Source organism: Enterobacter sp. MF024, assembly GCF_005843915.1.
In the GTDB taxonomy this organism is placed as follows: Bacteria; Pseudomonadota; Gammaproteobacteria; order Enterobacterales; family Enterobacteriaceae; genus Enterobacter; species Enterobacter barmai.
The window spans coordinates 287,104-402,446 of the sequence record NZ_VCBB01000005.1 but is presented as its reverse complement, the minus strand read 5'-3'; the positions used below and the strand labels follow the sequence as shown (position 1 = coordinate 402,446).

The following is a 115,343-nucleotide window of genomic DNA, read 5'->3' as shown; positions in this document are numbered from 1 at the left end:
GTTCTGAGCCACAATGCGCCCCGCTAAAAAACGTGACGCAGATCGAACTGTTACTTCGCCTGGATCGCCCGGGCGATATCCGCCGAGGTTTGCAGGGTGCGGATCTCCTGGAACAGATCCAGGGCCTCGTCGTACTCTTTGCGCAGATAGCTCAGCCACTGTTTGATGCGCGCCACGTGATACAGGCCGGTGTCGCCCTGCTTTTCGAGGCGGGAGTATTTCTTTAGCAGGGTTACAACGTCCGGCCACGGCATGCGCGGCTCGTCGTATTTAATCACCCGGCTGAGGTTAGGCACGTTCAGCGCCCCGCGCCCGATCATAATGGCATCGCAGCCGGTTGCCGCCATGCACGCCAGGGCGCTCTCGCGATCCCAGATCTCGCCGTTCGCCACCACCGGGATGGTCAGACGTTTGCGGATCTCGCCGATGGCCTGCCAGTTGATGCGTTCAGCTTTGTAGCCATCTTCTTTGGTGCGCCCGTGCACCACCAACTCGGTGGCTCCCGCCTGCTGCACGGCGTCGGCAATTTCAAACTGCCTGTCGCCGCTGTCCCAGCCGAGGCGCACCTTCACCGTCACCGGCAGATGCGAGGGCACCGCTTCGCGCATCGCTTTTGCGCCACGGTAGATAAGCTCGGGATCTTTGAGCAGCGTGGCCCCGCCGCCGCTGCCGTTAACCATTTTCGACGGGCAGCCGCAGTTGAGATCCACGCCCCAGGATCCCAGCTCGACGGCGCGGGCGGCGTTTTCCGCCAGCCACTCGGGATATTGGCCTAATAGCTGAACGCGCACCAGCGTACCGGAGGCGGTACGGCTCTGGCGATGCAGCTCCGGGCAGAGTCTGTAAAACGATTTTACCGGCAACAACATATCCACCACCCGCAGGAACTCGGTGATGCAGAGATCATAATCGTTAACGTCGGTCAGCAGCTCGCGCACCAGCGAATCGAGCACGCCTTCCATCGGTGCCAGTAATACACGCATATCAGTACCCGTAAAAAAAGACGCGCTATGGTATCTGCTCTGTGTAACGGTGGAAAGCCCTGTTTCGGGGCTCGCGGAACCAGACTGATTTATAATGTTTTTACCCCTGTTCCCGGGGGAATGCCCAGGGTTCCGGATGGGAATGTCTGGTATGCTCAAAAGTCATGATGTGATCCGTAGCACGTTTCCGGTTTTAATTGTATGATGAATGCGTTTCATCAAGGGCTTTCACCATGAATAAATCTCTGATAGTCGTCTGGCAGTACCTGCGCGCGTTCGTCCTGATATATGCCTGCCTGTACGCCGGTATTTTTCTCGCCTCCCTGCTGCCAATCACCATCCCCGGCAGCATTATTGGCATGTTGATCCTGTTTGTGCTGCTTGCGCTGCAAATCCTCCCGGCAAACTGGGTTAAGCCCGGCTGTTCGGTGCTGATCCGCTATATGGCGCTGCTGTTCGTCCCCATCGGTGTGGGCGTGATGCAGTATTACGATCTGCTGAGCGCGCAGTTTGGTCCGATATTCGTCTCCTGCACTATCAGCACCCTGGTGGTGTTTTTAGTGGTCAGCTGGAGCACGCATCTTGCGCACGGAGAACGTAACGTGGTTGGGCAGAAAGGACAGAAAAAATGATGGCTAATATCTGGTGGTCCCTGCCGCTTACCATTGCGGTCTTCTTCGCCGCCCGCAAGCTGGCGGTGCGCCTGAAGTTCCCCCTTCTCAACCCGCTGCTGGTGGCGATGGTGGTGATCATTCCTTTCCTGCTGCTAACCGGCATTCCCTACGCGAAATATTTCCAGGGCAGCAAGGTGCTCAACGACCTGCTGCAGCCTGCGGTGGTGGCGCTGGCGTTTCCGCTGTACGAACAGCTGCACCAGATCCGCGCCCGCTGGAAATCAATTATTACCATCTGCCTGGCCGGCAGCGTGGTGGCAATGATCACCGGCACCTCAGTGGCGCTGCTGATGGGCGCAACGCCGGAAATTGCGGCCTCCATTCTGCCGAAATCGGTGACCACGCCGATCGCGATGGCGGTGGGCGGCAGCCTCGGTGGCATTCCGGCGATCAGCGCCGTGTGCGTGATTTATGTTGGTATTCTGGGTGCGGTATTAGGCCATACGCTGCTGAATGCCATGCGCATTCGCACCAAATCGGCCCGCGGTCTGGCGATGGGCACCGCCTCACACGCCCTCGGCACCGCCCGCTGTGCGGAGCTGGATTATCAGGAAGGAGCGTTCAGTTCTCTGGCGCTGGTGATCTGCGGGATTTTGACCTCGCTGATCGCGCCGTTCCTGTTCCCGATTATTCTGGCGGTAGTGGGCTAAAATTTGCGACGTGTCGCGCATTTTTCATTTGAGTTTCATAAGTTGCACACATAATGAGATCTAAATCACATATAAAGCCCCAACGGCTCCGTACACTACCGATCCATTAACCTTTATGAGACATCGCCATGCATCCACGTTTTCAATCAGCTTTCGCTCAGCTTGCAGAGAATTTGCAGTCAGCCCTGGCCCCGATTCTGGCGGATGCACACTTCCCCGCCCTGCTGACGGCTACACAGGTCGCCGGGCTGAAACGTGCTACAGAGCTGGATGATGACGCGCTGGCCTTTGCGCTTCTGCCGCTGGCGGCGTCCTGCGCCCGTGCTGACCTTTCGCATTTCAACGTGGGTGCCATTGCCCGCGGCGTGAGCGGCACCTGGTACTTCGGCGGCAATATGGAGTTTCTCGGCGCCACCATGCAGCAGACCGTTCACGCTGAACAGAGCGCCATCAGCCACGCCTGGCTGCGCGGTGAAAAAGCCCTGCAGGCAATCACCGTCAACTACACCCCGTGCGGCCACTGCCGTCAGTTTATGAACGAACTCAACAGCGGTTTAGAGCTGCGTATCAACCTGCCGGGTCGCGCCCCGCATACGCTGGCGGATTACCTGCCGGATGCGTTCGGACCAAAAGATCTCGAGATTAAATCCCTGCTGATGGATGAGCAGGATCACGGTTACGCCTTAAGCGGAGACGAACTGGCTCAGGCCGCCATTCTTGCCGCCAACAAGGCGCACGCGCCGTACAGTAACTCCCCGAGCGGCGTGGCGCTGGAGTGTCGTGACGGGCGTATCTTTACCGGCAGCTATGCCGAAAACGCCGCCTTTAACCCGACGCTGCCGCCGTTGCAGGGTGCGCTGAACCTGCTCAGCCTGAACGGTTACGACTACCCGGATATCCAGCGCGCCATTCTGGCGGAAAAAGCCGATGCGCCGCTGATCCAGTGGGATGCTACCGCAGCCACGCTGCGCGCCCTGGGTTGTACCAGTATCGATCGCGTACTGCTGGCGTAAGTCTCTGATGCGGGCAGCAATGCCCGCTCAACTGATGAAAATCCCCCCAATTAAACCGCCGTTTCTTGCGCTTACCAGACGGGTAAAGTAGCCTGAGTGAAATTTCACCTTTGGTAAGAGTCATCTGTATGTTAAAGCGCGTGTTTTACAGCCTGGTTGTCCTGATCGGCATCGTGCTGTTGACTGCGCTTGGCCTCGACCGCTGGATGAGCTGGAAAACGGCTCCTTATATCTTCGATGACCTTCAGGATCTGCCCTACCGTCAGGTCGGCGTGGTGCTCGGTACCGCCAAGTATTACCGCACCGGGGTGATCAACCAGTATTACCGTTACCGCATTCAGGGGGCGCTCAACGCTTATAACAGCGGCAAAGTTAATTATCTGCTGCTGAGCGGCGATAACGCGCTCCAGAGCTATAACGAGCCGGTCACCATGCGCAAGGATTTGATTGCCGCAGGCGTTGACCCGGCCGATATCGTGCTCGACTACGCCGGTTTCCGGACCCTCGATTCCATTGTCCGCACCCGTAAGGTGTTTGATACCAACGATTTCATCATCATCACCCAGCGTTTCCACTGCGAGCGTGCGCTGTTTATCGCCCTGCATATGGGCATTCAGGCGCAGTGCTATGCGGTTCCGTCACCGAAAGACATGCTCACCGTCCGGGTACGCGAATTTGGCGCTCGCCTGGGGGCGCTGGCGGATCTCTATGTCTTTAAACGTGAACCACGATTCCTGGGTCCGCTGGTGCCGATCCCGGCAATGACGGAAGTCCCGGCCGATGCCCAGGGTTATCCGGCGGTAACACCTGACCAGCTGCTGGAAATGCAGAAGAAGAAATAACCCTCCACGTTTAATGTGTTACATAGCACACATTAAATCTTCTCACCTTCACTTATGAGTAACTTAAGTTACATTAACTGGAAAATTGCTGGTTAATGCGTAATATTTTACTCATCCGTGAAAGTGGAGATGATGATGGAGTCATTAACAATACAGGCGTGGCTGGACAGTGAATGGCAAGATATTGCGATTGTCACTTTCCCTTATAGTGATAATGACGACTGGCGAACCACAGAGGTAAACTATCTCTCTGATTATGCTATAGATTTCCTCGACAACGACGATCATCATGCCGTCTCCCTGAATTATCCTGTCTCCCTGTACTTTGATGATGGAGGCAAACCCGGCTGGCTGAGATTCCTGGATGACATCATCCCAAGCGGCGCAAGTCGTCGTTACTGGATGAACTACCTCGACATTAACGATCTGCCCATGGGTCAGCAAAATTTTATCCTGCTGAAATATGGCACGATGTCTCCTGTGGGTAATCTGCGCATTAAAGAATCCGTTCCCGATTACCATCCGCAGGCAGAGACGCACTATTTTACGGTAGAGGATGTGATTAACCGCGCCGCCGATTTTCTCGATTATGCTCAGGAAAGGGGCGCGGCTGCTGGTGGGGCAACGGGTGCTGGCGGGGAAGCGCCAAAATTATTGTTACGGTGCAGCCAGGAACAACGGATCTGGATAGATACCTGGCAAAACAGCCCTGATAATCAGGACAGTTATTATCTGGTTAAGTACCCCCGGGGTGCGAGAAATGAAATCGACTGCAATATATTACGCGCTGAATTTCATTATTATCATGAACTGACCGCCATGGGGTTCAGCACCATCCCCATTGAAGGGATGAAGCTAACAGAGGGTCAAAGCTACCCTTCTTTATGGTTGCCCCGATTTGATATCGCCAGAAGCGCGCAGGGAGAGCTCATCAAGCTGGGGATGGAGTCCGTCTATTCCATGTTGCAAAAGGGCCCGGGCGTTACGCTCGATCATGAAACGACGATTCGCACATTAATCGACAAAATTGCCCGCAGTAATATGTGTCGCGAGCAGGGATATGATTTCGATATCCCCGCCTTTGTCATCGAATGGGTTCGCCGGGACCTGCTGAATATCGTGTTCGCCAACAGTGACAATCACGGTCGAAATACCGCTTTTATCAAAACGGAAAATGCCATTTATCTGGCTCCGATATACGATTTTGCCCCCATGAAAGCAGACCCGGAAGGGATCCCACGCTCAACGAAATGGTCATTACCTTACGAATCAGGCGGTGAGTACGATTTCACCGGCATCGCTCAGGCGTTGTCTGATTTAGTTCCTGCCTCCCAACTGAGCGCGGCGTTAAGAGAAACGTCAGCGCAGCTTGTTGGACTTAAAGCCCGCCTGCAGGAAAGAGGTGTGCCAGAACAGATCCTTGAGATGCCCGCCACAGGCTTTAACTTTATCGCCGATAAACTGACGCGCTGGAAATTGCTATGAAACCTTCTGATAAGAAACAGTCAGACCTGAGTGCCACGCTGGCAAATCTACGCAGCCGCAATCGGCGCCTCCCCTCTTCTCCTCTTCCTGAAGAGAGTGAAGCGAATTTAACAGGATCAGGCAGTCAACGATTTTCACCCACTAAACCCAGGGTCAACACGCTGGATCGTAAATCGGTGATGCATGCCATTATTTTGGATCTGTTGCTGGGGAAGGTCACGCAAGGCCAGGCACTGAAGCGACTCAGGCTGGAGGTTCTGGGGCTGCGGCAGGATGATTATGCTCGTCTGGTAAAGGTGGCGCGTAAGACATTATCAGAAGTGGAAAATGATAAAGGCAATTTTTCTGTGGAGATGATTAATAAGGTTTTTAAACCGTTCGGACTGGAAACCGGGCTGGTACCCACCTCAAAATCACTCCTCGTTTCACTGTTAGGCAATGAACCACAGCAAGCATAAAAAAACCCGCTCGTGAGCGGGTTTTTCAGCGACAGGATAATTACTTCTTACGCGCGTACTTCAGGGAGTCCAGCGCAACGGCGAAGATAATGATCGCGCCTTTGATGATGTACTGCCAGTAAGGGTTCACGCCGATGTAGGTCAGGCCGTAGTTGATAACGGTGAAGATGATCACACCGGTTACCACACCCAGTACGGTACCCACGCCACCGCTGAACGACACGCCACCTACCACGCAGGCGGCAATCGCATCCAGCTCATACATAAAGCCGAGGTTGTTGGTGGCGGAGCCGATACGACCCGCTTCCAGCAGACCACCGAAGGCGTAGAACACGCCGGACAGGGCATAGATAACCAGCAGGTTCAGCGCAACGTTAACACCGGAGACTTTCGCCGCTTCCGGGTTACCACCGATAGCGAAGATGTTCTTACCGAAGCGGGTTTTGTTCCACAGGATCCAGACGAACGCCACCGCAATCAGCGCGTAGAAGGTGATGTAGGAAAGGCGGAAGCTGCCCATCGCGATAAAGCCCTGCGTGAAGGTCGAGAAGCCGCTGTCGAAACCGGAAATCGGCGATGCGCCCACGAAGTCGTAATACAGGGAGTTGATGCCGTAAACGATGATCATCGTGCCGAGAGTCGTAATGAACGGCGTAACGTTCAGGTACGCGATGATGATGCCGTTAATCAGGCCAATGATGGCACCGATGGCGCAGACAATCAGGATCACCAGGAAAATTGGCATGGTTGCCATTTCCGGGAACACCTTGTTGGCGTTTTCCATCGACTGCAGGAGCGTTGCCGCGACCACCGCCGCCAGACCAACCTGACGACCGGCTGACAGGTCAGTACCCTGGGTGACGATCAGACCCGCCACGCCCAGGGCGATAATAATACGCACCGAAGACTGGGTCAGAATGTTACTTAAGTTCAGCAGACTTAAGAAGGTCGGGTCCTGGAAAATAATAATGGCCAGTAAAACTAAAAGAACAACGTAAATACCGCCTTCTTTCAGATAAGTAAGAAAACTTTTCTTATTTAACGCACTCATGAGGAGCCCCTGATCTTAAAGGTGCAAAGACGCAAGACGCAAAATTTCGTTTTGCGTTGTCGTTTTGGTGTCAACAATTCCGGCAACGAGACCATTGCTCATAACCAGAATACGATCTGTGATCCCTAACAATTCCGGCATTTCGGAAGAAATAATAATAATCCCTTTATCTTTCTTGGCTAATTCAGCAATCAGCTGATAGATTTCAAATTTTGCACCTACGTCGATACCGCGGGTAGGTTCATCCAGCATCAGAATTTCAGGCTGGGTTAACAACCAGCGTCCAATAATAACCTTCTGCTGGTTACCACCGGAGAGCGAGCCAATTTGCGTGCGATGTCCTGGGGTTTTTACGCGCATGGAGTCAATTACCCACTGGGTATCGCTCTTCATGCGGGAATTATCCAGCAGACCGATTTTGTTTTTGTAATTATGAATATTCGAAATTAAGGAGTTAAAGTTAATATCCAGATAGGCATAAATACCGGTCGAGCGGCGCTCTTCCGTTACCAGCGCAAAGCCGTGGTTAATGGCTTCGTTGGCGTTGTGGTTATTAATCTTTTTCCCGTGCAGAGTGATTGTCCCGCCCGATTTCTCGCGAATACCAAACAGCGTTTCGACGATATCGGTACGCTTGGCGCCCACCAGACCGGCAATCCCGAGGATCTCCCCTTTATGCAGATCGAAGGAGATATCGCGGATTGAAGGCTGGCGCAACGACGTGAGGTTGCGGACTTCCAGAATCACTTCGCCCGGCTTGTTCTCTTTGTTCGGGAAACGCTGGTTCAGGGAGCGGCCAACCATCATGGCGATGATCTTGTCCATGTCCAGCCCTTCCAGCGGCTGGGTGGCAATCCACTGGCCGTCACGCAGGACCGTAATCTCATCGCACAACTGGAAGATCTCTTCCATTTTGTGGGAGATATAAACGATGCCGCAACCGCGATCTTTCAGCTTACGGATAATGGTGAACAGATGGTTCACCTCTTTCTCCGTTAACGAAGAGGTTGGCTCATCCATAATAACGATTTTGGCGTTATAGGAGAAAGCCTTGGCGATTTCGATCATCTGCATCTGTGAAACAGATAAGGTACCGACGCGCGCGCGCGGATCGATATCAATATCCAGTTCATCAAAAATAGCTTTGGTGTCGCGATACATTTTGTCCTGATCGACAAATACGCCTTTGGTCGGATAACGACCCAGCCACATATTGTCCATAACAGAACGCTGAAGTACCAGGTTAAGTTCCTGGTGAACCATCGAAATACCGTTTTCCAGTGCCTCTTTGGCGGAATGGAAATCGATCTCTTTCCCCTGAAAAAGAATGCTGCCAGAATCTTTTTGATAGATCCCAAATAAGCATTTCAATAACGTTGATTTACCCGCACCGTTCTCCCCCATTAATGCATGAATGGAGTGAGGCCGTACTTTTAAATTAACATTATCCAGTGCTTTAACACCGGGAAAAGACTTGTTGATACCGCTCATTTCCAACAAGAATTCACCGGACGACTGAGTCGTTGTGCTGACCATAATTATACCTTCTCGGCCTCGCGTCGCGTGATAAAAGGGCGCAGAAACTGCGCCCAGTGGAATGCAATAACTTATTTACCGGTGAACTGCGCCAGGTTTTCCTGATCTACGCCAACGTACGGTACGCGAACAACTTTATTCTCGATTTTCCAGTTAGTACCGTCAGCAGCGCCTTTGCCTTCTGCCAGGTTTTTCGCCAGATCGAAGGTGGCTTTCGCCTGGTTGTTAGCATCGTTCAGCACGGTACCGGCCATTGCGCCAGATTTAACCAGAGCCAGTGCTTCAGGCAGGGCATCCACACCAAATACCGGGATAGAAGATTTGTTGTGTGCTTTCAGTGCTTCTACCGCGCCCATTGCCATCGCATCGTTGTTTGCGATAACCACTTCAATTTTGTTAGCGTTAGGACCGGACAGCCATGCGTCCATCTTGTCTTTCGCCTGAGCGGTGTCCCACATTGCGGTATCTAATGCCAGCTGCTGGGTTTTCAGGCCCTTGTCGTTCAGCTCTTTGATAACGTAGGTGGTACGTGCTTCAGCGTCCGGGTGGCCCGGTTCGCCTTTCAGCAGTACGAACTGAACCTGACCATCTTTGTTCAGATCCCAGTTCGGGTTAGCCGCCCAGTGTTTAGCAATCAGGTCGCCCTGAATAATGCCGGATTCTTTGGAGTCAGTACCGACGTAGAACGCTTTGTCGTAGCTATCCAGCGCTTTACGGGAAGGTTCTTTGTTGAAGAACACCACTGGCACGTTCTGGCCACGTGCTTTCTCGATAACGGTACCTGCAGCAGCCGGGTCAACCAGGTTGATTGCCAGTGCTTTCACGCCTTTCGCCAGCAGAACGTCGATCTGGTCGTTCTGTTTGGACTGGTCATTCTGGGAGTCATTCATCAGCAGCTGAACGTCTGGCGCACCTTTGCCTTCTTTCTCGATTGCCTTACGCACAACAGACATAAAGTTGTCGTCATACTTATAGATAGTCACACCAATACGGCTATCTGCAGCGTGCGCGGCGGCACCGAAAAACATGCTTGCCATAAGAGCAGACAGAGTCAACACCTTCTTATTCATGATATCTCCGATTTTTATGCAGGGTAGTTCGTGTGAATAAGGCTCGGCGGGCACATGTTAAAGAAACGTTGCTGCCGGCCGAAGTCCACTTATAAAATTTCTATCTTCCTTGGTCGGTAACGCTCCAGAATGCGTTTTTTTGGTTGTTTAACGTACCTTGGCTATAGTCAAAGTGATTAATCACCGTTACATAGCGTTTCAGTTGCTAAAACGCTGACATCATAGACAGCGCATTGTTAAGTTACTGTGAATTTACTCACAAATTGAAAACGGTTACATCACGACGAATTATTAGTTAGTGATCGGCACCACAATTTGCCGAATGGCAACCGAGTGGCGACGCACTAAAGTCGGCATGAAACAGTGTGTTGCATTGATATCCAGCTTGCCGGCAGCCCCCTGTAACGCCAGCTCCGTGGCCAGGCGCGCCATAGAGGCGATCGGGTAGCGAACCGTCGTCAGCTGAGGGTCCGTGTAACGGGCAATCGGGATATCATCGAAACCAATCAATGACAGATGCTGTGGCACCGCAATGCCGTTATCTTTCAGCGCGGTGAGCGCCCCCGCAGCCATACTGTCGTTATAGGCAAAGACGGCGGTCAGCTGCAGGTTACGCCCGAGCAGTTCCACCATCGCCGCTTCCCCGCCCTGCATGTCCGGCGCGCCGGTACCGATCCAGCTTTCAGAGGCCGTAATGCCCTGTTCCAGCATGGCTTTCTGCCAGCCTTCCCGGCGCATGTCGTCATCCTCAATGCGGTGGCTGGAGGCCAGATAGCCGATGCGCTGATGGCCGTTGTTCATCAGCATCCGCGTCGCCATCATCGCGCCGCTGACGTTATCAAGGCAGACGCAGCGATGGGCGTAGCCAGGGACAATTCGGTTAATCAGTACCATGCCGGGGATCTGCTCCATCAGCGCGGAAAGCTCTTCATCGCTTAACGCTTTTGAGTGCACAATCAGGGCGTTACAGCGCTGGCGAATCAACACCTCAATGGCGTTACGCTCTTTTTCCGCCTCGTGATAGCTGTTGCCGATCAGCACGTATTTATTGTGCTCCTGGGCGACCATATCCACGGCTTTCACCAGCGCACCAAAGAACGAATCCGACACATCCATCACCACCACGCCGATGGTGTCGCTGACCTGCGTTGCCAGCGCCTGGGCGTTCGCGTTTGGCCGGTAGCCCAGCGCCGTGACGGCTTTCATCACGCACTCCCGCGTCTCCGGACTGACCAGCGCGCTATTGTTAAGAACCCGGGAAACGGTGGCGACAGAAACGCCCGCCTGACGCGCGACGTCACGAATGGTGATCATATTCACCACCCTTATTTAGATTGCAGCAACTCACAGACACCCCCTGTGTTTAGCAAGGTGACTATTCTGGCAGCGAGAAGAGGAGGACTACGTGAAGAAGGTCACAAGGATGAAAACGGTTACATCCGTTTTGTTAATGATTGTGATCCAGATCGTTATCCGGATGTATTACTTGATGAAACCCCTGACGCACGTGCGGTCAATTGTCGCCACAGCCACTCCAGCGGCCCCTGACGGAAATGACGCAGCCAGAGAACCGAGAAACTAATATTCACCAGCCAGATGGGCAGAACAAAGCCGAGCAGCTGCAGGCGATCGAATTTCATAAATAAGCCGAGGTGATAGAACAGCGTGGTGCAGATCAGCGTCTGTAAAATATAGTTGCTCAGCGCCATGCGACCGACGCAGGCCACCGCCCCCACCAGCCTGAAACGGCAGAGCTGCGGCCAGTAACCGTACATCAGCGCGGCATAGCCAATGGTCTGGAACGGGGCGCTCAGCTCGCGCGGCGCCTGCAGCAGGAAGGCGCACCAGCGATAATCCCAGCCCACAGACCACTGGGCGATCACCGCCGGAAGGTTGATAGCCAGCCCCACCAGCACCAGCCACATCCCGGTACGCCGGTAATGGCGTTGGCTGAACTCGCCCTTCAGCCAGCCGGTTCGCATCAGCGCAGCGCCGATGAGCATCATGCCTGCCAGCTGCCAGCCATACTGCGCCCCGAGGGCCAGCAGCGTATTTCCGATCATATCCGCCCGGTTGCTGATGGCCTCCATACCGCCGCCTACCTTCCAGTACTGCTCATACTGCAGATTGGCCGCATCCGGCACCCAGGAGCGATTGGTTGAGCCGCCGGAGATCACGCCCAGCAGCAGCAAAATGGCCACGCCGATAAGGAACAGCACAACGCCGGTATTGAAGAGATTTTTGACATCATGGGCGTCGCGGATGATGCGCCAGCAGATCAGCCCCACCAGTCCGTAGGCCAGCAGAATGTCGCCATCCCAGAACAGCAGCCCATGAATAAAGCCAAACAGCACCAGCAGGGAGAGCCGGGCCTGGATCCAGCGTTTACCACGTTTCAGTAATAGCTGAAGGCCTGCCCCGAACAGCAGCGCAAACAGGGTGAGGAATTTGACCTGAGCGAAGAGATCCAGCACAGCCCATGTCCAGGCGTCGCTGAGGGTGATATCGCCATACCAGGCGGGATTGAGGTAAGCGGCTTTCGGCAAACCGAAGCCGCTTATATTCAGCAGCAGGATACCCAGAATAGCGACGCCACGAACGAAATCCAGCGTGACATTTCTTTCCATGTACCCTGCCCTGACGATCAGTTGTGGTGACGTACGGCGCGCAGGAACTCCTGGCGGGTATTCTGGCTCGATTTGAACAGACCGCCCAGCGAGGTGGTGGTGGTGGCGCTGGTCGCATCACGAATACCGCGCGCTTTCACGCAGTAATGCACCGCATCAATCGATACCGCCACGTTGTTAGTGCCAAGCAGCGTTTGCAGCGCGATAAGGATCTGCTGGGTTAAACGCTCCTGCACCTGCGGACGCTGAGCAAAGAACTGCACGATACGGTTAATCTTCGACAGACCAATCACCGCATCTTTCGGGATGTAGGCCACGGTCGCTTTACCGTCGATAGTCACGAAATGGTGTTCACAGGTGCTGGTCAGGGTGATATCACGCACGGTCACCATCTCATCGACCTTCATCTTGTTTTCGATGACGGTGATTTTCGGGAAGTTAGCGTAATCCAGCCCGGAGAAAATCTCATCGACATACATTTTGGCGATGCGACGCGGGGTCTCCATCAGACTGTCATCACTCAAATCGAGATTGAGCAGCTGCATGATTTCGGTCATGTGTCCGGAAATAAGACGTTTACGCGTTTCGTTGTCCAGATCCTGAACCGGTGGACGCAGCGGGGTTTCAAGACCGTGTGCGACCAGCGCTTCGTGGACGAGTGCTGCTTCTTTACTCATTGATGACATTCTTTTCTCCTGCAGGTGCGGTGCTCTTCTGCCCTCCGTGGGGCAAAATGTGCACTCATTGTGCGTGAGGCGGCGAGCATAATCCAGTATTCACCGCGATAATTATTCCAATTGCCGTTACCTTTCAACCTGACGCTGCCAGACCAGTCCGCCCGCAATAAACAATGCGATACCGGCAAGGCCCAGCGCGGGCTCAAGCTGATGGGTAAGCCAGCTCGACAGTGCCGAGGTCATCGGGCCAATCAGCTGCCCGACCGCATAGCCGGTGGTGAGTAAACCGGCCATGTAACGCGTATGATTCGGCGCCAGCTCGCGCCCGTAGAGTAACGAGAGCTGCACCGCACACAAAAATCCGCCGCCGACCAGCAGCGCACCGGTCACCAGACCGGCCATCCCCGGCATCAGCCAGGCGGCAATCACCCCCACCGCCTGCAACCAGAGCACCACCGCCAGCCGACGATGGCTGGTAGAGACGTGGCGCAGAGCGATACTCAGGGCAATCCCCAGCATCGAGGCAAACCCGAACACCGGCCAGACAAACTGGGCAAAGGCGCTACCGGGAAAGCGCAGCGCCGCCATCTGCGACAGAAACGTCGCCGGGAGGATGTAACCAAACCCGGCGAGGCTGTAGCTCCAGACCAGACGACGCAGATCCCGGGTCAGGGTCAGCGGCTCCGGCGTAGTGCCCGGGCGATGCAGATGTCCGGTACGCGGCAGGTAACGCGCCACCAGCGCGACGAGCACCAGCGCCAGCAGGCCGTAAATTTGCCAGGCGGCGCTGGCCGACAGCGCCTGGGTCTGGATCCACACCGCCAGCAGACCGCTAATCGCAATGCCCGCCCCCGGCCCGGCAAACACCGCGGCACTCAGGCCCGGCTTGCCGAAATGGGCCAGCCGTTCGTTGGTCCAGGCGGCGATAAGCACCATCGACCAGCCGCTCATGCAGCCAATCACAAAGCGCAGCAGGCCATGAACAATGGCGTTATCCGCCACGGCGGAAAGCAAGGTCAGCGCCACCGCCCCCGTTATGCCCAGCCATAAACGCCCTTCGACAAACCGGTGCGCGCGCATGGCATCCCACGCCCCCACCAGATAGCCGAGATAGTTCATCGCCGCCACCAGCCCGGCGCTGGTCAGGGTGAGCTCGCCTGCCGCAATCATCAGCGGCACCTGCGGGGTAAAGGCAAAGCGCCCTATTCCCATCGCCACCACCAGAACCACAAATCCGCTGAGCGCGATACGCAGCGCCATGACCACTCCAGTTGTTAAAGTTTCGTAAATTCATGATGCAGGATATGACGTCAATGCGGAAGTGAAAGTTACTCACACGTAACTGAATTATCTGTATTATGGCTTTCATACCCAATATCACCTTCCTTAAGGAGCCCTGCATGGAACTGCTCGAAGAGCACCACTGTTTTGAAGGCCGACAGCAGCGCTGGCGTCATGACTCCAGGGTGCTGAACTGCGCGATGACGTTCAGCATTTTTCTTCCTCCGGTGAGCGGCAACGCAAAACCACCGGTGCTGTACTGGCTCTCCGGCCTGACCTGCAATGACGAAAATTTCACCACCAAAGCGGGTGCCCAGCGCGTGGCGGCGGAACTGGGGATCGCCCTGGTGATGCCGGACACCAGCCCGCGCGGTGACGACGTGGCGGACGATGCCGGATACGACCTCGGTAAAGGTGCCGGTTTCTACCTGAACGCCACCCAGGCGCCGTGGGCGCAGCATTACCGCATGTACGATTACCTGCGCGACGAGCTGCCAGCGCTGATCCAGGCGGAGTTTGCGGTATCGGATCGCAGTGCGATCAGCGGTCATTCGATGGGCGGTCACGGTGCGCTGGTGATGGCGCTCAAAAACCCGGGCAAATATGTCAGCGTGTCGGCCTTTGCGCCGATCGTCAACCCAACCCAGGTGCCCTGGGGACAGAAAGCGTTCACGGCTTATCTGGGTGAAGATTCGGCGACCTGGCAGGCGTGGGACAGCTGCGCATTGATGCTGGCAAGCCAGCCGGAACAGGCGATCCCGACGCTTATCGATCAGGGTGATGCCGATCAGTTCCTCGCGACCCAGTTACAACCGGCAGTGCTGGCAGAAGCCGCGCGCCAGAAGGACTGGCCGCTGACGCTTCGCATCCAGCCGGGGTACGATCACAGCTATTATTTCATTGCGTCCTTTATTGAAGATCATCTGCGCTTCCATGCGCAGCAGTTGTTGAAGTAAGTGCCCGCCTCCTGCCCGGTGGCGCTACGCTTACCGGGCCTACAAAAGACCGCACCAAACCGTAGGCCGGGCAAGCGCAGCGCCCCCGGCAAGCAGACCGCACCAACCCGTAGGCCGGGCAAGCGCAGCGCCCCCGGCACACAGACCGCACCAGCCCGTAGACCGGGCAAGCGCAGCGCCCCCGGCAAGCAGACCGCACCAAACCGTAGGCCGGGCAAGCGCAGCGCCCCCGGCAAGCAGACCGCACCAGCCCGTAGGCCGGGCAAGCGCAGCGCCGCCCGGCGTTTCCATCATCAGAACTGGTAATCCACCGCCATAAAGTAACGGCGTCCTTCTTCGGTGTAGCTGTAGTCGTCGCGGCTGAGATCTTTATCCAGCAGGTTCATGACGCCCGCACGCAGCTTAACGTTTTTGGTTGCCTGCCATGCGCCACCGGTGTTCCACACCACGTAGCCGCCCGGCGTTGGCTCGCCAGCCGTAAGCGCGCGCTTCTCACCTTTATAATTGCCCTGCACGTAGAAGGACCATGCCTGCGTTGCCTGCCAGTCAAGGGTTCCGTTCGCGGTATGGAACGGCAGCTCGGAGAGCGGCTTGTTCTCGCCATTGCTGATATCACGCCCGTCGTTATAGGTGTAATTCAGCGTCATGCGCCAGTCTTCGGCAATCGGGAATTTCACTTCCGTCTCCACGCCGCGGATGCGCGCTTTGTTGACGTTGTAATAGCGGAAAATCGGCTCACCGTCGGCATTCAGCCCGACATAGTTAGGGTAGCCCTGGGCCTGGTTGACGTTGGCGGTACGGCTGATGCTGATACGGTCATCCACGTCGTTCTGGAAGGTGGTGATGCTGGCCTGAACGCCTTCTAACCATCCTTCTTCGCCGCTGTAGTAGAGACCCAGCTCGTAGCTTTCGCTGGTTTCCGGTTTCAGATCCGGGCTACCGACGATTTCACAGGCACCACGGCAGGAGCCGGTGGTCCAGTCCGGACTCAATTGCAGCAGGGATGGCGCTTTAAATGCCGTTGCCCAGCCGCCCTTCACCGTTACGGTATCGGTAGCGTTATAGACCAGATAGGCACGCGGGCTCCAGTGGTCGCCGTAGGTTTCGTGGTCATCCATACGCACGCCGGTGGTCAACGCCAGCGGCTCGAAGATCCGCCATTCGTCTTCCAGGAACAGCGCATACTGGCTGGCCGAGGTATTGCTGCTGGAGCCGCCGGTCAGGTTTACCGGATCCTTCAGCTTGTCGTGACGCCATTCGCCACCGAAGGTCAGGAGCTGGTTGATCTCGCCCAGCGGCAGGACATATTTGCCGTCAATGGAGTTGCTTTCGGACGTAATCGGGTTAGCGTTGCCCGGGTTCTTGTTATCCACTTTCTCGCCGTAGAATTTCAGTTCGCTGTTGCCCACGCCCCAGCGGCCATTATGGCTCAGGGAGTAGTTCTGGCGCTCCAGGCGGTTTTTGTCCAGCGAGTCGGAATCACGATCCTGACGGTCGAAACCATACCCGGCGGTGAAATCGTGGTTTTCGTTCGGGGTCCAGGCAAACTCGACGTTGGCATCGCGGCTGGTAAAGCCTTCGATACGTGGGGTTTCGCCGGTGGCGCTGGTGGAGGAGCTCTGCGGATCGTCTTTATCACGCTGGGATACGCTGCCGAAAGCTTTCAGGCCGAGGACGCCATCCACCAGCGGGCCGCTGGTATAGAACTGGCCGCCGTAGGTATCACCGCGATCGCGATGTTCCTGAATGGTGGTATCGGCGGTGAGGGTGCCGGTCCATTTCTGGCCGATCTTTTTGGTGATGATGTTAACCACGCCGCCCAGGGCATCGGAGCCGTACAGGGAGGACATTGGCCCGCGCACCACTTCGATGCGTTCGATGGCATCGACCGGAACCCAGTTAAGGTCGAAATCGTTATGGCGGAAAACGGCGTTGCGCGAGTTGACGCGTTTACCGTCAACGAGGATCAGCGTGTAACTGCTGTCCAGCCCGCGAATACTGACGCCCTTACGGTTGTCCCCTTCGTTAGTTAACTGCACGCCCGGCACGTCCTGTAACACATCTTTCAGGTTCTGCACTGGCTTACGCTGCAGATCCTGCTGGGTGATGACGCTGATACTGGCGGGGGCATCCTTCAGGTTTTGCTCGTTGGCCGAGGCGGTCACGACCATAGTGTCGCCAGATTCCGCCGCAACAACCGGCAGCGCCAGGGAAAGAGCAGACGCGCACAGCCCTCCCCGAACGAAGGGATTCAACCTAAACATTCCATATCTCCATGAGGTAAACACAGCAAAATCAAATATGTACTGCTCACATTGCATATTTTTATTAATATGCTAATGATAAAGCAAACGATAACTATTATCAATTCAATTGTTAAAAGTTATGTCAAGACTGCATAATGTGGAGAACGGGCTGAACAAAAAACGACATAAAAAAACCCGCTCGACTGAGCGGGTTAAAGAGAGGCGTTGCGATTATTTTTTGAATCTATTCGGGAAATCCATATCCTTATAGCTTACGAACTTCGTCCCTTTCGCCAGCTTGTAACCAAACCAGATAATCAGGAACAGCGGGATGCCGATATAGGTGGCAGCCACGCCGCCCCAGTCGATGGTGTCGGCCAGGAAGGCTTCGTAGTTCTGACCCAGAGTGATGATCAGACACAGCACAAAGGCGAAGATCGGCCCCAGCGGGAAGAACCCGGAGCGGTACGGCAGGTTGTTAATATCGTAACCCTGCTTCACATAGCCGCGACGGAAACGGTAATGGCTGATGGCAATACCCAGCCAGGCGATGAAGCCCGTCATCCCGGAGGTGTTCAGTAGCCACAGGTAGACCGTCTGGTTGCCGAACATCGAGGTCAGGAAGCACAGGCAGGCAATTACGGTGGTGGCATAGAGCGCGTTACGCGGCACGCCGCCACGGGACAGCTTAGAGAAGATACGCGGCGCTTTGCCGTCACAGGCCAGGGAGTAGAGCATACGGGTAGAGGCATACATCCCGGAGTTACCCGCCGACAGTACCGCCGTCAGGATCACCGCATTCATCACCGCCGCCGCAGAGAGCAGACCGGCATGCTGGAAGACCAGCGTGAACGGGCTGACGCTGATGTCTTTCACATCGTTACGCAGCAGGCTCGGATCGGTATACGGAATGATCAGGCTGATAATCAGGATCGCAAATACATAGAACAGCAGGATACGCCAGAACACCTGCCGCACCGCGCGCGGGATATTCTTCTCCGGATTTTCGGATTCGCCTGCGGCAATACCGATAAGCTCGGTGCCCTGGAAAGAGAAGCCGACAATCATTGCCACGCCGATCATCGCCGAGAAGCCCCCGGCAAACGGCGCATCGCCAATGGTCCAGTTGCTCCAGCCTGCCGGTTCGGTGCCTTTGAAGATGCCAACGATCATCGCGATGCCCACGATGATAAAGATGATTACCGTCGCCACTTTGATCAGCGAGAACCAGTATTCCGCTTCACCGAAGCCACGCACGGAGATGTAGTTCAGCAGGAAGATCACCGCGAGGAAGACCGCGCTCCAGATCCAGCCCGGCGTATCCGGGAACCACCAGGTCATCACCAGCTGTGCGGCGACAAGGTCCACGGCGATGGTGACCGCCCAGTTGTACCAGTAGTTCCAGCCCAGCGCGAAGCCGAAGCCTTCTTCTACATATTTCTGGCCGTAGGTAGAGAAAGAACCGGATACCGGCATGTACGCCGCCAGTTCGCCCAGGCTGGTCATCAGGAAGTAAACCATCAAACCGATCAGAATATAGGAAAAGAGCGCGCCGCCAGGACCCGCTGCAGAAATGGTCGCACCAGAGGCGACAAAGAGGCCTGTACCGATGGAGCCGCCAATGGCGATCATCGTCAGGTGACGCGCCTTGAGTTCGCGACGTAGCGCGGGCGCTTCTGTGGTTTTAGTTTCGGAAACCATGTGAAAATGCTGTCCATTCAAAAAATGAGGCGCGATTGTAGCAGACGATCGCCAGCTCTTCCGGCACAAATGCCCTGTTATAAGAGAGCTTCATGACCGGTCCAGGATTATAAGTAAAGCAGAGAATAGTATTGGTGCGAGGAATAGATCCCGGCGGGCAAAAACCGCCGGGCCGGCTTACATTTCGCAGTAACGCAGGAAACGTTGCAGGGAGTTAGAGAGGTGTTTCTGGCGGTGGTGGATGCGCCACAGGGTGCGCACCAGCTTGTTCGGCAGGGGAAGGGGGATCTCCACCAGCGTACCGCTCTCCAGCTGTTCGGCAATCACCCGGCGCGACAGGCAGCTGATGCCGAGGCCGTGACGCACCGCGTGTTTGATGGCCTCAGAGTTACCCAGCTCCATGCCCATATGAAACTGCGGCAGATGCGAAAGCAGCAGATAATCGACGATCTCGCGCGTGCCCGAGCCCTGCTCGCGTAAAATCCACGGCGCCTGCGCCAGTCGCTCCAGCGTCACCTCCTGCTGTAATAAAGAAGAAGCGGGCGAGGCAAAGACCACCAGCTCATCCTCCAGCCAGGGCTCCGCAATGATGTCGGCGTTGTGGCACGGCCCTTCGATAAGGCCGATATCCACCCGAAAATCGATCACCGCGTTGATCACATCCTGGCTGTTGCCGACGCTCATCTCCAGCGGCAGACCCGGGAAATCCCGGCGGTAGCGGGCAATCACCTCAGGCAGGATATAGTTGCCGATGGTGCTGCTGGCGTAGACGCGAATGGCGCCGTTATCCTCGCGAAAAAGCTGTTCGATTTCGACGGTCTGCTCCAGCAGCGCCAGCGCGCGCGGGTAGAGCAGCCGCCCGTGCTCGTTCACCACCAGCCGCTTCCCTACCCTGTCAAAAAGCTGAACCCCCAGCTGGCCTTCGAGATCGGTCAGCGCGGCGCTGACCGCAGACTGGGAGAGCGCCAGCATCTGGGAAGCCTGGGTCGTCGACCCGCTTTTCAGCACTTCGGCGAAAACTTCAAGCTGGCGTAACGTAATGTGCATAGTAATCATCCACCAGGGTAAGCACCTTGCTTACCACTTATAAAGATTAATTATAAATATATAATCAATTTTATTTTTAAGCCAGAGCGCCGTAACCTTTTAGCCAGAGAAAAGGAGAAGGTTATGACAACACTCACCCTACAGCATCATCGTACAGTGTGGCACTACATCCCGGGCCTTGCCCTCAGCGCGCTGGTCACCGGCGTGGCCCTTTGGGGCGGCAGTATTCCGGCGGTGGCGGGGGCGGGATTCAGCGCCCTGACCCTGGCTATCCTGCTGGGGATGGTGGTCGGGAATACGGTCTACCCGCAGATTTACAAGCCCTGCGACGGCGGGGTGATCTTCGCCAAACAGCATCTGCTGCGCCTCGGGATCATCCTGTACGGCTTTCGCCTCACCTTCGCGCAGATTGCCGACGTCGGGGTCAGCGGGATCGCCATTGACGTATTAACCCTGACCAGCACTTTCCTGTTGGCCTGCTTTATCGGCCAGAAGGTGTTCGGCCTCGACAAACAGACCAGTTGGCTGATTGGCGCGGGCAGCAGCATTTGCGGCGCGGCGGCGGTACTGGCGACGGAGCCGGTGGTGAAGGCCGAGTCCAGCAAGGTGACGGTTGCCGTGGCGACGGTGGTGATCTTCGGTACCCTGGCGATCTTCCTTTATCCGGCCATGTATCCGCTGGTGGCGCACTGGTTCAGCCCGGAAACCTACGGCATTTATATCGGCTCGACGATGCACGAAGTGGCCCAGGTGGTAGCGGCCGGTCACGCTATCAGCCCGGATGCGGAGAACGCGGCGGTGATCGCTAAAATGCTGCGGGTGATGATGCTGGCGCCGTTCCTGCTGATCCTCGCGGCACGGGTAAAACAGCTTGCACCGGCGGGGAACGGGGAGAAGAGCAAAATCACCATTCCGTGGTTTGCGATCCTGTTTATCGTGGTAGCCATCTTCAACTCGTTCCATCTGCTGCCAAAAGCCGTCGTGGATATGCTGGTAACGCTGGATACGGTGCTGCTGGCGATGGCGATGGCCGCACTGGGCTTAACCACCCACGTCAGCGCCCTGAAAAAGGCCGGGGCGAAACCGCTGCTGATGGCGCTGCTGCTCTTCGTCTGGCTGATTGTCGGCGGGGGCGCCATTAACCTGGTGGTTCACAGCCTGATGGCATAAACCGCTGTAGCCTTATCCTGTTAACCCGCTATCATAAGCGTTTGCGGGTTAACAGGAGTCCCTTTATGAAATATGTTGGAGCGCACGTCAGCGCTGCCGGCGGTCTGGCAAATGCCGCCATTCGCGCCGCCGAAATCGAGGCGACCGCTTTCGCCCTGTTCACCAAAAATCAGCGCCAGTGGCGCGCCGCGCCGTTAACCGCCCAGGTGATTGATGAGTTCAAAGCGGCCTGCGAAAAATACCACTTCACTCCCGGTCAGATCCTGCCTCACGACAGCTACCTGATTAATCTCGGCCATCCGGTTCAGGAAGCGCTGGACAAATCCCGCGACGCTTTCCTGGATGAGATGCAGCGCTGCGAGCAGCTCGGCCTGACGCTGCTGAACTTCCACCCCGGCAGCCATCTGTCACAAATTGATGAAGATGCATGCCTGGCGCGCATCGCCGAGTCAATTAATATCGTCCTGGCGCAGACCGAAGGGGTCACGGCGGTGATCGAAAACACGGCGGGCCAGGGCAGCAACCTCGGGTTCCGCTTTGAACATCTGGCGGCCATCATCGACGGCGTGGAAGATAAAACCCGCGTCGGCGTCTGCATTGATACCTGTCACGCCTTTGCCGCCGGGTACGACCTGCGCAGCACGGAAGAGTGTGCAAAAACCTTCGCCGAATTTGAACGCATCGTCGGCTTTAAGTACCTGCGCGGTATGCACCTTAACGACGCGAAAAGCGCCTTCGGCAGCCGCGTTGACCGTCACCACAGCCTGGGCGAAGGTAACATCGGCCATGACGCGTTCCGCTTTATCATGCAGGACCCGCGATTCGACGGTATCCCGATGGTGCTGGAAACGATCAACCCGGATATCTGGGCCGAAGAGATCGCCTGGCTGAAAGCGCAACAGCATGCCGAGGCCACCGCATAATGATGAACGAAAGGGAAAAGCAGATCCTGAAGATCCTGCGGCGTAACCCTCTTATTCAACAGCATGAGATCGCCCAGATCCTCGATATCAGCCGCTCCCGCGTCGCCGCGCACATTATGGATTTAATGCGTAAAGGGGCGATCAAGGGCAAAGGCTATATCCTGACCGAACAGGATTACTGCGTGGCGCTGGGTGCCATCAATATGGATATTCGCGGCGTGGCGGACATTCGCTTCCCGGAACCCTCTTCCCATCCGGGGGCCATTCAGTGTGCGGCGGGCGGCGTGGCGCGTAACATTGCCCATAATCTGGCGCTGCTCGGGCGTGAGGTGCACCTGATCTCTGCCGTCGGCAGCGATTTTTATGGCGAAACTCTGCTGGAGCAGACCCGTCAGGCGGGCGTTAACGTCCAGAGCACCATCCGCCTGCATGGACAAAGTACGGCGACCTATCTGTCGATTGCGAATCCGCAGGACGACACCGTTTTAGCGATCAACGATACCCATATCCTGCAGGGGCTGACGCCGCAGCTGCTGAACCAGTCCCGCGAGCTGCTGGCCCATGCGGGTGTGGTGCTGGCGGACTGCAACCTCACCACGGAATCGCTGGAGTGGGTCTTTACTCTCGCCGGGGATGTGCCGGTGTTTGTTGATACGGTGTCGGAATTTAAAGCCGAGAGAGTTAAACCCTGGCTGTCACGTATCCATACCCTGAAGCCGACGCTGAAGGAGCTGCAGATTCTGGCGGAGTGCGACGATCGTCAGGCCGCGCTCACTGCCCTGCATGAGAAAGGGGTGCAGCGGATTGTGGTGTGTCTGGAAGATGATTCGGTGCTGTGCAGCGAGCAAGGCGCGGAGCCGTTCCTGCTGACGCCGCCAGCCCACCCGGTAGTCGACCGCTTTGGTGCTGATGACGCCTTTATGGCGGGACTGATCTATGGCTTCCTCGACGGGAGCGATTTTGCGGACAGCGCCCGGTTTGCCGTTGCCTGCGCGGCGCTCTCCCGGGCCAGCGAAAGCATCAACAACCCGACGCTGTCGGTGGATAACACCCTGTCGCTGCTGGACAGCCAGCCGTAAACAGGCCGGGTAGATCCCCTACCCGGCCTGCGCCTAGCCCGCTAAACCAATAAAGAAGCCCGCGATGGTGGCGCTCATCAGGTTAGAGAGGGTTGCTGCCACCAGCGCCCGGACGCCAAGCTGGGCAATCTCAGATGCGCGCTGAGGCGAAACCGCAGAAAATGCCCCCACCACCACGCCAATCGAGCCGAAGTTAGCAAATCCGCACAGCGCAAAAGAGATGATGGCGATGGTTTTCACGTCCAGCTGACCGGCGGTTTGCAGATAGGGCGAGAAGTTGAGATAGGCGACGAACTCGTTAATCGCCAGCTTCTGGCCAATCAGGCTGCCTGCCAGGGTAGCATCCTGCCACTCCACCCCCATGATCCACGCCAGCGGCGCCAGGGCGTAGCCAAACAGCCCTTCCAGGCTCAGGCTTTCAATGCCAAACCAGCCGCCGATGCCGCCCAGCATGCCGTTCAGCAGGGCGATGATCGCCACAAACGCCATCACCACCGTCGCCACCCCGGCGGCAATTTTTAACCCGGTCATCGCCCCGGTCGCCGCGGCTTCGATAATGCTTTTCGGCGGCGTATCGCTGAACGACAGGTTTTCAAAGGTGACCTGTGACGCCTCCGTGGCCGGGCTCAGCAGACGGGCAAACAAGATGCCCCCGGGGATCGCCATCAACGAGGCGGCGAGCAGATAGTCAATCGGCACCCCCATCCCCGCATAGCCAATCAGCATTGACCCGGCAATCGACGCCATCCCGCTGCAGATGGCGGTAAACAGCTCGTTGCGGTTCAGCTTATCGATGAAGGGTTTGACTATCGCCGGGATCTCGTTTTGCCCGAGGAAGATAGTGGTCACCGCCACGAAGGATTCAATTTTACTGATGTGCAGCGCTTTCTGGAAAATGCCGCCCAGAATACGGATCAGCAACCCCATCACGCCAATGTAGTAAAGCAGGCTGATCAGCGCGGTGACAAAGATAATGGCGGGCAGAACGCGGAACGCAAACACGAACCCGGCCCCGTCAAACAGGGTATCCATCTTCGGCCCGACCAGCGCGCCAAAGATAAAGGCGCTCCCGGCATCGCTGTAGGACATGACCTTACTGACCCCGATGGCGGCCTGTTCCACCAGCCATTTGCCGGGTGGGAAATAGAGCATGATGCCGCCAATCGCCACCTGCAATACGAATGCGGCGCCGACGGTGCGCAGGCTGATCCGGCGTTTGTTGACTGAAAGGAGGAAAGCTATTGCTAACAGTACCGCCATACCCAGCAGACTTCTCATTACGTCCATAATGATTTCCTTACCTGAAAACCCGGCGACAGGCCGGGTATCCGTGATTCCACTGCGAAGACAGGCGACGGCAAACTGCCTGTGAAAGGTTACGCGAGGCGCTGGTACGACTTAGCGATATCGCAGGCCAGGCGGGCGTTGTTAAAGACCAGCTGAATATTGGATTTCAGGCTGTCGCCGCCGGTTAATTCCGCCACCCGGGCCAGCAGGAACGGGGTGCTGGCTTTGCCGGTAACGCCCTGCTCTTCCGCTTCCTTCACCGCCTGGTCGATAGCGGCATTGATGGTCTCTTCCGGCATGGCAAACTGTTCCGGGATGGGGTTCGCCACCACCAGGCCGCCGTTGAGGCCGGTCTGCCATTTCACCGCCATTGCGCGGGCGATGGCCTCGGCGCTGTCGAGACGAATGCTGACCTCAAACGGGCTGGTGCGACAGAAGAAGGCAGGCAGGGACTGGGTCTGATAGCCGATTAACGGCACGCCATTGGTTTCGAGATATTCGGTGGTTAATCCGAGATCGAGAATAGACTTTGCCCCGGCGCACACCACGGCAACGTTGGTTTTCGCCAGCTCCTGCAAATCGGCGGAAATATCAAAAGTGTGTTCCGCCCCACGATGCACGCCGCCAATGCCGCCAGTGGCGAAGACCTGAATCCCGGCCATCGCGGCAATAATCATGGTTGAGGCCACCGTCGTGGCACCGTTTATTCCGGCTGCCACGACAAAAGGCAGATCCCGGCGGCTGACTTTCGTTACGGCGTGACCTTCGCGGCCTAATAATTCAATCTCTTCTTTACTTAGCCCCACTTTCATTACGCCGTGAATAATAGCGATAGTGGCCGGAATAACGCCCTGCTGGCGGATCGCGTCTTCAACTTCCAGTGCCGTCTGGGCATTTTGTGGGAAAGGCATGCCGTGAGAAATAATGGTGGATTCAAGCGCCACGACCGGTTTGTTATTATTTAAGGCGTCCTGGACTTCAGGAGAAATTTGCAGGAACTCAGCAGATAAGTTTAATTCAGACATGTTCTCTCTCCATTAATGCGTTAACATTTTCAGACGATAAATCGGGGTTATTGGTATAAATCGACGCCAGCGCCAGCGAAGAGCAGCCCTGGGCAAAACGAACGGAATGGGCGAAGGTGGCGCCTTCCAGCCAGCAGAATGCCAGCCCCGCCATCATGGCGTCGCCCGCGCCGGTCACGTTCACCAGCCGGGTTTTGAAGGGTGCTGACCAGCCGCTTTCTCCCCCTTTCTCACTGTAATAAACGCCGTCGCCACCCATGCTTAACACCAGCCGGAACAGGCCATGCTCGTGGAACCAGGCCGCGACTTTTGGCGCATCGGCGGCGCAGCTCAGAGGGATGCCGCTCAGGGTTTCGGCTTCAATGCGGTTGGGTTTCAGGGTGTGGATATGGCCCAGCCAGTCGCGCACTTTATGGCACTTCCAGGCGGAGACCGGGTCAACGAATACCGGCGCCTGGCCTGCGTTTTCAAAGATCCAGCCCAGCGCAGATTCACTGAGATTGCAGTCCACCACCACCGCTTTTGCTGCACGCAGAAAGGCCAGATGGTGGGCCAGATATTCCGGGTTAATGTAGTCAGAAATGGCCATGTCATTAATGGCCACCAGCATTTCGCCGGTGTTATCGAGTAACGATAAATAGCTGGAAGTGCCCTCACCCGCGATGACCTGGCATTTTTCTACCTGTACGCCAGCGGCCTGGGTTTGTGACAGCAGCGACTGACCGTAAAAATCATCGCCGACAGCGGAAAACAGCCAGACATCTTTCCCCAGCAACGCAAGGTTTTGCGCAATATTCCGGCCTACGCCGCCGGGGGTGAATTTTATTTTACCTGGGTTAGAGTCCGCATAATTCAGCGAGGCATGTGAATACCCCGCAACATCCATATTTGCAGAACCAATAACAACAATATAATCCTTTTCACGCATAGAACATCCTCTGGCACGCAGGCCATCGCAATGATAATTAAGCGAGGGAGTTACTTTAAAGACTATTAGAGCATGTGTTTGTATGTGAACACATGTTCATAGTATGCGTAAGAAGGGGAAAGTAAATAGATCCAAAATGAGATCGTGAAATGTATATGAACAGAATCACAGTTTTTTGTAGATACACTTTTTCGCTCTACAAAAAACTGCGAACCGCTGCACGATTAAAGGCAAAAAAAAGGGCAGAGTTGCCTCTGCCCTTTCTGGAGAACGTTAAATTATGCTGCTTTTGCGGCAACCACCTCAGCTTCCGGGCGCTTCAGCACCGCGTAAGAGAGACCTGCCACCAGGGTACCGGCGATAATCGCAAACAGGTAACCCAGCACCGGCGTGATTGCGCCAGGGATCAGCAGAACAAACAGACCGCCGTGCGGCGCCATCAGCTTCGCGCCAACCGCCATAGAGATGGCACCGGTCACGGCACCGCCGACGATACAGCACGGCAGAACACGCATCGGATCGCGGGCAGCGAACGGAATCGCCCCTTCGGTGATAAAGCACAGGCCGAGAACCAGCGCCGCTTTACCGCCTTCCTGCTGCGCCTTGTCGAACTTACGACGGGCAACGATAGTCGCCAGGCCCAGCGCCAGCGGTGGCACCATGCCCGCCGCCATAATCGCCGCCATTGGGGCATACGTCTGGGTACTCAGCAAGCCGACACCAAAGGCGTATGCCGCTTTGTTAACCGGGCCACCCATATCGGTACACATCATGGCACCGAGAATAGTTCCCAGCAGGACCGCGTTGGCAGTGCCCATGGTCTGCAGCCAGTGGGTCAGGCCTTCGAGAATGCCTGCAACCGGTTTGCCGATCAGGTAGATCATCGCCAGACCAACCACCAGGCTGGAGAACAGCGGAATAATCAGGATCGGTTTCAGCGCTTCCATGCTCTGCGGCAGTTTCAGCTTCGAGCTGATAAGTTTCGCCACGTAGCCTGCGAGGAAGCCCGCGATGATCCCGCCGATAAAGCCAGAGCCGGTGCTCACGGCGAGCATACCGCCGATAAGACCCGGGGTCAGACCCGGACGGTCAGCGATGGAGAACGCAATGTAACCCGCCAGTACCGGCACCATCAGCGCGAACGCCGAGCCGCCGCCAATCTGCATCAGCGCCGCCGCCAGGGTACCCGGCTCTTTAAAGGCCTCGATACCGAACGCGAAGGAGAGCGCGATACACAGACCGCCCGCTACCACCATCGGCAGCATGTAAGAAACGCCCGTCAGCAGGTGACGATAGGCTCCGGCAGACTCTTTCTTGCCTTCGGAAGCCGCAGCCGCGGTGTTGCCTGTAGGCTGGAAGAGTTTGGCTTCAGCCTGGGCTTTATCCAGCTCCTGCGCGGTTTTCTTCAGCGCCAGACCGGTTGAGGTGCGGTACATCGGCTTACCGGCAAACTTCGCCAGATCCACTTCGATATCTGCCGCCACGATAACCAGATCCGCAGCCGCCACCTCTTCCGGGGTGATGGCGTTGCCTGCGCCTACGGAACCGCGGGTTTCAACTTTCACCCACCAGCCGCGTTTTTTAGCTTCGGTTTCAATGGCTTCAGCCGCCATAAAGGTGTGCGCCACGCCGGTCGGACAGGCAGTGACCGCCACAACGCGCTTCGGCCCGCTGGCAGCAACAGGTTCAGCCGCTGCGACAGGCGCGGTATAGAGCGCTGCGTGGCCTTTCGCTTCGCTCAGGAACAGTTCCGGGTGAGCCACGGCGCGATTGATGTCGCCCAGCCACACTTTTTTGCCGTTCAGCGAGCTGTCGGCCGGAATTTTGTCGCCCAGCACGATAACCAGTTCGGCATCGCCCGGGTTGTCGATGAAATCAAGGTGTGCTTTATGTCCCGCCGAACCCAGCAGGGTCTTCGCCATGTAAGCGCGAGCCTGTCCGAGTGCAGAGTCAATAATCAGCAGCGTTTTCATTATGCCTCTCCTGCTGTCAGTTAAAGGGTTTCAAGTCAACGCGCGCCATCATCGCGGCCAACTGGGTACGATCGGTAATGCCGACATTGCTCTGGCTGACGGCCAGGGCAGCAACGGCGGTGGCAAGACGTAAAGTATGCTCGCTGGATTCACGCATCAGCAGGCCGTAGATCAGCCCGCCAACCATCGAATCGCCGGCACCGACGGTGCTGACCACTTCCATTGACGGCGGTTTTGCGATCCATTCGCCAGAGGCGTTAACCCACAGCGCCCCTTCGGCACCTAAGGAAATCACCACGTGCGCGATGCCCTGCTCACGCAGCGCGTGGGCGGCCTCAATCACGTCCTTTAATTCTGGCAGCTTACGGCCAGCCCAGATCTCAAGTTCGCGACGATTTGGTTTCACCAGCCACGGCGCGGCTTTCAGACCGGCCACCAGCGCATCGCGGCTGCTGTCAAAGATGATGCACGGGCACTGGCTGCGCAGGCGCGTCATCCAGTCGGTAAAGGCTTCCGGGCTGACGCCGGACGGCAGACTGCCGCTGACGCAGACCATGTCGAACTGGCCGAGCCAGGTCAGGGAGTCATTCACAAAACGCTCCCAGTCGGCCTGGGTGACTTCAAAACCGGAGAAGTTCAGGTCGGTGACTTCGCCATCTTTTTCGGTCATTTTCACGTTGATGCGGGTACGGCCCTGCACCACCTGAAAACGGTTGGCGATCCCCAGCTCGCTGAACAGCTGCTGGAAACCATCCTGGTTATCTTTGCCGAGGAAGCCGCCGACGGTGACGTCGATACCCAGATCCTTCAGCACTTTCGCAACGTTAATCCCTTTACCTGCTGCGTGCAGGCCAGTGGTACGCACGAGGTTAACTTCGCCGCGTTCAATTTCCGGGCAAAAGCCCACGAGATCGTAAGCCGGGTTCAGCGTAATAGTGGCAACACGTCTGCTCATTATGCGCCCTCCCCCAGACCAGCCGCGATGGCATCGCCAATCGCTTTCAGCGCCTGTTCAGCATCTGCACCCTGTGCGGTAAAGCGCAGGCGATGGCCTTTCTTCACGCCCAGCGCCACGACTTTCATCAGGCTGCGACCGTTGGCCGGTTTACCGCTGCCGTCGAGGTTGGTGACGGTAACGTCGCTGGAGAATTGCTTAATGGTGTTGACCAGCATGGTGCCCGGACGGGCGTGCAGGCCGTGCTCGTTACGCACCACAAACTCGGCGCTCAGCTGTTCATCGGTGTTCACGTCATCGCTGGTCAGCAGCGCCAGCAGGGTTGCAGCGTCTGCTTTCAGCAGCTGTTCAGCTTTTTTGTTCAGCAGCAGGTCGCCGAGGCGCTTCAGCACCTCTACCGGCTGTTCATCCGCCATGGCGACGGTAATCAGCATCGCCGCGGTTTCCCCGGCGGTATCGAATGCGGTGGCCGCACGGCTGACCGCGATGGCGCTGCGCAGGTTGCCTTCAGCACAGTCGTTCAGCCAGATGCCCTGGCCGAGGTTCAGCGGCTTGTCGTTAATGGCGTGCGCCACGAAAGCGGTATCCACCGCACCGGCTTCTTTCAGACGACCGGCGTTCAGCGCCTGCAGGGTCACCAGATCGGACGCGGCTACGTCCAGGGTCAGGGTCTCGTTATCCAGCTTCAGGGCTTCGCTCTGCTTTTCACCCATCAGCAGCGCGCGCAGCTCCTCTGCGGTGGTCGCGGATTTCAGCTGTTCAGCCACATTGTCATCGCTGAGAACGTGCGTCAGCTGACGCAGCAGGCCGAGGTGTTCATCGCTGCTGGCGGCAATCCCGATGGCGACATAGGCCACCTGGCCTTCGCCCCAGAGCACGCCCTGCGGGAACTGATAAACCTGAACGCCGGTTTTCAGCACCTGGTCGCGGGTATCGGTGGTGCCATGCGGAATGGCGATGCCATTGCCGAGGAAGGTTGAGGTCTGCAGCTCGCGCGCCAGCATGCCGTCAACGTAGCCGTCAGCCACATTGCCCGCCTGCACCAGCGCGGCAGCGATCTGCCGGATGGCCTCTTCTTTTGTACCGGCCTGTTCGCCCGGATGAATGTCCTGCACGGATAACTGGAACATGGTTCTCCACTCCTGCTGAATTTGAATCGATTCAGCTTAACTGTGAAAAAAGGCGCCAATCCGTTTGGGTTAGGTAAACCAATTAGCGCTGAAACGTTTCAAGAAGTCTTGCGCTTTATGGGATAGCTTTCAAGTAAAGAGTCATTTAAGCGTGCAGAATTTAGAGTTACAGCACATTTTTGCTTCAGCCCCCTGCTGCCAGCCGCTCGGCTTCAGCAACTTCAGCAAGCGCAGCGGCAATCTGAAATGCCATTTTGATTTTTTGTGGGGTAATTGACGCGGACGGCTGTTTATTTTGTGACAAGCGGCGTAAAATCCGCGTCTCTTCATATCACTGATACAGAAACATGCACACCACTCCCGCGGCCGCCTCGCCAAAATCCTTTGATCTGACCTCATCGGCGTTTTTGATTGTTGCTTTCCTTACCGGCATTGCCGGCGCGCTACAGACGCCGACGCTGAGCCTGTTTCTCACCAACGAGGTGCATGCCCGTCCTGCCATGGTGGGTTTCTTCTTCACCGGCAGCGCCATTATCGGCATCCTGGTCAGCCAGTTTCTGGCCGGGCGTTCAGATAAGAAAGGCGATCGCAAATCCCTGATTGTTTTTTGCTGTCTGCTGGGGGTATTCGCCTGCCTGCTGTTCGCCTGGAACCGTAACTATTTTGTGCTGCTGTTTGTTGGCGTGTTTCTCAGCAGCTTTGGCTCTACCGCTAACCCACAGCTGTTTGCCTTAGCCCGGGAGCATGCCGACCATACCGGCCGTGAGGCGGTGATGTTCAGCTCGATCCTGCGTGCCCAGGTGTCCCTGGCCTGGGTGGTGGGGCCGCCGCTGGCCTACGCGCTGGCGATGGGGTTTGGCTTCCCTACGATGTATCTCAGCGCCGCCGTGGCGTTTGTGGTCTGTGGCGCGATGGTGTGGTTTTTCCTGCCGACGATGCGCAAGGAGCCGAAGCTGGCCAGCAGCGTGCTGGAATCACCGCGCCGTAACCGTAGCGACGCCCTGCTGCTGTTTACCATCTGCACCTTAATGTGGGGCACTAACAGCCTGTACATCATCAACATGCCGCTGTTTATCATTAATGAGCTGCATTTGTCCGAGAAGCTGGCGGGGGTGATGATGGGAACCGCCGCCGGGCTGGAGATCCCAACGATGCTGATTGCAGGCTACTACGCCAGACGCTTTGGGAAACGCTTCCTGATGCGCCTTGCCGCCGTCGCCGGTTTGCTGTTTTACGTCGGGATGCTCACCGCACAAACGCCGGTTGTGCTGCTGAGCTTACAGCTGCTGAACGCTATCTATATTGGTATTCTCGCCGGGATCGGCATGCTCTATTTCCAGGATCTGATGCCGGGCCAGGCGGGTGCTGCTACCACGCTATATACTAATACCACCCGCGTGGGCTGGATTATTGCCGGTTCCGTGGCCGGGATCGTGGCCGAGATCTGGAGTTATCACGCGGTATTCTGGATTGCGCTGGGGATGTGCGTCCTCACCACGATCTGCCTGAGCCGCATTAAGGATATTTAGGGCGCGGTGAGCGCCTCGAGTTCCAGCAGCCAGGTCATGGCCTGCTGGCGCGTATCCCGGCACATCTCCCGCGAGGGCTGGAGTCCGGCGCACACTTTTGGGCGCAAAGGCGAACCGAAGATTTTGCAGCGCTGCTGCGCGTCCAGCTGCACGCAAGGGGTATTGGCAGGCTTGCCGTTGGGCATCCCGGGAATGGGGCTGGTGATGGAGGGCGCGGTGCAGCATGCTCCACAGTCCGGACGGCAATCCATATATTCACTTTACCTGAAAGAAACCCTGGAGCACGGGCGTGGCGCGCACAGTAACACCTTTTGCGTATTGATAGCAAAAGCCGCGAAATCCGCTTGCCTGAAAAGCCGCGCGCGAGTACTTTGACGCGATATTTTTGACCTTCCCGTTAACAGGATTACTGCAATGCCAAGAGCGAACGAAATTAAGAAAGGTATGGTGCTGAATTACAACGGCAAACTGCTGATTGTGAAAGACATTGATATTCAGGCACCCAGCGCCCGTGGCGCAGCAACGCTGTACAAAATGCGTTTCGCCGATGTGCGTACCGGTCTGAAAGTTGAAGAGCGTTTCAAAGGCGACGATATCGTGGATACCGTTACCCTGACCCGTCGCTATGTCGACTTCTCCTACATTGACGGCAACGAGTACGTCTTTATGGACAAAGAAGACTACACGCCATACATCTTCACCAAAGATCAGATTGAAGAAGAGCTGCTGTTTATTCCTGAAGGCGGCATGCCGGACATGCAGGTTCTGACCTGGGATGGCGTCCTGCTGGCGCTGGAGCTGCCGCAGACCGTGGACCTGGAGATCGTGGAAACCGCACCGGGCATCAAAGGCGCATCAGCGTCCGCGCGTAACAAACCTGCGACCCTGACCACCGGTCTGGTCGTTCAGGTGCCAGAGTACCTCTCCGCTGGCGAGAAAATCCGTATCCATATCGAAGAAAAGCGCTATATGGGTCGTGCTGACTGATAGTGCGGGCTGTTTTCCCGGTGGCGCTACGCTTACCGGGCCTAAGAAAAACCGGCCAATGAGCCGGTTTTTTTATGGGTGCTTTTGTAGGCCGGGTAAGGCGAAGCCGCCACCCGGCAATACCGCTTAAAGAAGTTCCGGATATTTAGTCATCTTCAGCGCCAGCTCCACGCCGCGCACTTCCGCCATCCCTTTCAGACGGCCAATCGCCGAATAGCCTGGGTTGGTTTTCTTACGCAGATCGTCCAGCATCTGGTGTCCGTGATCCGGGCGGAACGGGATAGGACGCAGATCGCCCGCCTGCTTACGGCGCTTCTCTTCGCCCAGAATCGCATCAACCACCGCGACCATGTTCACGTCACCGTTAAGGTGCGCCGCTTCGTGGAAGGTCTTCGGATTCTCTTCCCGGCAGGTTGCCCGCAGGTGGGTAAAGTGGATACGGTCGCCGAAGGTTTCAATCATTTTCACCAGATCGTTATCGGCGCGCACGCCGTAGGAGCCGGTACACATGGTGAAGCCGTTGTTGATGCTGTCGACCGTCTCTTTCAGCCACTGCATATCTTCAATGGTAGAGACAATGCGCGGCAGACCGAGGATAGGACGCGGTGGATCGTCCGGGTGAACCGCCAGACGCACGCCCGCCTCTTCCGCCACCGGTACAATCGCGCGCAGGAAGACGGCCATGTTCTCACGCAGCTGGTTTTTGTCGATGTTGCCATACTCTGCCAGGCGCGCACGGAACTGATCAAGGGTATACCCCTCTTCCGCACCCGGCAGACCAGCGATGATGTTGCGGGTTAATTTTTCGATATCCGCGTCGCTTGCCGCCTCGAACCATGCCTTTGCCTGCTGCTGCTCTTCTGCGGTGTAATCTGCCGCCGCGCCGTCGCGCTTCAGGATATGCAGTTCGAACGCGGCAAAGGCGATCTGGTCAAAACGCAGCGCCTTTGAGCCGTCCGGCAAAGTATATTCGAGGTCGGTACGCGTCCAGTCGAGGATCGGCATAAAGTTGTAGCAGACGGTGTCAATGCCGCAGGCCGCGAGATTGCGGATGCTCTGCTGGTAGTTGGCAATCCAGGTCTGATAGTCGCCGGAGTGGGTTTTGATCTCTTCATGTACCGGAATGCTCTCGACGACTGACCAGGTGAGCCCTTTCTCGGCCAGCAGCGCCTGACGCGCTTTGATCTCCTCTACCGGCCACACCTGGCCGTTAGGAATATGGTGCAGCGCCGTGACAACGCCCGTCGCGCCAGCCTGACGCACATCATCAAGAGAAACAGGATCTTTCGGCCCGTACCAACGCCAGGTTTGTTCCATTGATTCACCCTCTAAAGTTGTTATACCAATATTTCGACATGTGATGACGACTACCATACATGCATGCTGCAACAGGTCAATACGCCTCGCTATATTGATTGATCCATCTCACAGTTCCCGGATATTTACGGCTCACCAATTCAATTTGTTGTCATATAACTTTACACTGGGCTTGTTAATTAATGGTTAATCAGGTGTTTATTTCATGAAGACAATTGCCTCCACCGCGCTACCTGCCCACGTGTTACAGCCGCAGTACGATCGCCAGACGTTACGCTCCCGTATCGTGCATTTCGGCTTTGGCGCCTTCCATCGCGCCCATCAGGCGCTCCTGACCGATCGGGTGCTTAACGCCAGAGGCGGCGACTGGGGGATATGTGAGATTAGCCTGTTTAGCGGCGATACGCTGATGAGCCAGCTGCGCGCGCAGGATCATCTGTTTACGGTGCTGGAAAAAGGTGCCGACGGTAATCAGCCGATTATCGTGGGGGCGGTGCATGAATGCCTGAACGCTAAGCTCGATTCGCTGGCAGCCATTATTGAGAAGTTTTGCGAGCCACAGGTGGCGATTGTCTCCCTGACCATTACCGAAAAGGGTTACTGCATCGATCCGGCCACCGGCAAGCTGGATACCCGTAATGAACGTATCATTCACGATCTGGAGTATCCCGATGCGCCGCACTCGGCGCCGGGGATCCTGGTCGAGGCCCTGCATCGCCGTCGCGAGCGCGGCCTGCCGCCGTTCAGCGTGCTCTCCTGCGATAATATTCCCGATAACGGCCATGTGGTAAAAAACGCGGTGCTGGGGATGGCCCACAAGCGCTCGCCGGAGCTGGCGGAGTGGATTGCCGCTAACGTCAGCTTCCCGGGCACCATGGTGGACAGGATTGTGCCTGCCGCCACCGATGAATCCCTGGCGGAAATCGCCCGCGAAGTGGGCGTCGAGGATCCGTGCGCTATCAGCAGCGAGCCGTTTATTCAGTGGGTTATCGAGGATAACTTCGTCGCCGGGCGTCCGGAGTGGGAAGTGGCCGGCGTGCAGATGGTGCAGGACGTATTGCCGTGGGAGCAGATGAAGCTGCGCATGCTCAACGGGAGTCACTCTTTCCTGGCGTATCTCGGCTATCTGGCCGGTTTCGCCCACATTAACGACTGCATGGCCGATAGCGCGCTGCGTGACGCCGCCCGCCGCCTGATGCTTAACGAACAGGCACCGACCCTGCGTATTACGGGTGTGGACCTTATCGCCTATGCCGACAGCCTGATTGACCGCTTCGCCAACCCGGCGCTGCAGCACCGTACCTGGCAGATTGCGATGGACGGCAGCCAGAAACTGCCGCAGCGTATGCTGGAGGGTATTCGCCACCATCTTCAGCGCGGCACCGCCTGGCCACTGCTGGCGCTCGGCGTCGCGGGCTGGATGCGCTACGTCAGCGGCGTGGATGACGCGGGCAATGCCATTGATGTGCGCGATCCGCTGAGGGATAAAATTCGCGCCATCGTCGAGACCAGCAGCGAGGAGGAGCGCGTCACTGCCCTGCTGGCTCTGAATGAAATTTTTGGCAACGACCTGCCGCAGGATCCGCAGTTCGTGGAGGCCGTTACCGGGGCCTGGCAGCGTATCCGCCAGTCGGGCGCACGTCAGGCGATTATCGATACCCTCGCGGTTTAACCTTTTTTGCGCTTAAGGCGAGCGGGGAACTCCCCGTTCGCCCTTCCCCTTCCCAATTCTGTTCTTTTCCGCCAGGATTACTGATAATTGTTATAGCATTACATTTATCACCCTGGAGCACCTGTGACTAAAACCAACCTCATTACTGGCTTTCTCGGTAGCGGGAAAACCACGTCGATACTGCACCTGCTGGCCAATAAAGATCCCGACGAAAAATGGGCGGTGCTGGTCAATGAATTTGGCGAAATAGGCATTGATGGCGCGCTGCTGGCCGACAACGGGGCGCTGGTAAAGGAGATCCCGGGTGGATGCATGTGCTGCGTGAACGGCCTGCCGATGCAGGTGGGGCTCAATACCCTGCTGCGCCAGGGCAAGCCAGACCGGCTGCTGATTGAACCCACCGGGCTTGGCCATCCTAAGCAGATCCTCGACCTGCTGACCGCGCCGGTCTATGAGCCGTGGATCGATTTGCGTGCCACCCTGTGCCTGCTCGATCCCCGTCAGCTGCTGGACGAAAAATTTGTCCACAACGAAAACTTCCGCGATCAGCTGGCCGCCGCCGACATCATCATTGCCAATAAAGAAGATCGCGCCACGCCAGAGAGCCGCGCCGCGCTGGAGATCTGGTGGCAGCACTTCGGCGGAGAACGTCAGCTGGCGCACGCTACTCAGGGGAACGTGGATAACGCCCTGCTTGACCTGCCGCGGCGCAATGTTGCTGAACTGCCCACCAGCGCAGCCCATGCCCACAGCCACGGCGAAAAGCAGGGCCTGGCGGCGCTGAGCCTGCCCGCACACCAGCGCTGGCGTCGCAGCCTGAACAGCGGCCAGGGACACCAGGCCTGCGGCTGGGTATTCGATGCCGATACCTGCTTCGACACCATCGGTTTACTGGAGTGGGCGCGCCTTGCCCCGGTTGAACGGGTGAAGGGGGTGATGCGTACGCCCGACGGGCTGGTGCGAATCAATCGTCAGGGGGCAGATTTCTTCATCGAAACGCAGGGCGTGGCGCCGCCGGATAGCCGAATAGAGTTAATTAGTGCGGTTAACACCGACTGGAACGCCTTACAGTCCAGCTTGTTGAAGCTTCGTTTAAGTTCGGGCAACTAACGTTGCCCTGTTTTAACTGTTAACGGCGTGATGATGAAAACCCGACTAATACCCATTTTGTTGCTCAATTTTGCCGGTGTGGCGCTCTTTTTATCCTGGTATCTGCCGGCCAACCACGGTTTCTGGTTCCCGCTGGACAGCGGGATTTTCCACTTCTTCAACCACAAGCTGGTTGAAAGCCGCGCTTTCCTGTGGCTGGTGGCTATCACCAACAACCGTGCCTTTGACGGCTGCTCGCTGCTGGCGATGGGCGCGTTGATGTTCGCCTTCTGGCGTAACGAGAGCCCTGTCGGGCGTCGGCGTATTCTGATGATTGGCCTGGTGATGCTGCTGACCGCGGTGGTTCTGAACCAGCTTGCGCAGGCCTTTATTCCGGTGAAACGCTCAAGTCCGACACTATTTTTCCCGGATATCTACCGCGTCAGCGAATTGCTGCATATTTCAACAAAAGACGCATCGAAAGACAGTTTCCCGGGCGATCACGGAATGATGCTGCTTATTTTCACCGCTTTTATGTGGCGTTATTTCGGTCATAAGACTTTCGCATTAGCCCTGATTATTTTTGTGGTTTTCGCTTTCCCGCGAGTAATGATCGGCGCGCACTGGTTCACTGATATTGCCGTCGGGTCGCTTTCGGTGGCTTTGATTGGCCTTCCATGGTGCCTTATGACGCCGTTGAGCGATCGATTAATAGCCTTGTTTGATCGCTATTTGCCTGGCAAATACAACAATTCCAAAACAAGTTACTAACAGAAATTAACTATAACTAACAGGGATCGTTATCGATCCCTGATTAGTTTCTCCCCTGACATAACGGCCGCCGTCATCTTCCTGTCACATTAATCACGTTAGAAATTAACACGTTGAGCATTCCTTAACCTAAATTCGCCTGTTTTTTCGCTATCCCGTCAACTGACTTTTGCTATCACATTTACTTATAAAAAACTGCGTATTTTTGCTCGCAATGCCTGGCTCAATCAGGTAATCTCAGACTCGTTTTACCTCAGCGCTACAATTATTATCGTTGTAAATAAATTTGTGCGATTCGCCACAGATTTGACCATAAAGAATTGTCTGATAGTGCGCAGGTATTTAGTCTCGTCTCGCTTGGCATTTTTTATAACGATATTTGTCGTTAAGGACTTCAAGGGAATATAAACAACATGGTCAAATCTCAACCGATCTTGAGATACTTCTCACGGGTAATCCCGGCGATTGCAGTCGCGGTTCTGCTTTCAGCTTGTAGCGCATCGAACACCGCAAAGAATATGCATCCTGAGACGCGTGTTGTGGGGTCAGAAGACGCCTCTTCACTGCAAGCCTCTCAGGATGAATTTGAAAAGATGGTCAGCAATCTGGATATCAAATCCCGATTAATGGACCAGTATGCCAGCTGGAAAGGCGTGCGCTATCGCCTTGGCGGCGAAACACGTAAAGGCATCGATTGTTCCGGTTTCGTACAGCGTACGTTCCGCGAGCAGTTTGGTTTAGAACTTCCGCGTTCAACTTATGAACAACAGGAAATGGGCAAGTCGATTTCGCGTAGCAGCTTACGCACCGGCGATTTAGTTCTGTTCCGTGCGGGTTCAACCGGCCGTCATGTCGGCATCTATATCGGTAACGACCAGTTTGTCCACGCGTCCACCAGCAGCGGTGTGACGATCTCCAGTATGAACGAGCCATACTGGAAGAAGCGCTATAACGAAGCGCGCCGTGTACTGACTCGCAGTTAACCGCCTGTGCTGTCCGTTTCCCTTGGCTGACAGCATGGTAAAAAGCACTGCTATTGCAGTGCTTTTTTTTTATCGCGATTCGCGATAATTCTGGAGTTCTCGTTCCAGGCTATAGTCTTGTAGTAGCGTGAGTTTAGCCGTCATGATAACGCGGGCGGCACATCAGGATCCCATAACATTTATGTTTACCCGCCATTTATCGTCCCGCCGAAAAGTGCTGATGCTCAGCATGCTTTCAGCTCTTATTGTCGCCCTGCTCTGCGGCGGTATGCAGTTTTTTTACAGCTACCATAAGCGCGACGTGAAATACGACAACCTGATTAGCGACCTTCGCGTGTACATGGAAAGTTATTTTGAAGAGCTGCAGACTTCTATTGATAAATTACAGCCGCTGACGCTCAGCGAGTGCAAGGACGTCAAATCTGAACTCACTTCCCGCGCCTCATTCAGTCTTAACGTCCGCGCCTTTCTGCTGGTTAAAGATAAAATGGCTTTTTGCTCGTCAGCCACCGGTCCTATGCATGTCCTGCTTAACGAACTTGTGCCAGATATCGACGTTAATAAAGCGGTAGACATGGCCCTGTTGCCGGGTACACCGATGATGCCGGAAAAACCGGCCATTGTGTTGTGGCATCGTAATCAGCTGATTAAAGACGGCGGCGTATTTACCTCCATTAACCTCAATCTGACGCCGTACCTGCTCTATACCGCCCGTCAGGATGAGTTCGCCGGGATTGCCCTTATCATCGGCAATACGGCTTTTTCGACGCATTCAACCCGGTTAATCCACACTAAAGATTTAGACGACAGGCCTCTGCGTTCAAGCCAGATAAAGGGACTGCCGCTCACCATTAATCTGTACGGCGACATCTGGACGGCGGAAGATCTGATCTTCGCGCTACTGTTCGGTCTGCTGTGCGGCTCCAGTATTGGGCTGCTCTGCTTCTTCTGGCTGATGATGCGCGCCAATCCGCGTAAAGAGATCCTCACCGGTATCAAGCAGAATCAGTTTCATGTGGTGTACCAGCCGGTGGTGGATTCGAAGGATTTGCAGATGCGGGGCGTGGAGGTGCTGATGCGCTGGCAACATCCCGGCGCAGGGGCTATCCCGCCGGATGCCTTTATTAACTTTGCCGAGGCCCAGCAGCTTATTGTGCCGCTGACGCTGCATCTCTTCGACCTGATCCGCCGCGACGCACCGGCCCTGGCTAAACGGCTGCCGCCAGGTTCCAAGCTGGGTATTAATATTTCGCCCGGGCATCTGCACGCCGACAGCTTTAAAGACGATATGCGTCAATTCGCCGCCTCGCTGCCGCCGGATCATTTCCAGATTGTGCTCGAAATTACCGAACGCGATATGCTGAATCAGCGGGAAGCGACCAGGCTGTTTGAGTGGCTACATCTGGAAGGTTTTGAAATCGCCGTGGATGATTTTGGTACCGGGCACAGCGCCCTGATCTACCTTGAGCATTTCACCATGGACTACCTGAAAATCGACCGCGGCTTTGTGAGCGCCATCGGGATGGAAACCGTCACCTCTCCGGTACTGGATGCGGTGCTGACCCTGGCGCGACGGCTGAACATGGTGACGGTCGCAGAAGGTGTCGAGACCGCCGAACAGGCGAAATGGCTGCGCGATCACGGCGTTAATCTGCTGCAGGGGTACTGGATAAGCCGCCCGTTGATTCTGGAGCAGTTCCTGAGCTGGAAACCTGATATTCACCTTGATAGCGAATAATTTCCCAACCACCGCTGCGTCACTTATCATTCAGGTATCCTGCCCGTCGAGAATATAGAAGGAAAACGTAGCGGAATGATTGTGCGTATGATGTTGCTGCTGGTGGCGTTGATGAGCGGGTTCAGTCAGGCGCAAACCATTAAAGAGAGCTACGCGTTCGCGGTGATTGGCGAGCCTAAATACGCTATCAATTTCGATCATTACGATTACGTCAATCCTGCCGCGCCAAAAGGCGGCGCTGTCACCCTGGCGGCGAACGGCACCTTTGATAACTTCAACCGTTATGCCCTGCGCGGCGTAGCGGCAGAGCGCACCGACGCCCTCTACGATACCCTCTTTACCACCTCCGACGATGAACCCGGCAGCTATTATCCCCTGGTGGCCGAAACCGCGCGTTATGCAGATGATTTTTCCTGGATGGAGCTTACCATCAACCCGCTGGCGCGTTTTCACGACGGGACGCCGGTCAGGGCCAGCGATATCGCCTTCACCTTCCATAAATTTATGACCGAAGGCGTGCCGCAGTTCCGGCTGGTCTATAAAGGGGCGACGATCACGGCCATCGCGCCGCTGACGGTGCGCATCGCCCTTACCAGCCCCAATAAAGAGGATATGCTGAGCCTGCTGACCCTGCCGGTAATGCCGGAGAAGTTCTGGAAAGATCACAAGCTCAGCGACCCGCTCTCTAAACCGCCGCTGGCCGGTGGGCCCTACCGCATCACCCGCTGGAAGATGGGGCAGTATGTGATCTATTCCCGGGTTAAGGATTACTGGGCGGCAAACCTGCCGGTAAACCGGGGCCGCTGGAATTTCGACACCCTGCGCTACGACTACTATCTGGACGACAACGTGGCCTTCGAAGCCTTTAAAGCGGGTGCGTTTGATATGCGGGTCGAAAGCAGCGCCAAAAACTGGGCCACCCGCTACAAGGGCAGGAATTTTGACCGGGGCTATATCGTGAAAGAGTCCTTCAAAAATGATTCCGCCCAGGACACGCGCTGGCTGGCGTTTAATATTCAGCGCCCGGTATTTACCGACCGCCGCGTGCGCCAGGCCATTACTCTCGCCTTTGATTTCGAGTGGATGAACAAAGCGCTGTTTTACGGCGCCTACAGCCGGGCCAACAGCTATTTCCAGAATACCGAATATGCCGCAACGGGTTATCCGGATGCCGCTGAACTAACGCTTCTCGGGCCGCTCAAAAGCGCCGTTCCCCCGGAAGTCTTTACCAGCGTCTTTCAGCCCCCCGTCTCAAAAGGCGACGGCTACGATCGTGATAACCTGCTGAAAGCCAGCCGGCTGCTGGATGAGGCGGGCTGGGAAATTAAAAATAAGCAGCGGGTCAGCAAGCAAACCGGTAAACCGCTCAGTTTTGAACTGCTGCTGCCCTCAGGGGGCAATAACCAATGGGTGCTGCCGTTCCAGCACAACCTGGAACGCCTCGGCATCGTCCTGAATATCCGCCAGGTGGATAATTCACAGATCACCAACCGGATGCGCAACCGCGATTACGACATGATGCCGCGCCTGTGGCGGGCAACGCCGTGGCCCAGTACTGACCTGCAGATTTCATGGGCCTCTCAGTACATTGATTCCACTTATAACTCACCGGGGGTGAAAAACCCGGCGGTGGATAACCTGATCGCCCAAATCGTCGCCGCGCAGGGGGATAAAGCCAAACTGCTGCCTCTCGGGCGCGCGCTGGATCGGGTGTTAACCTGGAACTATTACATGCTGCCAATGTGGTTTATGGGGGAAGACAGGGTTGCCCGCTGGGATAAATTCTCCCTTCCCGCCCAGCGCCCGGTCTATTCCCTCGGGTTTGATAACTGGTGGTATGACGTTAACAAAGCGGCGAAATTACCCGCCGAACGGCGTTAAGGGATCGCAATGGGCGCTTATTTACTTCGTCGTTTACTGCTGGTGATCCCCACCCTGTGGGCGATTATCACCATCAACTTTTTTATCGTGCAGATTGCCCCCGGCGGGCCGGTGGATCAGGCCATTGCCGCCATTGAATTTGGCAACAGCGGTGCGATGCCCGGCGGAGGCGATGAGGGGATGCGCGCCAGCCATGCCCGCACCGGGGTGGGCAACATCAATGAGAGCCACTATCGCGGCGGGCGCGGCCTCGATCCCGAGGTGATCGCCGAGATCACCCAGCGTTACGGCTTTGATAAGCCGATCCATGAGCGCTACTTCAAAATGCTGGGAGATTACCTGCGCTTTGATTTTGGCGACAGCCTGTTTCGCAGCGCGTCGGTGCTGCATCTGATCAAAGAGAGCCTGCCGGTTTCCATTACGCTCGGGCTATGGGGCACGCTGATCATCTACCTGGTGTCAATCCCGCTCGGCATCCGTAAAGCGATGGATAACGGCAGCCGGTTCGATATCTGGAGCAGCACCTTCATTATTATTGGCTATGCCATCCCGGCCTTCCTGTTTGCCGTGCTGCTGATTGTCTTTTTCGCGGGCGGCAGCTACTTCGACCTCTTCCCGCTGCGCGGCCTGGTTTCCACCGATTTCGACACGCTGCCCTGGTATCAGAAGATCGCCGATTACCTGTGGCATATCACCCTGCCGGTGCTGGCGACGGTGATCGGCGGATTTGCGGCGCTGACCATGCTGACCAAAAACGCTTTTCTCGACGAGATCCGCAAGCAGTACGTGGTGACCGCCCGCGCCAAAGGGGTGAGCGAGCGGCGTATCCTGTGGAAACACATTTTTCGCAATGCCATGCTGCTGGTGATCGCCGGATTTCCGGCCACCTTTATCAGCATGTTCTTTACCGGCTCCCTGCTTATTGAGGTGATGTTCTCCCTCAACGGCCTGGGTCTGCTGGGCTACGAGGCCACCGTCTCGCGGGACTATCCGGTGATGTTTGGCACGCTCTATATTTTCACCCTGATTGGCCTGCTGCTGAATATCCTCAGTGATATCTGCTATACGCTGGTCGATCCGCGTATTGATTTTGAGGGTCGCTGATGCCGCGCTTAAGCCCCATCAACCAGGCCCGCTGGGCTCGCTTTCGCCACAACCGCCGCGGCTACTGGTCGCTGTGGATCTTCGCCCTGTTTTTTGCCCTGAGCCTGTGCTCGGAGATCATCGCCAACGACAAGCCGCTGCTGGTGCACTTTAACGATCGCTGGTACGTCCCGGTGCTCAAAAACTACAGCGAGAGCGACTTTGGCGGCCCCTTTGCCACCGCGGCGGATTATCAGGACCCGTGGCTACAGGCGCAGTTAAACGAGCATGGCTGGGTGTTGTGGACCCCGGTCCGCTTTGGTGCCAACAGCATTAACTTTGCCACTACCACCCCATTCCCGTCGCCACCCTCGGCGCAAAACTGGCTGGGCACCGATGCCAACGGCGGCGATGTGCTGGCGCGCATTCTGTACGGGACGCGAATTTCCATTCTGTTTGGCCTGATGCTGACCCTTTTTTCCAGCGTGATGGGGGTACTGGCGGGAGCGATCCAGGGCTATTACGGCGGCAGGATCGACCTCTGGGGACAGCGATTTATCGAAGTGTGGTCCGGCATGCCGACGCTGTTCTTAATCATTCTGCTCTCAAGCGTGGTACAGCCCAACTTCTGGTGGCTGCTGGCTATCACGGTACTGTTTGGCTGGATGGCGCTGGTGGGCGTGGTGCGGGCGGAATTTCTGCGCACCCGCAACTTCGATTATATTCGCGCGGCCCAGGCGCTGGGGGTAAGCGACCGCGGGATCATTTTCCGCCACATGCTGCCGAACGCCATGGTGGCGACGTTAACCTTCCTGCCGTTTATTCTGTGCAGTTCCATCACCACCCTCACCTCCCTCGATTTTCTCGGCTTCGGCCTGCCGCTGGGCTCGCCTTCGCTGGGGGAACTGCTGTTGCAGGGTAAAAATAATTTGCAGGCGCCGTGGCTCGGGATCACCGCCTTTCTCTCCGTCGCCGTGCTGCTCTCATTGCTGATTTTTATTGGCGAAGCGGTCCGTGACGCTTTTGACCCGAATAAGGCGGTGTAAGATGACGCAGCCCCTGCTCCATATCGACGCGCTCTCCATTGCCTTTCGCCAGCAGGGCGAAGTGCGCACCGTGGTGAACGATATCTCCCTGAAAATTGATGCCGGTGAGACGCTGGCGCTGGTGGGTGAATCGGGTTCCGGTAAGAGCGTCACAGCCCTGTCCATACTGCGTCTGCTGCCTGCCCCGCCGGTGGTCTATCCTCAGGGCGATATTCTGTTTCACGGCCAGTCGCTGCTGCATGCCGACGAGCGCACCCTGCGCGGCGTGCGCGGAAATAAGATCGCCATGATCTTCCAGGAGCCGATGGTGTCGCTGAATCCGCTGCACACGCTCGAAAAACAGCTCTATGAGGTCCTCTCCCTGCATCGCGGGATGCGCAAGGAGGCCGCCCGGGGTGAAATACTCGACTGCCTGGAGCGCACCGGGATCCGCAACGCCGCAAAACGGCTCGGCGATTTTCCGCATCAGCTTTCCGGGGGGGAACGCCAGCGGGTGATGATCGCCATGGCGCTGCTGACGCGCCCGGAGCTGCTGATCGCCGACGAGCCGACCACCGCGCTGGACGTCACGGTGCAGGCGCAGATCCTGCAATTGTTACGCGAGCTGCGCGACGAGCTGAACATGAGCCTGCTGTTTATCACCCACAATCTCAGCATCGTGAAAAAGCTGGCCGACCAGGTGGCGGTAATGCAGAACGGCCGCTGCGTGGAGCAGAACCGCGCCGCGTCGCTGTTAGCCGCGCCGCAGCATCCCTACACCCAGCGACTTCTCAACAGCGAGCCCGCCGGGGATCCCGTCCCGCTGCCGGAGGCTGCTCAGCCTTTGCTGCGCGTGAAGGATCTCTCGGTGGCGTTTCCGGTGCGCAAAGGCATCCTGCGCCGGGTGGTGGACAACAAGCGGGTGCTGAACAACGTCAGCTTTACCCTGCGTCCCGGCGAGACCCTGGGGCTGGTGGGCGAATCGGGATCCGGCAAGAGCACCACCGGGCTGGCGCTGTTACGCCTGATCGCCTCGAAGGGGGAGATTTTATTTGACGATCGCCCTCTGCATGAGTGGGATCGCCGCCAGATGCTCCCTGTCCGCCACCGGATGCAGGTGGTTTTCCAGGATCCTAACTCTTCTCTTAACCCGCGCCTTAACGTGCAGCAGATTATTGAGGAGGGGCTGCGCGTCCATCAGCCCGGGCTCAGCGTGCAGGCACGCGAAGAAGAAGTCATTCGGGTGATGGGGGAAGTGGGACTGGATCCGCAGACCCGGCATCGCTACCCGGCCGCCTTTTCCGGTGGCCAGCGCCAGCGCATCGCCATTGCCCGGGCGCTAATCCTGCGCCCGGAGCTGATTATTCTCGATGAACCGACGTCGTCCCTCGACAAAACCGTGCAGGCGCAGATTCTGGCGCTGCTGAAAGGTCTGCAGCAAAAACACCGCTTAGCCTATATCTTCATCAGCCACGATTTACAGGTGGTACGGGCGCTATGTCACCAGGTGATTGTGTTACGTCAGGGAGAGGTGGTCGAGCAGGGAGACTGTCAGCGCGTGTTTGCCGCGCCGACGCAGGAGTATACGCGTCAGCTGTTAGCGTTACGCTGACGCTTCAGAAAGGATTCTGACCCGAGAAAGGCTCGGCGATAGCCACACCGACGTTTTTCAGGCGGCAGGTTGCCGCGAACTCATCCTGGCTTTTCACGAACAGGCACGGCTCGCCTTCGCACTCCAGCACCGAGCTGTAAAGCTCAATGTCGGTCAGCGCCTGGCTCAGCTTTTCCATCAACGGCCACGCGTTGCCCTCTTCCGGGCTCAGCAGCTTAAGAGCCACCAGACAGTTATCAGGATTTGTTCCGCTCTGCGGAATCGGTTCAACCTTCGAGCCTGCAAAACCCGCTGACCAGCGATAGCTCTGCGGCAAGCGATGCACAATTGAGAGCTGTAATGTATTCACGTTTGTTCCCCGGAAGCAAAATATACTTCACAATCTATTTACATTTATAGTAACACATCATCACTCACCTGCTCTGTTTTTAGTAAGAAAACGCTTACACCCAGTTTCCATGGGCGCTGACGTCTTATTTATCAGGGCTTTTTGTCAGTGTTTCAGGTTCATAGCGGCGCTATATGTACCCGTTTCTGTGATCTAACACAACCTTTTTAACTACAAAGATGTGACTATTTACATAAATAGATTTTACATAAAAGAAACAAACATGAGGTCAATGAACCGCCTTTTAATTGACCTGAATCAAAAAAGGGCCCCGTCAGGGCCCTTAATTGTGCATCAGTTCACCGATTTTCGCGGCCGACTGGCGTAGAGGCAGAAAACAATGGAGCCGGTGGCGCACAGCGCAATTGTCCAGAGCATCGGCCAGGCGCTGTTAAAGGTCGCCAGCGAAAGCAGTGCGCCGACAATAGCACCGATCCCGAAACGGAAGGTTCCCGCCAGCGAAGAGGCGGTTCCGGCCATGTGCGGGAACTCGTCGAGGATGACCGCCATGGCGTTGGACGAAACCATCGATATGCAGCCAACAAACGCCGCGATACCCACCACCAGCGCCCAGAACCCGACATCGAAGAAGGCAGTCACCACCATCCACACCGCCATCACGAACTGGATCCACAGCCCGATGCGGAACATGTTCAGCGCCCCTACCCGGCGAACGAAGCGGCTGTTAATCATCGTCAGCACGAAGATGAACACCACGTTCAGCGCGAAGTAATAGCCAAAGTGCTGCGGAGAAACATGGTTAAGCTCAATGTAGACAAACGGCCCGGCGCTGAGGAACGAGAACATCCCGGCAAAGCTGAAGCCGCTGGCCAGCATGTAGCTCAGCACGCGCTTATGACGAAACAGCGAGGCAAAATTGCCAAGCGTGGTGCGAATATGAAACTTCTGCCGGTGCTCGGCGGGCAGCGTCTCTTTAATAAAGAAGAAGATCATCGCCGAGGCCAGCAGGGCCGCCAGCGCCAGGATCCAGAAAATCGCGTGCCAGCTAAACCACACCAGCACCGCGCCCCCGACCATTGGCGCCACCAGCGGGGCCACGGTAGTGACCAGCATGACGAATGACATCATGCGGGAGAACTCTTCTTTCGGGTAGATATCACGCATCAGGGCGTTGATGACCACGCTTGCCGCCGCAGCCGCCAGGCCGTGGAAGAAACGCATCACAATCAGGTGATCGACGGACTGCGCCATGGCACAGGCCATCGCCGCGCCGGCGAACACCAGCGTGCCGCCCAGCACCACCGGTTTACGCCCAAGGCTGTCGGCCATTGGCCCGTAGAGCAGCTGCCCGAGCGCGAAACCGAGAATATAGCTGCTGAGGGTCATTTGCACGCTGCCTGCCGGCACGCCAAACTGCTGGGCGATCACCGGCAGCGCGGGCAGATACATGTCGATGGACAGCGGCATCAGCATGGCCAGCAGGCCAAGAATAAAGACAATGCTCAACGACGAGTGTGGCCTGGTGGTCACAGTTAGCTCCTGAAATTAGCGTGAAGAGAGGCCAACGCTGGCAATTTCTTCTTCCGTCAACGGGCGGTATTCACCCGGCTCAAGGTCCGGGTCGAGAGTGATATCCCCGATCCGTTCGCGATGCAGCCCGACAACGTGATTTCCCACGGCGGCAAACATGCGTTTAACCTGATGATAGCGCCCTTCGCTGATGGTCAGACGCACTTCGGTTGGGGTGATGACTTCCAGCACGGCGGGTTTGGTCAGATCTTTTTCATTATGCAGCTGCACGCCGTGGGCGAATTGTTCTGCCGTGCTGTCGCTCACCGGGTTTTCCAGGGTCACCAGATAGGTCTTCTCACAGTGGTGACGCGGGGAGGTGATGCGGTGCGACCACTGGCCGTCGTCGGTCATCAGCACCAGGCCGGTGGTATCGATATCCAGACGTCCGGCGGCATGCAGTTTGTGCGCGACGGGCTCATCAAGGAAATAGAGCACGGTAGGATGATCGGGATCGTCGGTGGAGCAGACATACCCTTCCGGTTTGTTCAACATGAAGTAACGCGGGCCAGTCTGCTGGATCAGCGCATTGCCTTCATATTCTACCTGTTGGTCAGGCTGGAGTTTGAACGCGCTGTCTCGCACAATATCGCCATCCACGGTGACGTGGCTGGCGCGGATCAGACGCCCGGCAATAGCGCGGCTTACGCCGAGTTGCTGAGCGATAAACTTATCAAGTCGCATGAAATATTTTAAGCCTTAAAGGTGCCAGGAGCCGGACAATGCGTCCGGAAAAGAAGCAGTCGGAAACAGCTCAGTATAACGGGCTCTGTGCGCCACTCAAGGGAAAAAGTTTCGTGGCATAATATAAGCGAGATAACCAAACCGAGACCCCATGACCTTTACACTTCGCCCCTACCAGCAGGAAGCCGTGGACGCCACCCTCGCCCACTTTCGTCAGCATAAAGAACCGGCGGCCATTGTGCTGCCCACCGGCGCAGGCAAAAGCCTGGTGATCGCCGAACTGGCGCGCCTGGCCCGTGGCCGCGTGCTGGTGCTGGCGCACGTCAAAGAGCTGGTGGCGCAAAACCATGCCAAGTATCTGGCCCTGGGTCTGGAGGCCGATATCTTTGCCGCCGGGTTACAGCGTAAAGAGAGCCACGGCAAGGTGGTGTTCGGCAGCGTGCAGTCGGTGGCGCGCAACCTCGACAAATTTCAGAGCGAATTCTCCCTGCTGATTGTGGACGAGTGCCATCGCATCAGCGATGACGACGACAGCCAGTATCAGCAGATCCTGAGCCATCTCAGGAGCGTCAATCCGCAGATCCGTCTGCTGGGACTCACCGCCACGCCGTTCCGCCTCGGTAAAGGCTGGATATACCGTTTTCATTATCACGGCATGGTGCGCGGGAATGAAAACGCGCTGTTCCGGGACTGCATTTACGAGCTGCCGCTGCGCTACATGATTAAACATGGCTACCTGACGCCGCCGGAACGGCTGGACATGCCGGTGGTGCAGTATGATTTCAGCCGCCTGCAGGTGCAGAGTAACGGCCTGTTCAGCGAGGCAGACCTTAACCGCGAGCTGAAAAAGCAGGATCGTATTACCCCGCATATCATCAGCCAGATTATGGAGTTTGCCGCCACGCGCAAAGGGGTAATGATTTTTGCCGCCACCGTGGAGCACGCCAGGGAGATAACCGGCCTGCTGCCCGCCAGCGATGCGCGGCTGATCACCGGCGAAACGCCGGGCAGCGAGCGTGACCAGCTGATTGAAGCCTTTAAGGCGCAGCAGTTTCGCTATCTGGTCAATGTGTCAGTGCTTACTACCGGCTTTGATGCCCCGCACGTGGACCTGATAGCCATTCTGCGCCCGACTGAATCCGTCAGCCTTTATCAGCAGATTGTGGGCCGCGGCCTGCGCCTGGCCCCCGGAAAAACCGACTGTCTGATCCTGGATTACGCCGGTAACCCGCACGACCTTTATGCTCCGGAAGTGGGCGCGCCAAAAGGCAAAAGCGACAACGTACCGGTGCAGGTGTTTTGTCCCGCCTGCGGATTTGCCAATACCTTCTGGGGTAAAACCACCTCTGACGGCACGCTAATCGAACACTTTGGCCGCCGCTGCCAGGGCTGGTTTGAAGATGACGAGGGCCATCGCGAGCAGTGCGACTATCGCTTCCGCTTTAAAAACTGCCCGCAGTGCAATGCCGAGAACGATATCGCCGCCCGTCGGTGCCGCACCTGCGATGCGGTGCTGGTCGATCCCGACGATATGCTGAAAGCGGCCCTGAAGCTGAAGGACGCGCTGGTGCTGCGCTGTAGCGGTATGGAACTGGCGCAGGGTGCCGATGAGAAAGGCGAGTGGCTGAAAATCACCTATTACGATGAAGACGGCGCCGATGTAAGTGAGCGCTTCCGTCTGCAGACGCCCGCCCAGCGTACCGCCTTTGAACAGCTGTTTATCCGCCCGCATACCCGCACGCCCGGCGTGCCGCTGCGCTGGGCTACCGCCGGGGATATCCTTCATCAACAGCCGTTACTGCGCCACCCGGATTTTGTGGTGGCGCGGAAAAAAGGCCAGTTCTGGCAGGTACGTGAAAAGGTGTTTGATTATGAGGGCCGCTTCCGCCGCGCCAATGAATTGCGGGGATAACGGGACTTTTCATTGATGTAAAAGTCATTTGAGTATAAAATGCCGCCCGCTTCACATCCGTGAGGCAGAACACTCACCTGTTGCTGGGTCGCCTGTAGCAGGATTTTATATACAGAGAGAAATCAATGTTCACTATCAATGCAGAAGTACGTAAAGAGCAGGGTAAGGGTGCGAGCCGCCGCCTGCGTGCAGCTAACAAATTCCCGGCCATCATCTATGGCGGCGAAGCTGCTCCTGTCGCAATCGAACTGGACCACGACAAACTGTGGAACATGCAGGACAAAGCTGAGTTCTACAGCGAAGTTCTGACTATCGTTATCGACGGTAAAGAAGAGAAAGTTAAAGCTCAGGCAGTACAGCGTCACGCTTACAAGCCAAAACTGTCTCACATCGACTTCGTTCGCGCGTAATCGCAAACCTGTCGAAAAAAAACCCCGCATCAGCGGGGTTTTTTTATGGCTGTTATTTGCCGCCGGAGGTGCGGCGCTGAAGCTGGTCGCGCAGGTTTGGCGGGGTGCCTTTAATGGTCAGCGTGTCGGTCGCCGGATCCCAGAAAATGCGCTCGCCGAGCAGCATGGCATCGAAATTAATGGTTAACCCGCCGCCGCTACCGGCAAATTTGGTCAGCTGACGCAGCGTACTGCGATCCGCCGGGAAGCTCTCTTCCAGCTCGTAACCCTTCTCTGCTGTAAACTCCTGGAAGCTCACTTCGCTGACGCCGGAAAGCTCTTTGGAGAGCGACTCCAGCTCGATCTCTTCACCCGCCTGCAGCTGCTCGTTGCAGTAGGCATACACCTGCTGACGCACGTTCTGGCGTTCAGCTTTATCCAGCTCGGCTTCTGCGGTGAAGTCATCCACTGCCTGCAGCAGGCCTTTATTCTGCGCTTTGGCGTTCAGGCCTTCGCTGGCACCGAGGAAATCCATAAAGAAGTCGGCAACTTTGCGCCCTACCCGGCCTTTCAGGAAGGTGAGATAGCGGGTGGATTCCGGGTTGGTTTCCCACTCGGTCAGATCGATACGCGCCACGATATCCGCATGGTTGATGTCCAGATAGTGGGTCGAGCTGATATCCAGCTGCTCATTGACGCGCATGCTGCTTAAGTTATTCAGCACCGCCACCAGCAGGTATTCGACCGCCAGGTAACGATAGTGGCAGAACAGGACGATCCCGCCATCGGCAAAGGGGTATTTTGCCAGCTCATCACGCAGGCGGCCGGTTGCCGCGCGGCTGAACGCGAGGAACTCTTCTTCGCCCTGACGCTGCAGGCGCAGCGCCTGCGCCAGCTCGCTCTCTTCGCTGAACAGGCCATAGGCTTTATTTTTGGCACTGTAAACGCGGTGCAGCTCTGCCATCATGTCAACAACGGTAGGCGTCGGTTCCAGTAACGAATCGCGCAGCACCAGTTCAAGGGTTTGCTCATCACGCTTGATAAGCTGGTGCAGGGCAATCTGGTTGATATCCAGACTCATGATAAACTCTCCTTTTAGACCGGGCCGTATTCAACCACCCCGCAGTCATGTATGCAACCGAAGATAAAAAAGGGGAAAAAAAGCTGTTGCTACGGTAATATGTTGCCCTTTCCTCTACAAACAGATTTCGATTTATGCCACAACTCTCCCGCTATAGTGATGAACACGTTGAACAAATGCTCAGTGAGCTGCTCAACGTACTGGAAAAACATAAGGCGCCGACCGACCTTTCCCTGATGGTGCTGGGAAATATGGTGACTAACCTTATCAATACCAGCGTTGCGCCGGCCCAGCGCCAGGCGATCGCGAAATCCTTCGCCCAGGCCTTACAGTCCTCGGTCAACGACGACCAGGCGCACTAAGGGAAACGAACCCGTTTATGGTGACGAATCGTCAGCGCTACCGTGAAAAAGTCTCCCAGATGGTTAGCTGGGGACACTGGTTTGCCCTGTTTAACATTCTGCTGGCCATGGTGCTTGGCAGTCGTTATCTGTTTGTCGCCGACTGGCCGACGACGCTTGCCGGACGCGTTTACTCCTGGATAAGCGTCATTGGCCATTTCAGCTTTCTGGTATTTGCCACCTATCTGCTGATCCTCTTCCCGCTGACGTTTATCGTCATGTCGCAGCGGCTGATGCGGTTTGTCTCCGCCATCCTCGCCACCGCAGGCATGACGCTGCTGCTGATCGACAGCGAGGTCTTTACCCGCTTCCACCTGCATCTTAATCCCGTCGTCTGGGAACTGGTGATCAATCCCGACCAGAACGAAACGGCGCGTGACTGGCAGCTGATGTTTATCAGCGTGCCCATAATCCTGCTGATTGAGATGCTGTTTGCCACCTGGAGCTGGCAAAAACTGCGCAGCCTGACGCGCCGCCGTCGCTACGCTAAACCGGTCGCCGCCCTGTTTTTCGTGGCCTTTATCGGCTCGCATTTCATGTATATCTGGGCGGACGCCAACTTCTACCGGCCGATCACCATGCAGCGCGCGAACCTGCCGCTCTCCTATCCGATGACCGCCCGTCGCTTCCTCGAGAAACACGGCCTGCTGGATGCTCAGGAGTATCAGCGCCGCCTGATCGAACAAGGCGATCCTGAGGCCGTATCGGTGCAGTATCCGCTGAGCGATCTGCGCTACCGTGACATGGGTCAGGGGCAGAACGTCCTGCTTATCACCGTCGATGGTCTTAACTATTCGCGCTTCGAAAAGCAAATGCCGACGCTGGCAGAGTTCGCCGATAAGAACATCAACTTTACCCAGCACATGAGCTCGGGTAACTCCACCGATGCCGGTATCTTTGGTCTGTTCTACGGCATTTCGCCGGGCTATATGGACGGCGTGCTGTCGTCGCGTATCCCTGCGGCGCTGATCACCGGGCTGAACCAGCAGGGCTACCAACTGGGCCTGTTCTCCTCAGACGGCTTTAACAGCCCGCTGTACCGCCAGGCGCTGCTGTCTGATTTCTCTTTGCCAACAACGAAGAGCCAGTCCGACGAACAGACTGCCGGACAGTGGATCAACTGGCTTAACCGATATGCCCAGGACGATAACCGCTGGTTCTCCTGGATTGCCCTGAACGGCACAACGCTTGATAACAGCAACCAGAAAGCCTTTAACCGCCGCTACGCCCAGGCCGCAGGCAATGTGGATAACCAGATTGCCCGGGTGCTGGACGCGCTGCGCGAATCCGGCAAACTGGATAACACGGTAGTGGTGATCACCGCCGGACACGGCGTGCCGCTGGGTGATGAGGGTAATGGTGTCGACTGGGCGCGCCCTCGCCTGCACGTTCCTCTGGTGATCCACTGGCCTGGCACGCCATCGCAGCGCATTAACATGCTGACCGATCATAAGGATGTGATGACCACCCTGATGCAGCGTCTGCTCCATGTCAGCACGCCTGCCAATGAGTATTCTCAGGGTCAGGATCTGTTCAGCGCAACGCGTCGTCATAACTGGGTTACTGCCGCCAGCAATAATACGCTGGCCGTCACGACGCCGACTCTGACGCTGGTGCTGAGCAGCAACGGTAATTACAAAACCTATAACCCGCAGGGTGAGAAACTTGACGACCAGACGCCGCAGCTAAGCCTGCTGTTACAGGTGCTGACGGATGAGAAACGGTTCATCGCTAACTGATTTAAAATTAATCAGTTAGCCTGCGCCACACTTGCATTAAATGCGGAAATGGGTAGTATAAATTTCTCGTGTCGGCACGTAGCGCAGCCTGGTAGCGCATCGTCATGGGGTGGCGAGGGTCGAGAGTTCAAATCTCTCCGTGCCGACCAAAAATCCCAAAAAACCAACCCATTGCGGTTGGTTTTTTTATGCCTGTGATATGAAGGGAACTACTTTTTAGCGATAAGCCAGCGGCTATTGAAATGAGCCTGATACCGGGCGAGAAGCTGCGGGTTGCCTTTGATGATCAGCACGTTTTCTGAGTTTTCAAACTCCGCCGATGCTGCAAAATTAAACGATCCTGTTTCAAGCGTTTCTCCGTCAACGATCATCATCTTGTCGTGCTGGATGTGGTAGTGATTGTCTTCCCTGATATTGACCCCGTTAGCCAGGGCCCAAACCACCGCTTTTTTACTGGTCCTGTTCTGGTTGCGCCGGTAGTCAATCACTGCCCTCACCCTGACGCCTCTCTTTTCAGCACTCACCAGCGCCTGCACGATGTCGGCGCTGCTGAAGGTATACGCCATCATATCTATCCTCGATTGGGCAGAATTGATGGCGTTAATAACTAAGGCTCTGGCCGATCCTTCAGGACTAAAACCCACCTGAATTGATTCAGAGGCATGAACGGCGGACGCGGCGCAAAGGCTAAGGGATGCGACCAGGGCGGTCGCAACGAAACCTGTGGACCTCATTGATTTTGCTAAGAAAAAAATGTCAGTGAACTACAGTGGCGCTGGTAACAACATCAGCACTACTGATTTTTAAGGCCACGGTCTGCATGCCCTTTACCCAGGTCAGCGGTTTTGTATTTTTAAAACCATATCCCTCAAGCGCGTTGTAAGCAGCATCAACGTTTTGTCCATGAACGCTATCGCGCAGAAAGCTGTTCAGTTCAGCGGATTTCTGGTTCTCCGCCTTTGATTTATGAATGTCGCAGCTGCCGTCCATATCCGTTTGTTCATTACATCCGGAGCGTTCAAGCTGGGCGCGATACTTTGCGTTAATCGCCAGTGCCGGGGACGACACTACAGCGGAGAGCATAACAGCGAGCAGTAATTTTTTGACCATATTAGTTAACACCACGAAGATTAAAAATAATAAAATCAGCGAGTTATTATTACTTTGTAAACAAGTCGCTCTGCTTAAAAACAACACAGTTGATTCGCATCGGAAATTATCATTGCGTGCTGTGATTCACAAAGGAAATTATTTTAAAGTCAAACTAATAAGTTATTGATATGAGTCAGGACGATTAACTATGCCATTATTTCTAAAGGTAAAATTCATCCGTCAATAACACTGAGAGCCGTTTCAGATGAAACAGGCCCAGCACAATAAATTACTCAACTAACTGAATTGACTCTCCTTTTATAACCTATCCCGACAATTGTAAGCGTTTGTAAGCCATAAAAAAGCCAGCCTGTTAGCTGGCTGGCATGTGTACTCAGGTTTTACGCCCGGTTAAATTTCCGGCGTCTTTTTATAGCCCACCACCATCAGGACCAGGCTCTCTTTGGCGTTAGCGGGCTGGAACTGGTAGTGATTCCCCTGACGATCCCCGCCGATGTACCAGGAAATTTCTGTCTTGCCTGCGGCCAGCGCTTTTCGCACTGCTTTATCGACGTCCAGCATGCGGTATTCTCGGGCGTTATTGAGATAGAGGATCGCATCCGAGTTGTAACTGCAGGAAGGACGTTTCTTCCATGTGACGGTCGCAGGATCCCAGTCGTTGCTGGCCGGATAAAAGAAGATCTGATCCGCGCCGTTGGCTTCGACTTTTCCGCCGTAGATCCGCACCCGGTATTTGAACTGCGATGGATCCTGCCCTTCCGGCAGCGCCGGGATCTTAAATTTAACCAGACTCATGGTCTCGCTGTTGCGGGTGCGGCCGCCGTTTTTCCAGTTATCCTGAACCAGCAGGGTTTGCGGCGCAGGTGCCGGGGTAGCCGGCGTTTCGCTGCTCACCCAGACGTTGGCCAGCGCCTTCGAATAGCTGTACGCCACGTTGGTACCGCAATCCATGCTCTGATTCATGCACAGCTCAGTCATAAACCGCGCGCTGTCTTCGTGCCAGCCATTTAAAAAGTCAGCGTGGGCGGTGTAGAGGCTTCCCCAGCGTTCTTCCCGCGCATCGCCATTCATGACGGGATCGAGGGAAAGCTGCGCTTTGGCCGTATCCAGAGAGGTGATGTCGTGAAGCACGTAAGCCACGTTCATGTTAACCGTCGGGATTTTCACCGGATAACCGGACGGGCACTGCCCTTTCACATCGTATGTGGCATTTGCCATGCCGTGGTGGGGTTTGAGGTGAATGCCGTCCCAGCAGTTGGGGAACTGGATGCCGATATTAAACTGCACCGCATCTTTAGCCTTTCTCAACCCGCACACTTCACCGATTTTATTGGTGTAACCTTTGCCGTTGCCGCATAAAAAGGTGATCCGCGAGTTAGGGGCACTGCCGTGATGGTCCCCCGCCAGCAGCGCCAGACCTGCCGGGAACGGGTTGAGGGGATACTGATCGACGTTGCTGGCCTGATAGTAGGTTTTCTGATACGCGGGCTGCACCACCGTACCGTCCGGCAGGCGCATCGACGGCGCCCAGTAAGCCGAGCCGTCCGCTTTGTTATCGCAGGTGGTTTCCGGCTGCTTACGCAAAGAGGCATAGTCAGAGAAAGCATCGGTATGGGTGTTACCGAAAAAATCGTGCAGCATCGCCTGGTTAGCGTGGCCGTACATCATGATGGCGTCATCGCCAAGGGTGTGGTTATAGGCGCAGACAACCTGGGCCTGCGGGCCTGCATGAGCGTAAAGCGAAGGCAGCAGAAGGGCTGACGCCAGCGCGGTGTAAAGTGTGGTCCGTTTCATGGTGTTCTCCTGACTGAAAGGACCACATTGGTAACAAAACCGCGCTAACTCTCCGAATTATTAACGGAATAATTTTCCCCTGACGGGCGCTTTACAGCTCCGCCGGTCGTTTCAGCAGGTAGATCAGCGTTATCAGGCAGATCATCGCTCCGGCATAGAAGGTGTATTCCGCGCCCCACGTTTCCCAGATGATCCCCGCCCCCAGGCTGGCAATCAGCAATGCCACGCCGCTCACCATGCTGAACAGGCCAAACGCGGTACCGCGCAGGTCGGCGGGGGCCGTTTTGGCGATCATAGCGGTCAGCAGTCCCTGGGTCATCCCCATATGGATCCCCCACAGCGCCACGCCGACGATAATCCCCACCCAGTGGGTGCTCAGCGCCAGCACGATATCGGCGGCTATCAACACCGCCAGCCCCCACATCAGCAGGCGGGTGTGGCTCATGGCATCGGAGAGTTTGCCGAACGGATAGGCCGAAAACGCGTACAGCAGGTTCATGGCGACCATCACCAGCGGGATTAATGCCAGCGGAATATCGGCCTGCTGGGCGCGCAGCACCAGAAAGGCCTCGCTGAACCGGGCCAGAGTGAAAACTGCCCCGAGGCCAATCACCCACCAGCAGCTGGCGCCGAGGCGCTTCAGGTTCTCTTTTTTGACAGGGTTGGTACGTTTGTGGGCGACAGGGGTGGCGGGCTCATGCAGGCCGACAAAGAGCAGCAAGACGGCTAAAACGCCGGGAATCACGGCAATCCAGAAGATCGTGCGAAAATCGTCGTTCCACAGCAGCATCATGCCGACGGCCAGCAGCGGCCCCAGAAAGGCGCCGATGGTATCCATCGACTGGCGCAGTCCGTATGCTGCCCCGCGTAGTTCGGGCGGGGTGACGTCGGCGACCAGCGCGTCGCGGGGTGCGCCGCGGATCCCCTTCCCTACCCTGTCAATCAGGCGCGCGCCGAGGATCATCCCCGACGAGGAGGCGATGGCAAACAGCGGCTTGCTGGCGGCACCCAGCCCGTAACCCAGCAGCGCCAGCCCTTTACGTTTTCCGAGATAGTCGCTGATAGCGCCGGAAAAGACCTTAATGATAAGCGCGGTAGCTTCCGCCAGCCCTTCGATCAGGCCAATGAAGATCACGCTGGCGCCCAGGGTGGTCACCATAAAGAGCGGCAGTAAGCTATGGATAATTTCCGATGAAATATCCATCAACATGCTGACGCCGCCAACCACCCAGACCCCTTTTGGGATCCGGCTCAGCGTGGAAAACCGGGAGATCATGCTCAGTGCTTATCGCTGCCGCCGAGGAAAAATATCCCCAGCGGGATAGCCAGCAGGACGGTAAAGACCGTGCTGTAAACCAGCACCATCGCCGATTGCAGAACGTACATGCTGGTGGTCCACTCGGTCAGCGGAATGTTGTACTGCTCAACCACGCCAATGATGGTCACACGGCCCACCCCCATCACCGCGATCAGAAAAACCGTCAGCAGCGCCAGCAGAAATTTTTTCCCCGCCGGGGTGTTAAGTTTATTACGTACCATGCGTGTTTTCCTTCACAGATAGATAACAAAGATGCTGCTCACCCTACCACGATCGCCCCTCCGGCACCAATCCAGAATTTAAAACCAGATTAAAGGCTTTTTGTCAGTGATATAAACCAGATAAAAATAAAATTAAGGCAAAAAACACCAGTTGTGATAGGGTGATGGCCACCGTTTGACATAAAAAGGAATGACTGTGAAAAACGCATCCAAAAGCATCGTCGGCCTGCTGGCCCTCACCTGCGCCAGTGCATACGCCACGTCTGCCGACCAGCCGCTCAGCAAAACGGCCCCGTATCCGCAGGCGGAACAGGGTATGAAGCGCCAGGTTATTGACCTGCCAGAGCAGAAAGATGAAGCGAATTACAAGGTTGAACTGCTGATCGGCCAGACGCTGGAGGTGGACTGTAACGCGCATCGCCTCGGCGGTCAGTTAACCAGCAAGACGCTGGAAGGCTGGGGATATGACTATTACGTCTTCGATAAGGTCACTTCGCCGGTCTCCACCATGATGGCCTGCCCGGACGGCAAGAAGACCCGCAAATTTGTGATCGCCAGTCTGGGCGAGCATAGCCTGCTGCGCTACAACAGCAAGCTGCCGATTGTGGTCTACACGCCTGCGAACATCGAGGTGAAGTACCGCGTCTGGCGGGCTGACGAGAAAGTCGAAAACGCCGTCGCGCGTTAATAAAAAAGCCGGGTGATAACCCGGCTTTTTTACATCAGAGCGCGATATCCGCCACCGGTTTGCTTTCCGGCTGGGAAGTCGCCTGCGGCTGAGCCTGAGGCGCCGCATCCGGAGCCTGAGGTTTTTCATATTTCAGCTGCAGCACGCGGCTGGTGTACTCCAGCTCCTGCTCGGTGGCGTCGATATTACCGTTCAGCGAAGTGCCGTAAGACGGAATGATGGTCTTCAGCTTCGCCTGCCAGTCCGGGCTGGCGACTTTGTCTTTGAACACTTTTTCCATCAGGTGCAGCATGATCGGCGCTGCGGTGGAAGCGCCCGGCGATGCGCCCAGCAGCGCGGCCACGGAGCCCTCTTTATCGCTCACCACTTCGGTGCCCAGGCGCAGCACGCCGCCTTTTTCCTCATCACGCTTGATGATCTGCACGCGCTGGCCCGCCTGCCACAGACGCCAGTCCGCTTTCTTCGCATCCGGATAGTACTCTTTCAGCGCTTCAAAGCGATCGTCATCGGAGAGCAGCACCTGGCTAATCAGGTATTTCACCAGATCGAAGTTATCCAGACCCACATCTACCATCGGCCCGACGTTCGAGGTGGTGGTGGAGCTGAGCAGATCCCACAGCGAGCCGTTCTTCAGGAATTTGGTCGAGAAGGTGGCGAACGGCCCGAACAGCACCACGCGCTTACCGTCAAGAATACGGGTATCGATATGCGGCACCGACATCGGCGGCGCGCCCACGGAGGCCTGACCGTAAACTTTCGCCAGATGGCGATTCACCACCTCCGGGTTTTCTGACACCAGGAACTGCCCGCCAACCGGGAAGCCCGCATAGTTTTCCGCTTCCGGAATACCGGTCTCCTGCAGCAGCTTCAGCGCCGCGCCGCCAGCACCGATAAAGACAAACTTCGCCTTGATGACGTGCTCTTCTTCATTGTGCGCCAGATCGGCAACGGTCACGCTCCAGGAGTTGTCGGCGTTACGCTTAAAGCCGCGCACTTCGGTATTCAGCGACAGGTTGAAGTTCTCTTTTTTCTGCAAAGAGCTCACCAGCTGACGGGTGATTTCGCCGTAGTTTACGTCGGTACCGATTTCCGTACGGGTGGCGGCCACTTTCTGGTTCGGGTCGCGCCCTTCCATGACCAGCGGTGCCCACTCTTTGATCTGAGCGTGATCTTCAGAGTACTTCATGCCGCGGAACAGCGAGCTCTGCTGCAGGGCAGCATAACGCCCACGCAGGAAGTTAACGTTGTCGTCGCCCCAGACAAAGCTCATGTGCGGCACGGTATTAATAAAGCTGTGCGGATCGTGCAGCACGCCGCTGTTCACCTGGTGAGACCAGAACTGACGGGAGATCTGGAACGCTTCGTTGATCTCCACGGCTTTCTCAATGCTGATGGAGCCGTCTTTCTTCTGCGGGGTGTAGTTCAGCTCCATTAACGCGGAGTGACCGGTACCGGCGTTGTTCCAGCCGTTGGAGCTCTCCTGCGCCACGCCATCCAGGCGTTCAACCATGGTCATGGACCAGTCCGGCTGAAGCTCCTGCAAATAGGTTCCGAGGGTGGCGCTCATGATCCCGCCGCCGATTAACAGAACGTCCGTTTCCTGCTCTTGCGATGCCTGAGCCTTCGCCGCCGTGGAGACAGCACTAAGGCTTGCCGCCGCAGCCAGCAGCAGGGCAGTCATTTTTTTCATAATTAATGCCTTCGTAATACGCGTTGTTCGCTATTTATGCAGATGAAGTCGAGTGCGGCGCCACGGTAACAACATTTAAATATTGTTTAAAGGTTAAGAAATTATTGTAATTGTGAAATTTAATGGTGGAATGTTTGTATGGGAATGGCGTGTCCGGCTGGCAAAACGGTCATTTTGTGGCTACTATGCTGCACTTTGTGATCGCGCGCACGGAAGCCCGCCCAAACCTGCGAATCCTATGTCTCAATCTTTAATGCCCAATGAAAGTCGCGTAACCGCTGTGTTGCGCTCTCCAACGCTTTTTGTACGTGAAATACTGGCCGGTGTGATCACCGCTCTGGCGTTGATTCCGGAGGTGATCTCCTTCTCCGTGGTCGCGGGCGTCGACCCGAAAGTAAGTCTGTTCGCTTCGGTAGTTCTGTGTCTGGGGCTGTCGGTAATGGGCGGTCGCCCGGCAATGGTAACCGCCGCTGCGGGTTCCGTGGCGCTGGTGATCGGGCCGATGGTTCATCAGCATGGCGCGCAGTATATTCTGCCGGCGGTGCTGCTGGCGGGCCTGATCCAGATCCTGTTCGGGGCGCTGGGAATGGCGCGGCTGATGCGCTTTATCCCGCAGGCGGTAATGACCGGGTTTGTTAACGCTCTGGGGATTTTGATTTTCTTCGCTCAGGTACCGCATTTCTGGAGCAGAAGCCCGCTGATTGTCGGCCTGTTTGTGCTTACGCTGCTGATTGTGCTCTGGGCCCCCCGCTACATTAAAAGTATTCCTTCCCCGCTGATTGCCATCGTGGTGCTGACGATTTACACCGTGACCAGCGGCCAGCTGCTGCCGACCGTCGGCGACGAAGGCTCCATTGGCGGCGGCCTGCCGGGGATCACCCAGATGCTGGTGCCGCTGAATCTGCACACCCTGAGCATTATCTGGCCCTGCGCCCTGAGTATTGCTTTTGTCGGCCTGATGGAATCACTCCTGACCGCGAAGCTGGTGGATGAGCTGACGGCAACCCCGTCCAGCAAGCGCCGCGAGAGCATGGGGCTTGGCGTGGCGAATATCATGGCGGGCTTCTTCGGTGGTATCGCCGGTTGCGCGATGATCGGTCAGACTATCGTTAACGTCGAGATGGGCAAAGGACGCAGCCGCGTCTCGACCTTTGCCGCCGGGCTGGTGCTGCTGTTGCTGGTGACCGCCCTGAGTGAAGTGATGGCTAAAATTCCGATGGCGGTGCTGGCGGGGATCATGGCGATTGTCGCCATCAAAACCTTTAACTGGCAGAGCATTCGCCCTGCCACGGTGAAAGGCGCGCCGGTTGCGGAAACCCTGGTGATGCTGGTCACCGTCGGGGCCACCGTTTCAACCGGCAACCTGGCGATTGGCGTGGTAGGCGGGATTATCATGATGGCGATCCTCCCTGCCCGCCTGCGTCGCCATCGCGCCGCTACAGCAGAAACAGCGTCGCCAGCCCAAGAAAAATAAAGAAACCGCCGGTATCGGTGATGGCGGTGATCATCACGCTCGACCCCACTGCGGGGTCGCGCCCGAGGCGGGTCATTACCATCGGGATGATTACCCCCATCAGCGCCGCCACCAGCAGGTTCAGCACCATCGCCAGGGTCATCACCCCGCCCAGCGCCATATCGTCATACAGCCACCAGGTCACACCCCCCATAATCCCGCCCCACACCAGGCCGTTGATCAGCGCCACGCCCAGTTCGCGCAGGATCAGGAAGGTAAAGTTGCCCGGCTGAATATGCTGCAGCGCCAGGGCGCGCACGATCATGGTGATGGTCTGGTTACCGGTGTTGCCGCCAATCCCTGCCACGATAGGCATCAGCGAGGCCAGCGCCACCAGCTGGGAGATGGTGTGTTCAAAGCCGTCGATCACCCGCGAGGCGATAAACGCGGTACAGAGGTTGATCGCCAGCCACGCCCAGCGGGTTTTCACCGCCTTGCTCACCGGGGCGTACACATCCTCTTCGGCGCTCAATCCCCCAAGGGCGCGCATGTCGTTGTCGGTCTCTTTATAGACCACGTCGACGATCTCATCGATGGTCAGACGCCCCATCAGCTTACCCACCGAGTCCACCACCCCGGCGCTGAGCAGGTTGTCACGCTCAAAGGTGCGGGCAGCCTTTTCGGCGTCGTCTTCCGGGGAGAAGAGCATCGGCTCCGTTTCCATCACCTCGCTGACGCGGGTCTGAGCGCTGTTCAGCAGGATGGTCTGCAGCTCAAGCTCGCCGAGCAGGCTTTTATCCCGCGCGGTGACAAACAGCTTGTCGGTGTTCTTCGGCATTTTGCCCAGCCGCCGCAGGTAGCGCTGGACGGTGCCCAGGGTCACGTCCGGGCGCACGGTGATCACGCTGAACTCCATGATCGCGCCGACGCGGTCCTGCTCATAGTGCATGACCTGATGCACGCGGGCGCGGTCCTGAGGCGGCAGCGAGGCCAGCAGTCGTCCGGTCAGGTTTCGCGGCAGATGCTGGACCAGGTAGAGCTGGTCGTCGATGTCCAGCGTGCGGACCGCGTCGAGAATGGCGTGGTCGCTCATCTCATCGATCAGATCGTCCCAGACGTTTTCGGAGGCCTCCAGCAGCACCTGCCCGCGCTCGTGATCCTCGACCAGCCGCCACAGGGCGTGGCGCTCTTCCGAGGGCAGCGCTTCAAGGGTGTCGGCGAGATCGGGCGGCGGCAAATGTGCCACCAGCGCCCCTACCTCAGCAATATCGTCGGCTAACGTCCCGACATCATATTGCTCAGCCAGGGTCAGTTTGCCCAGCAGAGTGGAGGTAAGCGCTTTGTCGGTGGTCATCAGCCAGATCAGGCGCGCACGCTCTTCATCGCGCAGCCGTGCGCTATTTTTCGTTAATCCAGACATCAATTATCAATCCATTAAATGAGTTGGCATTAAGCATAGCGTGGGCTTGTGTAAATATTAATAAACGGATGAGAGGAGAGGATAAAAAAGCAGCAGGCGGGGAAAACAGACCCGGCGGCAGAGCGCCACCGGGCAGGCGGGTTATGCGGTACGGGCTACCGCATCACGCGACGCGGCATCACGTTCGGCACCGGTCAGTTCCGTCAGCTGGCCGCTGCGCATCTCAAGCAGGCGGTCGGCATGGATAAAGTAGTGATCGTCATGGCTGATGGCAAAGATGGTTTTGCCCATCTGCTGCATCAGCGGGAGCAGCACCTGATAAAACTCGCGGCGGAAATGCGGGTCCTGATCCGCCGCCCACTCATCCAGCAGAATGATGTCGCGCTCTTCCGCCAGGGCCAGCAGCAGGGCTACGCGCTTCTTCTGCCCTTTCGACAGCTTAAGGTTGAGGATCTTGCCATCCTGCAGCTCCAGCTTGTGCGACATTTGCAGGTGCGCCAGCCATTTTTCCACCAGCGCCGGATCGGCCTGCCTGCCTTCCGGCCCCAGCAGCTGATCGAACAGCCAGACGTCGGTAAACACAGCGGAGAACAGCTTGCGGTAATCTTCCGGTTTTTCGGCACTCAGCGGTTTACCGTCCAGCAGGATCTCCCCCGACTGCGGCTGGTACAGCCCGGTCAGGAGCATCGCCAGGGTTGATTTTCCGCTGCCGTTGCCGCCAATCAGGAACAGCAGTTCGCCGCGGTTAAGGGTTAAGTTCACCGGCCCGACGGAGAAGTCGTTATCCTGGTACTTAAACGTCACGTTGCGCAGCTCCAGCGTCTGCCAGTTCGGGAATGCCTGCGGGCGTGGGAATTCCGCTTGGTACGGCGCAAGCGCAAACTTGCGCAGCTTGTTAAAGGCCACCTGGGCGCTGAGCAGGGTCGGCAGCGCGCCGACCGCCGAAAGCAGCGGCGTGCGCAGGAACAGCAGCGTCAGCGAGTAGGTGGCGGCGACGTTGGTGTCCGCCCAGCCGAGGCTGTTGGCCATCCAGAAGACCAGACCAATCGCCCCCAGCATCATGATATTTGACCAGTTAACCGCGCTCAGGTGGAAGGTATCGGCCCGCACGATGTGGTGGCGATATTCACGGGCATCCGGGATATAGAGGTTATTGAAGATGTGCTCGGCGCGCTCGCGGTTGAGGGTCAGCTCTTTGCGCCCTTCCAGCACCGTCTGATAGTCGTTATAGAGCTTGTCTTCGGTTTCGCGCAGTACCGCCATGTGTTTGTAGACGCGTGACACCAGCAGGTAGCCGCCCCAGATGGTGATCGCAATCCACAGGGCGGTGATCGCCAGCATTTTGGTGGAGAGCCAGGCCAGATAGGCCGCCGATCCGAAGGTCAGAATGACCCCCTGCACCAGTTCCGGCAGACGTACAAAGGCGATGGTGATCGAGCGAACGTCGCTGGTTAACCCGGCCAGCAGCGAGGCGCTGCCCAGCTGCTCTACACGTTCAACCTGGGTATCCAGAATCCGCTTGATGAACTCGCTGCGCAGGCGGTAGACGAAGTGGTGACCCAGCGTCGTCAGCGCCAGCTGCGAGCCCAGCGTGACGGCCATCAGCAGAACCAGCAGACCGAGAAATTCCGGCAGTACCATCAGGGTGGTGTCGACGGTTTCAATTAAACGCAGGTTGATAAAGGCGATAAGCCCGATACCCAGCGCGGCGCTGAGCAGGCTTAATGCCATCACCGCGATAAACGGCCAGCGGTATTGACGCCAGACCAGTAACAGGAGTTCCATGCAGAGCAATCCAGACAAGAAAAAACAGCCAGCAGTGTAAACTGCTCGCCGCTTACATCAAGAATAATTCTTATTTTTATTCGTTGTTCGCTGCCTGGCGGAAGGTGAGGTTGTAGCGATAGTCGCCGGTAAGCGGATGGGTCCCCGGTTTAAGAGGCTGAATGCCATGGTAAAACAGTCTCGATGGCCCACCCCAGACCACCACGTCGCCATGCTCCAGCAGCAGACGTTTAAGCGGATCGTTGCGGCGCAATCCGCCGAACTGGAATACGGCGGGCAGGCCCAGCGATACCGAGACAATCGGCGCCCGCAGGTCCGCTTCATCTTTATCCTGATGCAGGGAGAGCTTCGCCCCGACGGCGTAGCGGTTGATAAGACAGGCATCCGGCTGAAACTCGGGATAACCTGCCGCGCAGGCGGCGTCATGGCACAGAGCGGCAAACGCCTCCGGCATCGGCGGCCAGGGGGCCGCGGTGAGCGGGTCGAGCGGTGAATAGAGGTAGCCCCGCTGATTAGTGGTCCAGCCCAGCCCGCCGCAGTTGGTCATCGCCACCGACATGGTGTACCCCCCCGGGGTGACCATCTGGCGAAACGGCGAGACGCCTGCCACCTGGTCGAGGGCCTGCATTAACGCAGGCCCGCCAGCCCGGGCGAAGCGGCGCAGGATCACCGCCCCGGGCGCCAGCGGCTCCTGCCAGGGTTGTTCATCGGCAAAAAGATCGAGCATCACACCTCCTCTTTTTTGGCTTCGCGGCGCAGTAACGCCGCTTTGCGGGCCGTGCCCCAGCGGTAGCCCGAGAGCCCGCCGTCGCTACGCACCACCCGATGGCAGGGAATAACGATTGCCAGTTTGTTGGCGGCACAGGCCCGGGCCACGGCACGCACCGCGCCGGGATGCCCGATGGCGTTGGCCACCTGCTGATAGCTTGCCGTCTCTCCACCTGGAATGGCGCGCAGGGCCTGCCAGACCTGGCGCTGAAAGGCGGTGCCGCGAATATCCAGCGGCAGCGTGAGCGCGACGGCGTGGTTGTCAATGCTGGCGATCACCCGGGCGACGCGCGAGGCAAAGGCGGCATCGGCCTGCTCCCTGTGGGCGTGAGGAAACATCGTCTCCAGCTCGGCAATCAGGGCGCTATCGTCATCGCCGGGCAAAATCGCGCAGACGCCCCGCCCGCTTTCCGCCACCAGGCAGCGCCCCAGGGTGCAGTCGCTCAGGGCGTAACGCACGGTGGTCTCTTCCCCGCCGCTGCGGTACTGCTTCGCGGTCATCCCCAGGGTCGCGTCGGCCCTGCGATAGTAGCTGCTGCTGCCGGGGAATCCCGCCGCCAGCACGGAGTCGGTAATACTCTCGCCCTGCCCCAGGGCATCGCGGAGTCTTTTCGCCCGGGCAGCCTGCTGCCAGCCTTTCGGCGTCATGCCGGTCGAGGATTTAAACAGACGATGAAGATGATACGGGCTCATCGCCACCTGCTGCGCCAGCATCTCCAGGGTCAGGGGCTCTTCCTGCTCCAGTAACCGGCAGGCTTTTTCGATGGTGGCGACGCGCTGCGCCTGCGGATCCTCTTGATCCGGGCGGCAGCGTTTGCAGGGGCGAAAACCCGCCTGTTCAGCGTGGCGGGCATCAGCATAAAAGCGGACATTTTCGCGCAGGGCATGGCGCGCCCGGCAGGACGGGCGGCAGAAGATACCGGTGGTCTGTACGGCAAAGACGAACTGACCGTCGGCATGACGATCGCGGGCCAGCACCGCCAGCCAGCGTTGGTCATCATTATTCAGGTTTGGCTTTTTCATGATCGGCTCCATCTGTAAGCATACTCATAGCCTGCCTGAGCGCCAGCCGACAAAAACCCGCAACCTTGCTTTTTAATTCGCCCCGTTAACGAGGAAACTGGCGAACTGCGGGGACATCCAGGTTTTGAAGCTCTCGCCTTCGCGTGTGATCATATAGACCGCCAGCCCTTGCTGCCGCACGATCTCTTTGGCTTTTTCCGCCCCCAGCACCATCAGACCGGTATCCCAGGCATCGGCTTCGAGGGCCGTCGGGGCGATCACCGTCACCGACACCAGATTATGGGTAATCGGACTGCCGGTCTGGGGATCGATCACGTGGGAAATACGCTTGCCGTCCAGCTCATAGTAGTTGCGGTAGCTGCCGGAGGTGCTGATGCCGTGGCCGTTGATATCGACAATGGCCTGCACAGCATTCTCCCTGTCGGTCGGCTTCTGGATCGCCACGCGCCAGGGCTTATCACTCGCATTCATGCCCCGGCTGACCAGCGCCCCGCCCACAGAGACCAGATAGCGGGAGATCCCCTCTTCGGCCATCAGCTGCGCCAGGTGATCGGCAGCATAGCCCTCACCCACCGTGGAGAGATCGACAAACAGATCGGGAATGTCTTTTTGCAGATATTGCTGACCGGACTGATTAATCACCGACAGATGCTGCAGCCCCGTTTGCGCGCGGGCGTCGTCAATTTGCGCCTGGTCGGGTATTTGTACCGGCTGCTTGTTCGGGCCAAAGCCCCAAAGGTTAACCAGAGGGCCGACGGTAATATCCATCGCGCCGTTGGTTTTGTAGCCCACCCGCAGCGATTCGGTGACTATATCCGCCATCGCTTCGCTCACCGGCCAGGGTGAAGTGCTTTTCGACTGGTTAAAGCGCATCAGCGCCGAGTCGTTCTTATAGGTGGACATCAGCTGATCATCGCCATCCAGCTGGGACTGGATCTTGCCGCGCAGCTCTTCTGCCCGGGCAGCGGAGAGATCGATGGCGCTGACGCGCCAGAAGGTGCCCATCGTTTTCCCTTCCAGCACCGTTGCGGCGGCGGTTTCGCTCTTTACCGGCGGTGTTGGGGCATCACATGCAGACAGCATAAATAGGGTCGCCAGAATGCCGACACGCAGAAAAGTAATTTCCATTCGTTATTATCCTCAAGCCTGAGACCGGCAAGAGTACACCAAAAAGCAGGCTTTGTAAGGGCCTGACAGCAAAACCAAAAAAAGGGGCCATTTGGCCCCTTTCGCAATACGACGTAAGACTTAGAACTGGTAAACCAGACCCAGCGCTACGATGTCATCGGTGCTGATGCCAGCGCGGTCGGTGAATGCGTTGTCATCCAGCAGGTTGATTTTGTAATCAACGTAGGTGGACATGTTTTTGTTGAAGTAGTAAGTCGCACCAACATCAACATATTTCAGCAGATCCTGGTCGCCGTTACCTTCGATGTCCTTACCTTTGGACTGCAGGTAAGCCACGGATGGACGCAGACCGAAGTCGAACTGGTACTGTGCAACCACTTCGAAGTTCTGCGCTTTGTTAGCAAAGCCGTAAACTGCGTTAGGGGCATCGCTCTGAGAGTTACCGAAACGGGTCGCGTTGTAGGTCTGGGAGTACTGCGCTGCCAGGTAGATGTTGTTCGCATCGTATTTCAGGCCGCCGCTGTAAACTTCAGCGTGGTCGCCACGGCCATAAACGCCTGGACCGTTCTGGTCTGCGGTACGTTTAGAAGAAGAGGCTGCCGCACCCACGCTGAAGCCTTCGCCCAGATCGTAGGTCAGGGAGCCGCCGAAGCCGTCACCGTTCTGTTTCAGCAGGCTACGGCCACCGACGTTCTCGCCGCTGACGCTGCCGTTTTTACCCTGGTACTGCAGAGCAAAGTTCAGGCCATCAACCAGACCGAAGAAGTCCTGGTTACGGTAGGTAGCAACGCCGTTACCACGGGATTGCATGAAGTTGTCAGAACCGTAGGTGTCGCCGCCGAATTCTGGCAGAACGTCGGTCCAGGAGGTTACGTCGTAGATCACGCCGTAGTTACGACCGTAGTCGAAAGAACCTGCTTCAGCGAATTTCAGACCTGCGAAGGCCACACGAGTCCAGGACTGGTTGCTGCTGCTTTCTGTGTCATTAGCCTGAACGTTGTATTCCCACTGACCGTAACCAGTGATCTGATCGTTAACCTGAGTTTCGCCTTTGAAGCCGATACGCATGTAGGTCTGGTCGCCGTCAGCGCCTTCGTCATCAGAGAAATAGTGCAGACCGTCTACTTTACCGTAGAGATCTAATTTGTTGCCGTCTTTGTTGTAAATTTCAGCCGCATTCGCTGCGCCTGCTACCAGCAGTGCTGGCACCAGGAGGGACAGTACTTTAACTTTCATTATTTTAACCCTCTGTTATATGTCTTTTATTACCACTGCTTACTGATTAACCCTCTTAACCAGTCGGCAAGTTCATTCTCCGCAAAAATACAGAATAATCCAACAAGAATATGATACGAAAACTTTTAAGATGTTTCATATTGCCGTATAGATGTTTCAATTTGTAAATATGAGGGAACTTTTTTGCCGCACAATAAGTTAAAAAATAAAGCACCAATAATCAAAAAGTTAAAATAAACAATTAAATTCAACAAGTTACAGAAAAATAAATTATAGCACTGATTGACAAAACAAAAATCCGGGCGGCTAATAAAATATCTCTCGCTATCATCATTAACTTTATTTATTACCGTCATTCAAATTTGAATGTCTGTTTATCCAGAATTGAACCGAATGCAATGCATTCGGTTTTTTTTTACTCATCTTTACGCAAATTCAAATAATTTGTGCTACCCACCTGAAACTATAACGACTATTAATTAAATCCTCGCGTACTATTTTTAGCCTCAGAAATTGAATGGTTGATTTAATTTCTTGTTTATTCGTGCTATTTTTTCGCGAAATTGTCAATTATTTGTACAATATTGATCCGAACGTACAGATTTAACGCGGTTCGTTTGTTTTGCGCAACGCGTCGAAAAAGTCAGCATATGCGAGAGAGTGAGGCTGGAAATTCGATTATTACGCTTTATACTGCCCTACTCGCCTGCAGCGCAGCCATAACGGATTAAACACATCAATGAGTCAGTCTGATATCACAACCGCGAACAAGTTCTCCCTGCTTCCGGGCAGCATTACGCGTTTCTTTCTTCTACTGATCGTTGTGCTGTTAGTGACCATGGGCGTGATGGTGCAGAGCGCCGTGAATACCTGGCTCAAAGACCGCAGCTACCAGATTGTCGATATCAGCCACGCGCTGCATAAACGCATCGACACCTGGCGCTATGCCACCTGGCAGATCTACGACAACATCGCGGCGACCCCAACCACCTCCTCTGCGGAAGGGCTGCAGGAGACGCGCCTGAAACAGGACGTCTACTATCTTGAGAAAACGCGACGCAAAACCGAGGCCCTGATCTTCGGTTCCCACGACAGCGCCACGCTGGAGATGACCCAGCGGATGTCAACTTACCTGGATACGCTGTGGGGCGCGGAGACGGTTCCCTGGTCGATGTACTATCTCAACGGTCAGGACAACAGCATGATCCTGATCTCCACCCTGCCGCTTAAGGATCTCTCTTCCGGGTTTAAAGAGTCTACGGTGGGTAACATTGTCGATTCCCGCCGCGCGGAGATGCTGCAGCAGGCTAACGCCCTGGACGAGCGCGAAAGTTTCTCCTCCCTGCGCCGGCTGGCCTGGCAAAATGGCCACTACTTTACCCTGCGCACCACCTTCAATCAGCCAGGCCATCTGGCGACGGTGGTGGCCTTCGATCTGCCGATCAACGATCTGATCCCACCGGATATGCCGCTCGACAGCTTCCGTCTGGAACAGGACAACACGGTACAAAACCTGCGCGCACCGACGGACAAAGAGAGCCCGGACAGCGTCTCTATCTCCTTTAATGGTTCGAAAATCGAGATTGCTTCAACCCTGAACACCACCGGCATGCGCCTGGTCTGGCAGGTGCCTTTCGGGACGCTGCTGCTTGATACCCTGCAAAATATTCTGTTGCCGCTGCTGCTTAATATCGGTCTGCTGGCGTTGGCGCTGTTCGGTTACAGCACCTTCCGCTCGCAGCCGGGTCGCCAGAGCGATGTCCCCGTTGCGTCCGGCACCAGCAACGAGCTGCGCGTCCTGCGCGCGCTGAATGAAGAGATAGTCTCCGTGCTGCCGCTCGGCCTGCTGGTGCACGATCAGGAAGCCAACCGGACGGTGATCAGTAACAAAATTGCCGACCACCTGCTGCCGCACCTGAATCTGCAGAACATCACCAGCATGGCGGATCAGCACCAGGGGGTAATTCAGGCCACCATTAATAACGAACTGTACGAGATCCGTCAGTTCCGCAGCCAGGTGGCGTCGCGCACGCAGATTTTCATTATTCGCGATCAGGATCGCGAGGTGCTGGTCAATAAAAAGCTCAAGCAGGCGCAAAGGCTGTACGAGAAAAACCAGCAAGGCCGCGCGGCGTTTATGCAGAATATCGGCGAGGCGTTCAAACTGCCGCTGAAGGCGCTGGCCAGCGAAGCCGCCCATTTATCCAGCCCGGAGAGCCTGCAGCTGTCGTCTCATGCCGACACGCTGGTGCGGCTGGTGGATGAGATCCAGCTGGCCAATATGCTGGAAAATGACACCTGGAAGGGCAATGCGTCGCTGTTCTCGATTCAGGATCTGATCGATGAAGTGGTGCCGGAAGTGCTGCCGGTGATCAAGCGCAAAGGGCTGCAGCTGCTGATTAACAACCCGCTGCGCGCGAATGATGAACGTCATGGCGACCGTGACGCCCTGCGCCGCATTCTGCTGATGCTGATCCAGTACGCGGTCACCACCACCCAGATCGGCAAGATTACTCTCGAAGTGAGCAGCGATGAGTCGGCCGACGACCGCCTTACCTTCCGTATCCTGGATACCGGCGAGGGGGTCACGGCCAGTGAAATCGACAATCTGCACTTCCCGTTCCTCAACGAGACCCAGGGCGACAACTATGGCAAAGCCAACGCCCTCACCTTCTGGCTCTGCGATCAGCTGGCGCGCAAGCTGGGCGGCCATCTGAATATCAAAGCGCGTGAGTCGCTGGGCACCCGCTACTCCCTGCACGTGAAAATGCCAGCCACGCCGCAGGAAGCAGAGGAAGATGAACGCCTGCTGGATGACGTGGTGATCATGGTGGACGTGACCTCGAACGAGATCCGCAATATCGTGGTTCGTCAGCTGGAAAACTGGGGCGCAAGCTGTATTTCCCCGGACGAAAGGCTGGCAAGTCAAGAATATGATCTCTTTTTAACGGATAATCCGTCTAATCTTACTGCCTCGGGCTTGCTTTTAAGCGATGATGAGCCAGGCGTGCGAAAAATTGGCCCCGGCCAGGTGCGCGTCAACTTTAATATGAGCAATGCTATGCAGGAAGCTGTACTACAACTAATAGAAGAGCAGCTGTCGCAGGAAACGATCCCGGAATCCCCACTGGGCGGCAACGGAAATGCTGAACTTCATGCCAGCGGATATTATTCGCTCTTTGTAGACACAGTACCAGATGATGTTAAGAGGTTGTATACTGAGTCGGCCGCGAACGACTTCGCGGCGCTGGCTCAAACAGCACACCGGCTCAAAGGGGTGTTTGCCATGCTTAATCTGGTTCCAGGCAAGCAATTATGTGAAACGCTGGAACATCTTATTCGTGAGAAAGATGCCGCCAGCATAGAAAAATACATCAGCGACATTGACGCCTACGTCAAAAGCTTGCTGTAGCAAGGTAGCCCTATACATGAACAATATGAACGTAATTATTGCCGATGACCATCCGATTGTACTGTTCGGTATTCGCAAATCACTTGAACAGATCGAGTGGGTGAATGTAGTCGGTGAATTTGAAGACTCCACAGCACTGATTAATAACCTGCCTAAGCTTGATGCGCACGTGCTCATCACCGACCTTTCCATGCCTGGAGATAAGTACGGTGACGGGATTACGCTGATCAAATACATCAAGCGCCATTTCCCAAGCATTTCGATTATCGTGCTGACCATGAACAATAACCCGGCGATTTTAAGTGCCGTTCTGGATCTCGATATTGAAGGGATTGTCCTGAAACAGGGCGCGCCAACCGATCTGCCTAAGGCGCTTGCCGCGCTGCAGAAAGGGAAGAAATTCACCCCGGAAAGCGTCTCTCGCCTGCTGGAAAAAATCAGCGCTGGCGGTTACGGCGACAAACGCCTGTCGCCAAAAGAGAGCGAAGTATTGCGTCTGTTTGCTGAAGGTTTCCTGGTAACCGAAATCGCCAAGAAGCTGAACCGCAGCATCAAGACCATCAGTAGCCAGAAAAAATCTGCAATGATGAAGCTGGGCGTTGAGAACGATATCGCCCTGCTGAACTACCTCTCTTCCGTCACGCTGAGTCCTGCGGATAAAGAGTAATCGGTGAAATGCCGGGTGGCGCTTTGCTTACCCGGCCTACAATGCCCGTAGGCCCGCGCAAGCGAAGCGCCGCCGGGCAAAAAAAGCCCATAAATGGGCTTTTTTTTATCCTCGAGTTTTCCTCACCCGCTCGGCATACACCGACAGCGTCTGTTTCAGCACGTCCAGCGTTACCGGCTTGGACAGACAGCTGTCCATTCCCGATTCCAGACAACGCTGCTTCTCCTCTGCCAGCGCATTGGCGGTGACGCCCACCACCGGCAGCGTCAGGCCGAGCTGGCGGATGCGCTGGGTCAGGCGATAGCCGTCCATGTTCGGCATGTTCACGTCGCTCAGGACGATGTCGATATGGTTTTTGCTCAGCACGTTCAGGGCATCCACGCCGTCATTGGCGGTTTTACACTGATAGCCCAGCGAGCCCAGCTGGTCGGCAAGCAGACGGCGGTTAATCGGATGGTCATCCACCACGAGGATCATCATGTCCTCATTCAGGGACTGCTCCGACTCTGGCGACGGCAGCGATGTGCTACCGCCTGCGCTGTCCATCTCAACACGGTAGATGCGCGCCAGCAGGGCAATCAGCTCATGCGGCGCTGCCACGCTGTTCACCCACTCGCCGTGGGCACGCTCCAGGGCGATACCGATATGGCGACGGCAGAAGATCACCGCGGCTTTGCCCTGCCACGGCTGCGTCAGCTCATCGTCAGTCAGGAGCATATCGTCCGCGTCCGGGGTTTGCCCGGCATAGCGCGCCACCCGGATGCCGTGCGACGTCAGCAGTGACTCAAGATAGGCATGCAGCGAGGCGTTATTAACCGCCAACCAGCAGCGTTTATCGCTTAATCCCTCAATCGGCATGTTAGCCGGAGACTGTGCGGCATAGAGCGGAATACGGATAGTGAACTGGCTGCCCATGCCCGGCTCGGTATCCACCGAGATATCGCCGTCCATCATGCTGATCAGTTTTTCACAGATCGCCAGCCCCAGCCCGGTGCCCTGGAAGTTGCGCTGAACGCCGGTTCCCACCTGGAAGAAGGGATCGAAAAGCTTAACCACCTCTTTCGCCGGGATGCCCACCCCGGTGTCACGCACGCGGATGCTCAGGTAGTCCCCTGCCCGGCTGACGTGCATCACAATGCAGCCCATATCGGTAAACTTGATGGCGTTGCTAAGCAGGTTGGAAATCACCTGCTGCAGGCGCATCGGATCGCCCTCAAGCGATAGCGGCACGTCCGGCTCGATAAAGCAGTACAGCCCCAGCTGTTTACGCACCACCAGCGGCAGATAGTTGGCGCTGATATGGTTCATCACTTCGCGCGGCGAGAATTCGCGCGGCTCGATTTTCAGCTGTTCGGACTCAATTTTAGAGAAGTCGAGAATATCGCTGATGATTTTCAGCAGCAGGCTGGAGGAGTTATTCATCGCCGTCACCAGACGGTCGACGCCGCGCGGCAGCTCTTTGGTCTGCAGCAGATCGAGGTTACCAATAATCCCGTACAGCGGGGTACGCAGTTCATGGCTGACGGTGGCAAGGAACATCGATTTCGACTGGCTGGCCTGTTCAGCGGACTGGGCCATATCCTGCAGCGACTCTTCCATTTTGACGCGCGCGGAGACATCCACCAGCACGCAGATAGCCACGTTCTCATTGCGGTAGCGCGAGTGGACAAAGCTAATCTGCAGATTGGTGTTGTTGCTGGTCAGCACGTCGACGAAGTTGACCTGCTGTCCGCAGATGATCTGCGTCAGCCGCTGCCGGTCCTCATGGGTGAGCATATTCAGGTAGTTATGCGCCAGCTCGTTACTGAGGATATTGGTCCCGTCGAGGGTGCGCAGAATACAGATCCCCACCGGCGCCGAGGCAACAATTTTGCGGTTGAACTGCTCGTGCTCTTCAAGACGCTGGGCATCGACCTCCGCCGGGATAAAGATTTTGCGCTCATACATGCGCGCAAGGGTAAAGAGCGCAATCCCCACCAGCACGTTCAGCAGTACCGAATTGAGGATCAGCATGCGAATTCGCTCCAGCACCATATCTACCGGCACGGAGTAAACGATGCTCAGGGACGAAGGCGGCAGGCTTTTTTTCAGTACAAGGTCACGAAAACCGGCGCTGTAGCCAAACCATGAGCGCTCCTGCATCCAGCGCGGATCGACCTTCAGTCGGGATTCCGGCCCGGCCAGCGAAATCAGGGTGTGGCCATTTTCATCGAGAATGGTAACGCCCATCGGCAGGTTGCCCGGGGTGAAAAAGTTCTCCATTCGGATAGACTGCTCAATGCCGAGCATCGCCTGCAGGCGATTGCCGAGATAGACCGGCGTCAGAGCATAGAAGTAGCCTACCCCTGAACGCGGGCCCTGGCTTATCCAGAAGAGGTTATTGCCGCGCTCGTCCTGCGGCGCGTTACGGTATTTGACAATCCGCTCATGCAGGGTCTTCAGGGCGCTGTCGCGGTCCACCGGCACTTCACGCAGACCAAAATCGGCCATGCAGAGGTTTTCGCTGCCAATCAGAAAGACCCGGTTAAGGTCGTAGGCTGCCGAGAAGTTATCGCGCCAGTAGCGCATAAACCAGGCCAGCGACTCCAGCGAACCCCGCCATGCGGAGCCCATCGCCGAGCAGTCAGAGTCGGGGAACAGAGGTTCAAAGTTGGGGACATCCGCTTTACTGTCGCGTCCGCGCATAGCCAGAACGCCGTTTTCCGCCGTCAGACGGTTCTCGGCGATGTACTTGAGCTCCTTCATGACGTCCGACGTTCGCTGAATATAGCGCTGGGACTGATCGAAGCTGAGACTAAACTCCTGGCGGATCTCCGCCTCCTTCTGGTGCAACGCATTGACGATGTAAAACACCGAAAACAGTGCGATCAGCACCCAAATCAGGAGCGCCAGCGCCCGAAAAAGATAGCGAGAAACTTTCAGCGTGGTTCGAAAGGAGACGAGGTATTTCAAGGGGGCGAGGCTCCGCCGTCAGGATCACAAGGAATGGGTTAAGGTAGCGGTAAATCGCCGCCGTCGCAACGTTCGGTTGTCTGCAATTCAGGGCCGCAGCAAAAGAAAAGGGCCGGAAACCGGCCCTTTATCGTCAGGAGAGATTACTCTTCGGCATCATCTGCCGCATCATCGTCGGTTTCCGCTTCCGGTGCGATTTCATCGTCACCTTCTGCCACGCTACCGTCGATAGAGTCGAGCTCTTCATCATCTACTGGCTCAGCGACACGCTGCAGACCCACCACGTTTTCATCTTCCGCGGTACGGATGAGGATCACGCCCTGGGTGTTACGCCCGACCACGCTGATTTCCGACACGCGGGTACGCACCAGCGTACCGGCATCGGTGATCATCATGATCTGGTCGGCATCGTCGACCTGTACCGCGCCAACAACGGAACCGTTGCGCTCGGTGACTTTGATCGAGATAACGCCCTGGGTGCCACGGGACTTGGTTGGGTATTCGTCCTGCGCGGTACGTTTACCGTAACCGTTCTGGGTGACGGTGAGGATTGCGCCTTCGCCACGTGGAACGATCAGGGAGACCACACTGTCTTCACCCGCCAGCTTGATGCCGCGAACGCCGGTCGCCGTACGACCCATCGCGCGCACCGCGTTCTCTTTAAAGCGCACCACTTTACCGGCGGCAGAGAACAGCATCACTTCGTCAGAGCCTGAAGTCAGATCCACACCAATCAGTTCATCGCCTTCGTTCAGGTTGACGGCAATAATGCCGGCAGAACGTGGGCGGCTGAACTCGGTCAGGGCAGTTTTCTTCACCGTACCGCTGGCGGTCGCCATAAAGACGTTTACGCCTTCAGCGTACTCGCGAACCGGCAGGATCGCGGTGATGCGTTCGTTTTGCTCCAGCGGCAGCAGGTTGACGATTGGACGTCCACGCGCGCCACGGCTCGCTTCCGGCAGCTGATAGACCTTCATCCAGTACAGACGGCCCCGGCTGGAGAAGCAGAGGATGGTGTCGTGGGTGTTGGCCACCAGCAGGCGGTCGATAAAGTCTTCTTCTTTAATACGTGCCGCCGATTTGCCCTTCCCGCCACGACGCTGTGCTTCGTAGTCGGTTAACGGCTGGTACTTCACGTAGCCCTGGTGAGACAGGGTCACAACAACGTCTTCCTGGTTAATCAGGTCTTCGATGTTGATATCCGCCGAGTTAGCGGTGATTTCAGTGCGACGCTCATCGCCGAACTGATCGCGGACCAGCTCCAGCTCTTCGCGGATCACTTCCATCAGGCGATCGGCGCTGCCCAGAATGTGCAGCAGTTCAGCGATCTGCTCCAGCAGCTCTTTATACTCGTCGAGCAGTTTTTCGTGCTCAAGGCCGGTCAGTTTCTGCAGACGCAGATCCAGAATCGCCTGTGCCTGCTGTTCGGTCAGCCAGTATTTGCCATCGCGAATACCGTACTGCGGCTCCAGCCACTCAGGACGCGCAGCATCGTCACCGGCACGTTCCAGCATGGAGGAAACGTTGCCCAGATCCCACGGTTTGGCGATCAGGCCCGCTTTCGCTTCGGCAGGCGTTGGCGCACGACGGATCAGTTCGATGATCGGGTCGATGTTCGCCAGCGCGACGGCCAGCGCTTCGAGGATGTGTGCACGATCGCGGGCTTTACGCAGTTCGAAAATGGTACGACGGGTCACCACTTCACGGCGGTGACGCACGAACGCGCTCAGAATGTCTTTCAGGTTCATGATCTTCGGCTGACCATGGTGCAGTGCCACCATGTTGATACCGAAGGAGACCTGAAGCTGAGTCAGGGAGTAGAGGTTGTTCAGAACCACTTCCCCTACCGCGTCGCGTTTGATTTCAATCACGATACGCATGCCGTCTTTATCAGACTCATCACGCAGCGCGCTGATACCTTCAATACGTTTCTCTTTAACCAGCTCGGCAATCTTCTCGATCAGGCGCGCTTTGTTCACCTGATACGGAATTTCGTGGACGATGATGGTCTCACGGCCAGTTTTGGCATCCGCTTCGACTTCGGCGCGGGCACGAATATAGATCTTGCCGCGACCGGTACGGTACGCTTCTTCGATACCGCGACGGCCATTGATAATCGCTGCAGTCGGGAAGTCCGGGCCCGGGATGTGTTCCATCAGCCCTTCAATGCTGATGTCTTCATCGTCGATATAGGCCAGGCAGCCGTTGATCACTTCAGTGATGTTGTGCGGTGGAATGTTGGTCGCCATACCTACGGCGATACCGGACGAACCGTTTACCAGCAGGTTAGGGATCTTCGTCGGCATAACGTCAGGAATTTTTTCCGTGCCGTCATAGTTGTCGACAAAATCTACCGTCTCTTTTTCCAGATCGGCCATCAGCTCATGGGCAATCTTCGCCAGGCGGATTTCCGTATAACGCATTGCCGCAGCGGAGTCGCCGTCGATAGAACCGAAGTTACCCTGACCATCAACCAGCATGTAACGCAGCGAGAATGGCTGCGCCATACGGACGATGGTGTCGTACACCGCGGAATCACCATGAGGATGGTATTTACCGATTACGTCACCAACGACACGGGCAGATTTTTTGTACGCTTTATTCCAGTCATTGCCCAATACGTTCATGGCGTATAGTACGCGACGGTGTACCGGCTTAAGTCCATCGCGGACATCCGGCAGCGCTCGGCCAACAATGACCGACATCGCATAATCCAGATAGGAGCTCTTCAGCTCTTCCTCGATGTTAACCGGTGTAATTTCTCTCGCAAGGTCGCTCATCTAACCGCTATCCCTCTACTGTATCCCGGATTCAAAGGTCGGAAATTATAACACACCCGCTTAGGTTTAAACTAATTTGCTTTGTTATCCTGATATACTTCCTCGTCTTTAAATTACGGAGTAAAAGCGTCCATGAATGCGGAAAAATCCCCGGTGGCTCAAAACGTCGACCACGAAGAGATCGCCAAATTTGAAGCCGTGGCCTCACGCTGGTGGGATCTTGAAGGTGAGTTCAAACCGTTGCACCGCATTAACCCCCTGCGCCTGGGCTATATCGCGGAGCGTTCCGGCGGCCTGTTCGGTAAAAAGGTGCTCGATGTGGGCTGCGGCGGCGGCATCCTGGCCGAGAGCATGGCGCGCGAAGGCGCCACGGTAACCGGACTGGATATGGGCTTTGAGCCGCTGCAGGTGGCACGTCTGCACGCGCTGGAAAGCGGTATTCAGGTGGAGTACGTGCAGGAAACGGTGGAAGCCCACGCGGCGGAGCACGCCCAGCAGTATGACGTCGTCACCTGCATGGAAATGCTGGAGCACGTTCCCGACCCGCAATCGGTGGTAAAAGCCTGTGCGGCGCTGGTAAAACCGGGCGGCCAGGTGTTCTTCTCCACCATCAACCGCAACGGCAAGGCGTGGCTGATGGCGGTAGTCGGCGCAGAGTATGTGCTGCGGATGGTGCCAAAAGGCACTCACGACGTGAAAAAATTCATCAAGCCGGCGGAACTGCTGAGCTGGGTCGACGGCACCTGGCTGAAAGAGCAGCACATGACCGGCCTGCACTACAATCCGCTCACCGACAAGTTCAAACTGGCACCCGGCGTGGATGTTAACTATATGTTGCACACAACCGCCAAAAACGACTAACGTCATTCAGATTCCTTATAAAGATTGCGCAGCAAAGGTTGCGCAATCTTGGCCATGCGTTGAAGAAATCAGCACTCGATCAAATTTTCGTTTTTTTTTGCTGAATATTGACATCTCGTCCAGGCCTTATGGTTCGTGGACTTAGCCTTTATCACGCTTTGGCAACCTGAATTTAACCTCAAAATCAACTCTTGTGCTGAAAAGAATCCTTACTAGAATACTCACCATCTAGCGTTATCCTTATCGTAAAACCCCTATATATAGTATTTATCCACAGAGGCCTGTGGATAAGCAGGGGATATTTTCATTTTTCACGGACAGGTAAAAACCCACATGAATCAGAGTCTGCTGGTGACAAAGCGCGACGGTGCTACCGAGCGTATCAATCTGGACAAAATCCATCGAGTTCTCGACTGGGCAGCAGAAGGGCTGAATAACGTATCGATTTCTCAGGTTGAACTGCGCTCCCATATCCAGTTCTATGACGGCATCAAAACGTCTGATATCCACGAAACCATTATCAAAGCCGCGGCGGATCTCATCTCCCGCGAAGCACCGGATTATCAGTACCTCGCTGCCCGTCTGGCGATTTTCCACCTGCGTAAAAAAGCCTACGGCCAGTTTGAGCCGCCAGCGCTGTTCGATCATGTGGTGAAGATGGTTGAGCTCGGCAAGTACGACATGCATCTGCTGGAAGACTACACGGAAGAAGAGTTCAGGCAGATGGACGGGTTTATCGATCACTGGCGTGATATGAACTTCTCCTACGCCGCGGTGAAGCAACTGGAAGGTAAATACCTGGTCCAGAACCGCGTGACCGGCGAAATCTACGAGAGCGCCCAGTTCCTCTACATTCTGGTGGCGGCCTGCCTGTTCTCTAACTACCCGCGTGAAACCCGTCTGGAATACGTGAAGCGTTTCTACGATGCCGTTTCCACCTTTAAAATTTCTCTGCCAACGCCGATCATGTCTGGCGTGCGCACCCCAACCCGCCAGTTCAGCTCCTGCGTGCTGATCGAGTGCGGCGACAGCCTGGATTCCATCAACGCTACCTCCAGCGCCATTGTGAAATACGTTTCCCAGCGTGCCGGTATCGGCATCAACGCCGGTCGTATTCGTGCCCTGGGCAGCCCAATTCGCGGCGGTGAAGCGTTCCACACCGGCTGTATCCCGTTCTACAAACACTTCCAGACCGCGGTGAAATCCTGCTCTCAGGGCGGCGTGCGCGGTGGTGCGGCCACCCTGTTCTACCCGATGTGGCATCTGGAAGTCGAAAGCCTGCTGGTACTGAAAAACAACCGTGGCGTGGAAGGCAACCGCGTGCGCCACATGGACTACGGCGTGCAGATCAACAAGCTGATGTACACCCGTCTGCTGAAAGGCGGTGACATCACCCTGTTCAGCCCGTCCGACGTCCCGGGCCTGTACGACGCCTTCTTCGCCGATCAGGACGAATTCGAGCGTCTGTACGTGCAGTACGAAAACGACGACAGCATCCGTAAGCAGCGCGTGAAAGCGGTTGAGCTGTTCTCGCTGATGATGCAGGAACGTGCCTCTACCGGCCGTATCTACATCCAGAACGTCGACCACTGCAACACCCACAGCCCGTTCGATCCGGTGGTTGCGCCTGTGCGCCAATCCAACCTGTGTCTGGAGATCGCCCTGCCGACCAAACCGCTGGAAGATGTTAACGACGAAAACGGCGAAATCGCCCTCTGTACGCTCTCCGCGTTTAACCTGGGTGCAATCAACAGCCTCGACGAGCTGGAAGAGCTGGCGGTGCTGGCGGTACGTGCTCTGGATGCGCTGCTGGATTATCAGGATTACCCTATCCCGGCAGCAAAACGCGGTGCGATGGGTCGTCGTACGCTGGGTATTGGCGTGATTAACTACGCTTACTGGCTGGCGAAAAACGGCAAACGCTACTCCGACGGCAGCGCTAACAACCTGACGCACCAGACCTTCGAAGCCATTCAGTACTACCTGCTGAAAGCCTCGAACGAGCTGGCCATCGAACAGGGTGCCTGCCCGTGGTTCAACGAAACCACCTACGCCAAAGGCATTCTGCCGATCGACACCTACAAGAAAGACCTGGATGCGATCGCCAATGAGCCGCTGCATCTTGACTGGGAAGCGCTTCGCGAATCCATCAAGACTCACGGCCTGCGTAACTCCACGCTCTCTGCCCTGATGCCGTCCGAGACCTCTTCGCAGATCTCCAACGCCACCAACGGTATTGAGCCGCCGCGCGGTCACGTCAGCATCAAAGCGTCGAAAGACGGGATCCTGCGCCAGGTGGTGCCGGACTACGAGCTGCTGAAAAACAACTACGAGCTGCTGTGGGAGATGCCAAATAACGACGGCTACCTGCAGCTGGTGGGTATCATGCAGAAGTTTATCGACCAGTCGATCTCTGCGAACACCAACTACGATCCGTCACGCTTCCCGTCAGGGAAAGTGCCGATGCAGCAGCTGCTGAAAGACCTGCTCACCGCCTACAAATTTGGCGTGAAAACCCTGTACTATCAAAACACCCGCGACGGTGCGGAAGATGCGCAGGACGATCTGGTCCCATCTATTCAGGATGACGGCTGCGAAAGCGGCGCATGTAAGATTTAATGTTAATGCCGGGTGGCGCTACGCTTACCCGGCCTACGGTTTTGTAGGCCCGGCAAACGCAGTGCCGCCGGGCAATACAATTTCAACAGGACTCACTTCAATGGCATACACCACCTTTTCACAGACGAAAAACGACCAGCTCAAAGAGCCGATGTTCTTCGGCCAGCCGGTCAACGTGGCGCGCTACGATCAGCAAAAATATGACATCTTCGAAAAGCTGATCGAAAAGCAACTCTCTTTCTTCTGGCGTCCGGAAGAAGTTGACGTTTCCCGCGACCGTATCGACTTCCAGGCCCTGCCGGATCACGAAAAGCACATCTTCCTCAGCAACCTGAAGTATCAGACCCTGCTGGATTCCATCCAGGGGCGCAGCCCGAACGTGGCCCTGCTGCCGCTGATCTCCATCCCGGAGCTGGAAACCTGGGTTGAGACCTGGGCGTTCTCCGAGACGATCCACTCCCGCTCCTACACCCATATCATCCGTAACATCGTCAACGATCCGGCGATTGTCTTCGATGATATCGTCACCAACGACCAGATCCTGAAGCGCGCGGAAGGCATTTCCCACTTCTATGACGACCTGATCGAGATGACCAGCTACTGGCATCTGCTGGGTGAAGGCACCCACAGCGTGAACGGCAAAACCGTCACCGTGAACCTGCGTGAGCTGAAGAAAAAACTCTACCTGTGCCTGATGAGCGTGAACGCGCTGGAAGCGATCCGCTTCTACGTCAGCTTCGCCTGCTCCTTCGCCTTCGCGGAACGCGAGCTGATGGAAGGCAACGCCAAAATCATTCGCCTGATCGCCCGCGATGAAGCCCTGCACCTGACCGGCACCCAGCATATGCTGAACCTGCTGCGCAGCGGCGTGGACGATCCGGAGATGGCCGAGATTGCTGAAGAGTGCAAACAGGAGAGCTATGACCTGTTTGTCCAGGCGGCCCAGCAGGAGAAAGAGTGGGCGGAATATCTGTTCCAGGGCGGCTCCATGATCGGCCTGAACAAAGATATTCTCTGCCAGTACGTGGAGTACATCACCAACATCCGTATGCAGGCGGTCGGTCTCGACCTGCCGTTCCAGACCCGCTCCAACCCGATCCCGTGGATCAACACCTGGCTGGTGTCCGATAACGTCCAGGTTGCGCCGCAGGAAGTGGAAGTGAGCTCCTACCTGGTCGGTCAGATTGACTCTGAAGTTAACACCGACGATTTGAGCGACTTCCAGCTCTGATGAGCCGCGTGACGCTTCGTCTTTCTGGCACAGAAGTTCTGTGCCAGGAAGAGCACCCCTCCCTGCTTATTGCGCTGGAATCCCATCAGATTGCCGTTGAATACCAGTGCCGCGAAGGTTACTGCGGCTCCTGCCGCTGTCGTCTGGTTGCCGGTCAGGTTGACTGGGTCACCGAACCGCTGGCCTTTATCAACGAAGGGGAAATTTTGCCCTGCTGCTGCCGGGCAAAAGGGGATATTGAGATCGAGATGTGATTGTGTCGGGTGGCGCTTCGCTTACCCGACCTACAAAACCGCAGTTCACAGGCCGGGTCAGGCGAAGCCGCCACCTGGTTATCCAGCCATAAACCTGCACCTTATTGACGACGCGCCTGCACTTCCGCGTGGTGACGTTTTTCACCGATCATGACCACAATCAGCAGCAGTACCGCCAGCACGCTACCGCCAATCATCACCATAAAGCCGCCGTCCCAGCCGAAGAAGTCAACGGTGTAGCCGACAATGGCGCTCGCTGCGACCGAGCCGCCGAGGTAGCCGAACAGACCGGTAAAGCCTGCCGCCGTCCCCGCCGCTTTTTTCGGTGCCAGTTCGAGGGCGTGCAGACCAATCAGCATAACCGGACCATAAATCAGGAAGCCGATAACGATCATACAGGCCATATCCACACCCGGATTACCTGGCGGGTTGAGCCAGTAGACAACGGTCGCGATGGTCACCAGGGTCATGAAGAACACCCCCGTTGCGCCGCGGTTACCTTTAAACACTTTGTCCGACATCCAGCCGCAAATCAGGGTGCCCGGGATCCCGGCATATTCGTACAGGAAGTAGGCCCAGGACGATTTATCCAGCGCGAAGTGCTTCACCTCTTTCAGGTAGGTCGGCGACCAGTCGAGGATGCCGTAACGCAGCAGGTAGACGAAGACGTTCGCCACCGCGATGTACCACAGCAGTTTGTTAGGCAGCACGTACTTCATGAAGATCTGTTTTGCGGTCAGCTCTTCTTCATGCTGCTCGCTGTAATCATCCGGGTAGTCGTTTTTGTACTCTTCAATCGGCGGCAGGCCACAGGACTGCGGCGTGTCGCGCATCAGAGCGAAGGCGATAATCGCCACCACGATGGCACCGAAGGCAGGCATATAGAGCGCAGCGTGCCAGTCGTTGAACCAGGCCATCCCCAGCAGGAACAGCAGAGGCGGAATACCGCCACCCACGTTATGGGCGCAGTTCCACACCGACACAATGCCGCCACGCTCTTTCTGCGACCACCAGTGCACCATGGTGCGTCCGCATGGCGGCCACCCCATGCCCTGGAACCAGCCGCAGAGGAACAGCAGGACGAACATGATGGCAATGCTGGAGGTTGCCCAGGGAACAAAGCCCATAAACAGCATCACCGCTGCCGCCAGGATCAGACCGGCGGGCAGGAACACGCGCGGATTCGAGCGATCCGACACGGAGCCCATAATGAATTTGGAAAACCCGTAGGCGATAGAGATCCCCGACAGCGCGAAGCCGAGATCGCCACGGGAGAAGCCCTGCTCCACCAGATACGGCATGGCGAGCGCAAAGTTTTTACGTACAAGGTAGTACGCCGCGTACCCGAAGAAGATCCCCAGGAAAATTTGCCAACGCAGACGGCGGTAGAGCGGATCTATTTCTGCCTCAGGCAGACGCGCCCTGTGCGGCGCAGGTTTGAAGATACTGAGCATGACAGCCTCCGTGGCCTTGAAGTGAATGAGCAGGTGGCTCGCACCTGAATTCCAGAGGCGGGGATGTTAAGAAATCACGGTGATTGTTACTGTGAATCAACGCACATATTGTTACAGAAATATGACAAAATGCGCAAAAAGGCGCACGAAACGCTGTTTCAGTTTCGAATTTCGCTCGTTTGTGTTCGAAATCAAACAAACCACAGTTTTCATGTGGCTAAATGATAAAAAACGAACACTGAGGGATGACAATGACAATTCACGATCCAGGTTACAGCGATGTGATTATCATTGGCGGTGGTGCAACGGGTGCCGGGATCGCACGCGATTGCGCCCTTCGCGGCCTGAGCGTCACGCTTCTGGAGCGCCATGATATTGCGACAGGCGCAACCGGTCGTAACCATGGTCTGCTGCACAGCGGCGCACGGTATGCGGTCACCGACGGTGAATCCGCACGCGAGTGTATTGCCGAAAATCAGATCCTGCGGCGCATCGCCCGCCACTGCATCGAACCGACCGACGGTCTCTTTATCACCCTTCCCGAAGACGATCTCGCCTTTCAGTCGACCTTTATTACCGCCTGCCGGGCGGCGGGGATTGCGGCCGAGGTCATCGACCCGGCCCTGGCGCGCCGCATTGAGCCCTCGGTCAACCCGGCTCTGACGGGGGCGGTGAAAGTGCCTGACGGTACGGTTGATCCTTTTCGCCTGACGGCCGCCAATATGCTGGACGCCCGCGAGCATGGCGCGCGCATTCTGACCGGACACGACGTCACCGGGCTTATCCGCGAAGGCGATCGCATCTGTGGCGTGCGGCTGTTTAACGCGCAATACAACGAATACAGCGAGCTGTTTGCCTCCGTGGTCGTCAATGCCGCTGGGATCTGGGGACAGCGCATCGCGGAATACGCCGACCTGTCGGTTCGCATGTTCCCGGCAAAAGGCTCGCTGCTGATCCTCGACCACCGTATTAATAACCACGTGATCAACCGCTGCCGCAAACCGTCCGATGCCGATATCCTCGTCCCCGGCGATACCATTTCGTTAATCGGGACGACCTCGACCCACGTCGACTACAGCCAGATTGATGACAATCGCGTGACCGCCGAAGAGGTGGATATCCTGCTGCGCGAAGGGGAAAAACTGGCCCCGGTGATGGCGCAGACCCGCATTCTCCGTGCCTATGCCGGAGTACGTCCGCTGGTCGCCAGCGATAACGATCCGAGCGGACGTAACGTTAGCCGGGGCATCGTGCTTCTCGATCACGCTGAGCGCGACGGCATGGAGGGGTTCATTACCATTACCGGCGGCAAGCTGATGACCTACCGCCTGATGGCCCAGCTTGCGACCGATGCCGTCTGCCGCAAGCTGGGCAATAGCCAGCCCTGCGTCACCGCAGAACAACCGCTGCCCGGATCGCGGCAGCCCACCGAGAAAACGCTGCAAAAGATCATCTCCCTCCCTGCCCCGCTGCGCGGGTCGGCCGTCTATCGCCATGGCGACAGGACGCCGGCCTGGCTGGGTGAAGGGCGGCTTAGCCGCAGTCTGGTCTGCGAATGTGAAGCCGTCACCGCCGGTGAAGTGCAGTACGCGGTCGAGAATCTGACGGTCAATAGCCTGCTCGATCTCCGTCGCCGCACCCGCGTGGGCATGGGCACCTGCCAGGGCGAACTCTGCGCCTGTCGTGCCGCCGGGTTGTTGCAGCGTTTTAATACCACTACCGCCACCCAGTCGCTGGATCAGCTCAGCGCTTTTTTAAATGAACGCTGGAAAGGCATTCAGCCTGTCGCCTGGGGCGATGCCCTGCGCGAAACCGAGTTTACCCGCTGGGTCTACCAGGGGCTTTGCGGTCTTGAGAAGGAGCAACAGGATGAAATTTGATACGGTGATTGTCGGCGGCGGGCTGGCGGGCTTGCTCTGCGGCATCAAACTCACGAAGCAGGGGCTGCGCTGCGCCATTATCACCCGGGGCCAGAGCGCCCTGCACTTCTCCTCGGGCTCGCTGGATCTGGTGGACGAAAGCTACCGCGATAAACTGCCGCCGGAGCACCCTTATCACCTGACTGGCGCACAGCATATTGACCGCCTGGCGCTGGAAACCGAAGCGCTGCTGGCGGAGTGCGGCGCGCGTCTGCAGGGGAGCGCCAGGCAAAATCATCAGCGGATCACGCCGCTTGGCAAACTGCGCTCCGCCTGGCTTAGCCCTGAAGAGGTGCCCGTTGCCCCCTTTAATGCCGCGCGCGTGCGGGTGGTGGGCATCAGCGGTTTTCTTGATTTTCAGCCCCATCTTGCGGCGGCCTCGCTGTGTCGCCAGGGCGTTAACGCCGAGGCGGCCGAGATTGAGCTGCCCGAACTGGATGTCCTGCGCGATAACCCGAGCGAGTTTCGCGCGGTGAATATTGCCCGTTTTCTGGATAACGAGGAGAGATGGTCGCTGCTGTACGATGCCCTCAGGCCGCTCGGCGAAACATGTGACGCGCTCTTTATGCCCGCCTGCTTTGGCTTAAGCGACAACAGGCTCTGGCGCTGGCTTTCGGATCGCCTGCCCTGCACGCTCGGGTTACTGCCTGGGCTTCCACCTTCGGTGCCCGGCATTCGCCTCCATACCCAGCTCCAGCGCAAATTTGTGGCGCAGGGTGGCGTGTGGATGGCGGGAGACGAGGTGAAAAAAATCACCCTGACCGACGGGGCAGTCAGCGAGGTATGGACGCGCAACCATGGCGATATTCCCCTGCGCGCGCACTTCACCGTGCTGGCAAGCGGCAGCTTCTTCAGCAACGGGCTGCTGAGCACCCGCGAGGGGATCCGGGAAGCCATTCTGGGCCTGGATGTCAGGCAAAGTCCGTCTCGCGCGGACTGGTATCAGAGCGATTTCTTTACGCCGCAGCCCTGGCAGCAGTTCGGCGTTATCGTGGATACCCATCTGCACCCGCAGCTTTCCGGTAAGGCGATCGGCAATCTTTTCGCCATCGGCTCCGTGCTGGGCGGCTACGATCCCATCACCCAGGGCTGTGGCGGCGGCGTTTGTGCCGTAACGGCAATCTACGTTGCGGAGCAGATTATTCAGCGCACGGAGGCTGAACAATGAACGATACCCGTTTCGAAAGCTGCATTAAATGCACGGTCTGCACTACGGTCTGCCCGGTCAGCGGCGTGAGCCCGCGCTATCCCGGTCCGAAGCAGGCGGGGCCCGACGGCGAGCGCCTGCGCCTGAAGGACGGCAGGCTCTACGATGAGGCGCTGAAATACTGCATCAACTGTAAACGCTGCGAGGTGGCCTGCCCGTCGGATGTCAACATCGGGGATATCATCCAGCGCGCCCGGGCGCGCTACAGCAGGCAAAAACCGTCATTGCGGGACGTCATTCTGAGCCATACCGATCTGATGGGCAGCCTCTCCACGCCCTTTGCCCCGCTGGTGAATGCCGCTACCTCACTCCCGCCGGTGCGCAAGCTGCTGGACGCCACGCTTAAAATCGACCATCACCGCAGCCTGCCAAAATATTCTCACGGGACTTTCCGCCGCTGGTATAAATCCGTTGCAGCGGAACAGACGCAGTTTGCCGAACAGGTCGCCTTCTTCCACGGCTGTTACGTGAACTACAACCATCCGCAGCTGGGAAAAGATCTGCTGAAAGTGCTTAACGCCATGGGGACCGGGGTACAGCTTCTCAGCAAAGAGAAGTGCTGCGGCGTCCCGCTCATCGCCAACGGGTTTACGGATAAAGCGCGCAGGCAGGCGAAAAGCAACGTTTCGTCGCTGCGCGAGGCCATTGTCGACAAGGGGATCCCGGTGCTGGCGACCTCGTCCACCTGTACCTTTACGCTGCGCGATGAGTATCCGCACCTGCTGGATGTCGATAACAGCGGCTTGCGGGAACATATCGAGCTGGCGACGCGCTTTCTGTGGCGCAGGCTGGACGGCGGACAGACGTTGCCCCTGAAGGCGTTACCGCTGAAAGTGGTCTATCACACGCCATGCCATATGGAAAAAATGGGCTGGGCTCTCTATACGCTGGAGCTGCTGCGGCTGATCCCCGGGCTGGAGCTAACGGTGCTGGATTCGCGCTGCTGCGGCATCGCGGGTACCTACGGCTTTAAGCGGGAAAACTACGAAACATCACAGGCAATCGGTGCCCCGCTGTTCCGCCAGATTGAGGAGAGCGGCGCGGATCTTGTGGTGACCGACTGTGAAACCTGTAAATGGCAGATTGAGATGTCCACCCACAAGCGCTGCGAGCATCCCATTAGCCTGCTGGCACAGGCGCTGGTTTAGCAAGCGCCCGGCAGAACGTCACTGCCGGGCTGCCCCTGATTAATAACTCGTTTTACTGGCTGCGGATAATGGCGTTTTGAACATCGCCAGCCGCCTGTCGAGGGCGTCGGTGTAGAGCATGGTGTCCACGCCTACCGCAACAAAGGTCGCCCCCCAGCTCAGCGCCTTTTGCGCCATCTGTGGATCGACTGCAAGAAAGCCTGCGGCTTTACCCGCAGCACAAATGCGGCGAATGCTGCGCTCGATAATCGCCTGGACTTCCGGGTGCCCGGCGTTGTCCGGATAACCCAGCGACGCCGACAGATCGGCCGGACCGATAAACACGCCGTCAATCCCCTCCACTTCCAGGATCGCATCCAGGTTATCCAGCGCAGTTTTGCTCTCCACCTGAATCAGCAGGCAGAGCTCGTCATTGGCCTGAGCCATGTAATTTTCGACTCGTCCCCAGCGCGCCGCTCGCGCCACCCCTGCCCCGACGCCGCGCGTGCCCAGCGGCGGATAGCGCGTAGCCGAGACGATCTCCCGCGCCTGCTCTGCGCTGTCGACCATCGGGATCAGCAGCGTTCTGGCACCAATATCCAGCACCTGTTTGATCAGGCTGCGCTCGCCGTCAACCGGGCGGATCACCGGCTGGCTGGCATAAGGGGCAATCGCCTGCAGCTGGTGGTAGAGATCCTGAACGGTGTTAGGCGCATGCTCCCCGTCGATTAACAGCCAGTCATAGTCTGAGGTTGCCGCTATCTCCGCCATGTAGGACGAGGTGGAACTCAGCCACAGCCCAATCTGCGGTTCGCCGTTTCGCAGGGCCTGCTTAAAAGGGTTAGAAAGAACGTTCTGCATAATAACTCCCTGAAAATTAATGATGTATGCGGTCGGCCTGCGGCACGGAGCGGGTCACCCCCAGCACGAAGATCGCCAGCGATCCGAGAATGGCGATGGCGGCCAGCGCCAGCAGCCCGGCGGCATCGCTGCCAAAGACGTTCTGGGCTTCCACCCGGATGAGCGGGGCGAGAAAACCGCCCACCGCGCCAAACAGGTTGACGAAGCCAATCCCTGCCGCCAGCGCGGTGCCGGAGAGCAGCTGCGTCGGCATGGTCCAGAAAACCGGCTGCACGGCAATGAACCCCACCGCGGCCACGCACAGGGCCATTATCGCCAGTACCGGCGACACCAGCCCCGAGACACCCACCCCAATACCGGCGGCCAGCAGCGTCAGGGTGGCGATATTGCGCCGTTCGCCGGTGCGGTCGGAATAACGCGGAATAAGCCAGGTGCCAAACAGCGCCGCAACCCACGGGATCGCCGCCACCACCGAGGCGGTAAAGCCCACTTTGGTGCCAAGCAACGCAGCGACCTGGGTCGGCAGGAAGAAGATCAGCCCGTAAACGGCAATCTGAATGGTCATGTAGATAAAGGCCAGCTGCCAGACCCGGCCATTGCGCAGGGCATCGCTCAGGCGTGACGTCGCTTTGCTCTGCTCTTCACTCGCCAGCTGGTTGATCAGCGCCTGTTTCTCCTCTGCGTTCAGGAAGCGTGCCTGCTGCGGCGTATCGTCAAGCCAGAAGAAGGTAAAGACCCCGGCCCCCACGGCGATCAGCCCTTCGATAACAAACATCCAGAACCAGCCGGGGTGGCCCATAAAGCCATGCATCTCCAGCAGCGCGCCGGAGAGCGGCGATCCGAGCGACAGCGCCAGCGGCGCGCCCATGTAGAACAGCCCCATGATGCTGGCGCGGTTGCGCTGGGGGAACCACTGGGAGGTAAGGTAAATCATGCCGGGGAAGAAGCCCGCTTCCGCCGCCCCCAGCAGGGTGCGGATCAGCAGGAATTTGCTTTCGGTATCGGCCCACGCCATCGCCGCAGAGAGGAATCCCCACAGCAGCGTGGTGGTGCCAATCCACGTCCGGGCACCGAATTTGCGCATCAGCAGGTTGGCGGGAACCCCCAGCAGGGCATAGACCACAAAGAAGATCCCGGCCCCGAGCGCGTAGGCTTCGTTGCTGAGCCCGGTATCGATCTGGTAGCTCTCCTTGGCGAAGCCGATGTTAGAGCGATCCAGAAACGCCAGCACGTACAGCGCCAGCATAAACGGGATCAGACGGGCGCGGTTTTTCCTGACCACGCCGTCAAGCAGAGTCATACTCATAGACAATCCTCAGTGAACGGTGACGCCACGCCGGTGCGCGGCGCGGCGGTTTAGTGGCTGTAAGGACGTTTCAGGGCGCAGTCACGGTTGAGCTCGACGCCGAAACCGGGTTTATCCAGCACCGATTTGTGGATGCGGCCATTCACCGGCACCGGTTCATCGAGCAGGATCGGGTCAAACTGCGGACGCAGCGTGGCGCAGTCCGGGCTGGTCATCAGGAATTCGCTGAACGGCGTGTTGGTGAAGGTGATCACCGCGTGATGGGAGTAGACCGACGAGCCGTGCGGCACCACCAGCTGCCCACGGGCTTTGGCGATGGCGGCGATCTCCACCAGCGTGGTTAAGCCGCCGCACCAGCCCACGTCCGGCTGCATGATGTCGATCCCGGTCTCCGATAGCGTGCGGAAGGACTGCAGGGTGCCGTGGTGCTCGCCGCTGGTTACCATCATGCCCGGCGGGGCATTGCGCTTCAGCTCGCGGTAGCCTTCATACTGCTGCGGCGGCAGGCACTCTTCAATCCACTTCAGGTTATAGGGCGCGCAGGCGTGGGCCAGCTTCGTGGCGTAATTCACATCCTGGCTCATCCAGCAGTCCAGCATCAGCCAGAAATAAGGGCCACATTTTTCCCGGTACTCCGCCACCATCGCCACATCCTGGCGGATCCCGGCGTCGCCGTCGTGCGGCCCCCGATGAGTCGGCATTTTACCGCCGATGAAGCCCATCTCTTTCGCCAGGTCCGGGCGCGCGCCGGTGGCGTAAAAACGAATTTCATCCCGTACCGCACCGCCCAGCAGCTTGTAGACCGGCAGCCCAACCACCTTGCCGAACAGATCCCACAGCGCCAGGTCGATGCAGGAGATGGTGTTCAGCACCAGCCCGCCAGAGCCTGCATAGAACATGGTCGCCCCGAGCATCTGGTCGTGGATGAGCTTGATGTCGCTGACGCACTTGCCCTCAATAAAGCGGCTGAGGTGTTTCTCCACGATAAAGCAGCCCATCTCTCCTGCGGTGGAGACGGCAAAACCGGTCTGGCCGTTGTCGGCCTCCACTTCGACAATCAGCGTACCGAGGACGTTAATGCCGAACGACTGGCGCGACTGCTCATACTGCGGGTATTTGCTCATCGGGGTGGCGATGTGGTCGTCGATCCAGTGGTTAGCCCCCTGGTCGTGATAATCGCCGCCGCCAGCGCCCTTCTCTGCCGTAGCGCCACCGGTGAACCAGGCGCGGATCTGTTTAATCTTTGGTAGGGTCATGATGTTCTCCATTTTATGAGGCGTGTTGTTCGAAGGGGCTTTTCCAGCCCAGTAAGCGGGAAATGTCTTTCGCGCAGGCAATGGCTTTACCGGCCAGGTAGTCGCGGTTGTCCTCGTTGATTTGCAGCCGGGTGCCCACCACCGAGATCGCCGCGGTGAGTTCGTTGCTGGCATTAAAGACCGGGGCCGCCACGCAGCGCACGTCGGGGTAGTCTTCGCCGTTATCAAAGCTCCAGCCCCTGGCGCGAATGCGTGCCAGCTCGCTACGCAGCTGCCCGGGATCGGTAATGGTGGTCGGGGTGGCTCGCTCCCAGCTCAGGCCGGCGATAATCGCCTCCTGCGTCTGGGTGGGTTGCCAGGCAAGCAGACACTTGCCAATGCCCGAACGGGAGAGCGACAGGCTTTTGCCCTCGTGGGAGCGCACGCTGATGGTGGCCGGGGACTCGATCTTCAGAATGTAGTAGGCGTTATCGTGATCGATGATGCCGAGATGGCACAGCATGCCGCATTCGTCCATCAGCCGGGTCAGACGCGGGCGCGCCAGCTCGCGCAGATCCATCCGGCTGACGGCGTGGCCTGCCAGCTCCACCAGCTTGGTCCACAGGCAGTAGTTATCCTGGTTATCGAGGCTCAGAAAGCGCTGTTTTCTCAGCTCGCCCAGCAGCAGATAGGCGGTGCTTTTCGGGATGCCGAGCTCCTCGATGATGGTCGCGGCACTGCACGGCCCCAGACGGGCAATGGTGTTGAGAATGTCGATGGCGCGGGTCAGCGCCGGTACTTTGCTTGATTCCAGCATAGTGGACTCCAGTCCTGAATACTGGAATCAGTGTTGCGGCTGTGAGGGAGTTTATTTGTGAGCGAGTTCAAATCTCGCGCGCTATCCAGCCTGCTGGACAAGCAGCAGTGGAATTATGTGATAAACAGCACGGAAAAAAATCTGGCGAGTACAACAGGTTGGACAAACAGGCGCCGGGCGGGGAGCCCGGCGCGCAACGGTTACGGCAGGAACAGCGACTCAACCACGTTGATCCAGCCATGCTCGCTGGCAACGGGTTTGCCGTTCAGCCAGCGACGCAGCATATTCAGCGCCATCATCGCACAGACCTCCTGACGTACCGCCAGGCTGTAGCGCGTGGCGCTCATTTTGACGCGCAGGCCGTGGGTGCCTTCGGGAGTAGAAAGGGCAAAGTTAAGATGCTCCTCTTCCAGCCCGGAGATCGCCAGCGCCAGCCCGGCGAAGTGGTTCACCCGACGTTCGGCGGCCCAGTGCGCGGTTTGCGCCAGGGTCTCTTCCTGAGAAGGCACCACTTCGCTTGCCAGCAGCGAGGCGTTGGCGCGGGATAACTGCAGAGCCAGAAGCCCGCCGGTGAACTGCTCGCTCAGGGTCAGGCCTAGCTGACGGGCCTGCAGTTCACGAACGATCTGCGCCGGTAACCCCTCGGTGCCTTCAAAAATCAGATTCTCACCCGCGACGCGCTGAACTTCTGGCCACAGCGCCAGCATCGCGGCTTTTTCCGTCGCCGGGCCGGTGAGTTTCAGTTCGATAATCGGCATCGAAGAGCGATACCCCATCGTGACGCCCGGCGGTAAAGCGAGATGATCGAGGCTCTGGGCCAGATCGCTTTCGGAGCGACCAAAGGTAGTAAGACGCAGGCAAATCGGCGGTTCAGGAAGGGTAAAACGGGCCCGCAGTCGCGGCAGGATCTCCTGTTCGACCATCACCTTAAATTCGGAGGGCACGCCGGGGGTGAAGAACATCAGACAGCGGTTAAGCTGAATAGCAAAGCCGCATGCGGTGCCAACCGGGTTATCCACCAGCTCCGCGCTGGCCGGGATTTCGGCCTGCTTGCGGTTACTGGGCGCCATCACCCTGCCGCGGTCGCTGAAGAAACGTTCCATATGGCTGAGCCACTCGGTGTGCAGCACCAGCTCTTCGCCTTTTGCCGTGGCGGCGGCCAGCGCGCTCAGATCGTCGCTGGTGGGGCCGAGCCCGCCATTCACAATCAGCACGTCGGCGTGTTCGCTGCGCTCGCGCAAAACGTTAACCAGTGCCTCCAGCGAGTCACCCACCGTATTACGCCGTGTTAACGGCAATCCCTGTTCAAAGAAAATATCAGCCAGCCAGGCCGCATTGGTATCGGTAATTTGTCCATGCAGCACTTCATCGCCAGTGGACAGCATCTCCACGTTTATCATTGTGTTCTCCCGCTTAGGTGGTGAAAACACTATAACGCAATCGGCGGGGAGAGGGAGAGAAACAGGCGCGGCAGAACGCCGCGCCGAAGGGATCAGAAGCCTGCGCTCACGCCCACGTACGGGCCATCAGCAATGGCGTTGTCGCGGTTGCCATCTTTGCCCGCCAGGTTCAGGTAGCGGTAGCCCGCTTCAATGGTAATCGGACGCATAATGGTCCAGCGCGCACCGGCGTTGGCTTCTTCATAGCTGTCGATACCGCTGGAGAGGGAGTCCGGAGAGTAGTAGTACTCGCCAAACAGGCCAAAGCTGTCGCCAATTTTCCACTGCAGGCCACCGCCGACCGCTGCCGCGTAGCCTTCGTCGCCGTCGTTCGGGTTGGTGTAAATGCCTTTACCGCCGACGGTTGCGAGGAATGGACCAAGAGGGATATTGAACCCCAGCCCCAGGCTTGCCGCATCGCCGTCGTCATCGTTATGCGTCCAGCCGCCGGTCATCGCCAGACCTGCGCTATCCGTGCCAAGACCAAAGCCCAGGTGGGTATAGTCCTCGCCCGCCGAGCCGTTAAAGGAGATAGCGTTAGCCGCCGCAGATACAAACATCAGGCCGCTTAAGCCCAGTAATGCCACTTTTTTCATTGTCGTGATCCCGCACAATTTTATTCATGAATGTCCCAAAACCGCGAGATTTTACCCTGAGACTCTCAGGGATCAATGGACTCTGCGTGCGTCAGACAATTAGTTTGTAACGATTTGATAATATCTGCCTTTATGCCATCAGGAGAAAACGCATTTTCACGCACAGCCCGCCAGAGGTTTCGCTGCGCGACAGCTGAAGATGGCTGCGGTGCAGGCGGGCAATATCGCTCGCCAGCGCCAGACCGATGCCCGATCCGCTGGCATCGCCCACGTTATCCAGACGGCGAAACGGCAGCATGGCCTGCGGGATCAGATCCTCGGCTATTCCCGGTCCGCTGTCTTCCACGCTCAGTTCAACCGCGCCGTTATGGGTGCGCAGGTACACCGTCACCATCCCCTGCTCCGGCGTGTATTTAATCGCATTCTCCAGCAGATTGGCGCACAGCTCGCCCAGCAAAACTTCATCTCCTTCGATTATCACCGGCTGCTGCTCACCGTCGTATCCCAGATCGATCGCTTTGCTGCGCGCCTGCGCCAGCCGGGAGAAGCAGCAATTCTGCACCACCTGCACCAGATCGACGGCGGCAAACGGGTGCTCCTCCTGCTCTTTACGCTTCACCGCCGCAAGCTGTAACAGGCGCTCGGTCAGCACGATGGTGTTATCCAGCGTCACGTTCATCGCCCGTAAGCTCTCCTGCCACAGCGCCGGATCGTCCCGCGTCAGGGCAACCGAGACCTGGGTTTTCAGCACCGCTAAGGGTGTTTTGAGCTGATGAGAGGCATCGGCATTGAAGCGCTCCTGGCGCGAAAGCACCCCGCGCAACCGGTCAATATAGCGGTTGAAGGCCACGATCAGCAGTCGGGTTTCTGACCAGGGCAGCAACTCGGGCAGCGGGGCCAGCACCCCCGGCTCGCGCCGGACCATCAGGGATGAGAGCTGGCGCATCGGGCGCAGCACGCGGCGCAACAGCCAGGCGGTTAAAATCAGCGTCAGCAGGACCAGCATCCCCTGAGATACCCATGACGAGAACAGCAAGCTGCTGGCGAGATAGCGGCGGGACTGCAGCGTTTCGGCGACATAGATCTCCGCCATGCCGACGATACCGTCCTCGTTGACGGGCTGGAGCAGTTTCGCCACGCGGATCGCCTGCCCGCGGTATTCGGTATGATAAAACCAGGCCAGCGCCGGGTAGAGCGTGGTACGCGACGTTGAAGGGGGCATCTTCGGCAGATCGTCATAACCGGAGATCACCCGCCCGTCGGGGGCGACCACCTTGTAGTAAAGCCGGTCGTTCATGTTGAGCTCAAAGCTGTCGAGCACCACCCAGGGCACATTCACCTCGAGCCTGCCGTCATGAACCACCAGCCTCTCGGAGACCGTCCGCGCCGAGGATAGCAGGGTGCGGTCGTAGGCCTGCGTCGCCGCCTGCAGCGCACTGACGTAGCTGTTAAACGCGGACAATCCCCACAACAGCAGCAACGGCAGGCCCAGAAAAAGCAGCAGCTGAAAGTAAAGCGACTGCGGCTTAACCCACCTCATCGCCGCACTCCAGCACGTAGCCAAGCCCGCGCAGGGTGGTTACCCGCACCCCGCTGCCGCTCAGCTTTTTGCGCAGGCGATGGATATAGAGGTCGATACTCTCCGGGCTAACGTCGTCGTTCAGGCTGAACACCTGGTCGAAAAGCTGCTGTCGGGAGACGGGTCGGGTCCGGCGATGCATCAACACTTTCAGCAGAGAGAGCTCGCGCGGCGTCAGGGACAGCGGCTCATCGCGCAGCAGAAAAAAGCCTTCATCGTCGTACTCCAGCTCCCCCAGGCGCTGACGCTCCTGAGTCCGCCCTTCGCTTCTGCGCAGCAGGGCGCGCAGCCGGGCATCGAGCTCCTCCAGCTCGAACGGCTTCGGCAGATAGTCATCCGCCCCGGCATTCAACCCTGTCACCCTGTCCGCCACGTTGCTGCGGGCAGTGAGAAACAGCACGGGGAGCGTCTGGCCGCGCTTGCGCAGGCGATGGACCACCTCCAGCCCGTCAAAACCGGGCATGCCGATATCCAGGACGGCGACGGCATAGCTTTCACCCTGCAACAGATGGTCGGCCGCCCGGCCGTCGTTCACACAGTCCACGGCGAAGCCACCCTGCACCAGCGCTTTCTCCAGCCAGTGAGCCAGCTCACGATTATCTTCCGCGAGTAAGAGACGCATATCACATCCTGTAAAGTTGGTGTCGCAGTGAAAGGGAAATGAAAGGTTAATGTTTTAACAATCACGCAACGGAATCGCCACAAGGTGGTTCACATAATCAGAAAAAAGACCTGTACCCGTACTCCCGGTTCTCCGGCGTGAGGATAAACGATGAAAAAACAATTACTTTCTACCCTTGCTGCAAGCGTATTGCTGTTGAGTGCCTCTGTCGTCCAGGCGCAGGATGCCCCGTCCCGCACCGAATGTATCGCCCCGGCTAAACCAGGCGGCGGCTTTGATCTCACCTGCAAGCTGATTCAGGTCAGCCTGCTGGAGACGAAGGCTATCGAAAAACCGATGCGCGTCACCTACATGCCCGGCGGCGTGGGCGCGGTGGCCTATAACGCGATTGTCGCCCAGCGCCCTGCCGAAGCGGGCACCGTGGTGGCCTTTTCCGGCGGCTCGCTGCTGAACCTCTCCCAGGGCAAATTTGGCCGCTACGGTGTGGATGACGTGCGCTGGCTCGCCACCGTCGGCACCGATTACGGCATGATTGCCGTGCGGGCAGACTCCCCGTGGAAATCCCTTCAGGATCTGCTGACCGCCATGGAAAAAGATCCGAACAGCGTAGTGATTGGCGCGGGTGCATCGATCGGCAGCCAGGACTGGATGAAAGCCGCCCTGCTGGCGCAGCAGGCAAAAGTGGATCCACACAAGATGCGCTATGTGGCGTTTGAGGGCGGCGGCGAGCCCGTCACGGCGCTGATGGGCAATCACGTTCAGGCTGTCTCGGGCGATCTCAGTGAAATGGTGCCCTACCTGAGCGGCGATAAAATCCGCGTGCTGGCGGTCTTCTCAGAAAACCGACTGCCGGGCCAGCTGGCGAACGTCCCGACCGCCAAAGAGCAGGGCTATAACCTGGTCTGGCCAATCATCCGCGGATTCTTCGTCGGGCCAAAAGTGACCGATGCCGAGTACCAGTGGTGGGTCGACGCGTTCAACAAACTTCAGCAGACCGAAAAGTTTAAGAAACAGCGCGATCTGCGCGGGCTGTTTGAGTTTAACCTCAACGGCAAGCAGCTGGATGAGTACGTTAAAAAACAGGTGAATGACTACCGCGAGCAGGCGAAAGCCTTTGGACTGGCGAAATAACCGGAGGCGCTATGAGCGATCGTATTTTTGCCGGGATCTGGCTGCTGCTCTGTATTGGCGGGCTGTTCGTCGCCTGGCAGATCCACAGCGAATACAGCTATGAACCCGTGGGGCCTCGCCCTTTCCCGATGGGCATTGTCGGCCTGATGCTGCTCTGCTCCGTCGCCCTGCTGCTGCGACAGCCGGATGACGTGCAGTGGCCGCTACGCCGCACCCTGCAACGTCTGCTGGTGATGGTGATTGTGCTGTTGACCTACGCGTGGGGCTTTGAGTGGCTCGGCTTTCCGATTGCCACCGCCCTGCTGACGATGGTGATTGGCATGCTGTTTAACGCCTCGCTGCCTGCGGCGGGGATCTCCGGGGTCGTGCTGGGCATTTTACTCTGGTACGCCTTCGACCGCCTGCTGGACGTGACGTTGCCCCTCGGCGCCTGGTTTAACTAACGGAGCACGCTATGGATACCTGGATTTATCTCTCTCAGGGGTTCGCGGTAGCGATGACCCCGGAAAACCTGGTCATTGCCCTGATCGGCTGTTTCGTCGGGACCATTGTCGGCCTGCTGCCGGGCCTGGGGCCCATCAACGGCGTGGCAATCCTGCTGCCGCTGGCCTTTGCCCTGCACCTGCCCGCAGAGTCGGCGCTGATCCTGCTGGCGACGGTTTACATCGGCTGCGAGTACGGCGGGCGTATTTCGTCGATACTGCTTAACGTGCCCGGCGACGCTGCCGCCATCATGACCGCGCTGGACGGTTACCCGATGGCGCAGCAGGGACGCGGCGGGGTGGCGCTCTCTATTTCGGCGGTCAGCTCGTTTTTCGGGTCGCTGATTGCCATCGGCGGCATCATCCTGTTTGCTCCGGCGCTGGCCCAGTGGTCGCTGGCGTTTGGTCCGGCTGAGTATTTTGCGCTGATGGTGTTCGCCATCGCCTGCCTCGGCAGCATGATGGCGCAGAATCCGCTGAAGTCGTTTTTATCCGCGCTGATTGGCTTAGGCTTAGCCACCGTCGGCGTGGATGCTAACACCGGGGTGTATCGCTTTACCTTCGACAGCGTTCACCTGTCCGACGGCGTGCAGTTTATCGTCGTGGTGATTGGCCTGTTCTCTGTCTCTGAAATTTTACTGATGCTGGAACATACCAGCAGCGGGCAGACGCTGGTCCGCAAAACCGGCCGCATGATTTTTAACGCCAGAGAGGGTGCGCAGTGTATCGGCGCCACCTTGCGTTCGTCGGTGATTGGTTTCTTCGTCGGCATTCTGCCCGGCGCGGGGGCGACCATCGCCAGTGCTATCACCTACATGACCGAGAAAAAGCTGAGCGGTAACAGCGACAGCTTCGGCAAAGGCGATATTCGCGGCGTGGCGGCGCCCGAAGCGGCAAACAACGCCTCGGCCTGCGGTTCGTTTATCCCGATGCTGACGCTCGGCGTGCCGGGTTCCGGTACCACGGCGGTGATGATGGGCGCGCTGACGCTCTATAACATCACCCCGGGTCCGGCGATGTTTACCGAGCAGCCGGATATTGTCTGGGGTCTGATTGCGGCGCTGCTGATCGCCAACGTGATGTTGCTGGTGATGAACATCCCGCTGATCGGCCTCTTCACCCGCATGCTGACCATTCCCCTGTGGTTCCTGGTGCCCGCCATTGCAGCCGTCTCTGCGGTTGGGGTCTACGCGGTGCACAGCACCACCTTCGACCTGGTGCTGATGGTGCTGCTCGGCGTGCTGGGGTACATCCTGCGCAAGATGCACTTCCCGATGTCGCCGCTGATCTTAGGGTTTGTGTTAGGGGAAATGCTGGAGCAGAACCTGCGCCGCGCCCTCTCCATCAGCAACGGCAATATGGCGATCCTGTGGGAAAGCAGCGTGACGAAGATCCTGCTGGCGATGGCGATTATGGTGATCGTGGTGCCGCCGGTTCTGCGTCTGGTGCGCCGCCGTCAGCGCAAGCCGCAGCCGGATATTGGTTGATTAGCCTCTCAGCAGGGCATTGACCCACTGTTTTAACGCCTGGCGGGAGATTTTAATCCCGCCATTTTTTAGCTCAGCGGGCAATGCCAGCCAGTGTACCGGCTGTTCAAAGCGCGCCACCCTGCCCCGGATCCAGTCAGGGAAGCGGGCAATATCGGTTCCCGGCTCACACTCCACCACCGCGACCGGACGCTGCCCGAACTCGGCGTCGTCCAGCGGAACGATAAACACCTGGCTTATCTGCGGATGCGTGACGATGATCCGCTCAACGGCTTCCGGCTGAACCCCCTCTCCCCCGCTGAAAAAGAGATTATCCATGCGGCCTAAAATGGTCAGGCGCCCGTTTTGCCACTCCCCGCGATCGCGGGTGGCAAACCAGCCCTGAGCATTCGTCAGGGAGAGTAACGCCCCGTCCCGCCAGTAGCCTGCCGCCATACTTTGCGCTCTGATCCAGACCTCACCGTCAACAACCTGCACCTCCCTGCCGGGCAGCGGAGCGCCAACGTCCGGCTCGCCGTCCGCCGCTTTCGCACAGACGGTTGAGGCGAACTCCGTCAGACCATAACCGCAGAAAGTGCGAATACCCTGCTCACGCGCCTTCTCCGTTAATTCAACAGAAATTGCCGCTCCGCCGAGCAGGACGGCTTTCAGCGCAACCTGATGCTGAGCATTAAGCAGACGCCAGAGCTGTGTCGGCACCAGAGAGGCATGGGAGCAACCCTGCAGCGCCTGCTCCAGCGGCTGTTTTTCACGCACGGTTAACCGCGCGCCAGCCTGCAGCCAGCGCCACAAAATGCCCTGGCCAGAAACGTGGAACAGCGGCAGGGAGAGCAGCCAGTCGTCATCATCGCCGTAGGGCATCAGCGCCAGAACCCCTTCTGCGCTGGCAAGATGCGCCGCACAGGTGTGCACCGCCGCTTTCGGCAAGCCGGTCGAGCCGGAGGTGAGCGTCATGGAGGCCAGACGTTCCGGCTGCCAGGGGACAGCATACTCACCCGGCATCTCTGAGAGGCTAACTAAAGCGATGCCGTCATAGGCGCCGTCCAGCACCAGCGCATGGTTCAGCGTCATCTGCGGAAGCAGCACGTCCAGCAGCGGTCCCGGAAGCTGGGGATTCACAGGCAGAATGCGCGCCCCGCACTGGAGCAGCGCCAGCCAGGCCAGCAGCGTCTGCGGGTGGTTACAGGCGAGCAGCATGACGCCCTCGCCGTCCTCCACACCCTGATGCCGGAACCCGGCGGCAAGGCTGTCGATACGCGCGCACAGCTGTTGCCAGGTGAGCACATCGTCATTCAGCCGCAGCGCCGGTTGATCGGCTTTATGCGCGCACCAGTGCCGCCACGGCCAGTCGGAAAAGGTCATAGCAGCGGCTCCAGCGCCTCGCGGCCCAGACATGGCAAGGTATTGCCCGGCCAGGTGCGCAGCAGCTGCGCCTGCATCAGGTTCAGGGTGTCCAGGCCGGGAAGGGTATCCGGCGTGAACTGCGCGGCAATGCGCGCCAGCTGGGTCAGGCCGAGGCTCGATTCAATGGACGAGCTGATCACCGCCGTCAGCCCCAGGGCATGCGCCGCTTTTACCTGCTCGTGCACCTTCGCGAGGCTGCCGGTGAGCGTGGGCTTGATTACCACCGCCCTGACGCCCGGCTCGGCCGCGAATTCAAAATCGTCCTCGCGCAGGCTTTCATCCCAGGCGATGGCGATCCCGGTCTCACGGGCAAATGCCAGCGAGTCCGCGCGGGTTTTGCAGGGCTCTTCCAGAAAGGCAATCCGATCCCGGTACGCAGGGTTAACGTACTTCGCAAACTGCTGCGCCTTCAGCGGGGTCCAGGCCCGGTTAGCATCCAGGCGCAGGCGCAGATCCGGGATGGCCTCCAGCAGCAGGTTCGCCACCATGCCGTCACGCACCGCTTCATACAGGCCGACCTTGATCTTCGCCACTTTCTCGCCCGGCATCGCGGCGAGGACGGCAAACAGCTCATCGGGATCGCCGGTACAGAGCGGCGCCGCGCGGTAGTTGGCCGCATCAGGTAAAAGGCCAGCCAGCTCGGCCAGCGCACAGCTGATGCCAAAATCCACCGACGCCACGCCCGGCAGCAGCGGCTCTTCGCCGTCACGCCAGGCTATGCACCAGGCCCGCAGGGCAGCTTCTGCGTCTTCCAGCGACTCACGGCTGAAGCCCGGCAGGGGGGAGATCTCTCCCCACCCTTCCCGTCCGTCGTGCTGCAGATAAACGAACAGACCGTCGCGGGTTTTTAACCGCCGCTCGCGCAGTACCACACCCGCGTCCATCGGTACCTGCCAGCGGTAGATCTGCACGCTACGCATTACGGATTCCGTTTGTATTTGCTGAAGTCCGGCTGGCGCTTCTCGTTGAAGGCGTTACGTCCTTCCTGGCCCTCTTCGGTCATGTAGAACAACATGGTGGCGTTGCCCGCCAGCTCCTGCAGCCCGGCCTGACCGTCGCAGTCGGCGTTCAGGGCCGCCTTCAGGCAGCGCAGCGCCATCGGGCTGTTTTGCAGCATTTCACGACACCAGCGCACGGTCTCTTTTTCGAGGTCGGCAATGGGTACCACGGTGTTCACCAGGCCCATATCCAGCGCTTCCTGGGCGTTGTACTGGCGACACAGGAACCAGATTTCACGCGCTTTTTTCTGACCGACGATGCGGGCCATGTAAGACGCGCCCCAGCCGCCGTCGAAGGAGCCGACTTTCGGGCCGGTCTGGCCGAAAATGGCGTTCTCGGCGGCAATCGTCAGGTCGCACATCATATGCAGGACGTGACCACCGCCAATGGAGTAACCCGCCACCATCGCGACAACCGGTTTCGGGCAGGTGCGGATCTGGCGCTGGAAGTCGAGCACGTTCAGGTGGTGGGTGCCCGCATCGTCCTGGTATCCGCCGTAGTCGCCGCGCACTTTCTGATCGCCACCGGAGCAGAACGCCTTCTCACCTTCTCCGGTCAGGACGATCGCGCCGATGTTGTCGTCATAACGGGCATCCGCCAGGGCCTGGATCATCTCTTTGACGGTTAACGGGCGAAACGCGTTGCGCACTTCCGGACGGTTGATGGTGATTTTGGCGATGCCGTCCGCCGATTTGTGGTAGCGAATGTCAGTATAGCCTTCGGAGCAGTCCTGCCATTCCACCGGTGCGTAGAGCATGTTTTCATCAGGGTAGATCATAGAGTGTCCTTTGTTGAAAGACGGAGTATCTGGGCCAGACGCTCAGCCACCGCAACGGGGTTTTCCCGATGGGCGTTATGTCCGGCGTGAGGAATTTCATGGCGGATCGCAGAAAGTTGCCGGGCAATGTCCCGAAACTTGTGGTCCTGCTCGCCAAAGAGATAGAAAAAAGGGACGGTGCTCTCAGCGAGCGCCGCCCGTAAATCGGGTTGTTCTGCCAGGGACGTGGCCTGCAGCATCGCGGCCAGGGTCGTCCCGTTGTTGTGGCTACGCAGAGCGACCAGCTGCTCCCGCTGCGCCGGGGTGAGCGAGGCAAAGACCGGCTGTTGATACCAGTCGGCAAACACCGCTTCCAGGGGCTCCTGGCGAAAACGCGCGGCCCAGTGGGCATCGGAGGCGCGGCGGCTTGCGCGTGCATGTTCATCACTCAAACCGGGATGCGCCCCCTCGACGATCAGCCCCTGCAGCCCGTCGGGCCGCTGGCAGGCGTGATACAGTGCAATGCGGCCGCCGAGGGAGTACCCCACCAGCCAGTAGCTAAGTATGTTGTAACTAACAAGGGTGCATTCCAGCAGGCGACTGACGTCAGCGAAATCGCTCACCGCAATGGACGCCGACTCGCCGTGCCCCGGCAGATCGAGATACAGCCGGGGATACGCATCCAGATGCTCGCCCGGCAGCTGCCATTCGCGGCAATCGCCGGAAAAACCGTGCAGGAACACCAGCCAGGGTTTATCCGCCTGACCTATACGCTGCGTTCCCGCGAGGATCACAGGTGGCTGACCTGTGCCAGCAGGTTTTGCAGCATCTGCGCCCCGTCGCTGTCGTTCACCACCACTTCGATAAGCGTGGCGCCGGGTTTGCTCCACGCCGTGTTGAGCGCGCTCTCCAGTTCATCCCAGCTCTCAGGGCGCTGATACCTGAGGCTGAACATCGCCGCGGCATGTTCAAACTGCACGTTTTGCGGCATCAGATAAAAGCGTTCCCGTTCGCTCTGCGGGGTCGGCAGCAGGGAGAAAATCTGCCCGCCGTTGTTGTTGATCACCATCAGCACAAAGGGCGCAGAGGCCTGACGGAGCAGCGCCAGCGCATTCAGATCGTAGAGCGCCGACAGATCGCCGACAATGGCCAGCGTCGAACGGGCACTGGCGCGCTGAACCCCGGCGGCAGTGGAGATCAGCCCGTCAATGCCGCTGGCCCCCCGGTTACTGAACACCGGATAGCCCGCCGGCAGGCGGGAGAAGGCGTCAATCAGGCGCACCACCAGGCTGTTGCCCACAAACAGTTGTCCCTGTTCGGGCAGATAGCGATGGATGCGGTGCGCGAGCTGCGCCTCGCCGAATGCGTCGCTGTGTTGCGCCGTCAGCGCCCAGGCCTGGCGGGAGAGTTCGGGGATTTCGCTTGCCCAGGGGGCGCGTTTTTCCGCCGGATGCCGTTCCAGCCAGTCGGCCACGCCGGAGACCAGCCGACGCCCACGATGATGCGCGGGATCGAGCCGCCCTTCGTGCGGATCCACCAGCCAGTACTCTTCCGGCGTGCAGGTAGCCTGCCACTGTAAAAGGCGTTTTCCCGTCAGGCTGCTGCCAAGCTGCACCACAATCTGCGCCTGCTCCAGCTCGGTGACGGCCCTGGCGTTGCCGAGCCAGAGATCGGCGCACGGCAGCGGCTGTCCGGTCTGGGAGAGCACGTCGCCAATCAGCGGCCAGCCCAGCCGTTGCGCCCACTGGGCCACCTGTTTGCCCTCTTCGGCACTCATCCTGCCCGCGAGCACCACGCCGCGTTTCTGTCGCCAGAAGAACCAGTCCCGCTGGATAGGGCTTGAAAGCTCCGCCGGTGCGCGCAGCCAGGGTTTATCGCTCTGCCACCAGTCGCCCAGCGCCTGCTGCCAGTCGAGATCGGTATCATCCATTTCGCCATATAGCGGCTCGGCAAACGGACAGTTAATGTGCAGCGCGCCCGCACGCAGCGCGCCCAGGGCGTTATCCACCGTCGAGACCAGCCAGCGGGCAGGAATATCCCGGGTCGGGCGCGGCAGCGACAGAGTCTGAGAGGGATGGGAAGCAAAAATACCCTGCTGGCGAATGGCCTGGTTTGCGCCGCAGTCGATTAACTCCGGGGGGCGATCGGCGGTCAGCAGGACCAGTTTTTCACCGGTCAGACCGGCTTCAATCAGCGCGGGATAGAGATTCGCCACGGCCGTACCGGAGGTGACGATGACGGCCACCGGCGCGTCGCTGGCTTTTGCCAGCCCCAGCGCCAGATGCCCGAGGCCGCGCTCATCAAAATGGGTGTGATGAATAAAGGCACGGTTTTCAGCAGCGGCCAGGGTCAGCGGCGTCGAGCGCGAACCTGGCGCGATGCAAACGTGCCTGACCCCATGGCGGGTCAGGGCTTCGAGGATCACCGCCGCCCAGCGTCGGTTAAATGAACTCACTGACATGGAATTGTCCGGTATCAATATTGCGACGTAGTATAAATAATAGAGAAAGATGTAATTTTGATATGAATCGGGAATGTACGACTCAGTATTAATCCTTTAGGAGCAGAGTGCGCAGTCCGGCGGCTTTATTTTCAATCTCCTGCCACTCCTGTTCAGGGTCGGAACCGCTCACGATCCCTGCCCCGGCATACAGGCGAACGGCGTTCTCCTGTACCCTGGCCGAACGCAGCGCCACGCAGAACTCGCTTTGCGCCAACGAGAGATAACCCGCAGAACCGGCATACCACTCCCGGTCGAAGGGTTCATTGCGGGCGATGAACTCCCACGCCGCCTGGCGCGGCAAACCGGCCACTGCCGCCGTGGGTTGCAGGCGCAGCAGGCACTGCTCATCGTCCGGCTGTTGCAGCGTGGTCCAGATGCAGCGGCGTAAATGTTGAACCTTACGCAACCGCACGATTTGCGGCGGAAGCACGTCAAGCACCCCGTTATCACGCTGCAGACGCTGACAGATGTCCTCCACCACCAGCATGTTTTCACGCTGGTTTTTATCGTCGTTCATCAGCCAGTTCCCCAGGCGGGCGGCCCTGGCATCGTCAGGATGGCTGGCAACGGTCCCGGCCAGCGCCTCGGTGCGCAGCAGCACGTCACGCCGCCGCCACAGCCGTTCCGGTGAGGATCCGAGAAACGCCTGGCTGGCATCGCTGCGCATCAGGAAGTGATAGCACTGGAAGTTGACCTGGCGGCTGGCGGCCATCAGCGCGGCAGGGTTTACCGGCTGGTTAAACTGCAGATCCGTGGCCCGGGCCAGCACCACTTTATCGAACTCCCCCCGGGCGATGGCGTCTGTCGCCCGGATGATTAACTGCAGCCAGCCTGCTTTGTCAGGCTGATGGGTTTCGCTCTCCACCGTCTGCGTCACCGGGGCAACCGGCTGGCTCTCCGCCAGGGAACGTACAAACTCCCGCGCGCGGATGGCCTCGGTTTTTAACGAAGTGTCGCTCCAGAGCACCAGGCGCAACGTGGCGGTTCCGCCGAAGCGCTGCCACAGCAGACGCGGCAGGAACAGGCTGCCCTGCGCTGGATCGAACGCGTTAACGCCAACCACCCGAAGATCGGGCGCGTGCGGATACAAGTGCAAAAATTGACGGGCAGCGGATAACGAGGGGAAATGCTTTATCGCCCCCAGCGCGGCGTACTCTTCATCGCCATTGCGCTGCTGCCAGTAGAACTGCGGGTAGAGTTGCTGGGCATTCAGCCAGCCGAGCGGGTCGAACGCATCGTTCAGGGGAAAGGAGACATCGAGACAATGCAGGCCAGGCGCCTCGGGAAAATCAGCAGCTAACTGATGGCAAAGACCTTCCAGCGCGGTGGAAATCGAGTGCACGCGAACTTCTCCCAGCTCAAAAACCTCACATTATAAGGGGTACTTATAAGAAAATGCAGTACCCCCGATTTGGCAGGGAGAAGCCTTCGTGCTGTGTTGTTAACGGCGGGCGAGCAGAATACCCAACACCAGACCAGCGGCGGCGCCTACGCCAATCCCCTGCCATGGTTTTTCACGGACATAATCATCCGCACGGTAGACCGCTTTTTTGGCCCTGTAATAGTATTGATCGGACGCATGGCCAACGCGCGTTTTCACATCATGCAGAGCCTGCTCAGCACGCGCTTTAAGCTCAACGTATTTCTGATCGGCCGGATCGCCGGAAGAGCGTAAGACCTCTTCCAGGGTTTCACTCAGCAGGGTCAGATCGTCATCAACATGGTTATCCGATGATTGAAAAGACATAGTGTTCTCCATGTGGTTGCATCAGTTCGATAACTATAGACAATGCCTGCCAATTCCGCCTGTTACGCTTGTTGTTCCTCTTTCGCCATCCCGACATGCGGTATACCGTCTTCATCGTAAATATCGGTCACCTGGACAAAACCAAAATGGCCGTAAAACGCCTGCAGATGCGCCTGCGCGCCCAGGTATAAGGCCTTGTTCGGCCAGTGGTTTTCACAGGAGCGAAGCGTTTGCTCCATCAGGGCGTAGCCGAGCTTTTCGCCCCGCGCCTGTGGGCTGATAATCACCCGGCCAATCACAACCGGGGAAAAATCATCGTCGCTTTTCAGAATCCTCGCATACGCCACCAGCTGGTTATCTCTCCAGCCGAGGATGTGGCGGTTCTCTCCCACCAGATCGTCGCCGTCAATGTCCTGATAAGGGCAGGTTTGTTCTACCACAAACACCTCGCAGCGAAGTTGAAGTAAGGCGTAAAGCGCAGGAACGGTCAGCTCGCTATGGTGCAGATCTTGCCACTGGATCATGGAGGTCTCCTTATCGTATAGGTAGCCGTTATACTAATGACTTTTCGTCCCCGGCGCAGAGGCTTAGTGCATTATGGAGCTGCTTTTTTTAGGAACATCCGCTGGCGTGCCGACCCGTACGCGCAACGTCACATCCCTGGTGCTGGATCTACAGCACCCCACCCGCAGCGAACTGTGGATGTTTGACTGCGGCGAAGGCACGCAGCATCAGCTGCTGCGCACCGCCGCCCATCCCGGCAAGCTGAATAAAATCTTCATTACCCACCTGCACGGCGACCACCTTTTTGGCCTGCCGGGGCTGCTGTGCAGCCGTTCAATGGCGGGCAATATTCACCCGCTGACCATTTACGGCCCGCCCGGTATCCGGGAGTTTGTCGAAACCAGCCTGCGGATCAGCGGCTCGTGGACTGACTATCCCCTCGAGATTATTGAGATCAAACCGGGAGTGGTGTTCAGTGATGATGCCTATACCGTGACCGCCGCGGCGCTCAATCACCCCGTAGAGTGTTACGGCTTTCGTATTGAGGAGTGCGATAAACCCGGCGCGCTGGATGGTGCGGCGCTCGTTGCGGCTGGCGTGCCTTTCGGCCCGCTGTTCCAGCAGCTGAAACGCGGTGAAAGCGTGACCCTGGAAGATGGCCGGACGATCAACGGCGCCGACTATCTCTCCCCGCCCCGCCCCGGTAAAAAGCTGGCGATCTTTGGCGATACCGCCCCCTGCGAGAACGCCCTTGCGCTGGCAAGCGGGGTTGATCTGCTGGTGCATGAGGCCACCCTTGAGAGTGCGATGGAGGAGAAGGCCAACAGCCGCGGCCACAGCTCGACGCGTCAGGCGGCCATGCTTGCCCGGGATGCGCAGGTAAAAAAACTGATCGTCACCCACGTCAGCTCCCGCTATGACGCCGAAGGCTGCGCCATGCTGCTGGCCGAGTGCCGCACCGTGTTTGCCGACACCCGGCTCGCAGAAGATTTTGCTACAGTGCGCGTTTAATGCTCTGGTTTTCCCCAAAACTGCCGATAACCAAACCAGGCAGGTATTTTTCACTTAGGGGCAAACATGGATAACTTCCAGAAAGACATTGATGACAGGGCAAATCTTACCCTGTCGAACCGTTTTGAGCTGCTGCTGTTTCGTCTGGGCACCTCATTGAATGAAAACAAATCTGAGCTGTTCGGCATCAACGTCTTTAAGCTTCGCGAGATTGTGCCCATGCCAGCATTCACCAAACCGGCGGGGATGAAGTCGCCGCTGATGGGTATGGTCAACATTCGCGATCAGGTGATCCCGGTCATCGATCTGGCCGCGGTGGCAGGCTGCAAGCCCACCACCGGCCTTAACATTCTGCTGATCACCGAGTACGCCCGTAGCGTCCAGGCCTTTGCCGTGGAGTCGGTTGAGAACATCATGCGACTGGACTGGAAGCAGGTGCATGCGGCGGAAACCGCCGTCAGCGGACGCTATATCACCAGCATTGCCTGCCTGGACGAGAAGACCGATACCAACGATCTGGCGATGGTTCTGGACGTGGAGCAGATCCTCTATGACATCACCCCGGCCAACCACGACCTGCATGCGACCGATCTGAAAACCACTAAATTCAATATCAAGCCAGGTGCGGTGGCAATTGTGGCGGAAGACTCCAAAGTGGCGCGCTCAATGCTGGAAAAAGGGCTGCAGGCGATGGAGATCCCGGCGCTGATGCACATTACCGGCAAAGAGGCGTGGGAGAAAATTGGCGTGCTGTCGGCGCAGGCGCAGGCGGAAGGGGTGCCGATCACCGATAAGATCGCGCTGGTGCTCACCGATCTCGAGATGCCGGAGATGGACGGTTTTACCCTGACGCGCAAGATCAAAACCGACGCCATCCTGAAGGACATTCCGGTGGTGATCCACTCCTCGCTTTCCGGTAATGCCAACGAAGACCATATCCGCAAGGTGAAAGCTGACGGCTACGTGGCGAAGTTCGAGCTGAACGAGCTGTCGTCGGTGATTGAAGAGGTGCTGGAGCGGGCAACGAAGAAAATCGAAGGGCCGTTGATTAGCCGTAAGCAGTTGGCTTAAGCCCGGCGGCGCTTCGCTTGCACGGGCCTACGGTCTTGTAGGCCGGGTAAGCGCAGCGCCACCCGGCAATAAAAAAACCCGCCGAGGCGGGTTTTTGCTTTTACATTAATGGCATCGCGTGCTGCACGATGGTGATCAGCGGCTGCGGATAGATACCGAAGATCAGTACCAGCAGCGCGGAAATCAGTACCACAATACCCCCGGCGCTGTACTGCCAGTTGCCCGGCGCATCGCGGTTGAGCTGCGAAGGCGCGCTCAGGTACAGGCTCACGGCAACGCGCAGGTAGTAGTAGAGACCAATCGCGGAGCCGATAACGACACCCGCCGTCAGCCACCACAGACCCGCCTGCACACCCACTGCCAGCACGTAGAACTTACCGATAAAGCCCAGCGTCATCGGGATACCCGCCAGAGAGAGCATCATCACCGTCATCACCGCAGAGAGGATCGGACGGTGCCAGAACAGACCACGGTAGGAGAACAGGGAATCTGCATCCGGACCACGGTACGGGCTGGACATCAGGCTCACCACGCCGAACGCGCCGAGGCTGCTGAACAGGTAACCAGCCAGGTAGACACCGACGGTCTCCATGGACATCTGGCCGCTCTGCAGGGCAATCAGCGCCACCATCAGATAGCCCAGATGGGAGATGGAGGAGTAGCCCAGCAGACGCTTGATGTTGGTCTGGCTCAGCGCCATCAGGTTACCGAAGATGATGGAGACGAAGGCGATAATGCCCAGCACCACGCGAACCGCTTCACTCTCGCCAACCGGTGCGTAGAGGAACAGACGCATCACCACGCCGAAGATAGCGATTTTGCTCGCCGTCGCCAGGAAGGTGGATACCGGCGCCGGAGCACCCTGGTAAACGTCTGGCGTCCACAGGTGGAACGGAACCAGAGAGAGTTTAAAGCCGAGGCCCACGATCATCATGCCCAGACCCGCCAGCAGCAGCGGCTCGTGCAGCATGCCGTCGCCGAGGCTCTTGCCGAGCGCTTCGAAAGAGAGGTTACCGGACTGAGCGTAGATCAGCGCAATACCAAACAGCAGGAAGGACGAAGCAGCAGCAGACAGGATCGTATACTTGATACTCGCTTCCAGAGAGCGCTTCTGGCGGAAGGCGTAACCAATCAGGCCGAACAGCGGCAGAGAGATCAGCTCGATGCCGAGGAACAGCGCCGCCAGATGGTTGGCATTGGCCAGCAGAATACCGCCAAGGGCAGCAATCAGAACCAGCAGGTAAAACTCTTCTTTGTTGTCGTTGTAGCCTTCCAGCCACGGGTAAGCAAAGGTACATGTCGCCAGGCTGGCTAACAGCACCAGCCCGGTGTAGAGCATAGCGAAGCCGTCAACGCGCATCAGCGGCGTGACGTCCATCGCCCCCGCCTGGCCAACAAACCAGAGGGAGACTAACGCAGCGTTCAGACCCAGAACCGCCAGCGTGGCATTCAGGAAGTGATTGCGTCGCCACGCAATGGAGAGCATCACAACCACCACCGTCAATCCGACGATCAGCAGCGGTAGCAGCGCAATCAGTTGTTGTGGAGTTATTGTCATGGCGATTTACGGCCTTGTAGTAGAAGCAGAATTAACAAACCACTGCTGGATGTTACCCATCGCGGAGTGCGAGGTATCCAGAATCGGCTGAGGGAAGAAGCCCAGCAGCACCAGCAGTACGACCAGCAGCAGGATGATGAACAGCTCGCGCAGCGACATCCCCGGCAGTTCCTTAGCAGCGATTTCACTCTTCGCTTTACCGAAGTAAGCGCGGTGCAGCATCGCCAGCGAGTAAACCGAAGCGAACACCAGACCGAAGGTAGAGATGACGGTGATCACCGGAACCACTTTGAAGCTGCCGAACAGGATCATGAATTCGCCGACGAAGTTACCGGTACCCGGCATCCCCAGCGTCGCCACCGCGAAGAACATCGACATCGCTGGCAGCCACTTAATTTTGCTCCACAGACCGCCCATCTGACGCATGTCACGGGTGTGCAGACGTTCGTACAGCTGACCACACAGGATGAAGAGACCGGCTGCGGACAGACCGTGAGCAATCATCTGGATGACCGCGCCCTGGTACGCCAGCTGGCTGCCGGTGTATATAGCAATCAGCACGAAGCCCATGTGGGAAACGGAGGTGTAAGCAATCAGACGCTTGATGTCGTACTGCGTGAAGGCCATCCAGGCACCGTAGAAGATACCGATCACACCGAGCCACATGGCAATCGGCGCGAACTCTGCGGAGGCATTCGGGAACAGCGGCAGTGCGAAACGCAGCAGACCGTAGGCCGCGGTTTTCAGCAGGATGCCTGCCAGGTCAACGGAACCCGCCGTTGGTGCCTGGGAGTGCGCATCCGGCAGCCAGCCGTGCAGCGGAACCACCGGCATTTTCACCGCAAACGCGATAAAGAAGCCCAGCATCAGCAGATATTCCACGCCGTGGGACATCGGGGTCTTCAGCAGGTCCTGATAGTTGAAGGTCCAGACGCCGGTCGCGTTGTAGTGCACGAACACCAGCGCCAGGATAGCAATCAGCATTACCAGACCACTCGCCTGGGTGTAGATGAAGAACTTGGTTGCCGCCGTGATACGCGTTTTACCGTCGGATGCCTTGTGGCCCCACAGCGCGATCAGGAAGTACATCGGCACCAGCATCATCTCCCAGAAGAAGAAGAACAGGAACATGTCGATGGCAAGGAACACGCCGATCACGCCGCCCAGGATCCACATCAGGTTCAGGTGGAAGAAGCCCTGGTATTTTTCGATTTCTCGCCAGGAGCACAGCACCGCCAGAACGCCGAGCAGACCGGTCAGCACCACCATCAGCAGCGACAGACCATCAATCGCCAGATGGATCGTAATACCAAAACGTGGGATCCACGGCAGAATGAATTCAGACTGCCACTGCGGGATGCCCGCAGACTGGGTGAGTGAATAGCCGCCCTGCAACCAGAGTTGCAGGCCAAGCGCGAGCGTCAATCCCATGGTGATCAGCGCAATCCAGCGCGGCATCTTCACGCCAAAGCGTTCGGTCTGCCAGCACAGGAACCCACCGATAAAGGGAATTAATATTAGCCAGGGTAGTAACAT

97 protein-coding genes, 1 tRNA gene and 1 pseudogene are annotated in these 115,343 nt (G+C 57.5%); 43 read left to right on the top strand and 56 right to left on the bottom strand.

From position 1 onward, the window contains the following. Nucleotides 1-50: 50 nt before the first annotated feature. Nucleotides 51-983 carry a tRNA dihydrouridine(16) synthase DusC gene (dusC, locus tag FFB58_RS11310; RefSeq protein ID WP_039031068.1) on the bottom strand — a complete coding sequence of 311 codons (933 nt, stop codon included), beginning with the start codon at nt 981-983 and terminating at the stop codon, nt 51-53. 233 nt (nt 984-1,216) lie between these two features. On the opposite strand from dusC, the gene FFB58_RS11305 reads away from it, so the two are divergent. The 6 genes from FFB58_RS11305 (at nt 1,217) to FFB58_RS11280 (ending at nt 6,105) form a co-directional block, all read left to right on the top strand. Continuing rightward, nucleotides 1,217-1,615, top strand: coding sequence for a CidA/LrgA family protein (locus FFB58_RS11305; protein ID WP_039031067.1), 399 nt, complete (start codon nt 1,217-1,219; stop codon nt 1,613-1,615). Then, on the top strand, nt 1,612-2,307 hold the full coding sequence (locus tag FFB58_RS11300) for a CidB/LrgB family autolysis modulator (protein ID WP_138369920.1): 696 nt from the start codon (nt 1,612-1,614) through the stop codon (nt 2,305-2,307). Before FFB58_RS11305 ends, FFB58_RS11300 begins: the two co-directional genes overlap by 4 nt. 128 nt (nt 2,308-2,435) lie before the next feature. Next, complete coding sequence (cdd, locus tag FFB58_RS11295; protein WP_138369919.1) at nt 2,436-3,320, top strand: cytidine deaminase; 885 nt, start codon at nt 2,436-2,438, stop codon at nt 3,318-3,320. A gap of 128 nt (nt 3,321-3,448) precedes the next feature. Further along, nucleotides 3,449-4,162 (top strand): outer membrane permeability protein SanA, encoded by a 714-nt coding sequence (sanA, locus tag FFB58_RS11290; RefSeq protein ID WP_039031064.1) that lies wholly within the window; start codon nt 3,449-3,451, stop codon nt 4,160-4,162. Nucleotides 4,163-4,297: 135 nt separating this feature from the next. Continuing rightward, nucleotides 4,298-5,647 (top strand): HipA domain-containing protein, encoded by a 1,350-nt coding sequence (locus FFB58_RS11285; RefSeq protein WP_138369918.1) that lies wholly within the window; start codon nt 4,298-4,300, stop codon nt 5,645-5,647. Further along, a complete protein-coding gene (locus FFB58_RS11280; RefSeq protein WP_138369917.1) occupies nt 5,644-6,105 on the top strand; it encodes a helix-turn-helix transcriptional regulator in 462 nt (153 codons plus the stop codon). The genes FFB58_RS11285 and FFB58_RS11280 overlap by 4 nt, the downstream gene beginning before the upstream one ends. A 40-nt stretch (nt 6,106-6,145) precedes the next feature. Here FFB58_RS11280 and mglC read toward each other — a convergent pair whose 3' ends face one another. The 7 genes from mglC to FFB58_RS11245 form a co-directional block, all read right to left on the bottom strand. Beyond that, nucleotides 6,146-7,156 carry a galactose/methyl galactoside ABC transporter permease MglC gene (gene mglC / locus FFB58_RS11275; RefSeq protein ID WP_039031063.1) on the bottom strand — a complete coding sequence of 337 codons (1,011 nt, stop codon included), beginning with the start codon at nt 7,154-7,156 and terminating at the stop codon, nt 6,146-6,148. 15 nt (nt 7,157-7,171) lie between these two features. Beyond that, a complete protein-coding gene (gene mglA, locus FFB58_RS11270) occupies nt 7,172-8,692 on the bottom strand; it encodes a galactose/methyl galactoside ABC transporter ATP-binding protein MglA (protein WP_039031062.1) in 1,521 nt (506 codons plus the stop codon). A 71-nt stretch (nt 8,693-8,763) separates the two neighbouring features. Beyond that, nucleotides 8,764-9,762, bottom strand: a complete 999-nt coding sequence (gene mglB, locus FFB58_RS11265) for a galactose/glucose ABC transporter substrate-binding protein MglB (RefSeq protein WP_039031061.1) — start codon at nt 9,760-9,762, stop codon at nt 8,764-8,766. A 291-nt stretch (nt 9,763-10,053) separates the two neighbouring features. Further along, nucleotides 10,054-11,076 (bottom strand): HTH-type transcriptional regulator GalS, encoded by a 1,023-nt coding sequence (gene galS, locus FFB58_RS11260; protein WP_138369916.1) that lies wholly within the window; start codon nt 11,074-11,076, stop codon nt 10,054-10,056. 155 nt (nt 11,077-11,231) lie between these two features. Beyond that, the gene (gene yeiB / locus FFB58_RS11255; RefSeq protein ID WP_138369915.1) at nt 11,232-12,389 is read right to left on the bottom strand and encodes a DUF418 domain-containing protein YeiB; all 1,158 of its coding nucleotides are present in this window, start codon (nt 12,387-12,389) and stop codon (nt 11,232-11,234) included. Between the two features lie 17 nt (nt 12,390-12,406). After that, complete coding sequence (gene folE / locus FFB58_RS11250) at nt 12,407-13,075, bottom strand: GTP cyclohydrolase I FolE (RefSeq protein ID WP_039031058.1); 669 nt, start codon at nt 13,073-13,075, stop codon at nt 12,407-12,409. Nucleotides 13,076-13,192: 117 nt separating this feature from the next. Then, entirely contained in the window at nt 13,193-14,326 is a 1,134-nt protein-coding gene (locus FFB58_RS11245; protein ID WP_138369914.1) for a YbfB/YjiJ family MFS transporter, read from the bottom strand. A 140-nt stretch (nt 14,327-14,466) separates the two neighbouring features. Here FFB58_RS11245 and fghA point away from each other — a divergent pair, with 140 nt between their 5' ends. Both fghA and FFB58_RS22880 read left to right on the top strand, forming a co-directional pair. Continuing rightward, a complete protein-coding gene (fghA, locus tag FFB58_RS11240) occupies nt 14,467-15,303 on the top strand; it encodes an S-formylglutathione hydrolase (RefSeq protein ID WP_039031056.1) in 837 nt (278 codons plus the stop codon). Next, entirely contained in the window at nt 15,304-15,609 is a 306-nt protein-coding gene (locus FFB58_RS22880) for a hypothetical protein (RefSeq protein ID WP_171029956.1), read from the top strand. On the opposite strand, the gene cirA is transcribed toward FFB58_RS22880, so the two are convergent. The 3 genes from cirA to yieE form a co-directional block, all read right to left on the bottom strand. Further along, on the bottom strand, nt 15,597-17,567 hold the full coding sequence (gene cirA / locus FFB58_RS11230; RefSeq protein WP_138369913.1) for a catecholate siderophore receptor CirA: 1,971 nt from the start codon (nt 17,565-17,567) through the stop codon (nt 15,597-15,599). The two genes, FFB58_RS22880 and cirA, sit on opposite strands and share 13 nt — an antisense overlap. A 213-nt stretch (nt 17,568-17,780) precedes the next feature. Further along, nucleotides 17,781-19,250 carry an amino acid permease gene (locus FFB58_RS11225; protein ID WP_138369912.1) on the bottom strand — a complete coding sequence of 490 codons (1,470 nt, stop codon included), beginning with the start codon at nt 19,248-19,250 and terminating at the stop codon, nt 17,781-17,783. A gap of 177 nt (nt 19,251-19,427) precedes the next feature. Then, nucleotides 19,428-20,297, bottom strand: a complete 870-nt coding sequence (gene yieE / locus FFB58_RS11220) for a DNA-binding transcriptional regulator YeiE (protein WP_138369911.1) — start codon at nt 20,295-20,297, stop codon at nt 19,428-19,430. A gap of 123 nt (nt 20,298-20,420) precedes the next feature. Here yieE and FFB58_RS11215 point away from each other — a divergent pair, with 123 nt between their 5' ends. The 3 genes from FFB58_RS11215 to FFB58_RS11205 all read left to right on the top strand — a co-directional run bounded on the left by FFB58_RS11215 (nt 20,421) and on the right by FFB58_RS11205 (nt 23,469). Continuing rightward, a complete protein-coding gene (locus FFB58_RS11215; protein WP_039031052.1) occupies nt 20,421-21,467 on the top strand; it encodes a YeiH family protein in 1,047 nt (348 codons plus the stop codon). A 65-nt stretch (nt 21,468-21,532) separates the two neighbouring features. Further along, the gene (gene nfo, locus FFB58_RS11210; RefSeq protein WP_138369910.1) at nt 21,533-22,390 is read left to right on the top strand and encodes a deoxyribonuclease IV; all 858 of its coding nucleotides are present in this window, start codon (nt 21,533-21,535) and stop codon (nt 22,388-22,390) included. 2 nt (nt 22,391-22,392) lie between these two features. After that, a complete protein-coding gene (locus FFB58_RS11205; RefSeq protein ID WP_138370004.1) occupies nt 22,393-23,469 on the top strand; it encodes a sugar kinase in 1,077 nt (358 codons plus the stop codon). A 33-nt stretch (nt 23,470-23,502) separates the two neighbouring features. Here the strand turns inward: FFB58_RS11205 and FFB58_RS11200 are convergent, their stop codons facing one another. From FFB58_RS11200 to fruB, 6 genes are all read right to left on the bottom strand, one after another. Next, complete coding sequence (locus tag FFB58_RS11200) at nt 23,503-24,756, bottom strand: NupC/NupG family nucleoside CNT transporter (protein WP_138369909.1); 1,254 nt, start codon at nt 24,754-24,756, stop codon at nt 23,503-23,505. A gap of 89 nt (nt 24,757-24,845) precedes the next feature. Then, nucleotides 24,846-25,781 (bottom strand): pseudouridine-5'-phosphate glycosidase, encoded by a 936-nt coding sequence (locus tag FFB58_RS11195; RefSeq protein WP_138369908.1) that lies wholly within the window; start codon nt 25,779-25,781, stop codon nt 24,846-24,848. Then, nucleotides 25,774-26,709 (bottom strand): pseudouridine kinase, encoded by a 936-nt coding sequence (locus tag FFB58_RS11190; protein WP_138369907.1) that lies wholly within the window; start codon nt 26,707-26,709, stop codon nt 25,774-25,776. The genes FFB58_RS11195 and FFB58_RS11190 overlap by 8 nt, the downstream gene beginning before the upstream one ends. Before the next feature lie 278 nt (nt 26,710-26,987). Then, a complete protein-coding gene (fruA, locus tag FFB58_RS11185; protein WP_138369906.1) occupies nt 26,988-28,682 on the bottom strand; it encodes a PTS fructose transporter subunit IIBC in 1,695 nt (564 codons plus the stop codon). A gap of 16 nt (nt 28,683-28,698) precedes the next feature. After that, on the bottom strand, nt 28,699-29,637 hold the full coding sequence (gene fruK / locus FFB58_RS11180; RefSeq protein ID WP_039031046.1) for a 1-phosphofructokinase: 939 nt from the start codon (nt 29,635-29,637) through the stop codon (nt 28,699-28,701). Next, nucleotides 29,637-30,767 (bottom strand): fused PTS fructose transporter subunit IIA/HPr protein, encoded by a 1,131-nt coding sequence (gene fruB, locus FFB58_RS11175; protein ID WP_138369905.1) that lies wholly within the window; start codon nt 30,765-30,767, stop codon nt 29,637-29,639. Before fruB ends, fruK begins: the two co-directional genes overlap by 1 nt. Nucleotides 30,768-31,114: 347 nt before the next feature. Here fruB and setB point away from each other — a divergent pair, with 347 nt between their 5' ends. After that, complete coding sequence (setB, locus tag FFB58_RS11170; RefSeq protein ID WP_138369904.1) at nt 31,115-32,296, top strand: sugar efflux transporter SetB; 1,182 nt, start codon at nt 31,115-31,117, stop codon at nt 32,294-32,296. On the opposite strand, the gene FFB58_RS11165 is transcribed toward setB, so the two are convergent. Further along, on the bottom strand, nt 32,293-32,547 hold the full coding sequence (locus FFB58_RS11165; RefSeq protein WP_138369903.1) for a YkgJ family cysteine cluster protein: 255 nt from the start codon (nt 32,545-32,547) through the stop codon (nt 32,293-32,295). The genes setB and FFB58_RS11165 overlap by 4 nt on opposite strands. A 163-nt stretch (nt 32,548-32,710) precedes the next feature. Here FFB58_RS11165 and yeiP point away from each other — a divergent pair, with 163 nt between their 5' ends. Then, a complete protein-coding gene (yeiP, locus tag FFB58_RS11160) occupies nt 32,711-33,283 on the top strand; it encodes an elongation factor P-like protein YeiP (RefSeq protein ID WP_008500940.1) in 573 nt (190 codons plus the stop codon). Nucleotides 33,284-33,409: 126 nt separating this feature from the next. Here yeiP and uxuA read toward each other — a convergent pair whose 3' ends face one another. Further along, entirely contained in the window at nt 33,410-34,600 is a 1,191-nt protein-coding gene (gene uxuA, locus FFB58_RS11155; protein WP_138369902.1) for a mannonate dehydratase, read from the bottom strand. A 205-nt stretch (nt 34,601-34,805) separates the two neighbouring features. Here uxuA and FFB58_RS11150 point away from each other — a divergent pair, with 205 nt between their 5' ends. The 9 genes from FFB58_RS11150 to yejF all read left to right on the top strand — a co-directional run bounded on the left by FFB58_RS11150 (nt 34,806) and on the right by yejF (nt 46,454). Beyond that, complete coding sequence (locus FFB58_RS11150) at nt 34,806-36,272, top strand: fructuronate reductase (RefSeq protein ID WP_138369901.1); 1,467 nt, start codon at nt 34,806-34,808, stop codon at nt 36,270-36,272. Between the two features lie 123 nt (nt 36,273-36,395). Then, nucleotides 36,396-37,382, top strand: coding sequence for a GTP-binding protein (locus FFB58_RS11145; protein WP_138369900.1), 987 nt, complete (start codon nt 36,396-36,398; stop codon nt 37,380-37,382). A 33-nt stretch (nt 37,383-37,415) separates the two neighbouring features. Beyond that, on the top strand, nt 37,416-38,132 hold the full coding sequence (locus FFB58_RS11140; protein WP_138369899.1) for a phosphatase PAP2 family protein: 717 nt from the start codon (nt 37,416-37,418) through the stop codon (nt 38,130-38,132). Nucleotides 38,133-38,545: 413 nt separating this feature from the next. Beyond that, nucleotides 38,546-39,115 (top strand): bifunctional murein DD-endopeptidase/murein LD-carboxypeptidase, encoded by a 570-nt coding sequence (gene mepS / locus FFB58_RS11135; RefSeq protein ID WP_039031038.1) that lies wholly within the window; start codon nt 38,546-38,548, stop codon nt 39,113-39,115. A 181-nt stretch (nt 39,116-39,296) separates the two neighbouring features. Further along, nucleotides 39,297-40,853, top strand: coding sequence for a cyclic di-GMP phosphodiesterase (locus FFB58_RS11130; protein WP_138369898.1), 1,557 nt, complete (start codon nt 39,297-39,299; stop codon nt 40,851-40,853). 75 nt (nt 40,854-40,928) lie between these two features. Then, nucleotides 40,929-42,734 (top strand): extracellular solute-binding protein, encoded by a 1,806-nt coding sequence (locus tag FFB58_RS11125; RefSeq protein ID WP_138369897.1) that lies wholly within the window; start codon nt 40,929-40,931, stop codon nt 42,732-42,734. A 9-nt stretch (nt 42,735-42,743) separates the two neighbouring features. Further along, nucleotides 42,744-43,838 carry a microcin C ABC transporter permease YejB gene (locus FFB58_RS11120; protein ID WP_138369896.1) on the top strand — a complete coding sequence of 365 codons (1,095 nt, stop codon included), beginning with the start codon at nt 42,744-42,746 and terminating at the stop codon, nt 43,836-43,838. Beyond that, complete coding sequence (locus FFB58_RS11115) at nt 43,838-44,863, top strand: ABC transporter permease (RefSeq protein WP_039031034.1); 1,026 nt, start codon at nt 43,838-43,840, stop codon at nt 44,861-44,863. The genes FFB58_RS11120 and FFB58_RS11115 overlap by 1 nt, the downstream gene beginning before the upstream one ends. A gap of 1 nt (nt 44,864) precedes the next feature. Further along, the gene (yejF, locus tag FFB58_RS11110) at nt 44,865-46,454 is read left to right on the top strand and encodes a microcin C ABC transporter ATP-binding protein YejF (protein ID WP_138369895.1); all 1,590 of its coding nucleotides are present in this window, start codon (nt 44,865-44,867) and stop codon (nt 46,452-46,454) included. Between the two features lie 4 nt (nt 46,455-46,458). Here the strand turns inward: yejF and FFB58_RS11105 are convergent, their stop codons facing one another. From FFB58_RS11105 to rsuA, 3 genes are all read right to left on the bottom strand, one after another. After that, the gene (locus tag FFB58_RS11105) at nt 46,459-46,803 is read right to left on the bottom strand and encodes a YejG family protein (protein WP_039031032.1); all 345 of its coding nucleotides are present in this window, start codon (nt 46,801-46,803) and stop codon (nt 46,459-46,461) included. A 333-nt stretch (nt 46,804-47,136) separates the two neighbouring features. Continuing rightward, complete coding sequence (locus tag FFB58_RS11100) at nt 47,137-48,333, bottom strand: Bcr/CflA family multidrug efflux MFS transporter (protein WP_039031031.1); 1,197 nt, start codon at nt 48,331-48,333, stop codon at nt 47,137-47,139. Nucleotides 48,334-48,348: 15 nt separating this feature from the next. Then, entirely contained in the window at nt 48,349-49,056 is a 708-nt protein-coding gene (rsuA, locus tag FFB58_RS11095) for a 16S rRNA pseudouridine(516) synthase RsuA (protein ID WP_039031030.1), read from the bottom strand. A gap of 151 nt (nt 49,057-49,207) precedes the next feature. On the opposite strand from rsuA, the gene FFB58_RS11090 reads away from it, so the two are divergent. Both FFB58_RS11090 and rplY read left to right on the top strand, forming a co-directional pair. Next, nucleotides 49,208-50,968, top strand: coding sequence for a DEAD/DEAH box helicase (locus FFB58_RS11090; protein WP_138369894.1), 1,761 nt, complete (start codon nt 49,208-49,210; stop codon nt 50,966-50,968). 125 nt (nt 50,969-51,093) lie between these two features. After that, entirely contained in the window at nt 51,094-51,378 is a 285-nt protein-coding gene (rplY, locus tag FFB58_RS11085; protein WP_039031028.1) for a 50S ribosomal protein L25, read from the top strand. A 52-nt stretch (nt 51,379-51,430) separates the two neighbouring features. On the opposite strand, the gene yejK is transcribed toward rplY, so the two are convergent. After that, nucleotides 51,431-52,438: a nucleoid-associated protein YejK gene (yejK, locus tag FFB58_RS11080; protein ID WP_039031027.1), complete on the bottom strand. Its 1,008-nt coding sequence runs from the start codon at nt 52,436-52,438 to the stop codon at nt 51,431-51,433. Nucleotides 52,439-52,572: 134 nt separating this feature from the next. Here yejK and FFB58_RS11075 point away from each other — a divergent pair, with 134 nt between their 5' ends. From FFB58_RS11075 to FFB58_RS11065, 3 genes are all read left to right on the top strand, one after another. Then, nucleotides 52,573-52,800, top strand: a complete 228-nt coding sequence (locus FFB58_RS11075; RefSeq protein ID WP_032612681.1) for a YejL family protein — start codon at nt 52,573-52,575, stop codon at nt 52,798-52,800. A 17-nt stretch (nt 52,801-52,817) separates the two neighbouring features. Further along, complete coding sequence (gene yejM, locus FFB58_RS11070; protein WP_039031026.1) at nt 52,818-54,578, top strand: LPS biosynthesis-modulating metalloenzyme YejM; 1,761 nt, start codon at nt 52,818-52,820, stop codon at nt 54,576-54,578. A gap of 72 nt (nt 54,579-54,650) precedes the next feature. After that, a tRNA-Pro gene (locus tag FFB58_RS11065) sits at nt 54,651-54,727 on the top strand. 60 nt (nt 54,728-54,787) lie between these two features. Here the strand turns inward: FFB58_RS11065 and FFB58_RS11060 are convergent. From FFB58_RS11060 to FFB58_RS11040, 5 genes are all read right to left on the bottom strand, one after another. After that, complete coding sequence (locus tag FFB58_RS11060) at nt 54,788-55,312, bottom strand: phospholipase D family protein (RefSeq protein ID WP_138369893.1); 525 nt, start codon at nt 55,310-55,312, stop codon at nt 54,788-54,790. A gap of 22 nt (nt 55,313-55,334) precedes the next feature. After that, nucleotides 55,335-55,775, bottom strand: a complete 441-nt coding sequence (locus tag FFB58_RS11055) for a hypothetical protein (protein WP_138369892.1) — start codon at nt 55,773-55,775, stop codon at nt 55,335-55,337. A 306-nt stretch (nt 55,776-56,081) separates the two neighbouring features. After that, entirely contained in the window at nt 56,082-57,485 is a 1,404-nt protein-coding gene (locus FFB58_RS11050) for a DUF1996 domain-containing protein (protein ID WP_138369891.1), read from the bottom strand. A gap of 91 nt (nt 57,486-57,576) precedes the next feature. Next, entirely contained in the window at nt 57,577-58,761 is a 1,185-nt protein-coding gene (locus FFB58_RS11045) for an MFS transporter (protein WP_138369890.1), read from the bottom strand. A 2-nt stretch (nt 58,762-58,763) separates the two neighbouring features. Next, entirely contained in the window at nt 58,764-59,024 is a 261-nt protein-coding gene (locus tag FFB58_RS11040; RefSeq protein WP_039031021.1) for a DUF2534 family protein, read from the bottom strand. Nucleotides 59,025-59,214: 190 nt separating this feature from the next. Between FFB58_RS11040 and eco the strand changes: the two genes are divergently transcribed. Further along, nucleotides 59,215-59,712: a serine protease inhibitor ecotin gene (gene eco, locus FFB58_RS11035; RefSeq protein WP_138369889.1), complete on the top strand. Its 498-nt coding sequence runs from the start codon at nt 59,215-59,217 to the stop codon at nt 59,710-59,712. A 34-nt stretch (nt 59,713-59,746) separates the two neighbouring features. On the opposite strand, the gene mqo is transcribed toward eco, so the two are convergent. Further along, on the bottom strand, nt 59,747-61,402 hold the full coding sequence (gene mqo, locus FFB58_RS11030) for a malate dehydrogenase (quinone) (protein WP_138369888.1): 1,656 nt from the start codon (nt 61,400-61,402) through the stop codon (nt 59,747-59,749). A gap of 185 nt (nt 61,403-61,587) precedes the next feature. Here mqo and FFB58_RS11025 point away from each other — a divergent pair. Next, a pseudogene (locus tag FFB58_RS11025) lies at nt 61,588-62,876 on the top strand (SulP family inorganic anion transporter). On the opposite strand, the gene mgtE reads toward FFB58_RS11025, so the two are convergent. From mgtE to FFB58_RS10995, 6 genes are all read right to left on the bottom strand, one after another. Continuing rightward, nucleotides 62,839-64,275, bottom strand: a complete 1,437-nt coding sequence (gene mgtE / locus FFB58_RS11020) for a magnesium transporter (protein WP_039031018.1) — start codon at nt 64,273-64,275, stop codon at nt 62,839-62,841. The pseudogene FFB58_RS11025 and the gene mgtE overlap by 38 nt on opposite strands. Before the next feature lie 141 nt (nt 64,276-64,416). Next, nucleotides 64,417-66,060: a multidrug ABC transporter permease/ATP-binding protein gene (locus tag FFB58_RS11015; RefSeq protein ID WP_138369886.1), complete on the bottom strand. Its 1,644-nt coding sequence runs from the start codon at nt 66,058-66,060 to the stop codon at nt 64,417-64,419. A 76-nt stretch (nt 66,061-66,136) separates the two neighbouring features. Further along, nucleotides 66,137-66,787, bottom strand: a complete 651-nt coding sequence (alkB, locus tag FFB58_RS11010; protein ID WP_138369885.1) for a DNA oxidative demethylase AlkB — start codon at nt 66,785-66,787, stop codon at nt 66,137-66,139. Next, entirely contained in the window at nt 66,787-67,851 is a 1,065-nt protein-coding gene (ada, locus tag FFB58_RS11005; protein ID WP_138369884.1) for a bifunctional DNA-binding transcriptional regulator/O6-methylguanine-DNA methyltransferase Ada, read from the bottom strand. Before ada ends, alkB begins: the two co-directional genes overlap by 1 nt. Nucleotides 67,852-67,923: 72 nt before the next feature. Then, the gene (apbE, locus tag FFB58_RS11000) at nt 67,924-68,979 is read right to left on the bottom strand and encodes an FAD:protein FMN transferase ApbE (protein WP_138369883.1); all 1,056 of its coding nucleotides are present in this window, start codon (nt 68,977-68,979) and stop codon (nt 67,924-67,926) included. 120 nt (nt 68,980-69,099) lie between these two features. Then, a complete protein-coding gene (locus FFB58_RS10995; RefSeq protein ID WP_138369882.1) occupies nt 69,100-70,215 on the bottom strand; it encodes a porin OmpC in 1,116 nt (371 codons plus the stop codon). Nucleotides 70,216-70,954: 739 nt separating this feature from the next. On the opposite strand from FFB58_RS10995, the gene rcsD reads away from it, so the two are divergent. Together rcsD and rcsB are read left to right on the top strand one after the other, a co-directional pair. Next, the gene (gene rcsD / locus FFB58_RS10990) at nt 70,955-73,627 is read left to right on the top strand and encodes a phosphotransferase RcsD (RefSeq protein ID WP_039031012.1); all 2,673 of its coding nucleotides are present in this window, start codon (nt 70,955-70,957) and stop codon (nt 73,625-73,627) included. A gap of 16 nt (nt 73,628-73,643) precedes the next feature. Continuing rightward, on the top strand, nt 73,644-74,294 hold the full coding sequence (gene rcsB / locus FFB58_RS10985) for a response regulator transcription factor RcsB (protein WP_032612710.1): 651 nt from the start codon (nt 73,644-73,646) through the stop codon (nt 74,292-74,294). A 105-nt stretch (nt 74,295-74,399) separates the two neighbouring features. Here the strand turns inward: rcsB and rcsC are convergent, their stop codons facing one another. Both rcsC and gyrA read right to left on the bottom strand, forming a co-directional pair. Next, entirely contained in the window at nt 74,400-77,246 is a 2,847-nt protein-coding gene (gene rcsC, locus FFB58_RS10980; protein WP_138369881.1) for a two-component system sensor histidine kinase RcsC, read from the bottom strand. A 143-nt stretch (nt 77,247-77,389) separates the two neighbouring features. Further along, entirely contained in the window at nt 77,390-80,026 is a 2,637-nt protein-coding gene (gene gyrA / locus FFB58_RS10975; protein WP_039031010.1) for a DNA topoisomerase (ATP-hydrolyzing) subunit A, read from the bottom strand. Between the two features lie 132 nt (nt 80,027-80,158). On the opposite strand from gyrA, the gene ubiG reads away from it, so the two are divergent. The 4 genes from ubiG to yfaE all read left to right on the top strand — a co-directional run bounded on the left by ubiG (nt 80,159) and on the right by yfaE (nt 84,991). Next, complete coding sequence (gene ubiG, locus FFB58_RS10970; RefSeq protein ID WP_039031009.1) at nt 80,159-80,887, top strand: bifunctional 2-polyprenyl-6-hydroxyphenol methylase/3-demethylubiquinol 3-O-methyltransferase UbiG; 729 nt, start codon at nt 80,159-80,161, stop codon at nt 80,885-80,887. Nucleotides 80,888-81,220: 333 nt separating this feature from the next. Continuing rightward, nucleotides 81,221-83,506, top strand: coding sequence for a class 1a ribonucleoside-diphosphate reductase subunit alpha (nrdA, locus tag FFB58_RS10965; protein WP_039031008.1), 2,286 nt, complete (start codon nt 81,221-81,223; stop codon nt 83,504-83,506). A gap of 100 nt (nt 83,507-83,606) precedes the next feature. Further along, on the top strand, nt 83,607-84,737 hold the full coding sequence (nrdB, locus tag FFB58_RS10960; RefSeq protein WP_039031007.1) for a class Ia ribonucleoside-diphosphate reductase subunit beta: 1,131 nt from the start codon (nt 83,607-83,609) through the stop codon (nt 84,735-84,737). Further along, complete coding sequence (yfaE, locus tag FFB58_RS10955) at nt 84,737-84,991, top strand: class I ribonucleotide reductase maintenance protein YfaE (RefSeq protein WP_138369880.1); 255 nt, start codon at nt 84,737-84,739, stop codon at nt 84,989-84,991. The genes nrdB and yfaE overlap by 1 nt, the downstream gene beginning before the upstream one ends. Before the next feature lie 101 nt (nt 84,992-85,092). Here yfaE and glpT read toward each other — a convergent pair whose 3' ends face one another. After that, nucleotides 85,093-86,445: a glycerol-3-phosphate transporter gene (gene glpT / locus FFB58_RS10950; protein WP_138369879.1), complete on the bottom strand. Its 1,353-nt coding sequence runs from the start codon at nt 86,443-86,445 to the stop codon at nt 85,093-85,095. A gap of 251 nt (nt 86,446-86,696) precedes the next feature. Here glpT and glpA point away from each other — a divergent pair, with 251 nt between their 5' ends. Genes glpA through glpC form a run of 3 tightly spaced genes read left to right on the top strand, consistent with a single transcriptional unit; the run spans nt 86,697 to nt 90,719 of the window. Then, entirely contained in the window at nt 86,697-88,325 is a 1,629-nt protein-coding gene (gene glpA / locus FFB58_RS10945; RefSeq protein ID WP_138369878.1) for an anaerobic glycerol-3-phosphate dehydrogenase subunit A, read from the top strand. Further along, on the top strand, nt 88,315-89,532 hold the full coding sequence (gene glpB / locus FFB58_RS10940; protein WP_138369877.1) for a glycerol-3-phosphate dehydrogenase subunit GlpB: 1,218 nt from the start codon (nt 88,315-88,317) through the stop codon (nt 89,530-89,532). Before glpA ends, glpB begins: the two co-directional genes overlap by 11 nt. Continuing rightward, complete coding sequence (gene glpC, locus FFB58_RS10935) at nt 89,529-90,719, top strand: anaerobic glycerol-3-phosphate dehydrogenase subunit GlpC (protein ID WP_138369876.1); 1,191 nt, start codon at nt 89,529-89,531, stop codon at nt 90,717-90,719. The genes glpB and glpC overlap by 4 nt, the downstream gene beginning before the upstream one ends. A 39-nt stretch (nt 90,720-90,758) precedes the next feature. Here glpC and yfaU read toward each other — a convergent pair whose 3' ends face one another. The 8 genes from yfaU to tctD form a co-directional block, all read right to left on the bottom strand. Beyond that, the gene (gene yfaU / locus FFB58_RS10930; RefSeq protein ID WP_138369875.1) at nt 90,759-91,559 is read right to left on the bottom strand and encodes a 2-keto-3-deoxy-L-rhamnonate aldolase; all 801 of its coding nucleotides are present in this window, start codon (nt 91,557-91,559) and stop codon (nt 90,759-90,761) included. Nucleotides 91,560-91,575: 16 nt separating this feature from the next. Further along, nucleotides 91,576-92,865 (bottom strand): MFS transporter, encoded by a 1,290-nt coding sequence (locus tag FFB58_RS10925; protein ID WP_138369874.1) that lies wholly within the window; start codon nt 92,863-92,865, stop codon nt 91,576-91,578. A 50-nt stretch (nt 92,866-92,915) separates the two neighbouring features. Beyond that, a complete protein-coding gene (rhmD, locus tag FFB58_RS10920) occupies nt 92,916-94,121 on the bottom strand; it encodes an L-rhamnonate dehydratase (RefSeq protein WP_138369873.1) in 1,206 nt (401 codons plus the stop codon). A 13-nt stretch (nt 94,122-94,134) separates the two neighbouring features. Continuing rightward, nucleotides 94,135-94,917 (bottom strand): IclR family transcriptional regulator, encoded by a 783-nt coding sequence (locus FFB58_RS10915; RefSeq protein ID WP_039030999.1) that lies wholly within the window; start codon nt 94,915-94,917, stop codon nt 94,135-94,137. A 200-nt stretch (nt 94,918-95,117) separates the two neighbouring features. Next, a complete protein-coding gene (locus FFB58_RS10910) occupies nt 95,118-96,317 on the bottom strand; it encodes a nicotinamide mononucleotide deamidase-related protein YfaY (RefSeq protein ID WP_039030998.1) in 1,200 nt (399 codons plus the stop codon). Between the two features lie 92 nt (nt 96,318-96,409). Continuing rightward, on the bottom strand, nt 96,410-96,952 hold the full coding sequence (locus tag FFB58_RS10905) for a YfaZ family outer membrane protein (RefSeq protein ID WP_039030997.1): 543 nt from the start codon (nt 96,950-96,952) through the stop codon (nt 96,410-96,412). A 130-nt stretch (nt 96,953-97,082) separates the two neighbouring features. Continuing rightward, the gene (locus tag FFB58_RS10900; RefSeq protein WP_138369872.1) at nt 97,083-98,492 is read right to left on the bottom strand and encodes a sensor histidine kinase; all 1,410 of its coding nucleotides are present in this window, start codon (nt 98,490-98,492) and stop codon (nt 97,083-97,085) included. After that, nucleotides 98,479-99,153, bottom strand: a complete 675-nt coding sequence (gene tctD / locus FFB58_RS10895) for a transcriptional regulator TctD (RefSeq protein ID WP_039030995.1) — start codon at nt 99,151-99,153, stop codon at nt 98,479-98,481. The genes FFB58_RS10900 and tctD overlap by 14 nt, the downstream gene beginning before the upstream one ends. Nucleotides 99,154-99,303: 150 nt before the next feature. On the opposite strand from tctD, the gene FFB58_RS10890 reads away from it, so the two are divergent. From FFB58_RS10890 to FFB58_RS10880, 3 genes are read left to right on the top strand one after another with little or no spacing between them, the layout of a single operon-like run. After that, the gene (locus FFB58_RS10890; protein ID WP_138369871.1) at nt 99,304-100,284 is read left to right on the top strand and encodes a tripartite tricarboxylate transporter substrate binding protein; all 981 of its coding nucleotides are present in this window, start codon (nt 99,304-99,306) and stop codon (nt 100,282-100,284) included. 11 nt (nt 100,285-100,295) lie between these two features. Then, a complete protein-coding gene (locus tag FFB58_RS10885) occupies nt 100,296-100,727 on the top strand; it encodes a tripartite tricarboxylate transporter TctB family protein (RefSeq protein ID WP_039030993.1) in 432 nt (143 codons plus the stop codon). A gap of 11 nt (nt 100,728-100,738) precedes the next feature. After that, entirely contained in the window at nt 100,739-102,253 is a 1,515-nt protein-coding gene (locus FFB58_RS10880) for a tripartite tricarboxylate transporter permease (RefSeq protein ID WP_039030992.1), read from the top strand. On the opposite strand, the gene menE is transcribed toward FFB58_RS10880, so the two are convergent. The 8 genes from menE to FFB58_RS10840 all read right to left on the bottom strand — a co-directional run bounded on the left by menE (nt 102,254) and on the right by FFB58_RS10840 (nt 110,187). Continuing rightward, the gene (gene menE / locus FFB58_RS10875; RefSeq protein ID WP_138369870.1) at nt 102,254-103,615 is read right to left on the bottom strand and encodes an o-succinylbenzoate--CoA ligase; all 1,362 of its coding nucleotides are present in this window, start codon (nt 103,613-103,615) and stop codon (nt 102,254-102,256) included. Then, nucleotides 103,612-104,577: an o-succinylbenzoate synthase gene (gene menC, locus FFB58_RS10870; RefSeq protein ID WP_138369869.1), complete on the bottom strand. Its 966-nt coding sequence runs from the start codon at nt 104,575-104,577 to the stop codon at nt 103,612-103,614. Before menC ends, menE begins: the two co-directional genes overlap by 4 nt. Further along, a complete protein-coding gene (menB, locus tag FFB58_RS10865) occupies nt 104,577-105,434 on the bottom strand; it encodes a 1,4-dihydroxy-2-naphthoyl-CoA synthase (protein ID WP_138369868.1) in 858 nt (285 codons plus the stop codon). Before menB ends, menC begins: the two co-directional genes overlap by 1 nt. After that, nucleotides 105,431-106,207 carry a 2-succinyl-6-hydroxy-2,4-cyclohexadiene-1-carboxylate synthase gene (gene menH, locus FFB58_RS10860; RefSeq protein ID WP_138369867.1) on the bottom strand — a complete coding sequence of 259 codons (777 nt, stop codon included), beginning with the start codon at nt 106,205-106,207 and terminating at the stop codon, nt 105,431-105,433. Before menH ends, menB begins: the two co-directional genes overlap by 4 nt. Continuing rightward, a complete protein-coding gene (gene menD, locus FFB58_RS10855) occupies nt 106,204-107,874 on the bottom strand; it encodes a 2-succinyl-5-enolpyruvyl-6-hydroxy-3-cyclohexene-1-carboxylic-acid synthase (protein WP_138369866.1) in 1,671 nt (556 codons plus the stop codon). Before menD ends, menH begins: the two co-directional genes overlap by 4 nt. A gap of 88 nt (nt 107,875-107,962) precedes the next feature. Next, nucleotides 107,963-109,258 (bottom strand): isochorismate synthase MenF, encoded by a 1,296-nt coding sequence (gene menF, locus FFB58_RS10850; RefSeq protein WP_138369865.1) that lies wholly within the window; start codon nt 109,256-109,258, stop codon nt 107,963-107,965. Between the two features lie 99 nt (nt 109,259-109,357). Then, nucleotides 109,358-109,663, bottom strand: coding sequence for a stress response protein ElaB (elaB, locus tag FFB58_RS10845; protein ID WP_039030985.1), 306 nt, complete (start codon nt 109,661-109,663; stop codon nt 109,358-109,360). Between the two features lie 62 nt (nt 109,664-109,725). Further along, nucleotides 109,726-110,187 (bottom strand): GNAT family N-acetyltransferase, encoded by a 462-nt coding sequence (locus FFB58_RS10840; protein WP_138369864.1) that lies wholly within the window; start codon nt 110,185-110,187, stop codon nt 109,726-109,728. Between the two features lie 73 nt (nt 110,188-110,260). Between FFB58_RS10840 and rnz the strand changes: the two genes are divergently transcribed. Beyond that, on the top strand, nt 110,261-111,178 hold the full coding sequence (gene rnz, locus FFB58_RS10835; protein WP_138369863.1) for a ribonuclease Z: 918 nt from the start codon (nt 110,261-110,263) through the stop codon (nt 111,176-111,178). Between the two features lie 66 nt (nt 111,179-111,244). Further along, nucleotides 111,245-112,249 carry a chemotaxis protein gene (locus tag FFB58_RS10830; protein ID WP_138369862.1) on the top strand — a complete coding sequence of 335 codons (1,005 nt, stop codon included), beginning with the start codon at nt 111,245-111,247 and terminating at the stop codon, nt 112,247-112,249. 100 nt (nt 112,250-112,349) lie between these two features. Here FFB58_RS10830 and nuoN read toward each other — a convergent pair whose 3' ends face one another. After that, complete coding sequence (gene nuoN / locus FFB58_RS10825; protein ID WP_039030981.1) at nt 112,350-113,807, bottom strand: NADH-quinone oxidoreductase subunit NuoN; 1,458 nt, start codon at nt 113,805-113,807, stop codon at nt 112,350-112,352. Between the two features lie 6 nt (nt 113,808-113,813). Next, entirely contained in the window at nt 113,814-115,343 is a 1,530-nt protein-coding gene (nuoM, locus tag FFB58_RS10820) for an NADH-quinone oxidoreductase subunit M (protein ID WP_040074686.1), read from the bottom strand.

Coding starts and splice junctions, on each gene's coding strand:
- dusC (WP_039031068.1), bottom strand. CDS start 983: ATGCGTGTATTACTGGCACCGATGGAAGGCGTGCTCGATTCGCTGGTG.
- FFB58_RS11305 (WP_039031067.1), top strand. CDS start 1,217: ATGAATAAATCTCTGATAGTCGTCTGGCAGTACCTGCGCGCGTTCGTC.
- FFB58_RS11300 (WP_138369920.1), top strand. CDS start 1,612: ATGATGGCTAATATCTGGTGGTCCCTGCCGCTTACCATTGCGGTCTTC.
- cdd (WP_138369919.1), top strand. CDS start 2,436: ATGCATCCACGTTTTCAATCAGCTTTCGCTCAGCTTGCAGAGAATTTG.
- sanA (WP_039031064.1), top strand. CDS start 3,449: ATGTTAAAGCGCGTGTTTTACAGCCTGGTTGTCCTGATCGGCATCGTG.
- FFB58_RS11285 (WP_138369918.1), top strand. CDS start 4,298: ATGGAGTCATTAACAATACAGGCGTGGCTGGACAGTGAATGGCAAGAT.
- FFB58_RS11280 (WP_138369917.1), top strand. CDS start 5,644: ATGAAACCTTCTGATAAGAAACAGTCAGACCTGAGTGCCACGCTGGCA.
- mglC (WP_039031063.1), bottom strand. CDS start 7,156: ATGAGTGCGTTAAATAAGAAAAGTTTTCTTACTTATCTGAAAGAAGGC.
- mglA (WP_039031062.1), bottom strand. CDS start 8,692: ATGGTCAGCACAACGACTCAGTCGTCCGGTGAATTCTTGTTGGAAATG.
- mglB (WP_039031061.1), bottom strand. CDS start 9,762: ATGAATAAGAAGGTGTTGACTCTGTCTGCTCTTATGGCAAGCATGTTT.
- galS (WP_138369916.1), bottom strand. CDS start 11,076: ATGATCACCATTCGTGACGTCGCGCGTCAGGCGGGCGTTTCTGTCGCC.
- yeiB (WP_138369915.1), bottom strand. CDS start 12,389: ATGGAAAGAAATGTCACGCTGGATTTCGTTCGTGGCGTCGCTATTCTG.
- folE (WP_039031058.1), bottom strand. CDS start 13,075: ATGTCATCAATGAGTAAAGAAGCAGCACTCGTCCACGAAGCGCTGGTC.
- FFB58_RS11245 (WP_138369914.1), bottom strand. CDS start 14,326: ATGGCGCTGCGTATCGCGCTCAGCGGATTTGTGGTTCTGGTGGTGGCG.
- fghA (WP_039031056.1), top strand. CDS start 14,467: ATGGAACTGCTCGAAGAGCACCACTGTTTTGAAGGCCGACAGCAGCGC.
- cirA (WP_138369913.1), bottom strand. CDS start 17,567: ATGTTTAGGTTGAATCCCTTCGTTCGGGGAGGGCTGTGCGCGTCTGCT.
- FFB58_RS11225 (WP_138369912.1), bottom strand. CDS start 19,250: ATGGTTTCCGAAACTAAAACCACAGAAGCGCCCGCGCTACGTCGCGAA.
- yieE (WP_138369911.1), bottom strand. CDS start 20,297: ATGCACATTACGTTACGCCAGCTTGAAGTTTTCGCCGAAGTGCTGAAA.
- FFB58_RS11215 (WP_039031052.1), top strand. CDS start 20,421: ATGACAACACTCACCCTACAGCATCATCGTACAGTGTGGCACTACATC.
- nfo (WP_138369910.1), top strand. CDS start 21,533: ATGAAATATGTTGGAGCGCACGTCAGCGCTGCCGGCGGTCTGGCAAAT.
- FFB58_RS11205 (WP_138370004.1), top strand. CDS start 22,393: ATGAACGAAAGGGAAAAGCAGATCCTGAAGATCCTGCGGCGTAACCCT.
- FFB58_RS11200 (WP_138369909.1), bottom strand. CDS start 24,756: ATGGACGTAATGAGAAGTCTGCTGGGTATGGCGGTACTGTTAGCAATA.
- FFB58_RS11195 (WP_138369908.1), bottom strand. CDS start 25,781: ATGTCTGAATTAAACTTATCTGCTGAGTTCCTGCAAATTTCTCCTGAA.
- FFB58_RS11190 (WP_138369907.1), bottom strand. CDS start 26,709: ATGCGTGAAAAGGATTATATTGTTGTTATTGGTTCTGCAAATATGGAT.
- fruA (WP_138369906.1), bottom strand. CDS start 28,682: ATGAAAACGCTGCTGATTATTGACTCTGCACTCGGACAGGCTCGCGCT.
- fruK (WP_039031046.1), bottom strand. CDS start 29,637: ATGAGCAGACGTGTTGCCACTATTACGCTGAACCCGGCTTACGATCTC.
- fruB (WP_138369905.1), bottom strand. CDS start 30,767: ATGTTCCAGTTATCCGTGCAGGACATTCATCCGGGCGAACAGGCCGGT.
- setB (WP_138369904.1), top strand. CDS start 31,115: ATGCACACCACTCCCGCGGCCGCCTCGCCAAAATCCTTTGATCTGACC.
- FFB58_RS11165 (WP_138369903.1), bottom strand. CDS start 32,547: ATGGATTGCCGTCCGGACTGTGGAGCATGCTGCACCGCGCCCTCCATC.
- yeiP (WP_008500940.1), top strand. CDS start 32,711: ATGCCAAGAGCGAACGAAATTAAGAAAGGTATGGTGCTGAATTACAAC.
- uxuA (WP_138369902.1), bottom strand. CDS start 34,600: ATGGAACAAACCTGGCGTTGGTACGGGCCGAAAGATCCTGTTTCTCTT.
- FFB58_RS11150 (WP_138369901.1), top strand. CDS start 34,806: ATGAAGACAATTGCCTCCACCGCGCTACCTGCCCACGTGTTACAGCCG.
- FFB58_RS11140 (WP_138369899.1), top strand. CDS start 37,416: ATGAAAACCCGACTAATACCCATTTTGTTGCTCAATTTTGCCGGTGTG.
- mepS (WP_039031038.1), top strand. CDS start 38,546: ATGGTCAAATCTCAACCGATCTTGAGATACTTCTCACGGGTAATCCCG.
- FFB58_RS11130 (WP_138369898.1), top strand. CDS start 39,297: ATGTTTACCCGCCATTTATCGTCCCGCCGAAAAGTGCTGATGCTCAGC.
- FFB58_RS11125 (WP_138369897.1), top strand. CDS start 40,929: ATGATTGTGCGTATGATGTTGCTGCTGGTGGCGTTGATGAGCGGGTTC.
- FFB58_RS11120 (WP_138369896.1), top strand. CDS start 42,744: ATGGGCGCTTATTTACTTCGTCGTTTACTGCTGGTGATCCCCACCCTG.
- FFB58_RS11115 (WP_039031034.1), top strand. CDS start 43,838: ATGCCGCGCTTAAGCCCCATCAACCAGGCCCGCTGGGCTCGCTTTCGC.
- yejF (WP_138369895.1), top strand. CDS start 44,865: ATGACGCAGCCCCTGCTCCATATCGACGCGCTCTCCATTGCCTTTCGC.
- rsuA (WP_039031030.1), bottom strand. CDS start 49,056: ATGCGACTTGATAAGTTTATCGCTCAGCAACTCGGCGTAAGCCGCGCT.
- FFB58_RS11090 (WP_138369894.1), top strand. CDS start 49,208: ATGACCTTTACACTTCGCCCCTACCAGCAGGAAGCCGTGGACGCCACC.
- rplY (WP_039031028.1), top strand. CDS start 51,094: ATGTTCACTATCAATGCAGAAGTACGTAAAGAGCAGGGTAAGGGTGCG.
- yejK (WP_039031027.1), bottom strand. CDS start 52,438: ATGAGTCTGGATATCAACCAGATTGCCCTGCACCAGCTTATCAAGCGT.
- FFB58_RS11075 (WP_032612681.1), top strand. CDS start 52,573: ATGCCACAACTCTCCCGCTATAGTGATGAACACGTTGAACAAATGCTC.
- yejM (WP_039031026.1), top strand. CDS start 52,818: ATGGTGACGAATCGTCAGCGCTACCGTGAAAAAGTCTCCCAGATGGTT.
- FFB58_RS11060 (WP_138369893.1), bottom strand. CDS start 55,312: ATGAGGTCCACAGGTTTCGTTGCGACCGCCCTGGTCGCATCCCTTAGC.
- FFB58_RS11050 (WP_138369891.1), bottom strand. CDS start 57,485: ATGAAACGGACCACACTTTACACCGCGCTGGCGTCAGCCCTTCTGCTG.
- FFB58_RS11045 (WP_138369890.1), bottom strand. CDS start 58,761: ATGATCTCCCGGTTTTCCACGCTGAGCCGGATCCCAAAAGGGGTCTGG.
- FFB58_RS11040 (WP_039031021.1), bottom strand. CDS start 59,024: ATGGTACGTAATAAACTTAACACCCCGGCGGGGAAAAAATTTCTGCTG.
- eco (WP_138369889.1), top strand. CDS start 59,215: ATGACTGTGAAAAACGCATCCAAAAGCATCGTCGGCCTGCTGGCCCTC.
- mqo (WP_138369888.1), bottom strand. CDS start 61,402: ATGAAAAAAATGACTGCCCTGCTGCTGGCTGCGGCGGCAAGCCTTAGT.
- mgtE (WP_039031018.1), bottom strand. CDS start 64,275: ATGTCTGGATTAACGAAAAATAGCGCACGGCTGCGCGATGAAGAGCGT.
- FFB58_RS11015 (WP_138369886.1), bottom strand. CDS start 66,060: ATGGAACTCCTGTTACTGGTCTGGCGTCAATACCGCTGGCCGTTTATC.
- alkB (WP_138369885.1), bottom strand. CDS start 66,787: ATGCTCGATCTTTTTGCCGATGAACAACCCTGGCAGGAGCCGCTGGCG.
- ada (WP_138369884.1), bottom strand. CDS start 67,851: ATGAAAAAGCCAAACCTGAATAATGATGACCAACGCTGGCTGGCGGTG.
- apbE (WP_138369883.1), bottom strand. CDS start 68,979: ATGGAAATTACTTTTCTGCGTGTCGGCATTCTGGCGACCCTATTTATG.
- FFB58_RS10995 (WP_138369882.1), bottom strand. CDS start 70,215: ATGAAAGTTAAAGTACTGTCCCTCCTGGTGCCAGCACTGCTGGTAGCA.
- rcsD (WP_039031012.1), top strand. CDS start 70,955: ATGAGTCAGTCTGATATCACAACCGCGAACAAGTTCTCCCTGCTTCCG.
- rcsB (WP_032612710.1), top strand. CDS start 73,644: ATGAACAATATGAACGTAATTATTGCCGATGACCATCCGATTGTACTG.
- gyrA (WP_039031010.1), bottom strand. CDS start 80,026: ATGAGCGACCTTGCGAGAGAAATTACACCGGTTAACATCGAGGAAGAG.
- ubiG (WP_039031009.1), top strand. CDS start 80,159: ATGAATGCGGAAAAATCCCCGGTGGCTCAAAACGTCGACCACGAAGAG.
- nrdA (WP_039031008.1), top strand. CDS start 81,221: ATGAATCAGAGTCTGCTGGTGACAAAGCGCGACGGTGCTACCGAGCGT.
- nrdB (WP_039031007.1), top strand. CDS start 83,607: ATGGCATACACCACCTTTTCACAGACGAAAAACGACCAGCTCAAAGAG.
- yfaE (WP_138369880.1), top strand. CDS start 84,737: ATGAGCCGCGTGACGCTTCGTCTTTCTGGCACAGAAGTTCTGTGCCAG.
- glpT (WP_138369879.1), bottom strand. CDS start 86,445: ATGCTCAGTATCTTCAAACCTGCGCCGCACAGGGCGCGTCTGCCTGAG.
- glpA (WP_138369878.1), top strand. CDS start 86,697: ATGACAATTCACGATCCAGGTTACAGCGATGTGATTATCATTGGCGGT.
- glpB (WP_138369877.1), top strand. CDS start 88,315: ATGAAATTTGATACGGTGATTGTCGGCGGCGGGCTGGCGGGCTTGCTC.
- glpC (WP_138369876.1), top strand. CDS start 89,529: ATGAACGATACCCGTTTCGAAAGCTGCATTAAATGCACGGTCTGCACT.
- yfaU (WP_138369875.1), bottom strand. CDS start 91,559: ATGCAGAACGTTCTTTCTAACCCTTTTAAGCAGGCCCTGCGAAACGGC.
- FFB58_RS10925 (WP_138369874.1), bottom strand. CDS start 92,865: ATGAGTATGACTCTGCTTGACGGCGTGGTCAGGAAAAACCGCGCCCGT.
- rhmD (WP_138369873.1), bottom strand. CDS start 94,121: ATGACCCTACCAAAGATTAAACAGATCCGCGCCTGGTTCACCGGTGGC.
- FFB58_RS10915 (WP_039030999.1), bottom strand. CDS start 94,917: ATGCTGGAATCAAGCAAAGTACCGGCGCTGACCCGCGCCATCGACATT.
- FFB58_RS10910 (WP_039030998.1), bottom strand. CDS start 96,317: ATGATAAACGTGGAGATGCTGTCCACTGGCGATGAAGTGCTGCATGGA.
- FFB58_RS10905 (WP_039030997.1), bottom strand. CDS start 96,952: ATGAAAAAAGTGGCATTACTGGGCTTAAGCGGCCTGATGTTTGTATCT.
- FFB58_RS10900 (WP_138369872.1), bottom strand. CDS start 98,492: ATGAGGTGGGTTAAGCCGCAGTCGCTTTACTTTCAGCTGCTGCTTTTT.
- tctD (WP_039030995.1), bottom strand. CDS start 99,153: ATGCGTCTCTTACTCGCGGAAGATAATCGTGAGCTGGCTCACTGGCTG.
- FFB58_RS10890 (WP_138369871.1), top strand. CDS start 99,304: ATGAAAAAACAATTACTTTCTACCCTTGCTGCAAGCGTATTGCTGTTG.
- FFB58_RS10885 (WP_039030993.1), top strand. CDS start 100,296: ATGAGCGATCGTATTTTTGCCGGGATCTGGCTGCTGCTCTGTATTGGC.
- FFB58_RS10880 (WP_039030992.1), top strand. CDS start 100,739: ATGGATACCTGGATTTATCTCTCTCAGGGGTTCGCGGTAGCGATGACC.
- menE (WP_138369870.1), bottom strand. CDS start 103,615: ATGACCTTTTCCGACTGGCCGTGGCGGCACTGGTGCGCGCATAAAGCC.
- menC (WP_138369869.1), bottom strand. CDS start 104,577: ATGCGTAGCGTGCAGATCTACCGCTGGCAGGTACCGATGGACGCGGGT.
- menB (WP_138369868.1), bottom strand. CDS start 105,434: ATGATCTACCCTGATGAAAACATGCTCTACGCACCGGTGGAATGGCAG.
- menD (WP_138369866.1), bottom strand. CDS start 107,874: ATGTCAGTGAGTTCATTTAACCGACGCTGGGCGGCGGTGATCCTCGAA.
- elaB (WP_039030985.1), bottom strand. CDS start 109,663: ATGTCTTTTCAATCATCGGATAACCATGTTGATGACGATCTGACCCTG.
- FFB58_RS10840 (WP_138369864.1), bottom strand. CDS start 110,187: ATGATCCAGTGGCAAGATCTGCACCATAGCGAGCTGACCGTTCCTGCG.
- rnz (WP_138369863.1), top strand. CDS start 110,261: ATGGAGCTGCTTTTTTTAGGAACATCCGCTGGCGTGCCGACCCGTACG.
- FFB58_RS10830 (WP_138369862.1), top strand. CDS start 111,245: ATGGATAACTTCCAGAAAGACATTGATGACAGGGCAAATCTTACCCTG.
- nuoN (WP_039030981.1), bottom strand. CDS start 113,807: ATGACAATAACTCCACAACAACTGATTGCGCTGCTACCGCTGCTGATC.
- nuoM (WP_040074686.1), bottom strand. CDS start 115,343: ATGTTACTACCCTGGCTAATATTAATTCCCTTTATCGGTGGGTTCCTG.